At 40.2% G+C, this 115,343-nt stretch carries 111 protein-coding genes and 2 tRNA genes; 60 read left to right on the forward strand and 53 right to left on the reverse strand.

The window, feature by feature from the left end; translation table 11 throughout:
• The 7 genes from RI557_RS00610 to RI557_RS00640 all read left to right on the forward strand — a co-directional run.
• Window positions 1–673, forward strand: a 673-nt coding sequence (locus tag RI557_RS00610; protein WP_310681407.1) for a chorismate-binding protein, incomplete at its 5' end; no start/stop codon positions are given.
• A 31-nt stretch (window positions 674–704) separates the two neighbouring features.
• Window positions 705–2,384, forward strand: a complete 1,680-nt coding sequence (gene menD, locus RI557_RS00615; RefSeq protein ID WP_310668096.1) for a 2-succinyl-5-enolpyruvyl-6-hydroxy-3-cyclohexene-1-carboxylic-acid synthase — start codon at window positions 705–707, stop codon at window positions 2,382–2,384.
• 2 nt (window positions 2,385–2,386) lie between these two features.
• On the forward strand, window positions 2,387–3,211 hold the full coding sequence (gene menB / locus RI557_RS00620) for a 1,4-dihydroxy-2-naphthoyl-CoA synthase (protein WP_310668097.1): 825 nt from the start codon (window positions 2,387–2,389) through the stop codon (window positions 3,209–3,211).
• A complete protein-coding gene (locus tag RI557_RS00625; RefSeq protein ID WP_310668098.1) occupies window positions 3,211–3,714 on the forward strand; it encodes a PH domain-containing protein in 504 nt (167 codons plus the stop codon). Before menB ends, RI557_RS00625 begins: the two co-directional genes overlap by 1 nt.
• Entirely contained in the window at window positions 3,707–5,218 is a 1,512-nt protein-coding gene (locus RI557_RS00630; RefSeq protein ID WP_310681415.1) for a PH domain-containing protein, read from the forward strand. Before RI557_RS00625 ends, RI557_RS00630 begins: the two co-directional genes overlap by 8 nt.
• Before the next feature lie 11 nt (window positions 5,219–5,229).
• A complete protein-coding gene (locus RI557_RS00635; RefSeq protein ID WP_310681417.1) occupies window positions 5,230–6,135 on the forward strand; it encodes a 1,4-dihydroxy-2-naphthoate polyprenyltransferase in 906 nt (301 codons plus the stop codon).
• Window positions 6,132–6,749, forward strand: a complete 618-nt coding sequence (locus RI557_RS00640) for a LysE family transporter (protein WP_310668101.1) — start codon at window positions 6,132–6,134, stop codon at window positions 6,747–6,749. Before RI557_RS00635 ends, RI557_RS00640 begins: the two co-directional genes overlap by 4 nt.
• 1 nt (window position 6,750) lies before the next feature.
• Here the strand turns inward: RI557_RS00640 and RI557_RS00645 are convergent, their stop codons facing one another.
• Window positions 6,751–7,926 carry an aminotransferase class I/II-fold pyridoxal phosphate-dependent enzyme gene (locus RI557_RS00645; protein ID WP_310668102.1) on the reverse strand — a complete coding sequence of 392 codons (1,176 nt, stop codon included), beginning with the start codon at window positions 7,924–7,926 and terminating at the stop codon, window positions 6,751–6,753.
• Between the two features lie 132 nt (window positions 7,927–8,058).
• On the opposite strand from RI557_RS00645, the gene tpx reads away from it, so the two are divergent.
• Window positions 8,059–8,574, forward strand: coding sequence for a thiol peroxidase (gene tpx, locus RI557_RS00650; protein ID WP_310681419.1), 516 nt, complete (start codon window positions 8,059–8,061; stop codon window positions 8,572–8,574).
• Window positions 8,575–8,626: 52 nt separating this feature from the next.
• On the opposite strand, the gene RI557_RS00655 is transcribed toward tpx, so the two are convergent.
• From RI557_RS00655 to aat, 3 genes are read right to left on the reverse strand one after another with little or no spacing between them, the layout of a single operon-like run.
• Entirely contained in the window at window positions 8,627–9,721 is a 1,095-nt protein-coding gene (locus RI557_RS00655; RefSeq protein WP_310681421.1) for a ferredoxin--NADP reductase, read from the reverse strand.
• A gap of 43 nt (window positions 9,722–9,764) precedes the next feature.
• Window positions 9,765–10,451, reverse strand: a complete 687-nt coding sequence (locus tag RI557_RS00660) for a hypothetical protein (RefSeq protein ID WP_310681423.1) — start codon at window positions 10,449–10,451, stop codon at window positions 9,765–9,767.
• Window positions 10,444–11,154: a leucyl/phenylalanyl-tRNA--protein transferase gene (gene aat, locus RI557_RS00665; RefSeq protein WP_310668106.1), complete on the reverse strand. Its 711-nt coding sequence runs from the start codon at window positions 11,152–11,154 to the stop codon at window positions 10,444–10,446. Before aat ends, RI557_RS00660 begins: the two co-directional genes overlap by 8 nt.
• Before the next feature lie 40 nt (window positions 11,155–11,194).
• Here aat and RI557_RS00670 point away from each other — a divergent pair, with 40 nt between their 5' ends.
• Window positions 11,195–11,770 (forward strand): methionine-R-sulfoxide reductase, encoded by a 576-nt coding sequence (locus RI557_RS00670; RefSeq protein ID WP_310668107.1) that lies wholly within the window; start codon window positions 11,195–11,197, stop codon window positions 11,768–11,770.
• Window positions 11,771–11,779: 9 nt separating this feature from the next.
• Entirely contained in the window at window positions 11,780–12,937 is a 1,158-nt protein-coding gene (alr, locus tag RI557_RS00675; RefSeq protein WP_310681425.1) for an alanine racemase, read from the forward strand.
• A gap of 11 nt (window positions 12,938–12,948) precedes the next feature.
• Here alr and RI557_RS00680 read toward each other — a convergent pair whose 3' ends face one another.
• Window positions 12,949–13,665: a hypothetical protein gene (locus tag RI557_RS00680; protein ID WP_310681427.1), complete on the reverse strand. Its 717-nt coding sequence runs from the start codon at window positions 13,663–13,665 to the stop codon at window positions 12,949–12,951.
• Window positions 13,666–13,745: 80 nt separating this feature from the next.
• Window positions 13,746–13,819, reverse strand: a tRNA-Met gene (locus RI557_RS00685).
• 105 nt (window positions 13,820–13,924) lie between these two features.
• On the opposite strand from RI557_RS00685, the gene RI557_RS00690 reads away from it, so the two are divergent.
• The 6 genes from RI557_RS00690 (at window position 13,925) to RI557_RS00715 (ending at window position 19,570) form a co-directional block, all read left to right on the forward strand.
• Complete coding sequence (locus RI557_RS00690; protein WP_310681429.1) at window positions 13,925–14,572, forward strand: phosphatase PAP2 family protein; 648 nt, start codon at window positions 13,925–13,927, stop codon at window positions 14,570–14,572.
• 70 nt (window positions 14,573–14,642) lie between these two features.
• Window positions 14,643–15,026: an START-like domain-containing protein gene (locus RI557_RS00695; protein ID WP_310668111.1), complete on the forward strand. Its 384-nt coding sequence runs from the start codon at window positions 14,643–14,645 to the stop codon at window positions 15,024–15,026.
• Window positions 15,027–15,089: 63 nt separating this feature from the next.
• On the forward strand, window positions 15,090–16,535 hold the full coding sequence (locus tag RI557_RS00700; protein WP_310681432.1) for an LptF/LptG family permease: 1,446 nt from the start codon (window positions 15,090–15,092) through the stop codon (window positions 16,533–16,535).
• Window positions 16,532–17,728, forward strand: coding sequence for a glycosyltransferase family 4 protein (locus tag RI557_RS00705; protein ID WP_310668113.1), 1,197 nt, complete (start codon window positions 16,532–16,534; stop codon window positions 17,726–17,728). The genes RI557_RS00700 and RI557_RS00705 overlap by 4 nt, the downstream gene beginning before the upstream one ends.
• 16 nt (window positions 17,729–17,744) lie before the next feature.
• Window positions 17,745–18,914: a glycosyltransferase gene (locus RI557_RS00710; protein WP_310681434.1), complete on the forward strand. Its 1,170-nt coding sequence runs from the start codon at window positions 17,745–17,747 to the stop codon at window positions 18,912–18,914.
• A gap of 74 nt (window positions 18,915–18,988) precedes the next feature.
• Complete coding sequence (locus RI557_RS00715) at window positions 18,989–19,570, forward strand: hypothetical protein (RefSeq protein ID WP_310668115.1); 582 nt, start codon at window positions 18,989–18,991, stop codon at window positions 19,568–19,570.
• A gap of 66 nt (window positions 19,571–19,636) precedes the next feature.
• On the opposite strand, the gene RI557_RS00720 is transcribed toward RI557_RS00715, so the two are convergent.
• On the reverse strand, window positions 19,637–20,329 hold the full coding sequence (locus RI557_RS00720; RefSeq protein WP_310668116.1) for a response regulator transcription factor: 693 nt from the start codon (window positions 20,327–20,329) through the stop codon (window positions 19,637–19,639).
• 137 nt (window positions 20,330–20,466) lie between these two features.
• Between RI557_RS00720 and RI557_RS00725 the strand changes: the two genes are divergently transcribed.
• Genes RI557_RS00725 through RI557_RS00735 form a run of 3 tightly spaced genes read left to right on the forward strand, consistent with a single transcriptional unit; the run spans window position 20,467 to window position 23,657 of the window.
• Window positions 20,467–21,312 (forward strand): transketolase, encoded by an 846-nt coding sequence (locus RI557_RS00725; RefSeq protein WP_310681436.1) that lies wholly within the window; start codon window positions 20,467–20,469, stop codon window positions 21,310–21,312.
• Window positions 21,313–21,333: 21 nt separating this feature from the next.
• Window positions 21,334–22,698 carry a VWA domain-containing protein gene (locus RI557_RS00730; RefSeq protein ID WP_310681438.1) on the forward strand — a complete coding sequence of 455 codons (1,365 nt, stop codon included), beginning with the start codon at window positions 21,334–21,336 and terminating at the stop codon, window positions 22,696–22,698.
• Between the two features lie 2 nt (window positions 22,699–22,700).
• The gene (locus tag RI557_RS00735; protein WP_310681440.1) at window positions 22,701–23,657 is read left to right on the forward strand and encodes a transketolase family protein; all 957 of its coding nucleotides are present in this window, start codon (window positions 22,701–22,703) and stop codon (window positions 23,655–23,657) included.
• 83 nt (window positions 23,658–23,740) lie between these two features.
• Here RI557_RS00735 and msrA read toward each other — a convergent pair whose 3' ends face one another.
• Window positions 23,741–24,322, reverse strand: a complete 582-nt coding sequence (msrA, locus tag RI557_RS00740; protein WP_310681442.1) for a peptide-methionine (S)-S-oxide reductase MsrA — start codon at window positions 24,320–24,322, stop codon at window positions 23,741–23,743.
• 204 nt (window positions 24,323–24,526) lie between these two features.
• Between msrA and RI557_RS00745 the strand changes: the two genes are divergently transcribed.
• The 4 genes from RI557_RS00745 to RI557_RS00760 are packed head-to-tail and all read left to right on the forward strand — an operon-like array spanning window position 24,527 to window position 29,840.
• Window positions 24,527–25,201: a phosphoadenylyl-sulfate reductase gene (locus tag RI557_RS00745; RefSeq protein ID WP_310681444.1), complete on the forward strand. Its 675-nt coding sequence runs from the start codon at window positions 24,527–24,529 to the stop codon at window positions 25,199–25,201.
• 32 nt (window positions 25,202–25,233) lie between these two features.
• Window positions 25,234–26,148: an SDR family oxidoreductase gene (locus tag RI557_RS00750; RefSeq protein ID WP_310681446.1), complete on the forward strand. Its 915-nt coding sequence runs from the start codon at window positions 25,234–25,236 to the stop codon at window positions 26,146–26,148.
• 34 nt (window positions 26,149–26,182) lie between these two features.
• Window positions 26,183–26,593, forward strand: a complete 411-nt coding sequence (locus tag RI557_RS00755; protein ID WP_310668123.1) for a hypothetical protein — start codon at window positions 26,183–26,185, stop codon at window positions 26,591–26,593.
• 1 nt (window position 26,594) lies between these two features.
• Window positions 26,595–29,840 (forward strand): VPS10 domain-containing protein, encoded by a 3,246-nt coding sequence (locus RI557_RS00760; protein WP_310681448.1) that lies wholly within the window; start codon window positions 26,595–26,597, stop codon window positions 29,838–29,840.
• Between the two features lie 55 nt (window positions 29,841–29,895).
• Here the strand turns inward: RI557_RS00760 and RI557_RS00765 are convergent, their stop codons facing one another.
• Window positions 29,896–30,684, reverse strand: coding sequence for a hypothetical protein (locus tag RI557_RS00765; protein ID WP_310681450.1), 789 nt, complete (start codon window positions 30,682–30,684; stop codon window positions 29,896–29,898).
• A gap of 279 nt (window positions 30,685–30,963) precedes the next feature.
• Here RI557_RS00765 and RI557_RS00770 point away from each other — a divergent pair, with 279 nt between their 5' ends.
• Entirely contained in the window at window positions 30,964–32,052 is a 1,089-nt protein-coding gene (locus RI557_RS00770) for an endonuclease (protein ID WP_310681452.1), read from the forward strand.
• Window positions 32,053–32,627: 575 nt separating this feature from the next.
• Here RI557_RS00770 and RI557_RS00775 read toward each other — a convergent pair.
• From RI557_RS00775 to RI557_RS00830, 12 genes are all read right to left on the reverse strand, one after another.
• Window positions 32,628–32,701: transfer RNA gene (locus RI557_RS00775), tRNA-Arg, on the reverse strand.
• A gap of 79 nt (window positions 32,702–32,780) precedes the next feature.
• Complete coding sequence (gene floA / locus RI557_RS00780; RefSeq protein WP_310669022.1) at window positions 32,781–33,797, reverse strand: flotillin-like protein FloA; 1,017 nt, start codon at window positions 33,795–33,797, stop codon at window positions 32,781–32,783.
• Window positions 33,794–34,264: an NfeD family protein gene (locus tag RI557_RS00785; protein ID WP_310681461.1), complete on the reverse strand. Its 471-nt coding sequence runs from the start codon at window positions 34,262–34,264 to the stop codon at window positions 33,794–33,796. The genes floA and RI557_RS00785 overlap by 4 nt, the downstream gene beginning before the upstream one ends.
• Complete coding sequence (locus tag RI557_RS00790) at window positions 34,265–35,059, reverse strand: M48 family metallopeptidase (RefSeq protein WP_310681464.1); 795 nt, start codon at window positions 35,057–35,059, stop codon at window positions 34,265–34,267.
• An 18-nt stretch (window positions 35,060–35,077) separates the two neighbouring features.
• Window positions 35,078–35,374: an ATP-dependent Clp protease adaptor ClpS gene (locus RI557_RS00795; RefSeq protein ID WP_310681466.1), complete on the reverse strand. Its 297-nt coding sequence runs from the start codon at window positions 35,372–35,374 to the stop codon at window positions 35,078–35,080.
• Between the two features lie 13 nt (window positions 35,375–35,387).
• The gene (locus RI557_RS00800) at window positions 35,388–41,711 is read right to left on the reverse strand and encodes an SPOR domain-containing protein (protein ID WP_310681468.1); all 6,324 of its coding nucleotides are present in this window, start codon (window positions 41,709–41,711) and stop codon (window positions 35,388–35,390) included.
• A gap of 7 nt (window positions 41,712–41,718) precedes the next feature.
• Window positions 41,719–42,351, reverse strand: a complete 633-nt coding sequence (plsY, locus tag RI557_RS00805) for a glycerol-3-phosphate 1-O-acyltransferase PlsY (protein WP_310681470.1) — start codon at window positions 42,349–42,351, stop codon at window positions 41,719–41,721.
• A 32-nt stretch (window positions 42,352–42,383) separates the two neighbouring features.
• On the reverse strand, window positions 42,384–46,877 hold the full coding sequence (locus RI557_RS00810; RefSeq protein WP_310681472.1) for a hypothetical protein: 4,494 nt from the start codon (window positions 46,875–46,877) through the stop codon (window positions 42,384–42,386).
• 6 nt (window positions 46,878–46,883) lie between these two features.
• Window positions 46,884–47,720, reverse strand: coding sequence for a 50S ribosomal protein L11 methyltransferase (gene prmA / locus RI557_RS00815; RefSeq protein ID WP_310681473.1), 837 nt, complete (start codon window positions 47,718–47,720; stop codon window positions 46,884–46,886).
• Window positions 47,717–48,472, reverse strand: a complete 756-nt coding sequence (tpiA, locus tag RI557_RS00820; RefSeq protein ID WP_310667277.1) for a triose-phosphate isomerase — start codon at window positions 48,470–48,472, stop codon at window positions 47,717–47,719. Before tpiA ends, prmA begins: the two co-directional genes overlap by 4 nt.
• A complete protein-coding gene (locus RI557_RS00825) occupies window positions 48,469–49,842 on the reverse strand; it encodes a DoxX family protein (protein ID WP_310681474.1) in 1,374 nt (457 codons plus the stop codon). Before RI557_RS00825 ends, tpiA begins: the two co-directional genes overlap by 4 nt.
• A 65-nt stretch (window positions 49,843–49,907) precedes the next feature.
• On the reverse strand, window positions 49,908–50,453 hold the full coding sequence (locus tag RI557_RS00830) for a DUF1599 domain-containing protein (protein WP_310667273.1): 546 nt from the start codon (window positions 50,451–50,453) through the stop codon (window positions 49,908–49,910).
• A 22-nt stretch (window positions 50,454–50,475) separates the two neighbouring features.
• On the opposite strand from RI557_RS00830, the gene folP reads away from it, so the two are divergent.
• Together folP and cdaA are read left to right on the forward strand one after the other, a co-directional pair.
• Entirely contained in the window at window positions 50,476–51,333 is an 858-nt protein-coding gene (folP, locus tag RI557_RS00835; RefSeq protein ID WP_310667271.1) for a dihydropteroate synthase, read from the forward strand.
• A 14-nt stretch (window positions 51,334–51,347) separates the two neighbouring features.
• The gene (gene cdaA, locus RI557_RS00840; RefSeq protein ID WP_310667269.1) at window positions 51,348–52,127 is read left to right on the forward strand and encodes a diadenylate cyclase CdaA; all 780 of its coding nucleotides are present in this window, start codon (window positions 51,348–51,350) and stop codon (window positions 52,125–52,127) included.
• A gap of 4 nt (window positions 52,128–52,131) precedes the next feature.
• Here cdaA and RI557_RS00845 read toward each other — a convergent pair whose 3' ends face one another.
• The 3 genes from RI557_RS00845 to ruvX are packed head-to-tail and all read right to left on the reverse strand — an operon-like array spanning window position 52,132 to window position 53,720.
• Window positions 52,132–52,701, reverse strand: coding sequence for a tetratricopeptide repeat protein (locus RI557_RS00845; protein WP_310667267.1), 570 nt, complete (start codon window positions 52,699–52,701; stop codon window positions 52,132–52,134).
• Between the two features lie 11 nt (window positions 52,702–52,712).
• Window positions 52,713–53,297: a peptide deformylase gene (gene def, locus RI557_RS00850; RefSeq protein ID WP_310667265.1), complete on the reverse strand. Its 585-nt coding sequence runs from the start codon at window positions 53,295–53,297 to the stop codon at window positions 52,713–52,715.
• A gap of 9 nt (window positions 53,298–53,306) precedes the next feature.
• Entirely contained in the window at window positions 53,307–53,720 is a 414-nt protein-coding gene (ruvX, locus tag RI557_RS00855) for a Holliday junction resolvase RuvX (RefSeq protein WP_310667263.1), read from the reverse strand.
• Window positions 53,721–53,798: 78 nt separating this feature from the next.
• On the opposite strand from ruvX, the gene RI557_RS00860 reads away from it, so the two are divergent.
• From RI557_RS00860 to RI557_RS00875, 4 genes are all read left to right on the forward strand, one after another.
• Window positions 53,799–54,605: a 2,3,4,5-tetrahydropyridine-2,6-dicarboxylate N-succinyltransferase gene (locus RI557_RS00860; RefSeq protein WP_310667261.1), complete on the forward strand. Its 807-nt coding sequence runs from the start codon at window positions 53,799–53,801 to the stop codon at window positions 54,603–54,605.
• A gap of 12 nt (window positions 54,606–54,617) precedes the next feature.
• Window positions 54,618–55,256 (forward strand): MarC family protein, encoded by a 639-nt coding sequence (locus RI557_RS00865; RefSeq protein WP_310667259.1) that lies wholly within the window; start codon window positions 54,618–54,620, stop codon window positions 55,254–55,256.
• Window positions 55,253–56,254, forward strand: coding sequence for a glycosyltransferase family 9 protein (locus RI557_RS00870; protein WP_310667258.1), 1,002 nt, complete (start codon window positions 55,253–55,255; stop codon window positions 56,252–56,254). Before RI557_RS00865 ends, RI557_RS00870 begins: the two co-directional genes overlap by 4 nt.
• A gap of 115 nt (window positions 56,255–56,369) precedes the next feature.
• Window positions 56,370–57,827, forward strand: coding sequence for a TonB-dependent receptor (locus RI557_RS00875; protein ID WP_310667254.1), 1,458 nt, complete (start codon window positions 56,370–56,372; stop codon window positions 57,825–57,827).
• On the opposite strand, the gene RI557_RS00880 is transcribed toward RI557_RS00875, so the two are convergent.
• Together RI557_RS00880 and yaaA are read right to left on the reverse strand one after the other, a co-directional pair.
• Window positions 57,824–58,081 carry a hypothetical protein gene (locus RI557_RS00880; RefSeq protein ID WP_310667253.1) on the reverse strand — a complete coding sequence of 86 codons (258 nt, stop codon included), beginning with the start codon at window positions 58,079–58,081 and terminating at the stop codon, window positions 57,824–57,826. The genes RI557_RS00875 and RI557_RS00880 overlap by 4 nt on opposite strands.
• Window positions 58,078–58,842 carry a peroxide stress protein YaaA gene (gene yaaA, locus RI557_RS00885; protein WP_310667252.1) on the reverse strand — a complete coding sequence of 255 codons (765 nt, stop codon included), beginning with the start codon at window positions 58,840–58,842 and terminating at the stop codon, window positions 58,078–58,080. Before yaaA ends, RI557_RS00880 begins: the two co-directional genes overlap by 4 nt.
• A gap of 61 nt (window positions 58,843–58,903) precedes the next feature.
• Between yaaA and RI557_RS00890 the strand changes: the two genes are divergently transcribed.
• From RI557_RS00890 to RI557_RS00900, 3 genes are read left to right on the forward strand one after another with little or no spacing between them, the layout of a single operon-like run.
• Window positions 58,904–59,545 carry a hypothetical protein gene (locus RI557_RS00890; RefSeq protein ID WP_310667250.1) on the forward strand — a complete coding sequence of 214 codons (642 nt, stop codon included), beginning with the start codon at window positions 58,904–58,906 and terminating at the stop codon, window positions 59,543–59,545.
• Between the two features lie 19 nt (window positions 59,546–59,564).
• Window positions 59,565–60,812, forward strand: a complete 1,248-nt coding sequence (locus RI557_RS00895; protein WP_310667248.1) for an Nramp family divalent metal transporter — start codon at window positions 59,565–59,567, stop codon at window positions 60,810–60,812.
• Window positions 60,813–60,814: 2 nt separating this feature from the next.
• Window positions 60,815–61,054: a 4a-hydroxytetrahydrobiopterin dehydratase gene (locus RI557_RS00900; protein WP_310667247.1), complete on the forward strand. Its 240-nt coding sequence runs from the start codon at window positions 60,815–60,817 to the stop codon at window positions 61,052–61,054.
• 2 nt (window positions 61,055–61,056) lie between these two features.
• Here the strand turns inward: RI557_RS00900 and RI557_RS00905 are convergent, their stop codons facing one another.
• Complete coding sequence (locus RI557_RS00905; RefSeq protein ID WP_310667246.1) at window positions 61,057–61,809, reverse strand: 2-phosphosulfolactate phosphatase; 753 nt, start codon at window positions 61,807–61,809, stop codon at window positions 61,057–61,059.
• A 10-nt stretch (window positions 61,810–61,819) separates the two neighbouring features.
• A complete protein-coding gene (gcvT, locus tag RI557_RS00910) occupies window positions 61,820–62,908 on the reverse strand; it encodes a glycine cleavage system aminomethyltransferase GcvT (protein ID WP_310667245.1) in 1,089 nt (362 codons plus the stop codon).
• Window positions 62,909–63,022: 114 nt separating this feature from the next.
• Between gcvT and RI557_RS00915 the strand changes: the two genes are divergently transcribed.
• Together RI557_RS00915 and RI557_RS00920 are read left to right on the forward strand one after the other, a co-directional pair.
• Entirely contained in the window at window positions 63,023–64,906 is a 1,884-nt protein-coding gene (locus RI557_RS00915; protein ID WP_310667244.1) for a nucleoside-diphosphate sugar epimerase/dehydratase, read from the forward strand.
• Window positions 64,903–65,331, forward strand: a complete 429-nt coding sequence (locus RI557_RS00920; RefSeq protein ID WP_310667242.1) for a thioesterase family protein — start codon at window positions 64,903–64,905, stop codon at window positions 65,329–65,331. The genes RI557_RS00915 and RI557_RS00920 overlap by 4 nt, the downstream gene beginning before the upstream one ends.
• Here the strand turns inward: RI557_RS00920 and RI557_RS00925 are convergent.
• The 3 genes from RI557_RS00925 to RI557_RS00935 form a co-directional block, all read right to left on the reverse strand.
• Window positions 65,328–65,912, reverse strand: a complete 585-nt coding sequence (locus tag RI557_RS00925; RefSeq protein WP_310681554.1) for a tRNA-(ms[2]io[6]A)-hydroxylase — start codon at window positions 65,910–65,912, stop codon at window positions 65,328–65,330. The genes RI557_RS00920 and RI557_RS00925 overlap by 4 nt on opposite strands.
• Before the next feature lie 72 nt (window positions 65,913–65,984).
• Entirely contained in the window at window positions 65,985–66,203 is a 219-nt protein-coding gene (locus tag RI557_RS00930) for a hypothetical protein (protein ID WP_310667240.1), read from the reverse strand.
• A 1-nt stretch (window position 66,204) separates the two neighbouring features.
• Window positions 66,205–66,885 (reverse strand): DUF6962 family protein, encoded by a 681-nt coding sequence (locus RI557_RS00935; protein ID WP_310667238.1) that lies wholly within the window; start codon window positions 66,883–66,885, stop codon window positions 66,205–66,207.
• An 84-nt stretch (window positions 66,886–66,969) separates the two neighbouring features.
• Between RI557_RS00935 and RI557_RS00940 the strand changes: the two genes are divergently transcribed.
• Together RI557_RS00940 and RI557_RS00945 are read left to right on the forward strand one after the other, a co-directional pair.
• Complete coding sequence (locus tag RI557_RS00940; RefSeq protein WP_310681482.1) at window positions 66,970–67,440, forward strand: hypothetical protein; 471 nt, start codon at window positions 66,970–66,972, stop codon at window positions 67,438–67,440.
• Window positions 67,441–67,533: 93 nt separating this feature from the next.
• Window positions 67,534–67,866: a tetratricopeptide repeat protein gene (locus RI557_RS00945; protein WP_310667235.1), complete on the forward strand. Its 333-nt coding sequence runs from the start codon at window positions 67,534–67,536 to the stop codon at window positions 67,864–67,866.
• Window positions 67,867–67,966: 100 nt separating this feature from the next.
• Here the strand turns inward: RI557_RS00945 and RI557_RS00950 are convergent, their stop codons facing one another.
• Window positions 67,967–68,311, reverse strand: a complete 345-nt coding sequence (locus RI557_RS00950) for an SRPBCC family protein (protein ID WP_310667233.1) — start codon at window positions 68,309–68,311, stop codon at window positions 67,967–67,969.
• 97 nt (window positions 68,312–68,408) lie between these two features.
• Here RI557_RS00950 and RI557_RS00955 point away from each other — a divergent pair, with 97 nt between their 5' ends.
• On the forward strand, window positions 68,409–69,437 hold the full coding sequence (locus RI557_RS00955) for an AI-2E family transporter (protein WP_310667232.1): 1,029 nt from the start codon (window positions 68,409–68,411) through the stop codon (window positions 69,435–69,437).
• Window positions 69,438–69,491: 54 nt separating this feature from the next.
• Here the strand turns inward: RI557_RS00955 and RI557_RS00960 are convergent, their stop codons facing one another.
• Window positions 69,492–70,829, reverse strand: coding sequence for an MBL fold metallo-hydrolase (locus tag RI557_RS00960; RefSeq protein WP_310667230.1), 1,338 nt, complete (start codon window positions 70,827–70,829; stop codon window positions 69,492–69,494).
• A gap of 239 nt (window positions 70,830–71,068) precedes the next feature.
• Here RI557_RS00960 and RI557_RS00965 point away from each other — a divergent pair, with 239 nt between their 5' ends.
• A complete protein-coding gene (locus RI557_RS00965; RefSeq protein WP_310681485.1) occupies window positions 71,069–72,172 on the forward strand; it encodes an acyl-CoA desaturase in 1,104 nt (367 codons plus the stop codon).
• A 269-nt stretch (window positions 72,173–72,441) separates the two neighbouring features.
• Complete coding sequence (locus tag RI557_RS00970) at window positions 72,442–73,149, forward strand: inorganic pyrophosphatase (protein ID WP_409079655.1); 708 nt, start codon at window positions 72,442–72,444, stop codon at window positions 73,147–73,149.
• Here RI557_RS00970 and RI557_RS00975 read toward each other — a convergent pair.
• Genes RI557_RS00975 through mtaB form a run of 4 tightly spaced genes read right to left on the reverse strand, consistent with a single transcriptional unit; the run spans window position 73,142 to window position 77,144 of the window.
• Window positions 73,142–73,618: a DUF6495 family protein gene (locus RI557_RS00975; protein WP_310681487.1), complete on the reverse strand. Its 477-nt coding sequence runs from the start codon at window positions 73,616–73,618 to the stop codon at window positions 73,142–73,144. The genes RI557_RS00970 and RI557_RS00975 overlap by 8 nt on opposite strands.
• 58 nt (window positions 73,619–73,676) lie before the next feature.
• A complete protein-coding gene (locus RI557_RS00980) occupies window positions 73,677–75,017 on the reverse strand; it encodes an NfeD family protein (RefSeq protein ID WP_310681489.1) in 1,341 nt (446 codons plus the stop codon).
• 10 nt (window positions 75,018–75,027) lie between these two features.
• The gene (locus RI557_RS00985; protein WP_310667224.1) at window positions 75,028–75,837 is read right to left on the reverse strand and encodes an inositol monophosphatase family protein; all 810 of its coding nucleotides are present in this window, start codon (window positions 75,835–75,837) and stop codon (window positions 75,028–75,030) included.
• Entirely contained in the window at window positions 75,834–77,144 is a 1,311-nt protein-coding gene (gene mtaB, locus RI557_RS00990; RefSeq protein WP_310667223.1) for a tRNA (N(6)-L-threonylcarbamoyladenosine(37)-C(2))-methylthiotransferase MtaB, read from the reverse strand. The genes RI557_RS00985 and mtaB overlap by 4 nt, the downstream gene beginning before the upstream one ends.
• Before the next feature lie 169 nt (window positions 77,145–77,313).
• Here mtaB and RI557_RS00995 point away from each other — a divergent pair, with 169 nt between their 5' ends.
• Window positions 77,314–77,589: a TIGR03643 family protein gene (locus RI557_RS00995; protein WP_310667289.1), complete on the forward strand. Its 276-nt coding sequence runs from the start codon at window positions 77,314–77,316 to the stop codon at window positions 77,587–77,589.
• Between the two features lie 2 nt (window positions 77,590–77,591).
• Here the strand turns inward: RI557_RS00995 and RI557_RS01000 are convergent, their stop codons facing one another.
• From RI557_RS01000 to RI557_RS01010, 3 genes are read right to left on the reverse strand one after another with little or no spacing between them, the layout of a single operon-like run.
• Window positions 77,592–79,058, reverse strand: a complete 1,467-nt coding sequence (locus tag RI557_RS01000) for a glucosyltransferase domain-containing protein (RefSeq protein ID WP_310681491.1) — start codon at window positions 79,056–79,058, stop codon at window positions 77,592–77,594.
• Window positions 79,059–79,105: 47 nt separating this feature from the next.
• Entirely contained in the window at window positions 79,106–79,750 is a 645-nt protein-coding gene (locus tag RI557_RS01005; protein WP_310681493.1) for a DsbA family protein, read from the reverse strand.
• Window positions 79,751–79,754: 4 nt separating this feature from the next.
• Entirely contained in the window at window positions 79,755–80,432 is a 678-nt protein-coding gene (locus tag RI557_RS01010; RefSeq protein WP_310681495.1) for a uracil-DNA glycosylase family protein, read from the reverse strand.
• Window positions 80,433–80,554: 122 nt separating this feature from the next.
• Here RI557_RS01010 and RI557_RS01015 point away from each other — a divergent pair, with 122 nt between their 5' ends.
• The 4 genes from RI557_RS01015 to RI557_RS01030 all read left to right on the forward strand — a co-directional run bounded on the left by RI557_RS01015 (window position 80,555) and on the right by RI557_RS01030 (window position 85,817).
• Window positions 80,555–80,998 carry a nitroreductase family protein gene (locus RI557_RS01015; protein ID WP_310681556.1) on the forward strand — a complete coding sequence of 148 codons (444 nt, stop codon included), beginning with the start codon at window positions 80,555–80,557 and terminating at the stop codon, window positions 80,996–80,998.
• A 196-nt stretch (window positions 80,999–81,194) separates the two neighbouring features.
• Window positions 81,195–81,920, forward strand: coding sequence for a pirin family protein (locus RI557_RS01020; RefSeq protein ID WP_310667218.1), 726 nt, complete (start codon window positions 81,195–81,197; stop codon window positions 81,918–81,920).
• 247 nt (window positions 81,921–82,167) lie between these two features.
• Entirely contained in the window at window positions 82,168–84,018 is a 1,851-nt protein-coding gene (locus RI557_RS01025) for a DUF4114 domain-containing protein (RefSeq protein WP_310667217.1), read from the forward strand.
• Between the two features lie 128 nt (window positions 84,019–84,146).
• Entirely contained in the window at window positions 84,147–85,817 is a 1,671-nt protein-coding gene (locus RI557_RS01030) for a hypothetical protein (protein WP_310667215.1), read from the forward strand.
• A gap of 63 nt (window positions 85,818–85,880) precedes the next feature.
• On the opposite strand, the gene RI557_RS01035 is transcribed toward RI557_RS01030, so the two are convergent.
• Together RI557_RS01035 and rocD are read right to left on the reverse strand one after the other, a co-directional pair.
• Complete coding sequence (locus RI557_RS01035) at window positions 85,881–87,584, reverse strand: DEAD/DEAH box helicase (RefSeq protein ID WP_310667213.1); 1,704 nt, start codon at window positions 87,582–87,584, stop codon at window positions 85,881–85,883.
• Between the two features lie 219 nt (window positions 87,585–87,803).
• A complete protein-coding gene (gene rocD / locus RI557_RS01040; RefSeq protein ID WP_310667212.1) occupies window positions 87,804–89,102 on the reverse strand; it encodes an ornithine--oxo-acid transaminase in 1,299 nt (432 codons plus the stop codon).
• 153 nt (window positions 89,103–89,255) lie between these two features.
• On the opposite strand from rocD, the gene RI557_RS01045 reads away from it, so the two are divergent.
• On the forward strand, window positions 89,256–89,816 hold the full coding sequence (locus RI557_RS01045) for a hypothetical protein (protein WP_310667211.1): 561 nt from the start codon (window positions 89,256–89,258) through the stop codon (window positions 89,814–89,816).
• A gap of 62 nt (window positions 89,817–89,878) precedes the next feature.
• On the opposite strand, the gene RI557_RS01050 is transcribed toward RI557_RS01045, so the two are convergent.
• Both RI557_RS01050 and RI557_RS01055 read right to left on the reverse strand, forming a co-directional pair.
• Complete coding sequence (locus tag RI557_RS01050; protein WP_310667209.1) at window positions 89,879–90,415, reverse strand: DUF4168 domain-containing protein; 537 nt, start codon at window positions 90,413–90,415, stop codon at window positions 89,879–89,881.
• Between the two features lie 185 nt (window positions 90,416–90,600).
• On the reverse strand, window positions 90,601–93,345 hold the full coding sequence (locus tag RI557_RS01055) for a T9SS type A sorting domain-containing protein (RefSeq protein WP_310681523.1): 2,745 nt from the start codon (window positions 93,343–93,345) through the stop codon (window positions 90,601–90,603).
• A gap of 460 nt (window positions 93,346–93,805) precedes the next feature.
• On the opposite strand from RI557_RS01055, the gene RI557_RS01060 reads away from it, so the two are divergent.
• The 3 genes from RI557_RS01060 to RI557_RS01070 are packed head-to-tail and all read left to right on the forward strand — an operon-like array spanning window position 93,806 to window position 95,669.
• A complete protein-coding gene (locus tag RI557_RS01060) occupies window positions 93,806–94,438 on the forward strand; it encodes a 30S ribosomal protein S16 (RefSeq protein ID WP_310681526.1) in 633 nt (210 codons plus the stop codon).
• A 4-nt stretch (window positions 94,439–94,442) separates the two neighbouring features.
• Window positions 94,443–94,979 carry a ribosome maturation factor RimM gene (gene rimM / locus RI557_RS01065; protein WP_310681528.1) on the forward strand — a complete coding sequence of 179 codons (537 nt, stop codon included), beginning with the start codon at window positions 94,443–94,445 and terminating at the stop codon, window positions 94,977–94,979.
• Window positions 94,980–95,669, forward strand: coding sequence for a methyltransferase (locus RI557_RS01070; protein ID WP_310667204.1), 690 nt, complete (start codon window positions 94,980–94,982; stop codon window positions 95,667–95,669).
• A gap of 35 nt (window positions 95,670–95,704) precedes the next feature.
• On the opposite strand, the gene RI557_RS01075 is transcribed toward RI557_RS01070, so the two are convergent.
• A complete protein-coding gene (locus tag RI557_RS01075; RefSeq protein ID WP_310667203.1) occupies window positions 95,705–97,051 on the reverse strand; it encodes a saccharopine dehydrogenase C-terminal domain-containing protein in 1,347 nt (448 codons plus the stop codon).
• Between the two features lie 62 nt (window positions 97,052–97,113).
• Here RI557_RS01075 and RI557_RS01080 point away from each other — a divergent pair, with 62 nt between their 5' ends.
• The 6 genes from RI557_RS01080 to RI557_RS01105 all read left to right on the forward strand — a co-directional run bounded on the left by RI557_RS01080 (window position 97,114) and on the right by RI557_RS01105 (window position 102,342).
• Window positions 97,114–97,827: a DUF4476 domain-containing protein gene (locus tag RI557_RS01080; protein ID WP_310667202.1), complete on the forward strand. Its 714-nt coding sequence runs from the start codon at window positions 97,114–97,116 to the stop codon at window positions 97,825–97,827.
• Between the two features lie 114 nt (window positions 97,828–97,941).
• Window positions 97,942–98,349, forward strand: a complete 408-nt coding sequence (locus tag RI557_RS01085) for a DUF423 domain-containing protein (protein WP_310667201.1) — start codon at window positions 97,942–97,944, stop codon at window positions 98,347–98,349.
• A gap of 78 nt (window positions 98,350–98,427) precedes the next feature.
• Window positions 98,428–100,041, forward strand: coding sequence for a phosphoenolpyruvate carboxykinase (ATP) (gene pckA, locus RI557_RS01090; protein WP_310681530.1), 1,614 nt, complete (start codon window positions 98,428–98,430; stop codon window positions 100,039–100,041).
• Window positions 100,042–100,119: 78 nt separating this feature from the next.
• The gene (locus RI557_RS01095; RefSeq protein ID WP_310667199.1) at window positions 100,120–100,821 is read left to right on the forward strand and encodes a 16S rRNA (uracil(1498)-N(3))-methyltransferase; all 702 of its coding nucleotides are present in this window, start codon (window positions 100,120–100,122) and stop codon (window positions 100,819–100,821) included.
• 2 nt (window positions 100,822–100,823) lie between these two features.
• Entirely contained in the window at window positions 100,824–101,504 is a 681-nt protein-coding gene (locus tag RI557_RS01100; protein ID WP_310667286.1) for a DUF4159 domain-containing protein, read from the forward strand.
• Window positions 101,485–102,342 carry an ion transporter gene (locus tag RI557_RS01105; protein WP_310667198.1) on the forward strand — a complete coding sequence of 286 codons (858 nt, stop codon included), beginning with the start codon at window positions 101,485–101,487 and terminating at the stop codon, window positions 102,340–102,342. The genes RI557_RS01100 and RI557_RS01105 overlap by 20 nt, the downstream gene beginning before the upstream one ends.
• Before the next feature lie 66 nt (window positions 102,343–102,408).
• On the opposite strand, the gene lpdA is transcribed toward RI557_RS01105, so the two are convergent.
• Window positions 102,409–103,797, reverse strand: coding sequence for a dihydrolipoyl dehydrogenase (lpdA, locus tag RI557_RS01110; RefSeq protein ID WP_409079657.1), 1,389 nt, complete (start codon window positions 103,795–103,797; stop codon window positions 102,409–102,411).
• 198 nt (window positions 103,798–103,995) lie between these two features.
• Between lpdA and RI557_RS01115 the strand changes: the two genes are divergently transcribed.
• Together RI557_RS01115 and xerD are read left to right on the forward strand one after the other, a co-directional pair.
• A complete protein-coding gene (locus tag RI557_RS01115) occupies window positions 103,996–104,580 on the forward strand; it encodes a DUF4389 domain-containing protein (RefSeq protein WP_310667197.1) in 585 nt (194 codons plus the stop codon).
• A complete protein-coding gene (xerD, locus tag RI557_RS01120) occupies window positions 104,492–105,484 on the forward strand; it encodes a site-specific tyrosine recombinase XerD (protein ID WP_310667196.1) in 993 nt (330 codons plus the stop codon). The genes RI557_RS01115 and xerD overlap by 89 nt, the downstream gene beginning before the upstream one ends.
• Here xerD and RI557_RS01125 read toward each other — a convergent pair.
• Window positions 105,481–108,369, reverse strand: a complete 2,889-nt coding sequence (locus RI557_RS01125) for an ATP-binding protein (protein WP_310681532.1) — start codon at window positions 108,367–108,369, stop codon at window positions 105,481–105,483. The genes xerD and RI557_RS01125 overlap by 4 nt on opposite strands.
• A gap of 53 nt (window positions 108,370–108,422) precedes the next feature.
• Window positions 108,423–109,322, reverse strand: coding sequence for a hypothetical protein (locus RI557_RS01130; RefSeq protein WP_310681534.1), 900 nt, complete (start codon window positions 109,320–109,322; stop codon window positions 108,423–108,425).
• 47 nt (window positions 109,323–109,369) lie between these two features.
• On the opposite strand from RI557_RS01130, the gene RI557_RS01135 reads away from it, so the two are divergent.
• Window positions 109,370–110,521: a C1 family peptidase gene (locus RI557_RS01135; protein WP_310667193.1), complete on the forward strand. Its 1,152-nt coding sequence runs from the start codon at window positions 109,370–109,372 to the stop codon at window positions 110,519–110,521.
• On the opposite strand, the gene RI557_RS01140 is transcribed toward RI557_RS01135, so the two are convergent.
• Window positions 110,508–110,711, reverse strand: a complete 204-nt coding sequence (locus RI557_RS01140) for an RNA-binding S4 domain-containing protein (protein WP_310667192.1) — start codon at window positions 110,709–110,711, stop codon at window positions 110,508–110,510. The genes RI557_RS01135 and RI557_RS01140 overlap by 14 nt on opposite strands.
• A gap of 19 nt (window positions 110,712–110,730) precedes the next feature.
• Between RI557_RS01140 and RI557_RS01145 the strand changes: the two genes are divergently transcribed.
• Window positions 110,731–111,528 carry a DUF2797 domain-containing protein gene (locus RI557_RS01145; RefSeq protein ID WP_310681536.1) on the forward strand — a complete coding sequence of 266 codons (798 nt, stop codon included), beginning with the start codon at window positions 110,731–110,733 and terminating at the stop codon, window positions 111,526–111,528.
• On the opposite strand, the gene RI557_RS01150 is transcribed toward RI557_RS01145, so the two are convergent.
• On the reverse strand, window positions 111,529–111,810 hold the full coding sequence (locus tag RI557_RS01150; protein ID WP_310667190.1) for a DUF493 family protein: 282 nt from the start codon (window positions 111,808–111,810) through the stop codon (window positions 111,529–111,531).
• 112 nt (window positions 111,811–111,922) lie between these two features.
• Between RI557_RS01150 and RI557_RS01155 the strand changes: the two genes are divergently transcribed.
• Complete coding sequence (locus RI557_RS01155) at window positions 111,923–113,809, forward strand: Na+/H+ antiporter NhaC family protein (protein ID WP_310667189.1); 1,887 nt, start codon at window positions 111,923–111,925, stop codon at window positions 113,807–113,809.
• 72 nt (window positions 113,810–113,881) lie between these two features.
• Here the strand turns inward: RI557_RS01155 and RI557_RS01160 are convergent, their stop codons facing one another.
• From RI557_RS01160 to RI557_RS01170, 3 genes are read right to left on the reverse strand one after another with little or no spacing between them, the layout of a single operon-like run.
• Window positions 113,882–114,184: a hypothetical protein gene (locus tag RI557_RS01160; protein ID WP_310667188.1), complete on the reverse strand. Its 303-nt coding sequence runs from the start codon at window positions 114,182–114,184 to the stop codon at window positions 113,882–113,884.
• A 7-nt stretch (window positions 114,185–114,191) separates the two neighbouring features.
• Window positions 114,192–114,692 (reverse strand): hypothetical protein, encoded by a 501-nt coding sequence (locus RI557_RS01165; RefSeq protein ID WP_310681538.1) that lies wholly within the window; start codon window positions 114,690–114,692, stop codon window positions 114,192–114,194.
• Window positions 114,662–115,198 carry a DNA starvation/stationary phase protection protein gene (locus tag RI557_RS01170; RefSeq protein ID WP_310667184.1) on the reverse strand — a complete coding sequence of 179 codons (537 nt, stop codon included), beginning with the start codon at window positions 115,196–115,198 and terminating at the stop codon, window positions 114,662–114,664. The genes RI557_RS01165 and RI557_RS01170 overlap by 31 nt, the downstream gene beginning before the upstream one ends.
• Window positions 115,199–115,343 lie beyond the last annotated feature (145 nt).

Here is a 115,343-nt window from a genome sequence, read left to right on the forward strand (position 1 = left end):
CGGGGGCTTTGAACATTTGTGGTCGCTCTACAAGGCTCTGACCGATAAATACAAAAACGCATTTGTGTACCTCTTCAATCACCCTACAACTGGCACGTGGATGGGCGCAACTCCCGAAACGCTTCTCACTCAAAATGAAAATTCCCTGGAAACAGTTTCGCTTGCTGGTACTCAACCCAAAAGCGAACGCGGAAAATACACGTGGGAAGAAAAAGAAGCTGAGGAACAGCAATACGTATCAGATTATATTGAAGAATTATTGCAGGATTTGAACTTTCAGTACGCTATTGAAGGTCCGGCAACTATTGAGGCTGGTCCGGTTGCTCACTTGATGTCAAAATTCAGAATTAAATCAAACAACGAGTGGGACAAAACACTCGACCTGTTGAATGAATTGCATCCAACTCCTGCCGTTTGCGGATTGCCCAAAGACCGTGCTGAAGAGTACATTCAAAAAATAGAAAAGCACGACCGAAAGTTCTACACAGGCTACCTCGGCCCCATCAACGAAGACGGCACATTTAGGATGTTTGTCAATTTGCGTTGCATGGAGGTCTTTGAAAACTCCTTAGCTTTGTACGTTGGAGGCGGCATAACAAGCGATTCATCTCCTGAGAGTGAATGGAAAGAAACGCAATTAAAAGCCGAGACATTAAAAGCAGTTCTGTTGTGAACTGCAAAGCAATAATGTTGTTACGTACAAAATGACTTCGAATAAACGCACAGTTCAACAACTCATTACTATTTGCAAGGAAAAGGGAATCCGTGATGTAGTTATTTCACCGGGTTCTCGCAATGCTCCACTTATCATCGGTTTTACCAAAGACCCATATTTCAACTGTATCAATATTCCCGATGAACGCGTGGCAGCTTTCATTGCTCTGGGAATGACGCAGGAAAGCGGAGTGCCAACCATCATAACCTGCACATCAGGATCGGCTGTGCTCAATTATCACCCGGCAATCAGTGAGGCTTATTATCAGAACCTGCCCGTTATTGTCGTTTCGGCAGACAGACCGCAAGAGTTCATAGATCAGGCTGATGGGCAAACTATCAGGCAGGTCAAAGCGCTTCAAAACCACACCGTTTACAACACAACTCTCTTTGAACGAGACGATGACGAAGATACACAGTGGAAAAACAGCTACGAGATCAACAAGGCGCTCGAAACAGCCACTTTCCCAAATCCGGGTCCGGTTCATATCAATATTCCATTTTCAGAACCGCTCTACGACACTGATGAAGAACCGCTGGAAACAAAAAACTTCTCCACTCTTGTTCCCTGTCAGAGCCTGAATCCGCAGCAGATCGACCAACTCCAAACGGAGTGGGATCAGCTACCAAACCGACTCATCATTGTGGGGATGCAAAAGCCCAATCCGGAGTTAGAAGACGTTTTGTTCGAACTCGCTGATACCGATCAGGCTGTAGTGATGACGGAAACCACCTCTAACCTATCGGGCGAAAATATTTTGACATGCATCGATCGCGTGATCAACACCATTGATGATGAAAAACTCCAGAAACTAAAACCAGACTTACTTATTACTATTGGCGGGCCAATCGTTTCAAAAAAGATCAAGAAACTACTCCGCTCCTTTCACATTCAGAACCATTGGCACATCGCCAATCAGGGACTTGTTTTGGATACTTACAAAGCACTTACCCGCCACATCCCGATGAAAGCTGAAAAGGTACTCAGCGAGCTGGACTTTGGATCTGACCGAAAAGAATATGCTCAACTCTGGAAAAAGATAAATGCTGAAAAGCGCACTGGTCATCAAAACGCAACAAATGAAGTTGAATGGAGTGACATGGCCGTTTTCAAAGAATTGAATGCTTTCATCCCGAATGATAGCGTCATTCAAACAGCCAATAGTTCGCCCATTCGCTACATGCAGCTTTTCAACTGGAACAACTCGATCGTGCAATTTGCCAATCGCGGCACCAGCGGAATTGACGGCTGCACTTCTACTGCTCTTGGCTACGCGCTCAAAACGAATAAACTGGTTACACTCATTACAGGTGACATCTCATTTTTTTACGACAGCAATGCCTTTTTCCACAATCACGTTCCTGATAATTTGCGCATCATTTTAATCAATAATGGCGGAGGCAATATTTTCAGGATTATTCCCGGTCCTAAAACATCAGGAGCGCTGGAACAGCATTTTGAGAGTCATCACAATTTCCACGCTCGCGAAATCGCCAAAGCATTTTGGATGGATTACGAGTTTGCCGATGACGAAAAGTCTCTACAAACGGCTCTGACCAAGGCCTACCATGAAGATACTGAAAACGCGCTGATTGTTGAAATTTCAACTCCGCGTGAACAAAATGACCTTATTTTAGCTGAATATTTCAAAGCATTAAAACAATCATAACTATGGCTACAGATAGAAGCTGGAAAACGATAAAAGAGTTTGAAGACATTAAGTTTGAGCTATTTGAGGGAATAGCAAAAATCACGATCAACCGTCCTGAGGTTTACAATGCTTTTAGACCCGAGACGAATATGGAGATTTTGGAAGCCCTTGAAATGACCCGCGAAAGACAGGATGTGGGCGTTGTGGTTATCACTGGTGCCGGAGAAAAAGCATTTTGCTCTGGCGGAGATCAAAACGTAAAAGGTAAAGGTGGTTATGTTGGTGACGATGGCGTTCCCCGCCTCAATGTGCTCGACATTCACAAAGTGATTCGCAGTTTACCAAAGCCGGTTATTGCAATGGTAAATGGCTATGCAATTGGCGGTGGTCACGTGCTTCACGTGGTTTGTGATTTGACAATTGCCTCTGAGAACGCGCGTTTTGGTCAAACAGGACCTAAAGTTGGAAGTTTTGATGCCGGCTTTGGTTCGTCTTACTTAGCTCGTCACGTTGGGCAAAAGAAAGCGCGTGAAATTTGGTTCTTGTGTGAGCAGTACACCGCTAAAGAAGCTGAACAAATGGGAATGGTGAATACTGTTGTTCCGCTCGAAGATTTGGAAGATACAACTGTAAAATGGTGTAAAACGATTATGAAACGTTCTCCGCTCGCGATTCGCATGATCAAGCGCGGACTCAATGCAGAGCTTGACGGTCAGCGCGGACTCATGGAGTTTGCCGGTGACGCAACACTCATGTATTATTTGATGGACGAAGCACAAGAAGGAAAAAACGCCTTTTTGGAAAAACGCGATCCAGACTTCCAACAATTTCCTAAATTTCCATAATGGAATTTACCAATCAAAATATTGAACTCTCCTCCCTTCCCGAGGTTGAGGATAGTGATTTTCACGGATTAGAAAAAGATTATCTCTACATGCGACTTACAGCATGGGGAATTTTCTTTTTCGTAAGTGGATTAGTATTCAGTATTTGGTCGCTGTTTGGATCATTTACCTGGTGGCACTGGCTTGCTCCGTGGGCGGCACTTTTAGCTTTTATTTTAGTTATTGAAATAAAAGGTTTTAGCATCAAAGGCTACTCGATCAGGGAAAAAGACATTTCTTACAAAAGCGGACTCATCTTTTTCAGTATGACCTCCATACCTTTCAATCGCATACAGCATTGTGAGGTAGGACAAGGTCCGCTGGGAAGAGCCTTCGATTTGGCTGCCGTTAAAATTTACACAGCCGGTGGAAGTTCGAGCGATATTATCATAAGAGGCTTGCAAGAAGAACGCGCTCAAAAGTTGAGAGACTACATCACTAAGCTCAGTGCCAATTATGAGTGAGATCGATCTTTCCACAAAGAAAAGACAAGCGCCTATTGGCGTAGCGATTCTCTTTATTCTCAACTTGAGGAAGGCTATAAACCTGTTCATTCCCTTTCTCTTTTTGAAATATGGTGCAGGGTCTTCGTTGTTGGGAATCAGCCTCTATGCAATTGGTATTATTCTATTTCTAGGATTCATCGCGTTTTCGTATTTCGAGTACAAAAATTTCTTCTTTTACGCTGTTGAAGACAAGTTTATCATTGAACGCGGAGTTTTCAGGAAAGATAAAACCACCATTCCATTCGAGCGTATTCAAACTGTTCACACCGCTCAAAACCTGGCACAGCAAATATTTAAGGTTGTAGGTCTAAAAATTGATACAGCAGGAAGTGCCGATAACGAAATAGAGATTCCGGCACTTGATAGGTCTTACGCTCGCAGCCTTCAAGAGTATTTACTCAAGAAAAAAGAAAAAGACAAAAAACAACAGTCAGAACCGGGCGAAGAAGAAACAATCGAACAACCCGAAGTTGAAAGCTGGGAAAAACCTATCTTAAAGTTATCGATTAAAGACCTGCTAAAAGTTGGACTCACTGAAAACCACTTGCGCTCCGGATTAATTCTCTTTGCTGTAGTAAACGGTTACATCTGGCAATTTGAGGAGTTTTTGTTGGAGCCCTTTGAACCATATTTAGAAGAAGCAGAAGGTTGGCTCACACAATGGGTACTTCTACTCCCCTTCACTATTCTCGTATTTGTTGTCGTTTCAGTTGCCTTCTCATTGATAAGAATTGTACTGCGCTATTACAATTTGCAGTTCTTTCTCAACGAACGCGGTTTGGTTCTGAAAAGCGGATTGCTCAAGCGCAATGAGTTTCACGTTCCCAGGAACAAAATACAGTACTTCAAATGGTCGAGTAATCCGCTGAGAAAATTACTCGGCTTTAAAACTTTTGTCGTCAAGCAGGCCGGTGTCAATGAAAACAGAGAAGATAAACGAACTGTAAGCGTTCCCGGATGCAAAAACAAACAACTCATCGATGTGCTTCAGGAATTTTATCCCGAACGTTATTCGGGGAAGTTTCATCGTTTAGGCTCTCACCGGTTACTTTTTTTCCAACGATTTATTTGGCTGGTCATCATGCCTTCCATTATCGTTACAGCTTCCTTTTATGCGAGTGAACTCACCTGGCACTACTTTGTTCCAATTCCACTTTTCGTTATTCTGGGTGCTTTTTGGGCACATAAATTTCAACGATCAGTTCAATTTAGAACAAATGGAGATGTCATCGAAATCAAAAAAGGCTGGATTTTTCCTTCTCACCTTTCCATCACGATGTACAAATTGCAAAATGTGAGCCTGAATAGAAGTATATTCCAAAGAAGGCGTGACCTTTCAACACTGGTTTTCTTCACAGCAGCCGGAGATGAAAGCATGCCACATCTCAGCCACAACGATGCCATCGACATTTATAATTTTGTCCTCTATAAAATTGAAAGTTCACAAAAGAGCTGGATGTAACCAGTAACCTCATGGCGACAATTCAAAACTGGATTTCAACATTTCGTTTGCGCACACTGCCACTGGCTTTATCGGTCATTATTTTGGGATCGCTTCTCGCTTATGCTAACGGATTTAAGAATTATGTCGTGACGCTTTTAGCGGTTCTGACCACTCTTTTTTTGCAAATCCTAAGCAACGTAGCTAACGATTACGGAGATGGTGTAAAAGGAACCGACAATGACGAGCGGATTGGTCCGCAGCGCGCTATTCAAAGTGGAGCTATTGGTCAGAGCGCAATGAAGATGGCCGTCATTATCCTCAGTCTTTTGGCTTTTATTAGCGGGATTTCGCTCATCCTCTTTGCGATTCCATCAAGTGAATTGTTGAAGGCCGCTGTATTCCTGATTTTGGGATTGGTGTCGATTTGGGCAGCCATCAAATACACTGTTGGAAAAGATGCTTACGGTTACCGCGGAATGGGCGATTTATTCGTGTTTATTTTCTTTGGTTTAGTTGGTGTTTGCGGCACATTTTACCTGCATGCAAACGAACTACCGCTGGATATTTTTTTACCCGCATCAGCAATTGGATTTTTGAGTACAGGCGTGCTCAACCTCAACAACATGCGCGACTTCAACAGCGATAAAAATGCGGGTAAAAACACACTTGTAGTAAACATAGGTCTTAAGACTGCTAAGAGATACCACACAACACTATTGATTGGGGCTTTGATTCTTAGCATCGTTTACGTCTTCCTCAATAGCGGAATCGAATGGTCGAGTTACCTTTTTCTTTTGGTGAGTCCGCTCGTGATTTTCAACCTCAAAAAAGTTTTCCAAATTAAAGATCCCAAACAACTCGATCCACTACTCAAGCAGCTCGCTATTACAACACTCCTGTACAGCATACTTTTTGGAACTGGACAATTATTATGAGTTACTGGGGAGAATTATTGACCATAGCCGGAATTCATTTATTGGCCGTTGCCAGCCCCGGTCCTGACTTTGCTATTGTGTTGAGGCAAAGTTTACGGTTCGGATCGAATACAGGTAGGGAAACTGCCATCGGTGTGGGAACCGGTATTCTCATTCACGCTACGTATTCGGTACTCGGGTTCGGACTATTGATTTCAAAATACGAGTGGCTCTACAACGGAATGCGGTATTTAGCTGCCGGATATTTATTGTTCCTTGCTTACCAGGGTTTCAAAGCTAAACGCGTTGAGTACAAAGCTGTGCAAAGTGAAAAGCGGGAAATTTCGTTCAAAAAAGCATTTTCAAAAGGATTTTTGGTCAACGCCTTCAACCCTAAAGTAACGCTCTTCTTTTTGAGTATTTATACGGCTGTTGTAAGTGAATCCACACCCTTTTCATGGCAGGTTGTTTACGGAATTTACATGGCCGTAGCAACCATGATTTGGTTTTCGATTGTCGCTACACTTTTTGGTCAGAGCCAAATAAGAAACTGGTACAACCGCTACAACAACATCTTTGAAAAAGTAATTGCTATTGCGCTAACATTTCTGGCAATAAAACTGATTTGGGGATAACTTACTTGACTTTGTGAACGAACTCTCCTGCACCGCTATTCAAAACTTTTCGAATAATCGATACTACTTTACTGAGTTGCTCCTCTGTCATGGCACTACCCGATGGTAAACACAAACCATTTTCAAAAAGACTCTGACTTACATTAGAGCCGTAAAACGAATATTTTTGAAAAACCGGCTGAAGATGCAAAGGCTTCCACAACGGCCTCGATTCAATATTTCTTGATTCAAGTGCTAGTCTCAAGTGTTCACGCGTTATACCAAATGTTTTTTCAGGATCAACGAGAATTACAGTAAGCCACCTATTGCTGTAATGCCCGTATGGTTCAACTAAAAATGAAATTCCTTCAGCATCTTTTAAGGCATCAAAATAGAAATCAAAAATCTCTCTTCTTCGCCTAACTCTACTGTCAAGGACTTCCATTTGACCACAACCAATTCCAGCACAAATATTACTCATTCGATAGTTGTACCCAATATGAGAATGCTGATAATGAACAGCATTGTCTTTTGCCTGAGTACTCAAAAACCGAGCATATTCAACAATATGCCAATCGTTAGAAATTAGTGCACCTCCTCCACTAGTGGTAATAATTTTATTTCCATTAAAAGAAAGTACAGCCATTCTACCAAAAGTTCCGCAATACTTACCCATGTAAGTTGATCCGGCAGCTTCAGCGCTATCTTCAATCAAAGGAATGTCATATTTCATGGCGATGTTTTGTATTTCAACCCATTTAGCGGGCATACCGTACAAATCAACACCAATAATAGCTTTGGGCTTAATACCCTTTTCTTTCAGATCCTGTATTGCTTCCTCTAAAACAAGAGGGTCTAAATTCCAGGTGTCGTACTCGCTATCGATGAAAACCGGCTCAGCTCCCAGGTAACGAATTGGATTGGCACTGGCAGAAAAAGTGAGCGATTGAGTAAGAACATAATCTCCGTTTCCAACTCCTAAGTTAATTAGAGCCAAATGAAGTGCAGCAGTTCCGCTAGAAAGAGCTGCTACTGCACCAACGTTGAAATATTCTTTAATCAATGTTTCAAAACGCTTTAAGTGAGGCCCTGCAGGCGCTACCCAATTTTGGTCAAAAGCTTCTTCAACATATGACCTCTCCTTCTCACCAATGTGAGGAGGAGATAACCATATTTTTTCATCGTTCAGTGACTTCATACTCAATTGTTAGGTTGAGGTCAAAAATAACATATTAAAATATTTATTGTGTTTTTTTTTTAAACTTATTGAGTTAGAAGGAAATTTAACATACATTTTTTTCACCTTTGTTCAAAATTCAAAGATAAAAACATGGAAACTGTAAACTTGAAAGGATTCCCTGTACCCCTTAACGGTGAATTGCCCAATGAAGGCGTTAAAGCACAGGATTTTTACTATGTGAAAGGCAACCTCAATGAAGAGAGTCTTTACGATGTAGATGTAAAAGTAAAAATACTCATTTCGGTTCCCAGTCTTGATACAAACGTTTGCCAGGTTGAGACTTCTAAGTTCAACGAAAAGTTGGCAAAAATGAAAGATGTTAAGGCTCTTATCATCTCAAAAGACCTGCCGTTTGCTCAAAAACGTTTTTGTGATTCAGCAAAAATCAACAACGTTGAGGCTGTAAGTGATTTCCGTTATGGAGATTTTGGCGAAGATTATGGCGTTTTGATGACAGACGGAGCTTTAAAAGGGCTTTTGGCAAGAGCTGTGGTTGTACTCGATAAAGACAATAAGATACACTATTCAGAACTCGTTTCAGACATTTTAATGGAACCCGATTACGATAGTGTGATCGAAGAAGTGGAAGAACTCCTCAAGAAATAAAAAATAAAAGTGAGGATGCATCAAAACCGTGTTTTGATGCATCCTCACTACTTTAAGCATCGTAATCAACCGTGATCTCAGGTGTTACCGGCTGAGCCTGGCAGGTGAGCACAAATCCTTCTTCTATTTCATCATCGAGTAGAACGTAATTCATGCGCATCACAGCTTTTCCTTTTTCTATCTTGGCCATGCACGTACTGCAAGTTGCTCCCCTACATGAATAAGGAGCATCAACTCCCTGGTCATTAGCTGCATCTAAGATTGTAGTTCCGGCAGGTACCGTAATTTCATGCTCCTCATCATCTAAAAGAATAGTTGCTTTGGATTCAACTGGCGACATATCTTCAGATTCATCTTTTTCTGCACTTTCCGGCTCTTGCTCAGGAGTTGAGAAATATTCCATTTTCACTCGGTCAGATCCAACACGTGCCGTTTCAAGAGCTGTTTGCACACTATCCATCAAGCCATTAGGGCCGCATAGATAGAAAATTGGTTCTGATTCGAGATTCGTGTATTCTCTTATCAGGTGTAATGCTTTTTTGTAATCGACTCTGCCTACTGCCCAGTCACCGTAATCAGATACATGTGCATCGCGGTTGTTGGGTTTACTCAAAATGTGATATACCTGAAACTTTACGGGGTATTCATCGATGAGTTTATTGAGATCGTCTTTAAAAATCACTGTCGATTCGTTGGAATTGGCATAGAAAAGCACACATTGGCTATTCGGCTCTGACCGTAAAATTTTTTTCAGCATACTGAGTACTGGCGTGATGCCACTTCCTCCTGCAAAAAATACATGTTGACGAGCTTCGTTTTCGTCAATTTCAGGAACAAATCGTCCTTCGGGCTCACTCACTTCAACTTCATCACCCACTTTTAACTCTTCGTTGATGAGAGTTGACATTTTTCCTCCTTCAACAAGTTTTACGGCAATCCTGTGCTCCCGGTCATAATCCCACTCGCTACAGAGGGAATAAGAACGTCTTATTTCTTCTCCGTTCACTTTCATTTTGAGCGTGAGATATTGACCGCTCGTGTACTTGAAATCATCGATCAAGTCGTCTGGTACATCAAACTTAACTGATACTGTATCAGCAGTTTCCTTCTTTATTTCTTCTACTTTTATGTTGTGGAACTTAGCCATATCTATTTAAAATTTGTGCAAATGTATCACAATCGACAAATTCTCAACTCTTTAGTTTTAGTGTCTTTTGTATTCGTAAAAACTCTTTTTTCAAACTTTTGGCATGATCAGTTGATGTGTCTAAATTTAAGATCTTCTCTCCTATTTTTTTATCACTGAATACTAGCTCATTAGCTATTTCTAATACTTCAGGGGTTAAAACCTGATCATTTTGTTTAACCTCTTTTTGCTCATCTTGTTCAATTGAAAATTCATTTTCGAAAAAATGGTAAAACAGAATCAAATAAGCACAATCCAGCTCGATAAGTCTGCTCAAAAAGATGTTCATATATCCGGCAGATTGAGCCCTGGAAAAGTTCAGTTTTTCCTGTGATGTGAGCTTTTCATACTTCCTGACAACCGTTTTAAACGAGCTATGTTCAGTCTCATTAAGAACCGTGTAGGCTCTGTCTACATTTTTGAAAACCGGGTTTTCCTCCGGCTTTTCGAGATTTCCAAATCGCTCTTCGTCAGTTTGTTTTAATTGGTCAGATCCGTAGAGCACGTCCAGTGCCTGCTGAATTTTCACAAGTCGTTTTCGCTTGGCATTAAACAGGTATGGAACAGCTGTACTCATGAAAATAAAATTCTTGATATCGAAAAGTTGTTTTTGAACCTGGGAAAGAAGTTCCTCCTGTGAAATATCAGAATCTGAAATGCTTAAGGTACTTAACGCTACTTCTCTATTCATCCTCTTTACTCCAGTTTTTCCACGAACCCTGAAGAGAATCAAAGTCAAGCAGTACTTCAAGGTGTTCACTGTATTTACTCCGTGGAATATTTAAGGCGCCAAATCTACTCAAATGATCAGTGTAAACCTGGCAATCGATAAGCTTTATTCCTCTATTGATTAATTGTGGAACGAGAGTGGCAAAACCAACTTTTGAAGCGTTGCTGACGAGTGAAAACATACTCTCTCCAAAGTATGCTCTGCCCAGGCTTGTACCGAATAATCCGCCCACTAACTCACCATCTTGCCATACTTCAACCGAGTGAGAAAAACCGAGGCGATGAATTTCACAGAATGTTTCTTTTAATTCATCAGTTATCCAGGTTCCGTCCTGTCCGGCTCGTGGTACGTTTTGACATTTGTTTATGACTTCTTCAAAAGCGTGATCAAAGGTGACGGTAAACTGTTTTTTTCGCATTACCTGTCGTAAACTTTTTGAAGTCTTGTAATTCTCAGGATATAAAACAAAGCGAGGATCAGGAGCCCACCACAAAATTGGAGTTTCGTCACTATACCAGGGAAATATTCCTTTTTGATAAGCTAACAAAACCCTCTGCGGACTCACATCTCCACCCATAGCCAAAATGCCTTCAGCATCAGCTAAATCAACGGGTGGGAATTTCAACTCTCCAGATAAAAAATGTATTTGTCGCCTGTGATCCACGTTATTAATAATACTTAAACCATAAAATCATGGCTAAATTATGGAACAAATTGCACCTTTGCCAGTTTTTAGATGTATGTACATTTTATTGAAGAAATACAGTTTGATTGGCTTATTGGTTTTATTCGCTATGAATGCCTGCAGCCAAAATAATGATAATAAAGAACAAGATAGTATGAATGTTGATCCGTCATCTTTTGAAATTAAGAAAGAAGGAAGCTACAACGAATTAACTCCTGAAGAGGAGCGTGTCATTATCAATAAAGGAACGGAGTACCCTGGAACCGGAATTTACCTCGATCATGATGAAACCGGTGTGTACATTTGCAAACGCTGCAATGCTCCACTTTATCGTTCAAAAGACAAATTTGATGCGCATTGTGGCTGGCCCAGTTTTGATGATGAAATACAGGGAGCTGTTAAAAGAGTTCCTGATGCTGACGGTCGCAGAACTGAAATTATCTGCAACAATTGCAACGCTCACCTAGGTCATGTATTTACCGGTGAAGGTTACACTGAAAAAAACACCCGTCACTGTGTAAATAGTGTTTCGCTCGGTTTCATACCTGCAGAAAAATGGAATAAAATTCAGGATTCTCTACGAACTCAAGATTAAAGACGCTATATGGTTCGACACTCCTCTCGAATTGAGCTGAGTCAAAGTGCACTAAAAACAAATTTCAATTTTATAAGGAAAAAAGTCAATGACGATACGCGGCTTTCGGCTGTGGTAAAAGCCAATGCCTATGGCCACGGCATTGAGCAATACGTTCCTATGGCAGAAAAATGCGGAGTCAATCACTTTTCAGTAGCCTCAGCACACGAGGCTGAAGAGGTTCTGAATGTTTGCTCTACTTCCTCCTCTATCATGATTATGGGAATCATGTATGATGAAGATCTACCATGGGCTATAGAAAATGAAATTGAGTTTTACGTTTTTGACACCACCAGATTGGAAAAAACTCTCAATGCAGCTGAAGAAATTGGAAAGCAGGCTAAAGTCCACCTCGAAGTTGAAACGGGTGCCAACCGAACCGGACTCATTGAATCGAGCTTTAAAAAGACGCTCACCTTTATTAAGAAAAATCAGGGTCATTTTAGTTTTGAAGGATTGTGTACGCACTTTGGCGGAGCTGAAAGCTTGTCAAATGAGTTTAAAGTAACAAAACAGTTCAAGCGTTTTCAGTGGTATTATAAGCAGTGTAAAACAAAAAATCTATTGCCAAAAAACAGGCATTTAGCATCATCTGCAGCAACTTTCATGTATCCTGAATCTCATTATGAAATGGTTCGAGTTGGCGTTGCTCAGTACGGTTTTTGGCCAAGTCCTGATATTTATTACCACCATCTCACCAAAGTGGAAAAACAATACGAAAACGGATTAAAACGCGTATTCACCTGGAAAACAGATGTCATGGACATCAGAACCGTGAAAGAAGGTGAATTCATCGGTTACGGAACTGCTTACCAGGCAACTCATGAAATGCGTATTGCAGTTCTTCCGCTCGGTTATTCAAATGGTTACCCCAGAGCGCAGAGCAACCGCGGTCACGTTTTGATTCGCGGCAAGAAAGCACCAATCGTTGGGCTCATCAACATGAACCTTTTCATGGTGGATGTTACCCACATTCCAAATGCTGAAATTGGTGATGAAGTATTGCTCATCGGTCGGCAAAAGAACAATGTGATCAACGTGGCTTCTTTCACAAATTCTTCTTTCCTATTGAATCAGGAAATGATGAGCAGGTTGCCTTCAGCTATACCGAGAAGAATTAAGCGATAAAATGATAACGGTCAGAGCCCTACACCAGCCGGCTTAAAGGTTCTGACCTTGCTTTCGTCATCCTTTCCAGCTTTAGTGAGCTCCAATATTTCAGATGGAGAAGGATAAATATCGATAATTTTTTGGCGGTAGCTTTCCGGAAGTCTTTCGTTAGCAAGAATGAATTCTTTCATGCAAACAAGGTGATCTCCGCAACCACTTTCAACAGCAAAATGATCAGCAGATTGTTCCGCTTTTTTCATGAAGCTTTCTGATAGTACGTAGCGGGTACCAAATTTCACCATATCCCAGTTTGATCGATTACGGTAATCCATCACGTGCCCCAGTTCATGAGCAAACCAACCTTCAATTACATCATTTGAGAAATTTTTAAGATAGAGCGTATCGTCTTCCCATCCTATGATTGAGCGTATTTTGATTTTGTATTCTCTACTATCCTTTGACTTGAAAAGGAAATTCATCTTTGGTTGCGCCTGCATGATGCAATTCGTGATGGAATTATCGACAATGAAATCGATTTGTGTCTTTTGTAAATCAGGAAAGTGAGTAAGCGCTCTCATAGCTGCAAGTCGCACTTTACGATCTAAAGGATCAGGAAAATCTACAAAACCGGAATGAGTATCATTAGCTGATTGTGTGTTGTTCCCTAAAACTTGCTTGAATGACTGGCTAAAAACGAGTGCGCCAATGGTCAAAATAATGAAAATATAAAATACGCGCTTAATCATGCTTTTTAATACGCTTTACAAGCAAACTTGTTGCCAAAAAAATAGCGATTAAGGGTATTCCCAAAATCGCTACACTTTAGTAGCGCAGGAGGGACTCGAACCCTCGACCTCAGCATTATGAGTGCTGCGCTCTAACCACCTGAGCTACCGCGCCAAAACTCCCTTGTTTCAAAGGGGCTGCAAATATAAAAGTTTCTTTCTTTTTTCAAACATGAATTCGCGTATTCATTAAATGCTTTTCACTTTCTTTGCCCGCGCTATGAAAAAAGTACTGAAGGAACATGTCTGGTTTTGGTGGACTTACGCCATTTTTCTAGCCTTTGGAATTGTGATAATTTCATTGGGAAATCAAATGGATGTACACCTCATGTTGAACAAATTTCACCTTCCTCCACTCGATTTCTTTTTTAAATACGCCACGCATCTTGCCAGTGGATATTCCATTGTAGCCTTTACGCTTATCTTTTTAGTAATGAAAGTGAAATGGGGTCTTTTGGTGGGATTGAGTCAATTGATAAGCGCGCCCATTACTCAATTTCTAAAACGCGGTATGTTTGACTGGGTATTCAGACCCGGCTTTTACTACGAGCAGATGTCTGAAATTACCCCACACCTTGTAGAAGGAGTGAATTTACAACACCGGTTCAGCTTTCCCAGCGGTCATGCTACGGCAGCTTTCAGTCTTTTCCTGGCGCTGGCTCTGAACACTAAAAATAGAATTTTGAATTTTATTCTTGCTCTTTGTGCAGTTACAGTGAGCTACTCGCGGGTTTACATTTCGCAACATTTTTTTGAAGATATTATTGCAGGCTCAATCATTGGAATAAGCGGAGCTGTAATGGCTTATTTATTCATTAATCACAGCCTGGCTAACAACTTATGGATGGAAAAAGGATTGATAAAGTAGAGTTATAAGAAGTCGGATAATTATATAATTTTACCTATATTGTCAGCAGCATATTACTAAATCACGAACTATGGATGAAAGAAAGGAATTCAAACTAGAATATATCATCAAATCTTCACCTAATATTCTCTTCAAGTACCTGAGTACACCAAGCGGTATATCAGAGTGGTTCTGTGACAACGTGAATATCAAAGACGATATTTTCAACTTTTACTGGGACGGAAGTGAAGACGCTGCAAAAATGCTCGAAAAGAAAGATAAAAAATTGATTCGGTTTCAATGGCTCGATGATGAGGGATCTGATTATTATTTTGAATTTGAACTCAAGAAAGATGCCTTAACCAATGAAACAGCTCTCATCATCACAGATTTTGCTGAAGATGACGAAAAAGAAGAAGCTGTATTGTTGTGGGATAGCCAGGTTGACGATTTAAAGCACATCCTAGGTTCATAAAAGTTTTGGCATGTGTACTCAAGCGTCTATTTTTGCCGTTTAAGTGCATATAATTAGTACGCATTGAAAATCCTCGACAAGTTTTTAATTAAGACCTTTATTGGTCCTTTTATTCTTACATTCTTCATCACACTGTTCATCCTGGAGATGCAATTCCTGTGGCAGTATTTTGAAGACATGGTAGGAAAAGGACTTGAAGCCACCGTTTTGGTAAAGCTCCTGCTCTACGCATCGGCATCACTGGTGAGTATGGCATTGCCGCTCGCAATTTTGCTTTCCTCTATCATGACATTTGGTAGCCTTGGCGAAAATTACGAGCTGGTTTCCATGAAATCTGCCGGCATTTCGCTAAACCGCATCATGCGGCCACTTTTCGTTTTTTCCATCTTTTTGGCGATTGTCACATTTTATTTTTCAAACAATATTTTACCGGTTGCAAACCTTAAATTTAAGTCACTGCTCTACGATGTTATGCATCAACGGCCTGCTTTAGATTTCAAACCCGGAGTTTTTTACAGTGGGATTGATGGTTACGTGATAAGGATACAGGACAAAAGTAAAGATGGTCAGATCCTGGAAGAAGTCCTCATCTACGACCACACCTCCTCTAACACGAACCGAAAAGTCATCATGGCTGAAACCGGGAAAATCTTCCTTACTAAAGATGGCAAGTACCTCATCATGCAGCTTTTTGACGGTAACCAGTACGAGGAAATACCGGAAAAGGACAAACCGATGTTCAGGTCTGATTTTGAAGAACACACTATTAGGTTTAATCTATCGGGCTTCCAGTTCAAGCGAACCGATGAAGATATGTTCAAGAGCCACTACCAAATGCTCAACATCAATCAACTGCAAACATCATCAGATTCACTGCAAGAAGCCAAAACAGAACGTATTCAGGATTTCAAAAAATCGATGGATGTTAGACTCGCTGTTTACCGCGATACCAACAGGGTTGAAAACTTAGCCGATGTCGCTATTCCAGACTCAGCAGTTCCACATTTTGATTCACTCAAAGCTACCCAAAACGTTTCAGTAATTGTGACTGCATCAAATCTTGCAAGAGCTTCTAAAACTTACGCAGCAGCCATGAATCAGGAGTTGAGAAGCAGACGCGAACGAATTGCAAGACACGAAATTGAGTTTCACCGCAAGTTTTCTCTTTCCATCGCCTGTATAATTCTCTTTTTAGTAGGAGCTCCAATGGGTGCAATAATCAGGAAGGGCGGACTCGGAATGCCATTTATCGTATCAGTAATATTCTTCCTCATTTACCACATCTCCAGCATTACAGGAGAAAAACTTGTTAAGCAGCTAGAAATGCCTGCCTGGCAGGGAATGTGGGTGTCTACAGTAATTCTGGCTCCTGTTGGTGCCTTCCTCACTTACAAAGCCACAACTGATAGTATTTTACTCGACAGTGCCTACTACACCAAAATAACCTCAAATCTTAAACGTATTTTTGTTAAACCCTTTGTCAGGATATTTTCAAAGCGTAAACGATGAAAGTATTACAACTGTGTCATAAAACTCCTTTTCCCGCTAATGACGGTGGAACCAAAGCGATGCAAGCCATTGCAAGGGGACTCATTGACAACGGTTGCGAAGTTGATGTTCTTTCTATCGCTACTTACAAACATCCTGAGCCTGAACCCGGCTCCAGTGATCTTGCAGATAAAACAAACGCTCAATTCATCGAAGTTGATACCAAAGTTAAATGGATGGGTGCTTTAAAAGGTCTTTTTCAAAAAGACTCGTATCACACATCCCGCTTTGTTGACGAAAAGTTCAATTCGGTTCTGACCGAGACACTCCAAAACAAAAACTACGATGTGGTTATTTTTGAGTCGCTGTTTACAGCTCCGTACTTAGCTACGGTCAGAGCCCACTCAAAAGCAAAGTGTGTTTACCGCGAGCACAACATTGAGTCGCAGCTTTGGGAAGCGCGCTCACAAAGCGAAAACGCACTCAACAAAAAAGTACTACAAAATTTCAACAATAAGCTCAAGCGGTTTGAATTTTCAATTGTGAACGGTTTTGATGCCATTGCCTGCATAAGCGAAAGAGATCTCAATATTTTGAAAGAAAACGGACTCGAAGTCCCGGCTGATGTGATTCCGTATGGTATTTCGATGATTGAAAAACCCAGGCAGCAAAGCAATAAAAAACGAATTAGCTTTTTGGGATCTTTGGATTGGGAGCCTAATGTTGAAGGTCTCAACTGGTTTATTGAAAAGGTTTGGGATAAAGTTCATGAATCGTATCCATCGTGGAGTTTTCACATCGGAGGACGAAATGCATCAGAGCAATTTAAAGAATCCTTACCTCCCACTATCACTTTTGATGGTGAAATCAATGATGCTGATGAATTCATTGAATCGTCAAATATTGTAATCGTTCCGCTTTTTACCGGTAGTGGAATCAGAATTAAACTGATTGAAGCTGTTTCAAAGGGAATTCCGGTCGTGACAACTACAACCGGGGCTCGCGGTTTACCGGGTAATTACAAAGATGCCGTACTAATTGCCGATAATAAAACTGAGTTTTTTCAGGCTCTCTCTCTACTTTGCAGTAGCAGCAAAAAACGCGAAGAAACTGGTCAAAGCGGATTTCAATACTGTAATCAGCATTTTGAAATGAAAAAAGTTGCCGGGAGCTTTATCGAGTTTGTGAAAAACCTGAAAGTAGAATCAATATAACCTATTAACGCTCAGCATGAAAATACTCGTCTTACTTTCCCGGGTTCCCTGGCCGCTTGAAAAAGGCGACAAGTTGAGAGCGTTTCATCACATCAAAGAAATGAGCAGGCAACATGAGATTATTCTCTGCTGCCTAAGTGATAAAAAGGTTAACCCACAATCAACAAAAGTACTTTCACAATACTGCAGCCAGGTCCACATTTTCAGACTCAATAAAATTGCAATTTTTTTCCGCCTGGTCAGAGCCCTATTCAGCTCAAAGCCATTTCAGGTTCATTATTTTTACAAAAAATCGGTGCAGAAACAAATCGACAAAATTGTTGAACAGGAAATGCCGGCTCATATTTATGTACAATTGATCAGAACCGCTGAGTACGCCAAAAAGTATCCGTTCATTCCCAACACTTTTGATTACATGGATGCTTTTTCACGTGGAGTTGAACGCAGAATTAAATACAGCATTCCGGGATTGAGGAGACTTTTCATCGCTGAGTCTAACCGATTGAAACACTATGAAGCAAGCGTTTTTAAGTTTTTTCAAAACAAAATCATCATCTCTGAGCAAGATCGGGATCTCATTCCTCATCCAGATAAAAACGAAATTGAAATTATTCCAAATGGTGTCGATTTAGAATTTTATCAACCAACTTCAGATGATCCCAAATACACAATTGGTTTTACAGGAAATATGGCTTACCCACCCAATGTAAGAGCCGCATTTTTCTTAGCAACTGAAGTGCTCCCTCTCGTTAAAAAGGAAATTCCGCATGCATCACTCTTAATCAGTGGCACCAACCCAATTCCTAAGATAAAGTCGTTACACAACGGAGAAGATATTTTCGTCACCGGCTGGGTAAAAGATATTCGCGACTCTTATACGTTAGCTGATATTTTTGTGGCACCTATGCAAATAGGAACCGGACTCCAAAATAAACTCCTGGAAGCAATGGCGATGAAGAAGCCTTGCGTCACGAGCGAACTCGCAAACAGAGCACTTGGAGCTAAAGATGGTAAAGAAGTAATAATAGGCTCAAGCGCTCAGGATTACGCCAATATAGTTGTGGATCTGACCAAAAATAAAGATGAAAAAAGGCAACTTGCTAAAAACGGCTATCAATTTGTACAACAAAACTTTAGCTGGAATAAGAACTGCAAAAAACTCTTGCAGATCATCGAAAAACAGTAATTTGGCACAACACTTGATTAATAAATAAAACGAAGAGAAATTTTAGACTAACTTTGAATTTTAAATCAAAAATTATGAAAACAATTAGAACACTCGCAGCTCTTGCATTCGGTAGCTTTTTAATCCTATCAGCTCCAGCTTGTAAAGACAAAGAAAAAGCTTCTGGCGAAAAACCAAAAGGTGAAGAATTAGTAAATGTTTACTGCTCAGGACCTGAGTACTTCACAACAAAAGAAAAATTTAGAGCTAACGCAATTGGCGAATCTCTCGATCAAATGACTTCTAAGAAAAAAGCATTGAGTAATGCTCGTGCAGAACTCGCTGCAAACATTCAAACAACCATGAAAGTTGTTGGTGACAATTATGTGAAGTCAAGTGAATTCAACAACAAAGAAGAAATCACTGAAACTTTTCAGGAAAACGCGAGAACAGTTGTAAACCAACAAATTCAAGGTGTTCGTACAATTTGCGAAAAACAGACAAAAACTGTTGAAGGAAAGTACAAAACGTACATCGCAATTGAACTTGGAGCTCAGGAACTTCTCCAGGCTTACAATGAAAGACTCTCAAATGAAGAGCAGTTAAAAGCCGATTACAACTACGAAAAGTTCAAAGATACTTTTGAAGCAGAAATGGAAAAAATGAGTAATCAGTAAACCTATTACTCCAATTAAAAGAAGGCTACTGATTATCGGTAGCCTCTTTTTACCTTTATTAAAATGTCAATTCGTAAACCGATACCCTACTCCTCTCACAGAATGAAAATACTTTGGTTTGCGTGGGTTTTCTTCAAAGTACTTCCTGAAATTGAGAATAAAATTATCAATCGTTCGGGTGCTGGGAAACACATCGTATCCCCATACTTTTTCTAAGATCTGTTCGCGGGAAACAACTTCATCTTTGTGGTTAATTAAAAGCTGTAATAGCTTCGCTTCTCTGGCTGTGATCTGTTTTGATTGCCCATCGTGGGTTTTGATCTGGAATGATGAAAAATTCACTTCGTTTGGACCAAATGAATAAACCGAGCGCTGTTCCGGTTCTGACCGTGAAGTTGTTCTTTCAACAAGTTTGTTGACACGCAATAAAAACTCTTCCAGATTAAATGGCTTCGTGAGATAATCATCGGCTCCAATTTTGAGTCCCTCCACACGATCTTGTCCGCCATCTTTAGCCGTTAAAAAGAGAATAGGCACCTGCCTGTTTTCGAGTCTGATCGTTTCACAAACCGCAAAACCATCCATTTTAGGCAACATAACGTCCAGCACAATTACATCAAACCTTTCCTGTTTGAACCTGTCAACGGCCTCCTCACCATCAGTAGCAGTAGTTACATCGTAACCTTCGAGCTCGAGATTGAGAACCAATCCTTCCAAAATGTGCTCTTCATCTTCAACAACCAAAACGCGTTTACTCATGCCTCAAAAATGTAAAAACTAACTGATATTACCATTATTGAGCAGTTATCAACAACCTTTGAGGATATTTTTCATGAGCAAAGCTTCACTGACTTTTTTCATAAATGTACCTTCGCAGCCGAGATAATCATTATAACATGGCTGATAGTAAAGAACTCAAACAAATCGCTTCTCAGGTTCGCAGGGACATTGTGCGCATGGTTCATTCTGCACAGAGCGGTCACCCGGGAGGCTCTCTTGGTTGCGCTGATCTTTTTGTAGCGCTGTACTTCGATATTTTAAAAAACGATCCAAAAAACTTTACGCTTGACGGAAAAGATGAAAACCTCTTTTTCCTTTCAAACGGGCACATTTCTCCTGTTTGGTACAGTACGCTAGCGAGAAAAGGATTTTTTGAACTGTCAGAACTCAAAACTTTCCGCCAGCTCGATTCCAGGTTACAGGGACACCCCGCTACTGAAGAAGGTTTAACCGGAATTAGAGTAGCGAGCGGATCACTCGGTCAGGGACTCAGTGTTGCGTCAGGTGCGGCTCTGACCAAAAAACTCAATGGCGAAGACAAACTCGTTTACGTTCTCATGGGCGATGGCGAGCAACAAGAAGGCCAGGTTTGGGAAGCAGCCATGTTTGCAGCTCACAAAAAAATCGACAACCTCATCGGCTTCATAGACTGGAATAACCGCCAAATTGACGGTGATGTGACTGATGTTTTGGATCTGAAAGACTTAAGAGCTAAATACGAAAGCTTTGGTTGGGAAGTCCTCGAAATGGATGGCAACAACATGGATATGATCCTCGATACTGTTGGCGAAGCTCAAAAAATGACCGGCCGCGGAAAACCGATCATGATCCTCATGAAAACCGAGATGGGTCAGGGTGTTGATTTTATGATGGGAACGCACAAGTGGCACGGTGTTGCGCCCAATGATGAACAATTGGAACAAGCTTTGCAACAACTCGATGAAACACTTGGCGATTATTGAGCCATCTGAAATAACATCAACATGAAAAGCCGCATTTTATTATTCGTTTTTATCCTTTTTACTCAGCTCGTTATCGGTCAGAGCCAAAGCGCTATGACACGAGTTTTGTTCATCTACGATGCTTCCAACAGCATGAACAAAGAATGGGAAAGCGGTACGCGGCACTCAGTGGCTCACAACCTTATCAACAGTGCACTCGATAGCTTAAAGGACAAGCCTAATCTTCAATTGGCATTGCGTGTTTACGGACACCAGAGCAGCTATCGACAGGGTCAGGATTGTGACGACACAAAGCTGGAAGTTCCATTTGGCAATAAGCGTGTAAAAGCTATCCAGAAGAAGTTAAAAGAGATTACACCAAAAGGCACTACTCCAATTGCGAGAACGCTTGAAAAAGCAGGTGACGACTTTCCCGATTGTGAAGATTGCCGCAATATCATCATTCTCATAACTGACGGAATTGAAGAATGCGATGGCGATCCCTGTGCTGTTTCCCGAATGCTGCAAAAAAGAGGAATTACATTAAAACCTTTCATCATTGGCATTGGGATGGATGAAAATTTCAAAAAAACATTCAAATGTGTTGGTAACTTCTTTGATGCAAGCAACGAAAAAACATTTGACAATGTGTTGAATATCGTGATATCCCAGGCTCTGAACAGTACAACAGCTCAGCTAAACTTACTCGATGTTTACGGAAATCCAACTGAGACGAATGTACCTTACACATTCTTCGATCGTTTCATGAATGAAGACATTGTAAACTATGTACACACGATGAATGCTGTTGGAAATCCTGATACGATTTACCTCGACCCCAGTTCAACATACGATTTAACGGTTTTCACAACTCCGGCCGTTATGAAAGACAGTATCACATTAACACCAGGAAAGCACAATATTATTGGTGTTCAGGCCGGACAGGGAACTTTAGAACTCAAGAAATCAGGATCAATTTCCAGCAAGCAGGCAGTTGCAATTGTAAGACAGGGTGGTAAAATGAAAACCCTCAACGCTCAAAAACTGGGTACAGATGAAAAATACCTTGTGGGGACTTATGACCTTGAAATCCTAACGCTGCCTCGCACTTATATCAACGATGTTGAAATCAAACAGAGCCATACCACTACTATTGAAATTCCACCACCGGGGCTGGTGACCATCATGAAAAACCTTACAGGATATGGTGGCATTTACAAGCTGGAAGGAAATGAAGCTACCTGGGTAACCAATCTCAATCCCGCAGCTACAAACGAATCAGTCAAACTACAACCTGGTAGATACCGCGTAGTTTTTAGAAGCAAGAGCTCAAACAATTCAAAATATACACGAGTAGAAGAATTTTCAATATCTCCCGGAGAATCACGGGTTGTTAATTTGAAGTAATTATGAAGTTATTCGAAGCCAAAGATCAAAAAGATACACGCTCAGGTTTTGGAGCCGGACTCAGCGAACTGGGAGAAACAAACGAAAATGTTGTGGCCCTTTGTGCTGACCTCACAGGCTCTCTCAAAATGAATGCCTTTGCCGATGCTCATCCCGATCGTTTTTTCCAAATGGGAATTTCTGAAGCTAACATGATGGGTGTAGCTGCCGGACTCACAATTGGTGGTAAAATTCCATTTACAGGAACATTTGCCAACTTTTCTACAGGTCGTGTTTACGATCAGATCCGACAATCCATAGCTTACTCTGGGAAAAACGTCAAGATCTGTGCTTCGCATGCCGGATTGACACTTGGAGAAGACGGAGCAACACACCAAATCCTCGAAGATTTGGGTCTGATGAAAATGTTACCTCACATGACCGTAATCAACCCGTGTGATTACAACCAAACAAAAGCTGCTACTATCGCAATTGCCGAGCATGAAGGCCCGGTTTACCTGCGTTTTGGCCGACCAAAGATGCCGGTTTTTACTGCTGAAGATCAAAAGTTTGAAATCGGGAAAGCGTGGAAGATCAAAGACGGTAAAGACGTAACGATCATCGCAACTGGTCACCTCGTTTGGAAAGCTGTTGAAGCTGAAGAAGCTTTGAAAGAAAAAGGAATTGATGCCGAGATCATCAACATCCACACGATAAAGCCACTAGATGAAAAAGCAATTATTGAGTCAGTTAAAAAAACAGGCTGTGTTGTTACAGCTGAAGAACATCAAATGAATGGCGGGCTCGGAGAAAGCGTTTCAGGAACGTTGATGCGTCATTTCCCTGTACCGCAAGAATTTGTAGCCGTTAATGATAGCTTTGGTGAGTCGGGAAAGCCACACGAATTGATGGCTAAATATGGAATTGATACGCCTAATGTAATTGAGGCGGCCCTCAAAGCAGCTGAGAGAAAGAAGTAAATCTCTAACTCAAATTAGAATACTAAAAAAGCCAACTGAATCTTCCAGTTGGCTTTTCTTTATCCCCTATTCATTCTTCAGCCCTACTTCACACCCTCTTTCAACTTATCCTCAAAAACCTTTCTGAATTTTTCAACTTTAGGTGTAATCACTGCACGGCAATATGGAGCATCACTATTCTCGTTGTAATAATCCTGATGACTCACTTCAGCTTTGTAAAAAGTATCGTACGGTGAAATTTCCGTCACAATAGGGTCGTCAAACACTCCCGACTCATCGAGTTTATTTTTGTACTCCTCGGCCAGCTCCTTTTGGTTCTGATCGTGATAAAAAACTGCCGAGCGGTATTGTGTGCCCACATCAGCCCCTTGTTTATTCAAAGTTGTGGGATCATGTGTTTGCCAAAATACTTCCAGCAATTCTTTGAAAGAAATTACATCAGGGTTGAATTGAATTTGCACAACCTCTGCGTGGCCGGTCCTGCCCGTACAAACTTCTCGGTAAGAAGGATTTTTGACATCTCCTCCACTGTAGCCTGAAGTGACTTTCTCAACTCCTTTCAGATCCTGAAAAATAGCTTCAACACACCAAAAACAGCCGGCACCAAAGGTTGCCAATTCTAAATTATCATTGTTTGTTGTCATAGCACTTTCATCTTTCTGCATTTCATTTTGCGAATTTGCACAACTCATAAAAATAGTTGCAACGAGTAATAAAACTAACTTTTTCATATCAATCTATACGCGCAAAAGTAACATCCGGTTTTATTCTTTTCATTCAGAACCGAATTGTTGTTAATCATCATTAATTGAAACCAGTAAAAATACAATTTGTTTCAGCCATTTAATGAAGTCTGCTAATTTTGACGCATGGAAATGAAATGGGTAGAAAAAGAACAGGCTCGTATTGAACAGCAGTTAAGCAATTGGCTCAATGACGGAGAGCGAATCTGTATGTCCTCATCCTTTCAAACACATAGCATTCCGCTCCTCCATCTCATCAGCACTGTTGCGCCTAAAGTTGATGTTCTTTTTCTCAATACAGGTTATCACTTTCCTGAAACGCTCGAATTCAGAGATCAAATATGCAATCAACTTGGAGTTGAACCGATTTTGGTTGAGAGTTTCATCTCAAAAAATTTCCAACGCGGGCAAAGCGGGCTTTTGCCATTTGCTGAAGATCCTGACAGGTGCTGCTTTCTCAACAAAACCCAACCGATGAAAGAAGCAATGACAGCTTACGATATTTGGATCAGCGGTATTAGAAGAGATCAAAACGCTAACAGGCGCGAAATGCCTGAGCTCATCACAACACCTGACGGAAAACTGCGCTACCACCCTATTTTAGAATGGAACTCAAAAATGATTCACGAATACCGAAAAGCTTTTGATTTACCCACTCACCCACTGGAAGCAAAAGGCTATTTAAGTATCGGATGTGAACCCTGCACGCAAAAATTCGATCTCGAAAACAAGCGTGATGGACGTTGGCAGGGCATGAAAAAGTCAGAATGTGGCTTACACACTGATCTCGTTTCAAAATAAGTTAACCACCTGCTAATAAAAGCATTGACAACATGAAAGTACTCATCACCGGTGCAGCCGGATATATTGGAACAGAACTCATCAATCACCTCGAGAATCGCGATGAAGTAGAAAAAATCATCGCTTACGACAATCTCAGCAGAACAAATTTCAACCTTTTCATTGGCGAGCCCAATAAATACAAGAAAGTTCAGTTTGTGCGTGGTGAAATTTTGGACGGAATCAAACTCAAAGGACTACTCAAAGATTGCGATGCCCTGGTGCATCTCGCGGCTGAAGTCAGCACTCCTTTTGCTGATGCCAATCATCACCTTTTTGAACAGGTCAATCACTGGGGAACAGCAAATGTGGTAGAAGCTGCGATAAAAGCTAATATCGAGCACTTTATTTACCTGTCGAGTGCATCAGTTTATGGTTTTGGGTCAGAACCATTTGATGCTACTACCAATCCAAAACCAACGACCATCTACGGAATTTCTAAGCTCCGTGGGGAAGACCATGTGAAGCGACTCAAAAACAAGATGAATACCACAATTGTACGCTGTGCAAACGTTTACGGCTACAACCCAAGCATGCGATTTGACGCTGTCATCAACCGTTTCATGTTCGATGCAAACTACAGCGGCAAAGTCACACTTCAGGGAGATGGCTCACAATACCGCCCCTTTATTCATGTGGAAAATGTAGGTCGCGGAATCACAACAGTTTTGCTTGAACAAATTAAGGATCTGACCATTAACCTTGTTGACCGAAACGAAACGATCGATAACATAGCCAACGAAATTCAGGCTGTTTTTCCTGAAATGGAAAGGATGAATGTGAGCCAACATCTCAAGTTGAGATCGCTACAATTAAAGATTGACGAGGCTTTTAATCGCAAATTAAATTTAATACCTTCCGCCTTGAATGAGGAGTTAAGCAAATTTGCCAAAAAGTTCAACTTTTGACTAAAATCTCTGTTTAACTCTAAACCATGATTTTATGTCGGCAAAGTTCAGGATTTTCCCAAAGGATGAATTCATTTTGGAGGTATTTGACGGAAAGGTATTTTTCAATGACATCATTGAAGTGACCCAAAAAATTTGGTCTCATCCCAATTACGATGCTGAATTTGACGGCATCTCAGATCTCTCAAAAGCTGATGTGAAATTATCGCGTGATGAAATGAATCAATTCATCGCAGCTATTGAGGAAAGTCAAAAACGAGTTTCGGGCAGGTTGGCAATTATCACATCAAAGCCGCTGGCAACTGCATTTGCCATTCTTTTCGAGAAAAAAGTCAGGTTCAATCCGGGCGTGAAAGTCTTCACAACCCATGAAGGAGCCGTTCACTTTTTAGGAAAAGATCGTTTCTTTTTAGAAAAAATTTACAACGAATTTGAATCAGAATAACATGAAAATCAAACTCTTAGTACTATCCCTAATCCTTTCAAGCTCACTTCTCACAGCACAGGAAAGTGACTATTACTTAAAAAGCTCAGATTTAAACGCTTTTTCGTTCAGAACCATGGGCCCAGCTCTAACTTCGGGTAGGATTAGTGACATTGCTGTACATCCGCAGGACAAGGATTTTTGGTACATCGCTGCTGCATCTGGCGGAGTTTGGAAAACAACTAACCATGGAGTTAACTTCTCTCCCATTTTTGATAGCGAAGGATCATACTCAATTGGTTGTGTAACGATTGATCCCAACAACCCACACACTGTTTGGGTGGGAACCGGAGAAAATAACAACCAGCGTTCAGTAGCTTACGGAGATGGTATTTACAAAAGTACTGATGACGGTAAGTCCTGGAAAAATATGGGCCTCAAAAACAGCGAGCACATCGGGATGATAGCTGTTCATCCAAATAACTCTGATATCGTTTACGTGGCAGCCTATGGTCCATTGTGGAGTAAAGGTGGTGACCGCGGACTCTACAAAACAACTGATGGTGGTGAGAACTGGAATAAGATACTGGATATTGATGAGTACACCGGAGTCAATGAAGTTCATCTAGATCCAGGAAACCCTGATGTCATCTATGCTACAGCACATCAAAGAATGCGCAAAGTGTTCACTTACATTTCTGGCGGACCGGGATCTGGAATTTTCAAATCGACTGATGGTGGTGAAAATTTCGAGGAGCTAAAAAATGGTTTACCGGTTGATAATATGGGAAGAATCGGGATGGATATTTCACCCGTCAACCCAGATGTTCTCTACGCTATAATAGAAGCCAAATACGGCAAGGAAGGCGTTTACAAATCAACTGATCGCGGAGCTAGCTGGAACAAAGTTGATGACTACGTTACCTCAGGAAATTACTATCAGGAACTATTTTGCGATCCTAAAGATGTAGATAAGGTTTACTCGATGGATACCTACTCTCACTTCACAAATGATGGCGGAAACACCTGGAAGAAACTACCAGAAGACAAAAAACATGTCGATAATCACGCCATGTGGATCAATCCAAACAATACCGATCACTATTTGATGGGCTGCGATGGCGGACTCTACGAAACTTTTGACAACGGAAATAACTGGGAGTTTTACACCAACCTGCCCATCACGCAATTTTACCGTGTTTCAGTTGATCGGTCAGAGCCGTTTTACAACATCTACGGAGGAACACAGGATAACTTTTCTTTAGGTGGCCCCAGTCAGACCCGCAAAAGCAGCGGAATTGATAATTACGACTGGTTCGTTACGAATAATGGAGATGGGTTTGAGAGTCAGGTCGATCCTGAAAATCCAAACATTGTTTACGCTCAGGCGCAGTACGGATGGCTTGTCAGGTTTGACCGAAACAGCGGTCAAAAAGTGGGTATTCAGCCACAACCACCAAAAGGTGAAGCTTACCGCTGGAACTGGGATGCTCCGTTGATTATTAGTACGCACGACAACAAAACTCTCTACTTCGCGGCTAACAAAGTCTTTAAAACGGCAGACAGAGGGAACTCATGGGAAGTCATCAGCGATGATCTCACTCAACAAATAGATCGAAACAAGCTCAAAGTCATGGGCCGCGTTTGGGGTGTTGACGCCATCATGAAAAACAAGAGCACGACAATCTACGGGAACATTACGGCTCTGACCGAAAGTCCAAAAGTAAAAGGGTTGCTCTACGCAGGTACTGATGACGGACTCATTCAGGTCAAAGAACCCGGATCTGACCAATGGAAAAAGCTGAGTAAATTCCCCGATATTCCTGAACGCACTTTCGTTTATGATGTTGAAGCGTCTCTCCACGATGAAAATACTGTTTTTGCCGTTTTCAACAATCACAAAGAAGGCGATTTCAAGCCTTACATTTTAAAGAGCGAAAACAAAGGAAAATCGTGGAAAAACATCAGTGGCGATCTACCTGAGCGGGGTTCAGTTTACTCGATTGTCCAGGATCACAAAAACCCTGATCTCCTTTTTGCCGGAACAGAATTTGGTGTTTTTGTTACGCTAAACGGTGGTGAAAATTGGGTTCAACTGAAAAAGGGATTGCCCACAATCGCGATTAGAGACCTGACTATTCAGCGAGATAAAAACGCTCTTGTTCTCGGCTCATTTGGCCGTGGATTTTACGTGCTCGATGATTACTCGCCACTCAGAGCCATCTCGAAGGAAAAACTCAATAAGGAAGCAACCTTCCTCCCCACTCCAAGTGGGTTGATTTACCCCGAAGAGAACCGTTACGGATACAGCGGTGTAAGCTTTCAGGGAGAAGACTTTTGGACAGCCAAAAACCCTGAGCAAGGTGTCAATTTCTATCTTCACTTAAAGGAAGACGTAAAAACATTAAAAGCGAAAAGGCGAGAATCTGAAAAAGAGAAAATCAAGGATAAAAAGGATGTTTACTACCCTTCATTTGATGAATTAAGAGCTGAAGATCAGGAAGAAAAGCCCTACTTGATTCTCACGATCAGATCCAAAGATGGTGAACCAATACGCAGGTTGACCAACCCTATCAAAAAAGGAATCAACAAAATCAATTGGGATGGGCAAATCGCTTCAATTTCAGGTTTTGACACAAAAGGAGCACCTCTCACTGAAGCCTCAGGAGCGTTTTTTGCTTTACCGGGCGAATATTTAGTTGATGTACATTTGAGTAAAAATGGTAGTATCAGCGAGCTTTTAACTGGCCACGGTTTTTCATTGAAGGCTTTAAACCTCAACACTTTACCAGTAGATGAGGATGAACGCAACAATATTTTAACTGATATTGAGCAAACACGCAAGAAACTCTATGAAGTCAACCGTTATCACAGAAACTTTGAAAAACGAGTGAAACAAGTGAAATCAATTGTTCGTGATTACCCCGGCTCTGACCTTGAAGATTTGACTAAGCTGCGTGAAATGGAAAAGACGCTGGATTCACTGGACATCTTGTTAACCGGTGATAAATCTTTGAGCAGCAGAGAGTTTGAAACTGAACCATCATTGACTAACAGAATTGGCATTGCTGTTTACCAAACTTACAATACTCAAAATGCGCCAACTAAAACACAACAAAAAGCAATTGAGTTAGTGAAGAGTGAACTTTTGAGTATTCAAAAAATCCTTGAAGTTCTCAAAAGTGAATTGTCTTCAATTGAGTCTAAACTCAAGAGACAAGGCGCTCCATTGCTAAAGGATAAGTTACCTGACAGAATAAAACGTTAACTATTTCAACAAAAAAAGCCGTCAAATTACGGCTTTTTTTTATTAAAGTGAAAAATTAATCGTAAACAGGGAGTTTAACGAAATCAGCGCTTGTCGTTTCAAAAAAGAGTCTTTTACCATTAACTTTTTTCTCTTCAGTTTTAGAATAACGAATAGTTATCTTCACTGTCTTCATTAAGATGCTTTTCTTTAGCTCCTCTAGTTCCTCAGGTGTAAAAACAATCGTTTCTTTAATTTCATCTTCATAATATGAGAAAAATTCATAGTATGGACCGCCATCAAAAATGATAGTAATATAATTTACTTCGGCTGGTCTATTATCTAGCGCGAGCTCAAAATCCTGGGAAAGAAATAGTGCTGTATCAGTTGATGCAGAAGGGTAAGCCGGAGGAACAGAAGTGTGCACAAATGGTGAAAAACCATCAGTGTTATTACTGAATTCCCATTTAACTTGAGAAAAATCAACGTTTGAAGGGGACTCTAGACCATTTGGAGTGTCAAAAATATAATATCCATCATCAGAATTGAGAGATTGATCATTAACAGTTAAGTCCTCACCTATGTATAACCTGTATTCATTTTCTCCCGGTCCGTTTAAAAAACGACCATTGACAAAATACGATTCTGAACCATTATCTTCAGTTTGTCTAGCAGCTTGAAAATGAGCATCAGCAAAATTAGTTTGAGTTCTAATGCCCATATAATAATCATCCACAGCCTTTACCGTATCAGCAACCTCAGCTTTAGGTGGACTTTGAGCCGGAGCTGGTTGATCGTCCTCATCTTTTTTGCAGGAAAACAAAGACAAACAAACAAGAGCAATAACAAAATATAGTTTCTTCATAATGTGAGTTTTAAAATTAAACAAGTGTAATACTAACTTATGGAATATGCAACGCTTTCATTAACTTTAAGTAAATATCAAATAACTATTAAAATCACGGAATAATACATAACTAAAAATAGCTTGATAGTCCATATAGGCTAATAATTGCTAATATTTTAGAGCTCTCAATCACAAAAAATAAAGGGTAGAAAGTCACTCGTGGCGGGGTTTTCACTAAGATAATAGGGTAACAATGTGGACTTAGTTTTGGACAAAACTATTTCACAAAATTTCAAGATGCTGCACATTAAATATACAGGTGCAAAACTGCTCCTTTTTGCTTCGCTACTCATTGGATTAACGCTAAACGCACAGGTTTCCAATTATTATCAATCTGCCGTTGGTCTATCAGGCGAGCAACTCAAAACAGAACTTCACAATATCATCGATGATCACGTTGAGTTTCCCTACACTTCTTCAAGTACAGATGTTTGGGATATTCTCAAAGTTACAGATCGCGACACCTCCAATCCCAACAATGTCATTCTCCTCTATTCTGGTCGTTCAGTTGATGCTGCGCAGGAGTACAATAGCGGCAGCGGTTGGACACGGGAACACGTTTGGGCCAAATCACGCGGTGATTTTGGTAACTCACCAGGCCCGGGAACAGATGTGCACCACTTGCGTCCGCTCGATGCCGGAGTCAACTCAACTCGAAACAATCGCTCATTTGATAATTGCAACAGCTGTGATGAAGTTATAGACAACAATTTTGCTACTGGTTCCTTTATTGATCAGAGCCAGTGGACCTTTCAACCTCCAGCTGAAGTAAAAGGCGATGTAGCACGAATGCTTTTTTACATGGCTGTTCGCTATGAAGGTGACAGTAACGAAGAAGACTTAGAACTCAACAACTCAATACCTGATCAGTCAGATAAACTACCATTTCACGGCAAGCTGGAAACGTTGCTGCAATGGAATGATGAAGATCCGGTATCAGACTGGGAGAAAAATAGAAATGAAGTTATCTTTCAGCAATTTCAACTAAACCGAAATCCATTTATCGATCACCCTGAGCTGGCTGATTACCTATGGGGCGGAAAAGCGAATGAAAGTTGGACAGGTTCTGACCAGGAAACCGGTTTTATAGAACTTCAAAATGATGAATTGAGGTTTTGGCCTAATCCCTTTAAAAATGAAATTGAACTAACCCATAATTTGACAAACCCAAATTATACTTTATTCGACATAACCGGAAAAATCATGAAGTCAGGTATTATTGAAAACGATCAAATCAAGAACCTCAATGATTTGCCTTCTGGCCTATATCTCCTTAAAATCACGAATAACAACCAAAGCGAAACCAAAAAGGTTGTGAAAAAGTGATATTTCAACGCTCAAAGACAAAAACTTCAGGTTGATGGTGCTTGGTGACAAAGACAAAATCGATTTTGAAGCACTCGAAAAATACGGCAACGTCAAAGAGCTCAAGCTTGAAGAAGCTTTTGGGTATTAATTAACTGAGAAAATACACTCACATTCAGAACCGGATTCTGTGCTGTTTTGGCACGGGTTCGTTTTTTTTTACTTTTATAAGTGTGATCCGTACCTACGGTACTCTGAGTTTTTGTTGGAACAGTAAGCTCCGGGTTGTCACCCGGAGATAGAAGTGTATCGTGCCTAACGGCACTCATCTTTCAAGTGCCGTTAGGCACGAATCAACTTTAACTCTGGGTTTTAGCCCAGAGTTAAGAAAGCTGCTTATTTGGTAACGAGTGCTGTAGGCACGGTGCACATTAAAACCGGGATTACTTCGTGATCCTTTGAGCTCCGAATTCCGAAAGGAAAAACCGAAATCGAAGATTTCATTTTTTGTTTTTAGCAAATACCGCAAAGAACTTTGCTTATTTGCTGAAAACAAAAAACCCCGAAGCTTCGCTTCAGGGTTTTTCCTTTCTTAGTGACCTCGCCAGGATTCAAACCTGGAACCTCCTGAGCCGTAATCAGGTGCTCTATTCAGTTGAGCCACGAGGCCTTTATTGTTGAGTTAAACTGTTGTTTTTCCCAACAGGGCTGCAAATATAAAAACAATATCGAAAAACAACAGTCTCAATTTACTTTTTCTTTTTGTCGTCATCATCCTTGCCGCCTTCTTTTGGCTCGCTGATGCTGTCTCTCATATCGGTATCGGCCTGGATGTTTTTCATTCTGTAGTAATCCATCAAGCCGAGGTTTCCGGCTCTAAAGGCTTCAGATATAGCCATCGGCACTTCGGCTTCGGCTTCGATTACTTTGGCGCGAGCTTCCTGTGCTTTTGCTTTCATCTCCTGCTCTTCGGCTATTGCCATCGCTCTGCGTTCCTCAGCTTTGGCCTGCGCGATGTTTTTGTCTGCCTCGGCCTGGTCTGTTTGAAGTTCAGCACCAATGTTTTTCCCGATGTCAACATCGGCAATATCAATAGAAAGAATTTCAAATGCTGTACCTGAGTCAAGTCCTTTTTTCAGAACCGTTTTTGAAATGATATCTGGGTTTTCCAAAACAGCTTTGTGCGAATCAGCCGAACCAATTGAGGATACAACACCTTCACCAACTCTGGCGAGGACTGTCTCCTCTCCTGCTCCACCCACGAGCTGGCGGATGTTGGCTCTGACCGTTACTCGCGCTTTTGCAATCAACTGAATTCCGTCTTTTGCAACTGCAGTAACGGGTGGCGTTTCTATAACTTTTGGTATAACCGACATTTGAACGGCTTCAAAAACATCTCTACCTGCAAGGTCAATTGCTGTGGCTGAGTTGAAGTCGAGATCGATGTTGGCTTTATCAGCAGAGATCAATGCCATCACGACATTTCGTACGTTACCTCCTGCGAGGAAGTGAGCTTCGAGCTGATCACTATTGAGTACGAGCCCGGCTTTTGTGGCGTTGATCAATGCATCTACGATAGCAGATGGCGGTACGCGTCTCCAGCGCATAACAATCAACTGGAGAAGCGAAATTCGTACTCCTGAAATAATGGCTCTGAACCACAACCCGATCGGGATGAAATATAGAATGATCCACAAGAGGATGAGTGCTCCTACAGCTACTCCAATAGTAACTCCCCAGGACACCTGTAATAAATAAATATTCATGATTTAGAATTTTGAGATTCTACGTAAACTTTGCGGCCTTCAACTGATACAACACGAACGTCATCGTGGTCATCGATAAAACTGTTTCGGGCAACGACTTCCAAATATACATTGTTTATTCGAGCTTTCCCTGACGGATTGATTCTTGTTATCGCAATTCCTGTATCGCCCTCTTTGATATCGTATTCATCACTATTTGCTTTTGATGTGATATTAGAGGAAATGGTAATCGATTTCCATGTATCGGCTCGTAGGAATTTAAACAGCAAAAGTGCTGTTACAGCTCCGGTTGAAACCAGCGTAATAGTTCCGTAAGTAGTGCTTTCATAATAGGCTAAAACGATTCCGGTTACCATCAGAACCAAACCGATTATACCGGGAATCCCGGCACCCGGAATGAGGAAAACCTCAACGAGAAGGAGCAAAAGCCCAATTCCAACTATTATTAATGCTGTGGTAAGATCCATTTATTTCTTTTTAGCGTAACTCTTTGCAACCGGAATGTATTCACGGATATCATTGATCCGCTTTTCATCACTTGGGTGAGTAGAAAGTAACTCCGGAGGTTTTTGTCCGCCCTGCTCACTCATTCGTTTCCAAAAGTCGATTGCTGCCTCGCTATTGTAGCCGGCATATTCCATAAAAACCAGTCCCATTTTATCGGCTTCACTTTCGTGTGCTCTCGAATAAGCCAATGTTCCAAGTTGTGAGCCCAGTCCGTAACTCAGCATGAACAAGTCTCTCGTGTAACCGGGTTTTTCACTCATTGCTACTGAGAGCGTAGCTCCTCCAAGTTGTACGAGTAACTGCTGACTCATCCTCTCATTACCGTGGCGTGCAACAGCATGTGCTATCTCATGACTCATCACAACAGCTACTCCTGTTTCATCCTGGCAAATGGGCATGATTCCGGTGTAAAATACAACTTTCCCCCCCGGCATACACCATGCGTTGACAGTTTCGTCTTCAACGAGATTAAACTCCCATTCAAAGCCATTTATCCTATTGCTTTTCCCTTGTGACTTGAGAAATTGCTCGCAGGCTACTTTAAGTTTTTCTCCGGCAGACATCACCATTTTTGATCGTTTATCGTAACTGGGAACAGTATTGTGTTGCTCCAAAAAGCCATTGTACTGGGTCAAACTCATACTCATGAGATTTTGCTCGTTGAGCAGATTGACCTGTCTCCTGCCGGTAATTGGAACGGTAGCACACGAAACGAGCAGAGTTGCTGTAAGGAGTATCGATAAAAACTTATTCATTCATCAAAAATCTAACGATTAGTGGATTTCAGCAGAAAGTCCTCTCCTGAGCAATTCTTCACACTTAGGTTTTAAATCTTCCATTGAGCCGCGTTTTACATCGCATTTACCTTTGTAGTGAACCAGCATCGTACACTGCTCGGCCTGATTCATATCGTGCTCGCACACTTCAATAAGGCACTGAATAACATAATCAAAGGTATTTACTTCATCGTTGAAAAGAATTATCTTATTCTCATCATCCTCTTCAACCAAAACATCTGTTTCTTCCTGCTCTTCTACTCCCGGTATTCCATTTAAAATGGGTAACTCCATAGTTCTGTCCATTTTATTCACTTCGTACAAATTTAACAACATTTGGTTGCTTCATTCTTTTTTCCCTCAATTCGCGGGCCAAATTTTGTGCTTCGTCTTCACTGTCAAATTTACCAATTTGATAGCGAGTTTCATTACCATCTTCCTGAATATTGATTCCGCGCGATGTCATGTTGAGGATTTCTCTCGCCTGCTCAATTGGAACCTGGCCTTCATATGGGCCAACCTGCACAGTAAACTGTCCCTGCTCTATTCCCTCTGGCGCTTCGGTTACGGTAGTTGGTTTTTCGGTTTGGTTCTGATCATTAGTTGTTTCTTGAGGAGTTTCGTCTGTCTTGTTTTCTTCACGGTCAGAGCCGAGCTCAAGAGCGCGCTTTATGGTAATACGCTCACCCTGGTAGTAAGCTGTGACGAATGCATCAGGAATGGTTTGTCGCACCTGATTTTTGGCTTCAACGGCATTTTCGAGATCAGCGTAAATTCCGGTTGAGTAACGAACTGTTCCATTACCCATGTTGTCGCGGTTGAGCGGATTGAAGTTGAAATTGTCTCGCGGTTCTACATTGTCGCGGAAAACGCCAATTTGTACTGTAAAGAACAACTCTCCACGATTTTCAACTGAAGTGATCTGGATATTTGAAGGATTTTCTTCGATTGCGAAATCGATTGGTGAAACCGGCAGAATAACTTCTTTGGCGAGATTGCGCTGCTGTGCTGCACGAGCTTCTTCAGTGATTCCTGCAGGTTGTGTCGTTTCCTGCTGGGCTACTTGTTCGCCACCTTCAGCATTTCTGGCCTGAGTTACTGAAATGCGATCTCCGTTGTTGTAAGCTACGACAAACGCATCACTGTAGCCAAATGAACGAATGATGTCTTTTGCCTCATCAGCGCTGTTATAATCAGAAAAAAGTCCGGCAAAATAGCGCGTAATTCCATTGCCTGCTGTTTCACCCATAATTGGCTGAATGCCGGCAAAAGTGTTTTGCGGAATCGGGTTTCTGAATGCTCCGATTTGTACTCGGTATGCAATACCCTGTGGCATTTCAGCATTGATCGGAATTGGATTATTTTCACTGTAAGCTGATCCGTCAACTTCACTCGAAAACAACGAGCCATTGAGGTTGCGCGGGAATTCTGTAAGTCCGCTTGCCGAGCCGCTCAGCTCAACTCTATCGGGTTGTGTTTCAGTTGCTGTTTCCTGAGGTGCTTCCTCCTCCGTAGATTCAGGAAGTTCCTTTTCTTCACCCTGTGCTATTTGTTGTTCCTGTTCTTCGCTCGGTTCTGACAGTGGTTCATCTGCTTCTTCAGCCTGAGTTCCCAACGTTTTGAAATTTTGACCAACATAAGCGAGCGTGTTTTCGCGCATGCGCTCATCTTCTATTTCGTTGAGCTCTTTTCTCGCCATGTTGAGATCGTAATAAGCTTCTCCCTCTTTTTGGCGACCTTCAACAAATAGTTCTTCAGATTCACGCATCAAATCTTCGCTCTGGTCACGCAGTTGTTCGATCTCCTGTTCATCTCCGTTTTGAGCTTGCAGTTCGTTAGCGCGTTTTGCTTTTTGTTCTGCTTCTGTCTGCTTTTGTTGCGCTTTTTCGTAGATGACAGTCGCTTCCTGAATTTTTGTGTCGTAATCTTCTTTTGCCTGCTGGTAATTTTGATATGGTTCTGACTGTTGAATTTCCTGCTGTTCGTTTTCGGTCAGAACCTTCTCTGATGACGACATATCAACAACCAGTTTTTTGGACATCGGGCTGGAAAGTGTGAGCACTTTCTCTTCCAGTGGTTTCACATCATCAGCCAAATCACGCATTTTTTGAGCATCTTCTTTTTGGTCCTCTGCCCTAACATCAAGCACCTCGGCCTGTCGTAATAGTTGATCGCGATCTTTCCTCTTAGCGTTTCCTGCCTGGTCGCGCAAGTCACTTGCCTCTTGTTCGAGGAGTTGTGCTTCACGATCGAGAGCTTGAGCACTATCCTGATATGTTTCGCTCATCAAGTCGCTTTCAGGATATTGCATCGCCAGTTTTTTCGCTTTTTTAGATTGTTCAAATTTGTACTGTTTGCGCTCTAATACATCGCTGTAATTGTTGATTTGCTGCTGAACATTTTCTCTTGTTGCTTCGATCTCTTTACGATCTCTGCGTTTTGCATCGCGAGCGGCATCACTTAAACTATCACGAGCCGAAAGCAGTGAATCGTAACGAACCTCAGCTCGTTTGTACTCTTGTTCAAACTTGTTGACTTCATTGGTCAGAGCCTTATCGACAGCAGCGTTTTTTTGAATTTTAAAATCATCTGATCGAGCTGTTTCACCTGATGAAGACCCTCCCTGAGAGTAATTAGTAGAAACAACTATTTGCATTTGCTCGTCTTCATCATCAAAGGAGGTTTCTTCGCTGGCAAACTCCTCTTCAGGTTGTTGTTCCGGTTCTGATTGTTGTTCTTCCTGTACAGGCGGTTCTTCTGTTTCCGTTTCCGGTTCAGATTCTGCTTGTGGTTCTATTTCTTCTTCCTGAGTCACAGTTTCAGGAGTTTCAGCATCGGCAATTTCTTCACTGCCTTCAGATTCATCGAGTTGAGCGATAACACGATCATTCAATTCAATTTGTCTTTCCTTGGAACGCTTTTGTGTTTGAAGCTCTTCGAGTTTATCATTGAGCGCTTCTCGCGTTTCATCACTACCCGCCTTGTTGATGTTGTATTTGATGACTGCGATTTCTTTTTCAATATCAGCGAGCCATTCTTCATTGATAGACTTTACTTTTTGTGCTCTTTCGAGCTGTGAGTCGTACTCGATATTGTTTATTTTATCGCTGTATTGCTGGCGGTATTTAGACTCGCCAAGTGTGAAGTTTTCATTGCGGAGTTCTTCTTCAGTATAATTTCCAAATTCTCCACTTTCTTCAGTCTGAGTTTGATCTTCAGCTTCTGCCGGTTCGGTTTCCTGGGCTAAAGTTTCTTCTTCAGTTGGCTCTTCCTCCTCAGTTTCTTCAGGCTGAGCTTGATCTTCAGCTTCTGCCGGTTCTGTTTCCTGAGCTAAGGTTTCTTCTTCAGTAGGTTGTTCTTCTGTCTCCTGGACTGCAACAGACGATTGCTCTTCCTGCTCAGGCTCCTGTGATTCTTCAGTATCTTGAGTTTCTTCCTGAGCGATGATTTCTTCTGGTTGTTCCTCTGTTTCTTCTACAACAGGCGTTTCATTCTGCTCTTCCGTTTCAGGTTGTGAGGCTTGTTGCTCAACTGGTTCTGACTGTGCTAATTGTTCTCCTTCATCAACTGATGGCTGTTGAGATTCAAACTCAGATGCTAGGGTCAATAATTCATGATTGTAATCAGAAAAGTCTTTCTTGATTTTTTCTGTATTCTCGAGTGCCTGGAGTTCGTTTTGTAGTTTTTGGTATTCTGCAGAACCTTCCTCGACTTCATTCATGCTCTGCTCGATCTCTTCTTTGTAATTGGCAACATCCTGAATGTAGCGCTCATTGACATCATTGAGGTCGCGGAGTTTACCCGTTACAGTAGAATCAGAAACACTTCCGTAATCAAAGAAGTACTTGTCCTCGAGATCCTGAACAGATGTGTATTCCATCATGTCGTTATCTGGAAGATAATCCTGTAGTGTCTTTCGGTTCTGATCAAATTCCTCTTTTGTTTGGTTGAGTTGGTTATTGACTTCAGCTCGCTCACTCTTTAGTCTTGAAAGTTCACGCTCTTTTTTTCCAGAAAGGTTTTCTTGGTCTTCAAGCTCGTCAATTTCATTTTCAATTGTTTCCAGCTTATCTTGCTGAACCTGAGTTTTAGCTAACAGGCTTTTATCTTTTTGCGGAATGGAAGCTGCCTGTTCTTCTTTTTCAGCAAAGTACGGTTCGTAATCTTCAGGGATCTGATTCTTTGGTTTAGTGACTTCACGTTCAGAACCGGCAGGATCTTCAGTTTCCGCTTGCTGGGTTGACTCCTGAACTTCATCCGGTTCAGTTTGCTCAGTAGATTCACTTTCCGTTGGCTCTTCTGTATCCTGAGCCTGATCAGTTTCACCAGGACTCTGCTGGGCGAGTTGCAATGAATCATCCTCGAGTTCAACATCTTTGATTTCTAGGGCCTCTTTCGTTTCCAGGATAGCAATAGATTCTTCATCTGTACGTCTTTCGAGGTCACGCTTTTGTTGATCTGGAATATCCTGAACTTCAACATCTTTTAACCCTTTAGAGACATCATCCATGTAAGCTAAATGCTTCTGGCTCTGATCAGCCTTAGTGGTTTGTTTTTTTAGTTTTGGTTCAACTCTCTCAAGTTCAGATTTGACATCTTCCAGCTCTGCTTTGGCATTTTGTGCTTGCAATTCATACTGTTCGCGGTCGCGTTTTTTGCGAGCTCTTTCAGCCTGTCCCTCGTAAAAGTCGATGTTCTTTTCAGTTTCTTTTTCTGCCGCCTGCAAATCGGCATAGCGGTTTCTCAACTCGCGGGCATTTGTTTCATTGCGCTCTGACTGATCTCTGAAATTTCTCTTTGCAACAGTTAAAGGTTCTTTTTTAGGGATCAGTTTTTGAGAATTGAGCTCCTCGTAATTTTTGATGATTTCTTCACGGTTATTGTTGCTCTTAAAATCTTTGAGCTGTGTTCCCGTATTACGGTAGCGTTCTTCGTCTTTTTCTGCCTTGATTCGCTCTCGCTCGAGTTGCTGAGCCAAAGCTGTTGAAGTGTTTGCTTCAAAAACAAGTTGCTCGTACTGTTCTTTTCTATCCTTTGAAAGTTGGCCTTCATTTTTGAGTTGCTCTGCTTGATCGAGTTTGTCAGATGCCAGTTGATAGGCCTTATCGCGCAAGTCTGCAAATTCATTTTTGCGTTCCTCGAGTTTATTCGCTCCCTCTTCAACCTCAGCTATGATTTCATCATTTGTTTTGTTGATGTTTTTGGAAACTTTTGTTGGCGACAACGAAGCTGAGTTGCTGAGGAAATTGGCCATCAATTCTTCATCAGCATCAGTAGCTTTTTCATCGAAAAGATTTTTGATGATCAAGCGGTCAGAACCGTTTTCATCAACGATTTTCATTTCCTGCTTGAGTGGTCTCAACTCGGTTAGCTCTGGAACTTCAACCATGCCGGCATGAGTGACATCAGAATTATCAGGTTTTACGAGGAATCGGTATTTCTCGCCACCTTTTAGTTGAAAAACGTAACTGCCGTCCTTTAGATCTGATTTGTACGTTCCCACTTCTTCCTCTGAAGGCATTCGTTGAACAGTTATATTGGCAAGGTCGTACTTCTCACTTTCAAACTTACCGGAGAGGATTACCTGCTGCAATGGACGTTTCACCGGATCGATCGTGTAAACATTGACTTTTCCAAAGTCATTGTTTCGCGAACTGGTGAAAATTGCTTCTTTTTCATCTGGAGAAACTGCGTAGAGGAAATCGTCATCGGGAGTATTGATGGCGTAGTCCATATTTTCAGGATCTGACCATGAATTTGTTGCCGGGTCAAATTCAGATTTAAAAATATCATACCCTCCCATGCTGGTGTGACCTTTTGAAGCGAAATACAGCGTATTGGTACTGTAATCGAAAAATGGGAATTCCTCATTGTAAGGTGTGTTGATGGAGCGCGGTAATTTTGTTTGATCTTTTAATTCTCCGTTTTCATTGACGCGTGCAAAATAGATATCGAGTCCAGACTCGCCTTCTTCACCGTATGATGCGTACCACACTGTATCACGATCGTTGTGCTTGTACATGATTCCTTTGTACTCGCGATCTTTATCTTCATCGGTCAAAATTGAGTTGAGTGTCTTGAGGAATTTATAAGGCGCATTTTCAAACTTGTAGCTCAGGTAAAAATCTGACCGGGAGATTGATTTGACATTTTTGACAATTGGCTGAGTTACGTTTTGAAAAAGCATTTTTCCATTTTGACACATTTGAATCTTACGGAATGTGTTCAAATCCTCAACTGTACGATTCCTTCCTTTGTCTTTGAATTGTTCGTAAAAGTTAATCGCTTTATCAAACCTGTAGTTGTAGTGATAACCCTGAGCAGCGTAGTAAAAGCCTAATGGTTCAACATCAGGCCTACTCACAGCGTAGTCGAGATATTTGAGCGCTTTGGTTTTATCTGGACTCGTGTAAAGAATACACGCTCCATATTTGAAGTTGTAATTCGGCTCTTTTGGATAGAGCGAGACCAAATTACTGTAGAGTTTTTTTGCTTCGCTGTATTGCCCCTTTTCAAACAGCTCTTGCGCTCTTTTTTCTGTTTCTTTGGTATCACGATCCTGGGCTACTACTGTTATTGTGAAAAACAGTGTAGCAAACAGCAATACCAATTTGCCCCCATTTATAAACATTTGTGATCTATTGTTCTTTCTTTCTAAAATTCACTTTCGACTCTTCATTTTTTAATAGTCTTTGAATGTTTTTTCTGTGCGTTATTATTACAGCTACTGCTACCAGTATTGAAAAGACAGTCAAAGCCGGGGTTGAATTTTCTATTGCAAAGATGATGATAAATGGGAAACTTATAGCTGCGGTCATAGAGGAAACCGAAACTATTTTTGACATGAAAATCACCAAAGTAAAGACTCCCAAGCAAACTAATGAGGCTTGAGGCTGCACTGCGAGCATAAAACCGAGTAAAGTAGCAACTCCTTTTCCGCCTTTAAATTGAGCAAAAACCGGAAAAACGTGTCCTAAGAGTGCTACTGTCCCCAGCGCTAACTGAAATGCGATAAACGATGACTCTGAAATTTCGTAAGGAGCTAAATACGCAAGGCGAACTGCAAAAAATCCTTTTAATACGTCAACAATCAGAACCGGAACTCCAACTTTTGCACCCAGTATCCTAATTGTGTTAGTTGCTCCGGCATTTCCACTTCCATATTGGCGTACATCAATTGAGTAGAACAACTTACCAAGCCAAACTGAAGTTGGTATTGATCCTATCAAATAAGCTAAAAGAATAAATGTAGCTGTTATGTAGAGCGGCATAATTCGTCTTTAGTTGCTTGCAAATTAAGAATTTATTCAATCTTTTCGAATTTTCGCATTGCTTCACTTTTGAGCCTCCTGCTACCAATCTGATACACAAATTGTTTACGCATTTCTTTATCTGCTTTGATTCTGCGATCATCCATCTTGAGATCGTTGAGCGTTGTTTTGAACTCTTTGTTATCAGTGTGAATTTGCATGATACCGGTAGAAGCTCTGTAATCGAGTATGTAAAAGTGTTGTGGCAAATCCAGGTAAATCATGAAATCAGTTCCTCTGCGTTTATTTTCGAAAGAGATTCCTCCTTTGACATACTTGTTGAGCATTTCATCACCTAATGACCCCAAACCGATATTGCCATCTGTAACGTAGTAATCATTTTCAGCATCGTATTTCATCTCGATATCACTGAAGAAGAAACTCGACTCAATCTCTTCAGGAAGTTTAACTCTTTTCCCGAGACTCATTCTACCTAACAACTCATCAGCCTCTTCTTTGCCCACATAATTACGCAAGGCAGTTGTGTAAAGCTGATTATCAATATTGACAGGTTTCATATCTTTTGCTTCCTGAATTTCTTTTACAAGTATATCGAGCAATTTGTCATCGAAAAGGAAATCCATTCTCAATAAGTAGTGCATACTTAGATTTTTGTTCACGGTATTGAATGTGTAGGTTCCAACCGGTTCCACTCCAACTCTTCCAGTTTCAAAAGTAACATCCATTTTACCTTCTCCTTCCAGCAGGCACGACTCTGTATTCAATGCCACATAGTTACCGGGCATAGAGCGCTCATTGAGTTTTTGAAAACTGGAAATGCGGTATTCTTTTGTAGGTTCATTGTAAACGAGGTAACCGCGTGCTTTAACGACTTCAATATCTTTTTCAGAATAAGGTGAAGAGAGATATGTGCCATATACACTTCCCGAATCTGTTGGAAGCACCAGTCCGTTCGTGATTAAGTTTCCATTTTCATTTTTCGCTTCATCCTCAATTTCAATATTGATATCCATGGGATCAATTCTACTCTCAAAGGCAAACCATTGTGTTGGTAAGTTTGAACAACCGTGTTTGATGATAGCACTTCCTTTAAAAAGCAAATTTTTCTCGGCTGCTTCCAGTTCAACATCCCCTTTAAAACCAAACTGCGGACTCAGTGTAAACTCATCTTCTGGTAAGATTTTTCCAAAAGCCACGGTTTGTCGCTCATCGTTTGCTTTAATGGTATTGAAGTGAATTTGTTGAGTTGTTCCGTTCAGATCCTTGTAATTGTAATCGCCATTTCCGGCATAATCCCATCTACTGGAGATGTCAACAGTAGCATTGAAAACTGTGTGATATTTTGTTTTGGTGTTAGCAATTACGCGAGCAGAGTCAAGGGTTTTCATTTTTGCGTTTTTGTTCACCGTCACTTTACCGTCTCCGGGAATGATTGAAGCATCGGCAACGTTGATGTTTTCCACTTTTTTGGCTCGGATCTGAACATCAGATGCATTGTAAATTGCTGCCTTAGCGAAGAATCTTAGAGAATCCTGTTTTGGGTGAGTACTCACAAACTCAGCACCTTCAACCTGAACGGCATCAGCTCCCTGAGCTCTTGTTCCGCCTTCAGCTGAATATTCGAATTCGTCACGATCCATATACCAGGTAAACCTATCGAGGTAAGCTTGATAAAGCGTAGCTCCAAATTTCGTTAAACTGCGACCTGTATTTGAAATAAACTCTCCTTTTCGATCCTGAAAATTGACCTTGGCCTGAAGGTTTTCTGAGCTGAAGTTCACATCTCCAAACATCTCTTTTTGAAGCTCAAAATCAGATGTATCGGCTGTGAGCTCCAGTAGCTTGAATTTCATGTTTTCAGAATAGAGGTTAGCACCGCTAAAGCTGTTTTTTCCACTCCCGCTCATTCCGGTTGGTGTGTACCGAATAGTTCCTGTATGCTCAGCTGTACCGGCATACATGCTTATTGGATCACGTCCTTTAATTGAGGATACTTCCATTTTGTCTTTATAGGGCATCCAATGAAGGTATGTACTATCAGCACTTACATTTGGGTATTCGACAGGTGCTTTTTGCTCTTCAACATTGAATGATTCTGTGACACCATTTACTGAATCCGGATAAAAAATAAATCCTTTAGATTTTGCACTCGAGGTAAGATATTTGATAGATCCGTTACCTTTAAGTCCTTCGTTACTGAGTTTTAGCTCATCTCTAAAAACGCCTTTTCCTCCGTAAGCTTGCAATCCTTCAGGACCTGTTTCGCGCTTGAAACCGAGTGAATAATCTTCCTGTAAACGGAGCGTTTCTTCCAGATCAGGGAAAATATCACCTGAACTAAAGGTTCCGTCAAATCGAATTTGTTCGTTTTTGAATTTATCGAGACTATCCAGCTCAAACGGTTCTAGCTGGAAATTAAACTTATCGCGATCGTATGCGCCACCCAGCACAGCGTTCTGATCGTAATAAGCATAAGACTCCTGCTCACTGGTAAATACCGGATAACGCGGATTATTCTTCAACCCTGATTTATTCCCCGGCTTATCGATTTCGAGTCCGCCACGCAAATCTTGAATGAGGGTTCTAAATTTACCTCGATTATCTCTTTTATTGCTGGTTGCCCATAACTGAAGCGAATCAACGATTGGCATTTTCACTTCAAAACCATCGTAGCTGAATTCAAATTCTTTACCAAAAAACTCAGCTTTACCGGCACTTACCATTCCGCTAAAATTAAAATCGCGGTTCTTTTTCATGACGATTCTACCTTCATCAGGAAAGATTTGCACACGGTGAGAGTCACTTAATAGAATTCTATTGACTCCGTTGATTGTCAGGTCATAATTCAAAAGACTAAGGCTGGCATTTGGCTTTGAATCTTGTTTTGGCAACTTTGATATTATCCTGAGTACATCGTAATCTTTCAGTTTTGACTTGTTGAGTACGTGGTTGTGAACTTTATCAAAGATTTTGATTGTTTTATTGTCACTGTTGTAATCTACATACCTGCGAATTGTATAGCGCAACATCATGGGCTCAACTTGTGTGGGCGGTAACTTCATGCATTCACACATTTGCATGAGTGTAACGGTATTAGTGTCAAATTTTTTGGAGCAACTCCTTATTTCAACTAACGGCAAGCGAGTTCCGGCACCGCTGAGCATATCAAAGTTGCGCTCGCGGAAATAAGAATTTGAGGTAAATGAAGCTTGTTTATCAGACATTTGAGCTGTAAACTTGATCAAAGGATCATCAATATTCCAAACCATGAGCGGAAACTCCATTTCAACTTCGTGAAAAGAGTTGTAATAAGGTGTGGATGACATTCCTTTTGATTGGCGAACAAGGCGGGCTTGTCGTTCATCAGTTAAGAGAGTAAACTTCAATCCGGGATGTGTGATGGAATCTTTATCCAGAATCATAGTGACACGAGCATCACCGGCTACAATTCTGCTTTTTTGTCTGTTTCCCTGTCTTTCATTATCATCAGCACCGGGCTTATCATTTGTTTTATTGAGTGCAATAAGAAAGTTATTGCTCGTCACAATCATGAGTGGATTGGCCTTGTAATTCAATATTAATCTAGCAGGGGTATTTCCCGTTCCGGTGCCCAAAAATTTAGCTCCCTGCTGAGAAAAACCACCATCATAATCTACATTTTTGATAATTCCCTTAATAGGTAAACGCCTTGAGTAACTGCTGAAGCGTGGATAAGATAACATCGATCTTTTAGGTTGCGGAAAAACCTTATCCTCAAACTTTCCCTGAAGTGGATTATCAAAATAATACGAATTGTGAAAAACAACTGAGTCTGCTTCGTACTCAGGGTGGCGCATGTCTATTTTGTAATCAGATAGCTCTGCAAAAACTTCATTTGGAGCAAAGCCTACTCGTTCCCATGTTACTTTTCCATTTTTACCGGTCCACTCTTCTTCTTCAACATCATAAACTCCACTCGTTGAAAGAATTTTAATGCTATCTCCTTTTGAATGACATATTAGATCAATTTCGTTGGTTTCAATGATCGGCTTACCATCGTATTTGAGCGTCCATGAGCCACTTCGTGTAAACCATTTGACAGATCCTGTTCGGGTTTGATAGAATGAGTTGTCCTTGAATAAATAACGACTAAATTCAATAAACCTTGTCAGATCCCTTTTATTCCGCCTGTCATCATCCATTTCATCGATGACTGAATTCCAGGGTTTGAATCTTTTTCCAAACTGTCCCTGGTTATGCAAATTAATAATCGCCCAAAAGTAATCGTGAAGATCAGGGAAGGAGCGAAAACGCAATTCATTGGTAAAGTTCTTTGTGTTATCAATGATGATTTTTTGATCATCTCCCGAGAGTTGCTCGAGAAAAATGGGCTCTAAATTATCTATCAATTCTTTGGTTTCGCGGTTATTGGATCTCCCCATCAATTTATCGAGATCCTTGATGAAATCTTCAGGTTCGTTAGAAAAATCCTGTGCTGATCCAGCCAGCGATAACAAAACAAAAATGACAGATAATAAAATTCGCATAATTACTTATTCCTTTTTGTAGAGCACGTTTGCCCATTTATCTTTCGTGGTCATATCAACATGAATCAGGCCAAGCTTTTGCGCTGTTTCATCAACAACAGGCACATCGCTATCGTAAAACCCACTAGTCAACAAAACTCCACCTTTTTTGAGCAGCGCTGCATAATATTCCAAATGCCTTAAAATAATGTTGCGATTGATATTCGCGATAATCATATCGAACTTATCATCAGCTGGAACCACATCAATATCACCTAAACGAACATCAATACCGGGCGTATTATTGATCACTATATTTTCTTCAGAACTCCTCACCGACCATTCATCAATATCAACTGCAAGAATATCTCCGGCTCCACGCTTTTTGGCTATGATTGCGAGGATTGAGGTTCCGCAGCCCATATCGAGAATTCGTTTATCGGTCAGATCCATATCCAACAGTCGCTCAGCTATGAGAGCTGTGGTAGCATGATGCCCCGTACCAAAAGCCATTTTGGGCTCGATGACCAATTCCATCTCTACGGAGTCATCGGCTTCGTGGAATGGGGCTCTGACCAATAGTTTTTTTCCAATTCTAATGGGTTCAAAGTTTCTTTCCCACTCAGCATTCCAATTTTGATCAGCAATTGTTTTGGTGGTGTAATTGACCTGAACGTGATTGGGTAACTGATTAATCAACGCATCGAGATCAGTTTCGCTGTACTTGTCTTCTGAGACATAAGCTAAAAGTTTGTCGTTTTCTTCAGAGAAACTCTCGTAACCCAAATCGGCCAGATCCTGTGGTAGTAAGTCTGCCCACGGTTCTGACGGTTGTATCGTAAATGCGACTTCTATCCAATTCATGAGCGCATTTCAATCAGTTTCACGAAGTCTTCAGCAACGAGCGAGGCACCGCCTATTAGACCACCATCGATATCAGGTTGAGCGAATAAGCCTTTGGCATTAGCCGGTTTGCAGCTACCTCCGTATAAAATAGAGATGGACTTAGCTATCTCTTCACCATATTGATCAGCTAAAAGTTTTCTGATGAATGCGTGAACTTCCTGGGCCTGCTCAGGAGTTGCTGTTTCACCTGTACCGATTGCCCAAACGGGTTCGTAAGCAACCACTACTTTTTTCATACTCTCTTCATCGAGATGGAAAAGTGCTTTTGCTATTTGATTTTCGATGACCTCAAAGTGCTCTCCTGATTTGCGTTGATCGAGCGACTCACCAACGCAATAGATTGGTTCCAGATCATACTTAAGCGCTTTGTTGACTTTTTCGCTGAGGATGAGTTCCTTTTCGCCAAAATACTCTCTGCGTTCTGAATGGCCTATGATGACCATATCAGCATTCACAGAAGCGATCATTTGAGCTGATATTTCGCCTGTATAAGCGCCTTTATCGTAGTGAGAGCAGTTTTGTGCAGCGACCTTTACATTTGAGAAATCGGCACACATTCGTGCTACTTCTTCGAGATAAAGGTAAGGTGGAGCAAAAACTACTTTAGTTGATGTATCGGGTAATTTCTTTAAAACAGAAGAAACGAGATCAAGAGCCTCGTTTCTACTTTTATTCATTTTCCAGTTTCCTGCAATTATTTTTTCACTCATGATGAAGCTTGAACTTGGTTTTTAAGCTCCTCAAAAGTAGGAATATCATTGTGATGCCACTTCCCTTTTACTGTTCCGTTTTTCAACAATACGAGTCCGGGATTACTTCTAATAATTGTTTTGAGCGTTGTGGCATCGCATGTTAAGTAAGGAAACATGAGTTGATATTTATGTCTAAATTCATCAATTTCACCCGGCAATGCTGCTGTTAGTCCATAAACATTGAAGTTGCTTTGCATCGCAATTTCACTGAGCTTCTTCACATCATTCATTGCGCCAGTCTCGGTTTTGCTCATATCGTACTGTACCCAAAATAGTACGTAATCCTGATTTAGAATCATGGTTGTATAATCTTCTCCAGACTCCGGATCTTCGAGAACAAAGTCGTGAATTGGCGGTATGTATCCTTCTTCTACAAGAAACTGGTCACTGGTTTCAACAATCTTGAGCTGTTTATCTTTCCATATTTCGTCTTCGAGGTATTTATCAGAACTCACAACTTTTGTTTTACCGGTAATGGTATCTTTCATCGTGTAGTTGACCGCATATTGAGGTGGTTTTTTTCCCTCGGGAATTGTCATTCCTTCTTCTATATTTTTACCAATGGCATAAGGTCTAAAATCCTCAACCGGTAAATGTGCGTAAGCGTAATAAGTAAATCCGCCAGAGACGAGCAAAACAGCTATTGCCATTACCCAGCCTCTATTTTCGTCACTGGTTGAAAGGCGCTTGATTGTCAACATAATGACAAATGTGACAAGCGTAAATACTACCGGGAAAAACCATTCGAGAACAAAAATTGAAAAGCTTCCAAGGATTACGATACTGATGGCGTAGATGAATAGATCTCTCGAATGAGAATTTGGCACTACCCGGTTCCGACCAATAAACATGATTACTGTAAAAACAAGCAGAACTAAATCTTTCAAAAAGCTTTGAAATGGTGTGAGCATCAACGCATCTCCAAAACATCCACAGTCTTTAAAATAGTGAATGTTTTCAGCACTAAAACCGAGAATGCCCTCAAAGGTACCGGTTAAAGATGTATCAGGATTTTCAAAAAACCAGTTTCCAATAGCGGTGTAACCGGTGAGAAATGTGAAGAATATCATTAATATGAGTAGCGCCCAACTATTGAGTTTAAATTTTTCACCCGCTAGCGTGGCAAAGCCAAGGAGAATTTCAGCAATGGCTACAATCATTGCCAGGCCTACCTCCCAACCCTGGAAAATTACCCAATTCAGCACATCCTCAGCAAAGTACTCTTCGAGTTTATAGGAAAAACCAGTTGTATCGTTGGCTTTTATGAGTCCGGATACGATAAATAGCGATCCGACTAAAATTCTTGAGATAAACAGTAACCATTTCATATTTGCAATATTTACGCTCGAATTTAAAACCTTTTCACAGCTCTGCCATGCAGCTTAACAGCATTTTAACGCTGAGCTTCTTCCAATTGTATGAGGGCGAAAACTGAATAGTTGATGATATCCATATAATTTGCATCAATCCCCTCACTTACAAGGGTTTTGCCTTCGTTGTGCTCAATTTGCTTAATGCGTAGGAGTTTCATCAATATTAGATCTGTGAAAGAGCTCACACGCATATCACGCCATGCTTCACCGTAATCGTGATTTTTAGCGAGCATTAGTTCTTTCGTTTTCTCGAAATAATGAAGATAAGCCTTTTTGACTTTTTCATTATCGCCATGTGGCTCCTCTGCTGTTCCCCAATCTAGCTGAATCAATCCCATCAGGCAGTAGTTGATTATCCCGATGTATTCAGGCTCAACTCCTTCGTCAACTTTTGACTCTTCAACTTCTTCAATTGTTTTGATGCGTTTCGCTTTAATATAGATTTGGTCAGTTATGCTGGTAATGCGTAATATACGCCACGCTGTACCGTAATCGTGCATTTTCCTGGTAAAAATATCAGTACATTTGGCGATGATATCATCGTATTGTTGAACAGTTGAATTCATGCTTAAAACCGAGTTTTTAGAAGTGTCGCAAGATAATTTTTTTCACAAAAAGAATTCCCTCAATATTGACGGAAAACTCCACTCACTTTCAGAACCAAAAGTAATGGGGATTTTGAATATCACACCAAATTCGTTTTACGATGGCGGCAAATTGCGATCTGACCATGACATTCTCAAACTGGCAGAGAAACACTTGAAAGAGGGAGCTTATTTTTTAGACATTGGCGGACACTCGACTAAACCCGGAGCTGATGATGTAGCGGTTGAGGAGGAAACCAACAGAGTTTGTGGTGCCGGTGAGGTCATTTTAAAAGAATTCCCAAATGCTATTTTATCAGTTGACACATTCAGATCCAAAGTCGCTGAAAGTGCTGTAAATTCCGGGTTCAAACTCGTAAATGATGTATCGGGCGGAAATTTAGACGTGTCTATGTTCGATACTTTGAGTAGTCTAAAAGTACCTTATATCTTGATGCACATGAGAGGAACTCCTCAAAACATGCAATCGCTGACTGATTATGATAATTTGGCGCGTGATATCATTTCAGACTTATCAGTTAAAGTGAAAAAGCTAACCGAATTAGGGGTTCACGATGTTATCATTGACCCCGGATTTGGATTCAGCAAAACGATCGATCAAAATTTTGAACTACTCAATTCACTCGATTTATTTCACTTGTTAGAATTACCACTTTTGGTAGGTTTATCCAGAAAATCCTCTATCTACAAAACACTGGAAACTGATGCAGAAAATGCGCTTAATGGAACAACGGTTTTGAACACGATTGCACTGCAAAAAGGAGCTTCTATTTTAAGAGTCCACGATGTAAAAGAAGCTGTGGAAGCGATTAAACTTACCCAAAAAATCAAAAAGGCTTAATACCTTTGACGGGAATGATCAATCCATTATTCATATCGCTCAGGTTACTCGATGTTATCGACATCCTGCTCGTTGCTGTATTGCTGTATCAGCTTTACAACCTCGTGAAAGGTACTATCACAATAAGGATTTTAGCCGGTATTGTCGTGGTTCTCGTTATTTGGAAAACGGTTGAAGTTCTCCAGATGGAACTCGTTGCCAACATTTTAGGACAGTTCATTGGGATGGGCGCTATTGCAGTGATCATTATTTTTCAGCCAGAGTTGCGCAAGTTTCTGGTAAGACTTGGAAATCACCAGTTTTTGAGAAAAGCCACCAGAGGTAGTTTCTTCAACTTTTCCTCTATGGAAGCGACTGATGAGCTCGATCACGCTGAAATGAGCAGGGCTATTTGGAACCTCTCGGCTCGCAAAACGGGGGCTCTGATCGTGTTTACACAACGAAATGATTTGAGTAATTACGAATCTACCGGAATTAAATTGAATTCAGATTTTTCAGTTGAGCTCATAGAGAGTATTTTTTACAAAAATAATCCGCTACACGATGGGGCTGTAATTATTGAAGAAAATAAAATTAAAGCTGCCAGTTGTGTTTTACCGGTGAGTGACCGGCAGGATATACCCTCCAAATTTGGATTGCGCCACCGTGCTGCAATAGGAATATCAGAGCACAGTGATGTTAAAGTAATTACAATTTCTGAAGAAACCGGGCAAGTTCATTTCATAGAAAAAGGGAATATCAACCTGATAGATCGAAATTCCCTTGAAAGTGAATTAGATGATTTTCTGTCTTAGTTGATCAACTCGCTTTGTTTTCAGCTTTATTTTTCGCTTCAAACTCCTCGATCAGTTCTTCATCCGTTTTACCTAAATGCTGGATAGCAACTCTCGCTTCCTTGGCAAAAACATGATCAGGATAATTGTCGATCACCTTTTCATAATATTCTCTAGCTTTTCCTTTTTGATTCATGTGGTATTCGTAAACAAAACCCGTCATGTAAACTGTTTCAGGAACTTTAATCCAATTGCTATAATGCTTTGCAATTCTGTTGAAAGTTCCCACAGCTCTATCATAATTTTTGATCGTAATGAAAACATTGGCAGATTTAAAAAGCATTTCAGGAGCAAGTGAATCCTGAGGGTAAGCATCAGCATATGATTTTAAAACTTTTGCCAACCTCTCAGCTCTTCCTTCATAGTTGTTTTCAGGATTTTTTTCGAGGTCTTTCTCAATTTTAGTAATCTCTGAGAGCATTTCTTCTTTAGACATCGGTTCCTTATCAGTCTTCTCTTTTTTACTGTCAGATCCACCATTACCGCAGGCAAAAGTGAATGCAGTCAAAACAAATAGAATAAGTATTCTTTTCATAAAATTTTAATTTATCGTTTTAAAGCGGGGAATTTCATTCTGTAATCAACACTCACAGCACCTTTTGATATGTTACTCAATTTTTTCTTGAGCACTCGTTTTTTCAACGGATTAACATAATCAGTAAACAGTATACCTTCAATGTGATCGTATTCGTGTTGAATAACGCGAGCAATTACTCCTGAGTATGTTTCTTCTAAAAGTTCCCAGTTTTCATCGTAATACTCGATCGTTATCTCAGGTTTTCTCGAAACATCTTCGTGAATACCCGGAATACTGAGACAGCCTTCCTGGAAATTCCATGGCTTTCCATCTTCCTCTATGATTATGGGATTGATGAATACCTTTTTAAAACTTTCGAGTTGTTTGCGTTCCTCTTCAGGCAGTTCATCATCTTCAGCAAACGGTGAAGCATCAACTATAAAAAGCCTGATTGATTTTCCAATTTGAGGAGCAGCCAAACCAACACCATTAGCATTGTACATCGTTTCAAACATGTTTTCGATGAGCTCATCCAGCTTTGGGTAGTCATCCTCAATTTCTTCAGCAACTTTTTTCAACACAGGGTCGCCATAAGCAACAATAGGTAAAATCATAATTTCTTCTTAAAGAGTACGCCCTAAATAGGACTGCAAAATTAACGTAGCACTCACCTTATCCACAAGTTCTTTCTCTCTTCTCTTTTTTTTCTTCACTCCACCTTCCACCATCGACTGCATAGCCATTTTTGAAGTAAAGCGCTCATCCTCCCTTTCAACGTTGATTTTAGGAAAACGTTTTTTCACTCCGCGAATAAAAACCTTTATCTGCTCCTCCACTGCCGATGGTTCGTCATTCATCCTCTTTGGTTCACCAATAACAAGCGTTTCAACATCTTCCTGACTCAGGTATTCTTTGAGAAATTTGAAAATATTTTCGGTCAGAACCGTATCCAGCCCGTTGGTTGATATCTGAAGTGTATCCGTAACCGCAATACCGCATCTCTTCTTCCCGTAATCAATAGCCATTATTCGCGCCATTTGCCAAAAATATTCAATCCTTCTTAAAATGTTGTACACAATTGCGAAATACTACATTTGCAAAAATTTGAATGTTCCATGAGGGAAATAATTGAAAAAGCGTGGGAAGATCGTTCCCTGTTAAAAGATAAAGAGACAGTTAAAAACATTGAAAAAGTCATTGAATCGATAGACGCAGGTGAATTGCGCTGTGCTGAGCCTACAGGTGACGGCTGGAAGGTCAACGAATGGGTTAAAAAAGCTGTTGTTCTTTATTTCCCAACTCGTGAAATGGAAACTATAGAAGTTGGTCCGTTCGAGTTTCACGACAAAATGAAACTCAAAAAAGATTACAAGAAAAGAGGTGTTCGCGTAGTTCCACACGCGATTGCACGCTATGGAGCATATATTTCAGGCAACGTTGTCATGATGCCCAGCTATGTCAACATAGGCGCTTATGTCGATAGCGGCTCAATGGTCGATACCTGGGCTACAGTTGGCAGTTGTGCTCAAATTGGTAAGAATGTACACTTATCGGGCGGAGTTGGAATTGGTGGTGTTTTGGAGCCTCTTCAGGCAAGTCCGGTGATTATTGAAGACAACGCTTTCATAGGATCACGAAGCATTGTGGTTGAAGGGGTTAGAGTTGAAAAAGAAGCTGTTTTGGGTGCAAATGTGGTTCTGACCAAAAGTACACGCATCATTGATGTTTCAGGAGATGAGCCAGTTGAATACAAAGGATATGTTCCCGCTCGTTCAGTTGTAATCCCTGGTAGCGTGACCAAAAAATTCCCGGCCGGAGAGTACAATGTACCTGTGGCTCTCATCATTGGAACAAGAAAAGAAAGCACAGATAAGAAAACCTCATTGAACAATGCACTCCGCGACTACGATGTAGCGGTTTAAACCTTGCGCAGCATGAATGAAACCCTATCATTTGGATTGATGGCTTTTACATCATTTTTCACTCTCCTCAATCCGTTAGGGACAATGCCTGTTTTCCTCACAATGACAGCGAATCTCAGTCCTGAGGAAAGAACCAAAACAGCTCGTAAAGCAATCTTCACTGCAATTATCACTTTAATTGCTTTTTCATTTAGTGGTAAGGTCTTATTCGAGTTCTTTGGAATTTCTATACACGCTTTTCGTGTAGTGGGCGGAATCATCTTCTTTTTGATGGGCCAGGATATGCTCCAGGCGAGGCTTGCATCAACCAAAATTAACGAAGAGGATATCAAGTCTTACGTCAATGATATTTCCATAACGCCACTCGCAATCCCAATGATAGCAGGTCCTGGATCCATTACAAATGGAATCATCTTAATGCAGGATGCTAACACCGTAACACTTAAAATTACACTTGTACTTGTAATAATTTCAGTACTTTTACTGACATTTGTAATCCTGTGGTCTTCAACAAAACTAGTTAAGTTTTTAGGTGAAACCGGAAATCTTGTTCTCATGAGACTGATGGGGCTCATAGTTATGGTAATTGCAGTAGAATTCCTTTTTTCTGGTCTCTCACCAATGATTAGAGAGATGCTCGATCTCCAATGAAAACCGATTCCAAAATATTAGTCATTCAAACTGCTTTCATTGGCGATGCAATCCTGGCAAGCTCAATATTAGAAACCATTCGCAAATGTCTGCCAAAAGCTCAAATTCACTTACTGGTAAGAAAAGGAAATCATTCACTTTACAGCGATCATCCATTTTTAGCAAAACTTCACGTTTGGGATAAAGAAAATGGTAAGTACAAAAATTTGAGGCGTATCTTGTCTTCGGTCAGAGCCGAAAAATATGATCTCGTACTCAACCTCCAGCGATTTGGGGCTACCGGCTTGCTGACAGCTCTATCCGGAGCAAAAGAGAAAATTGGTTTTTCAAAGAATCCGTTCTCGTTCTTTTTTACGAAAAAGTTTGATCACCAAATTGGTGATGGAACGCACGAAATCGAGCGCAATCATCAATTAGTAAAATCTTTTACCCAGGTAAAACCTGAAAAACCTAAGCTCTATCCCAGTCAAAATGAACTAAAGAAAGTTGAACAACTTCAGAGAGAAAAGTACATCACATTATCGCCAACATCTGTTTGGTTCACAAAACAATGGAGTGAAAATAAATGGAGTTCATTAATCGATGCAATTCCATCGAGTTACAAAGTTTATTTACTGGGATCACCAGCCGATCGCAAAGCATGCGAAAAGATCATCGAAAACACACTACACCGTAATGTTCAGGTACTGGCCGGAAAGTTGAGTCTGCTCGAATCTGCTGCAATCATGGCAAAAGCAGAAATGAACTATTGCAATGATTCCGCCCCAATGCATTTGGCAAGTGCGATGAACGCACCCACAACAGCTATTTTCTGCAGCACTGTTCCTGCTTTTGGTTTTGGTCCGCTCAGTGACAATTCTTACGTCATTGAAACAGAAGAAGAACTCACTTGTAGGCCCTGCGGACTGCACGGTCACAAGGCCTGTCCTAAAGGACATTTTAAATGCTCAATGACAATTTCAATTAGGCAAGCCCTAAAACCAATCGAAAAAGGTTAACAATTGCACATGGATATTTCTTTGTTCATTCCAATGTTTCCTTCTGAACTTTGTGTACCTTTCGAACGTAAAGAAATCAAAGAAAATCTAACATAAGAGATTAACACACAACAAAATGAGTGATTTCAGAAAACTCACCATAAGAGAGAAAGCGCTCAAGATCAATTTGGATCCTGAAATCTACGGTTCTTTCTCTGAAATTGGTGCCGGGCAAGAAGTTGCCGGTACATTTTTTCATGCAGGAGCTTCTTCAGGAACGATCGCGCTAAGTCAGTCAGCTTATGACATGAAAATAAGCGACTCTATTTATGGTGAAAGTCCGCGTTACGTAAGTGCGCAACGACTAAAAGCAATGCTCGTCAAAGATTACGACAATATTTGTTCAAAGCTTGATGAGCGCAAAGACAACTCGAAGTTTTTCGCATTTTCAAACACAATTGAAACGCTAAACTTCTACAAGACCAATCAGGGACACGGTTGGCTTGGACTCAGGTTTCAATTGAGTCCAGATTCAGAACCGAACACTTGTGTACTTCACTGTCAGCTCAATGACAATGATACACTACTCCAACAAAAAGCAGTTGGTAGACTGGGTGTCAACCTGGTTTATTCATGTTATTACCATCATGACAATAAAGAAGATTTTCTCAAATCTTTAATGGACAGTATTGCTACCGGTCGTGTTGAAATTGACATGTTTAACATGGAAGGCCCAGATTTTAAGGATTGGGACAATCGTCTTATTTCTTTGAAACTTGTAAAAATGGGACTTACACCAGCTGCAATGTTTGGTCCTGATGGAAATAACTTACAAGCATCAGAAGTTTTATACAAAAAGAATATTCTCGTGTTGAGAGGTCGCTTTCGCCCTCCTACACTCGTCAATGTCGATATGTTCATGAGCGCCTATCGACAATTCAAAAAGGAAAAAGATGTAGATAAAGAAAACCTCACGGTTTTGAGCGAATTAACACTCAACAACCTCATCAATAAAGGTGAAAAAATCGATGAAAAAGATTTCCTCGATCGGGTTGATATATTGTGTTCCCTCGGTCAAACTGTGATCATCACCAATTTCCAACGCTATTACAAACTGGTTACGTATCTCTCAAATATCAACAGGGAACGTAAAATTGGTGTGATATTGGGAATCAATAATCTAAAAGCAATTTTTGATCGTAAATTCTACACTCATTTAAAAGGTGGAATTTTAGAGGCTTTCGGGATGTTATTTGGCAGAAACGTAAAACTCTACGTTTACCCCGCAACAAATAGCGAACACGATGGTCTCCACAATTGTGAAAACTTTGAACTGCCCGATAAGCTCAAGGGTTTATTTCAGTATCTTACTGATAACAAACAACTTGAAGATATCACTACAGCTAATAAAAGACTTCTCACCATTTACAGTGATGATGTATTGGATATGATTAAAAATGGCCAGGATGGATGGGAAGAAAAGGTTCCGACCAGAGTGGCTCATTTCATAAAAGAACATTGTCTTTTTGATTACCCTTGTTCAGTTGAGGAGAAAAGAGAGGCTAAAAAGAAAGAAAAAGAGCAGTACGCCTAAGTGCTGCTCTTCTTTTTTAACCTTTTGTATGATTTCTTTAGATTATCGTGCAACTCAATGTGTTGCTTTATTGCCTGATCATAAAATTCATCATCGAGCATTTCTTCGAGTTCTTCTACTCCGGTAAAGCCATCCTTGTTAATCTTGTATGACTGCTCAATCGAGCCACCTTCCAGTTTCACCACATACTTTTCATTCATGTCAAAGATGGAAACTGTGAAGTTCTCGTTTGGTATAGTTTTGATAATTCTCATAATTGTTCTCCTCTTGAAAAAATAAGGTTATTGTCTTTTGTCAAATGATGATTGAGCGAATATCCCTCCCACTCAAATGTTTTTAAATACTCGGGATTATCGATCCTGTTTCTTGCGATAAATGCCGCCATTGCGCCTCTGGCCTTTTTAGCGTAAAAGGCAATTACCTTGAACTTTCCATTCTTAAAATCTTTGAATTCTGGAGTAATAATTTCGGCATTTAGTTTTTTGGAATCAATCACTTTAGAATATTCTTTACTGGCAAGGTTAACCAGGACTTTATGGTCAGATCCATTGAAATCTTCATTCAGCAATACTGTTGGCTGATCACTCCAATACTCGTAAAGGTTTTTTGATTTGTTCACCTTGAGTTTAGTCCCCATTTCCAATCTGTAAGGTTGAATACGATCGAGTGGCCTCAATACTCCGTAGAGCCCGCTCAAAATACGAAGGTGTTCCTGAGCAAACTCCATTTCGCTTTTATCGAGCTTTTCAGGTTCCATACCCTGAAAAACGTCTCCTTTAAAAGCATAAACAGCCTGCTTACAAGGATTGCTATCCCACTGCTGAAAACGCTGGTAGTTGAGATCAGCGAGCTGACTACTGAGATTCATCAATTCACCAATTTGCTTTCTGCTCTTTTTTTGCAATTGAGATATCAACTTTTTCGTTGATTCAGCCAGTCTCGGTTCTGTCCATTGATCAACAGGTGATTCATTCTCAAAATCAAGTGTCTTAGAAGGTGAAAGTATTGTAATCATGATAATTTTATTATGCAACTAAAAACGTTTTCTTTGTAACTATTAATCAAACCACAGTAATATGAAAAAGTTGCTTTTTTTAGTTCTTCTTTGCTTATACGGGTCTATTACAATTGCTCAAAATTACTACGATTCTAATAAAAAGAAGAAAAACGTAAACATGAACAAAGAGCAAAATGTGTATCCTAAGGAAAATATACTGAGTATAGAACCAATCTCTTTTTTTATAGGTGGTTTTGTAATGGGTTACGAGCGGTTCATGAGTTCCACAACTTCCCTTAAAATAAAATCAGGGTATTTTTATCGTGAAGATCCTGCTGCATACAGTGGTGACTTTAATCATTTTGAAGGTTTTAATTTCAAGATGAGTTACAAAAAATATATAAATGATGTTCATGAAAATGAAGGGAACCTATACATTTCTCCATTCGCATTATACAAACAAATTGAGTTAGAAGAAAACAATCAGGGACTCACGCCAGTTCCTGTCACCAAAGAAGCCAGAACTGTTGGAATTGGTGTCATGATAGGAACAACAATGGTTTTAGATGATACTCCATTCTTTATAGATCTTGCAATTGGCGGAGGAATGTACTTTCCTACAGGTAATGGCAGTCACGATATTGCACATATTCCAATTGTCAATCATTACAAAAAAGGTGTAGGTCCACAGCTTGATTTTTCTTTTGGTTACTCTTTTTAGAAATCCCTAATTTCACCGCGTGATTAAAAGAGGTGAAATTTTTAAAACAATTGGTCCGGGATTACTTTATGCCGGTGCTGCAATTGGTGTCTCCCACCTTGTACAATCTACCCGTGCCGGAGCCTCTTACGGAATTGCGCTCCTGGGAATTGTGATTATTACCAACATCATCAAGTATCCATTTTTCGAATACGGGCCTCGTTACGCAGCAGCAACAGGAAATAACTTACTAGATGGGTACGAAAAACTGGGAAAATGGACTCTTGTATTATTTGCCATTATCACGGTAGGAACCATGTTTACGGTGCAGGCAGCTATTACGGTTGTTACAGCCGGATTAGCTCAGGAAATCATTGGAATTGACTTACCTGCATGGCAATGGAGTGTTTTGGTCCTTATTCTTTGTGCTCTCATTCTGTTTCGTGATTCGTACAAGCTTCTTGACAAGGTAATGCGCTACATCATTATTCTATTGACTATCGCAACGGTTACAGCCTTAGTTGGAGCATTTGTAAGTCCGCAGGGTGAAAGCTCAATCACAAAGCCAGCCTTTGACTGGCAAAATCATACAGACTTATTCTTTCTCATTGCCCTTATCGGTTGGATGCCAGCTCCTTTTGACATTAGTGTATGGCATTCTATTTGGTCAATTGAGAAGAATAAAAAAATGAGCAAGACAAAACGCGTAAAAGCTGCACGAACCGATTTTCATGTAGGCTATTGGGGAACAACTTTTCTGGCAATATGCTTCATGTTGTTGGGTGCTAAAGTCCTCTACACTTCTGATGTCACGCTATCCTCATCCGGATCTGAATTTGCCGCTCAACTGATTTCTATTTATACTGAAACACTCGGTGACTGGAGCTACCCGATTATTGGAACTGCGGCTCTGACCACTATGTTTAGCACCTCATTAACGGTGATGGACGGATTTACGCGCGTTATGGTTCCTCTCTCAAATAAACTAGTCAATCAAAAACAATTGGAACACAAAGCCCACTACAGGTTTTGGCTAATTGTTCTCGTGTTGGGAGCTGCACAAATTATAATCTTCTTTGTAACAAACATGCATTCACTTGTCGATTTGGCAACTACCATCTCCTTTGTCACAGCACCTATTATCGCTATTTTGAACTACAGTGTTATCAACTCAAGTGATGTGAGTAAGCACCTGAGGCCAAAACCAATAACTCGAATAATCAGTATTGTAGGAATAATATTGCTCTCAGGTTTTGCTATTTACTTCTTATTTCTCAAATTTAGCTGAAAATGAAAGTTATGTGGAAAGAAGAAAACAATAAACTGGTACTTGAAAAGCAATTTAAAAACTTCAATGAAGCCTGGAGATTTTTGAATGGAGTAGCTCTGTTAGCTGAACAGAATCAACACCATCCTACAATTCAGAATACATTCAATAAAGTAAAGCTGGAGTTAACTACACACGACAGCGGTAACACTATAACGGAAAAAGATCGCGACTTAGCTTCAAAAATTGAAAAGCTGTTTTAATCCTAAGTTGTTTCGGCTGATACTCGTATTTCCTCTAACACCTGTTCATTCATAGGAACAAGACTTCCTTCATGTAATACAGGTATTATATCAGTATTGTCCATTGATAAACAATAACGAATATCTTCCTTGAGGTTGAGTTTTTTGAGCCTTCTCCTGTGAGACGAATTCATCAAAAACTTGTAAGGATCATCTTTCGCAAGGTTGTAAAGGTACTTAGCTGACAAAGCAGAATCCTCAGTAAGTGAAACTGTTCCCATCTGTTCTAATCGCTCAGTAAGGGCTCCTGCAAACAAAGTATCTTCAAGATTGTAACGCCCCTTCCAGCCTGAGCAAAGAATTAGAATATCGCGTTCTTGCTGCGACAACCACTTTGCCAGTGCCGTGAAGTTTGTAAAGGCACCTACAACAACCTGAAACGAGTTTTTAGCCATGTTAATGGCCTTTGTTCCGTTGGTTGTGGTCAGAACCACACTTCGCTCTTCCAGTTCGTTCATGTAGCTGTACGGAGAGTTCCCAAAGTCAAATTCCTCTAGCTGCACACCATTTCGTTCAGCTCCAACAAGGTAGCCTTTACTTTTATAAAAACGAGCTTCTTCAACAGTTGAAACCGGAATCACTTCCCTGGCTCCGTGATGCAGAGCCGTACAAATAGCAGAGGTTGCCCTCAAAATATCTGTTACGACTACGATATTGTCTAAATTCTCGTAAACATGATAGTTTTCAGGCGTAAAACTTACTTCAACTTTTGACATTACTTCTCCGTCACTTTTTAATGAATGGTAGCTTAACCACTTCTGCTTTCAACTGCTTCTTTCTAACCTGAATATAAATTTCAGTTCCTCTTTTGTGATGGGGAACTTTCACGTATCCAAGTCCAATACCTTTCTTCAAACTGGGTGACATAGTTCCGGATGTAACTTCACCTAGTTCGTTGCCTTCAGCATCAATTATTTTATATCCCTGTCTGGGAATTCCCTTATCGATCATTTCAAATGCCGTGAGCTTTCTATCAACACCATTTTCCTTGTGTTGGGCTAAAAGCTCTCTATCGATAAAATCGTTTCCATCGACAAACTTTGTAATCCAGCCCAGTTTAGCTTCAATTGGAGATGTGCTTTCATCGATATCATTACCATAAAGCGCCATTCCCATCTCTAACCTTAGCGTATCGCGAGCTCCGAGTCCGGCCATCTTCAAATCTACATCTTTCCCGGCTTCCCAAATAGCATCAAAGAGCTTTTCAACATCTTCATTTTTGCAGTAAAGCTCAAAACCTTTTTCACCTGTATAACCGGTTGCTGAGATAATCACATTCTCAACTCCGCCTATTTTATCAATCACAAAAGTGTAAAAGGATACTTTTTCGAGATCTACATCTGTAATTTTTTGAAGAACCTTATTCGTATTCGGACCCTGAACAGCAAGTAGAGACATCTCATCAGAAGCATTGATCATTTCAGCTCCCATTGTGTTGTTTTCACTTACCCAGTTCCAGTCTTTTTCAATATTACTGGCATTCACAACCATCAGGTATTCCGCTTCACTGATTCTGTAAACAAGTAAATCATCTACAATACCGCCCTTGCCGTTTGGCATGCATGTGTACTGGATCTTACCATCAGTGAGTTTGGCTACATCATTCGATGTTACTTTTTGTACAAGATCAAAAGCCTTTGATCCTTTTACATAAAACTCACCCATGTGAGAAACGTCAAACATTCCCACATTATCGCGAACATTTAGATGCTCGTCAGTGAGGCCAGTGTACTGTAATGGCATGTTGTATCCTGCAAATGGAACCATCTTAGCTCCCAACTCCTCGTGCTTGCTTGTTAATGCTATATTCTTCATTCCTTGCTTTGTCGTTTTCATTTGAGCGATTGCAAAGATAAAATTACAATTGAATTCGCTTTGATTGAAGTGTAAAACAGCTACTTTTGTTCGAATTGTATAAAGAATAAATACGTGAATATACTCAGAGAAGACAAAAATGCACCGCGCTGGATTATCCTGATCATCGATTTGGGTATTGCACTTTTTTCGATCGTGACAGCTTATTTCCTGCGCTTCAACTTCTCTATACCTGATACTGAATTCAATTATTTACCCGTTAGTGTCGCTTTTGCCCTCACTACAAGAGCTTTTTCTTTCTACCTTTTTAAAACTTATGCCGGGATAATCAGGCACTCAGGTTTTAACGACTTTCAACGCATCTTCTTTGCCTCCATCCTCAGTACGCTTATTATGGCTGCGGGAAATGTTGTGCTTTTTTACATTGAGTCCCAGTATCTCATTCCCTTCTCAATAATCGTCATCGACTTTTTGCTCACATTCTTCCTCATGGGCGCCATGCGTGTATCAGTAAAGTTGCTTTATCGTGAACTGGTCAGAACCAGTACTGAGCAAATTCCGGTTGTCATCTTCGGAGCCGGAGAATCAGGCTTAATGACTAAACGAGCCCTGGACAGGCTAAAAGAACAGAATTACAACATTCTCGCTTTTGTAGACGACAACCCTTCTAAAATCTCAAAACGATTGGAAGGAACTCTGATTATTGACGGATATGAACTTGAAAATTTTTTCAAAAAAAACAAGGTTGAAGAACTCATCATAGCTGTTCAAAGCCTGGACAGAAAGCGAAAATCTGAAATTGTTGAGTGCGCTCTTAACCACAGGGTTAAGGTTCTGAATGTTCCTCCTGTAACAGACTGGATCAACGGAGAAATCAATGTTCAACAGATTAAAAATGTTCGCATTGAAGATCTTTTAGGTCGCAGGCCAATACGGCTCGATCAGGATGAGATCAGTGCTGAGTTGAGAGATAAACGTGTTCTCATCACCGGTGCAGCAGGCTCAATTGGTAGTGGTCTTGTTAGACAGGTTGCTCGTTTTTATCCTGAAAAAATTCTTATGCTCGATCAGGCAGAGTCTCCACTCTACGAAGTCGATCTAGAGATATCAGAGAATTACGGAAAAGGAATAGGTCACGTTTTAATTGGAGACATAAGATGCTATGATCGCATCAGGGCTATATTTGAAGAATTCAAACCTGAGGTGGTTTTCCACGCTGCTGCTTACAAGCACGTACCGTTGATGGAATCTGCTCCGGTAGAAGCTATTCAAACCAATATTTTGGGAACTGCTAACCTCGTTGATCTCAGCGATGAATACGGGGTAGAGAAATTCGTAATGATCTCAACCGATAAGGCTGTCAATCCCACAAATGTAATGGGTGCTTCAAAGCGGATTGCTGAAATGTATGCACAGGCGAAAAATGAGGTTGCCAATAAAACAAAATACATCACAACAAGATTTGGAAATGTTTTGGGATCTAATGGATCTGTTATCCCAATTTTTAGAAAACAAATTGAAAAAGGTGGGCCCATTACGGTTACTCACCCTGAAATAACCCGCTTTTTCATGACTATTCCTGAAGCCTGCCAGCTCGTTTTAGAAGCCGGCATGATGGGAAATGGCGGTGAGATTTACATCTTTGACATGGGTGAACCGGTAAAGATTGTCGATTTAGCCAAAAAGATGATCAAGCTGAGCGGACTGGAAGCCAACAAGGATATTGAAATCAAATTTTCAGGTCTGCGACCCGGTGAAAAACTCTATGAAGAGCTACTCGCCAATGAAGAAAATACGGTGAATACGCATCACCCCCAAATAATGATCGCGCAGGTTCGCCCACAGGATATTGAAAGTATTACATCGAGATTAAAAGAACTGGAATCAAAAAGCGGCAACTCAACTCCTGTGGAGCTCGTGAGAATCATGAAAGATCTCGTTCCCGAATTCATCAGCAAAAACTCAGAGTTCGCCAAACTGGATAACCAAAAAGTATGACATTTTACTCCCCTATTGAAATAAGATTCAGAGATTTGGATGCTCTGGGTCACGTCAACAACGCTGTTTATTTAAGCCTCGTTGAACAGGCTCGTATCGCTTACTTCAGGCAAATAATAGATAAGAACCACGACTGGAAAAAGTTTGGAGTTCTCATTGCCCGAAATGAAATCAATTACTTTAACCCGGTTCATATCGATGATCACGTGGAATGCGGACTCAACCTCATCAAGCTGGGTACAAAGAGTATGGAGTATTCTTTTGAGTTCAGAATACTGAAAGATGGAAAGCAAATCAAAGCAGCAGATGGAAAATTTGTTCTCGTTTGTTTTGATCCAATTAAACAGGAATCGGCTCCTGTTCCCGAGTTGTGGCGAGAAAAAATTACAGCCTTTGAAAAGCGCGATGAACGACCCCAAAGTTAGCCGTGTATACGTTCACTTTTCCCAAACTTCGCGATGACTTCACTCTCGTAATCGAGAAATTTTCTCCAGCGTTCCTCAACGTCATCAGGATCGCCATATTTTTTCGCGAGCAAGAGAAACATTGAGTAATGCCCTGCCTCACTTTTCATGAGTTCGTGATAAAAATCTGCGAGTTCTTTATCCTGAATATTTTCGCTCAAAACACGAAAACGTTCGCAGCTTCGAGCTTCAATCATTGCGGCAAACAGCAATTTATCAATAAGTACATTAAGGCGTGACCTGCCTCCGTATGAGAAATACTTTTTGAGTTCGTGGATGTAATCATCTTTTCGCTCTCTGCCAAGCGGAATATTGCGTTGCTCCATAATTTGGTGAACACGCTGAAAATGCTCCATCTCCTCCTGGGCAAGCTCACTCATCTTTGAAACTAACTCAGTGTACTCAGGAAATTGAACAATTAATGAAATAGCTGTAGAAGCGGCTTTTTGCTCGCAATAAGCATGATCAGTTAAAATTTCTTCCAGATTTTTCTCTGCAATGTTCACCCAGCGCGGATCTGTTGGTAAACGCAATTTCAGCATCCTCTTACTCATGCGGCAAAAATATACGGGATTTGGAAAACTGCAGGATCTGACCGTTAAAAAATATTTTCGCTACTTAGAGTTTTGGTCAGATCCGGAATCCTCTTCTCTAGCCTTCTTTTTCATCACAAATCGCAATGCAATGAGAATTACGCCAGAAGTAATACCTGCATAAGCTTTCTCATTTCCGGCCCATGACGGTTCTTCAGTATTGAGTAACGTAATACCTATAGCCAAAAAAATCACAGCCATTACTCCCAGCAAATTGATGAGATTATTCTTTAAATTCATGCTATTTCGAATTTACGATTGACGGTGACGATTTCATCATGAATTTTCCAGCAAGCAAAAAATACGGGATGCTCACGGCCATAATCACGTGACTGATATCGATGTGGTTAAACCAAATATCGAAGGATAATTCAGTCGCAAAAACCACGGCAGATACAGCATTTAGCGCCAAACCGATTGACAAAAAGCGAAGAGCTCTTGTAGGTGTAAAACTAAAATGGCTACGAATTAAAAGTGGAAGTGAAAACCCTATGAGTAAAACAACAGAATGCATTGATACCCAAAAGAATGACAAGTTGAGTGTGGTGAGTAAAGTAGCTAAAATACTTTCGATTACAATAAATCTAAAAAGGAGTTTATAGACGCTGCTACTCAAAGCGTTGCAGGAATATTTAAGCACTGCGATTGAAAGAAAACTTACACTCAGCAAGCTCAATAGCCAACCCGGTAATTTATAGGCAAATGAAAGATAATGCAGGAATCCGTGTCCTAATAATCCCCCAAGTAAAGTTCCAATCGAAAGAAAAAGAAAATGAGCTCGTAAATATTTCTTGAGCTGATGATATTTCACCGTCTTTCCCAAATTGAGGAAAGCCCACATAGCAACAGCTGCTACTAAAATATCGGTCAGAACCGTAACCGGTTCCTCAATGCGGATATCTCCAAGGTTGATAAAAGTCAAAATCGTAATTTTAAAAGCTGCGCAAGATAGCCGTTTTTCAAATGATATGAAAACGTTGCTTATTTTTACACAATAATTGATCAAATGGGAGAACTACACGGCCAAATAAAAAAGCTCAGGCTGATATGGACTTCAGTACTTGTTGTGCTGATTTTACTATCGCTGATATCTGGCTGGATCATTTTCATCAAAACCAGTGCAAGCATTTCAGGTAACCCAATGGAAGATCAACTTAGTTTTAGTGTAATTTCACTCGCTACAATTGGAGTTTTCATTGTGTGCTACGCACTACAAAAACGAACAGAATCCTCAACATTTGTCAGCATGCAATCTCTCGAAGGTGTTGTTGAGCGATTTGATGCTTATACATCTGGATTGATTGTCAAGTTTGGATGTTTTGCTGTATCAGGTGTTTGGGCCGGCATTTTATACTTGCTCACAGCTAATTTGACTCACGCCTTTATTTTGTTCGCCTCACTCCTCCTACTCGTCATTCATTTCCCCAGGAAAAAACAAATAATGAAAGTTGTTCACGAAGCATTTAATAAATCATAAATACTGTTAATGGCTTTTCTATTAAGTACGTATAGATTGGCTTTAATTGCGCATTAATCTTTACCTTTGAGTCGCTAAACCTTAATAATCCCGATGAGTCACGACAGGTTAGAATTAGTACTTGAAATGCTTGAGAAAAACCCCAAAGATGTTTTTCTCAAATATGCAGCTGCAATAGAATATCGTAAAATCGATGAAGACGAAAAAGCGATAAGGCACATCGAGGAATTACTCGATATTGATCCTGAGTATTTAGGTGCTTATTACACGCTTGGCCATCTTTACGAACAAAAAGATGAGATTGAAAAAGCGATCAACATCTACAAAAAAGGGAAGGCTGTAGCCAAAAAGCAAAACGATCAAAAGACTATTGGTGAACTCACTGAGGCTCTTATGCTATTAGATGAGGAAGAGGAAAACTGGTAGTTTTAACCTTTTTGAGATTCAGCATAGTTCTAAGAAGCTCTCATTACTTTCCGCGTTTCTTTTTTGAACATTCCGGGCATGAGCCAGCCCACAAACTTCATTAAAAGTTGCTGAATAAAAACTCAGAATTCGTCACCCATTTTGTTTTACTCTCTTCAACTACCTCAAAGTAATTTTCTTGATTATTGACAACTCCATTAGTTTCAAATTTAGCGTGAAATGAATCGGGAAGATTGTTCTCTTGAATTGTTTCAGTCATGGTTTTAAGCCGATTTCCCATCTCTATCTCAAGCTCAGTTTTTGAGCCGTTTTCTCCGGGTAATCTACTGATAACTTTAATTTTTTTGAGTCCGCTCATCCATTTCTTCATCGATTCAGGATCTGAAAATAACTCAACGGTTTTTTCTCGCGGTAGGTCAATAATGATTTCTTCTGCGTACTTCATTGAAATTGGGTTTGTTAGCGAGCTGATCGTGGATCTGACCGATAGGCTGTTACAATAGTACGAGTTTATTTACTTTTATTCACTCAAAATAAAGCACATGACAAATCAGTTTCGCGAAAGAGTAAAAACTTACAGTCACATCAGTATCGTGCTGACTTTTATCGTGGTTTTTGTAATTGCTTCAAAAGCCTTTTTGATTCCGCTTTTATTTTCTCTTCTCCTTTCAATTGTGTTGAATCCACTGCTCAGGAAGTTTGAGAAACTCAAGATTGGCAGGATATTCGCTATTATTTTGGTGCTGCTCACAGCTACAATTGTCATTGGCGGAATTATCACTTACACGATTTATCAAATGAACTTGCTGATTGAGGATTTGCCTTCAATACAGAAAAAGATCACGAGTTTATTCGACTCCACAGTTCAGCAAATAGAATCACTCATTGGTGTTGGTTACTTACAGGATTTAAGTATTTGGGAAAACGCTTTGGGTAAAGCGGCTCCGCTTTTTTCCAATGTTATTTCCAAAGTTTCTTCCATAACCAGTATCGGTGTTCAGATCCCAATTTATGTTTTTCTGATAATGCTTTACAAGGAGCGTTTTTCTGAGTTCCTTTCACATTTATGGAAAAATAGTAACACAGCTCGTGAACGCACGAATGAAGTAAAGGGTGTAATCCAAAACTATGTTACCGGTCTCTCTATTGTGATTTTAATACTAGCCGTTTTAAACTCTGTTGGTTTGTTCATTTTAGGGATTAAATACGCCTTGTTTTTTGGTATTTTCTCAGCAGTTTTAACAGTGATCCCATATTTTGGTAACCTTATAGGTGGATTTTTCCCCTTCCTAATTGCACTCGTCACGAAAGATTCTGCCTGGTATGCTGTAGGCGTAATAGCTGTTTATGCATTTGTACAGTTTTTAGAAGGGAACTTTATTACACCAAATATTATGGGGAGCAAGATTAGTGTCAATCCGCTCGCAGCACTTGTTTCGTTAATCGTTGGCGGACAAATTCTCGGCATAACCGGAATTATACTGGCTATACCTGTTCTCGGTATTTTGAAAGTCACTCTGCAATACAGCGAAACACTTAAACCTATTGTAGCATTGATTGAGGATAAATGACAAAAAAAGGGCGCCAATTACGGCACCCTTAACTCTAAAATCAAATCAATTCATCTATTGAAATTCCTTCACAGCTTCACTGAGGTCATAAACTTCAGTGTTTTCCTTGAGCTTGCTGAGGATACTCGCTCCTGCTGCAGAACGGTAACCGCCTGCACAGTGAACAACAACCGGTTTATCATTTGGCACTTCGCTAAATTTATCGCGTAAATCAGGAAGTGGAATATTGATCGCGTTATCGAAGAATTTACCTCCTTCAACTTCTGATGCATTACGGATATCGATAATCGTATACTTATCAGGATTTGATTTGAAATCATCCAGATTTAAATCACTTTCCCTTTCAGTTGCATTTTGCGGATCCACTACTCCTGAAATAATATTCGTTTCATAGCCAATTTTAGCTGCCCGGTAAATAGCAAAATCGAGTTGTTTTTCATCCTCTCCTATCAAATAGAACTTTTCATTGGGCCCAACAATACTACCGAGCCACGTTTCAAACTTATCTTTTTCACCATTCTGTATATTGATAGCTCCTTTGACGTGACCATTTCTAAAAGCTTCTCCATCTCTGGCATCAATTACAATAGCATCTGCCGGAATTTCAATTCCCTTTTCTCTATTCACTGATTTTACAGCTTCATCAAGTGTTTGAGCACCTTTACGGTTCACTTCAACACTGTTTGGGAAATACTTTGGAATGAATTTTTGCCCGTCCAAAAACGCTTCAACAAACTCACCTTTATCTTTGATATGGAAAGCCCAGTTATCAGATTTTTCTTTTGCAATGGTACTGGTCAGATCCGAACTCATGTTTTTACCACAAAGCGAGCCCGGCCCGTGAGCCGGATAAACAACCGTGTTATCATCGAGGTTAGAGAAAACATCGTTAATCGTATCGAACATCATTCCGGCAAGTTCTTTTTTACTGACCTGGATGTTCCCGGCACCTTCACGGAGATCTGGGCGTCCTACGTCCCCAACAAAAAGCGAGTCTCCCGTAAATACACCGTGTTGTTTGCCATCTTCATCGATGAGCAAATAACTGTTATGGTCTGGTGAATGGCCCGGAGTGAAAAGGGCTCTGAACGTTACGTTACCAACTTTTACTTCATCACCATGATTCATGTTTTTAAAATCGTACGAAACACCAACCTTTTCATTGATGTAGATATCCAAACCGAGTTTCTCTTTCAATTCAAGGTGTGAACTGATAAAATCGGCATGAGGGTGCGTTTCAAAAACAGCTACGATTTTAGCATTGTGTTTTTTAGCAAAATCAACGTAAGGGTTAATATCTCTCGAAGGATCAACCAGAGCAACTTCTCCATTGCTTTCAATGGCAAATGATCCCTGAGCAAGAGCATCATCATAAAAGTGTTGTATATTCATATCTATCTTATTATTTTATTTGTTTGTACAAATTTACATTATTGGGAATAGCCTTACTGTAACCTTTATCACGATGGTTTATAAGTCGGTCAGGCAGATTCCAACATTACTGTTTTAATAAATGTTTATGAAAAAAACGTATTTTACTCCAACTTTCACATTGGTATTGCGTATTATTGGCAGCTAATAACGACAGCAAAAAGCACTATTATTTAGCTTTACCTGTAATATTTTTATTTATGAAATCATTGAGATTCAACCGGAAAGATAATCCGGAATTTATCAAAGAACTTCGCAAGAACGTCAATCAGTACTTCAAAGACAACAACATTTCGAAGCACGCAAACCTGGCCATGGTAATAAAGACTTTATTCATGGTGAGTCTTTACTTTTCGCCTTTAGTGCTCATGCTTACCGGAGTTGTAACTTCATTTTGGGGCACAATGGCCATGTGGACAATCATGGGATTTGGTATGGCAGGCATCGGCTTGTCTGTAATGCACGATGCTAACCACGGTGCATATTCAAACAAAAAATGGGTCAACAAATTGTTGGGCTTTTTGGCTAACTTCCTTGGTGCTTACCACATCAATTGGAAAATTCAACACAATGTTCTCCACCACTCATTCACAAATGTGGATGGCATGGATGACGACATTGCCAATCCGGTTATGCGTTTTTCACCTATTCAAAAAAAGAAATGGATCTTTAAATTTCAGGCTTTTTATGCTCCATTCTTCTATTCCATTATGACCTTATACTGGTTTTTAGGAAAAGATTTTGTGCAACTAATTCGATATAATAAAGAAGATTTACTGGTAAGAGAAGGAATGACCTTCAAAAAGGCTCTTTCTCACCTTATATTCAACAAAGTATGGTACATAGCTTTGACTATAGCGCTGCCTATCATTTTAATCGATTTGCCATGGTGGCAAATCATGATTGGCTTTGTATTCATGCAAATGATTTGTGGATTACTTTTAGCCCTTATCTTCCAAACGGCTCACGTTATTGAAGAAACAAGTTTTTACGAGCCTGCCCAAACCGGTACAAGTATGGAAAACAACTGGGCAATTCACCAACTTAAAACAACAGCTAACTTTGCTCATAAGAGTGTGTTACTGTCGTGGTTTATTGGCGGTTTGAATTACCAAATTGAACACCACCTTTTCCCAAACATTTGTCATATTCACTACAAAAAGCTTTCTGAGATTGTGAAAAAAACGGCTGAGGACTATAATATTCCTTATTACCAACACACAACTTTTGCTCACGCATTAAAGAGTCACTTCTCCATGCTCAATCAATTGGGAACTGGAGCTTATGACAAAAAAGTAGCATAGCTGTAGTTTTTATATAATTTTCATCTGAGGGTTTGACTATGGTCAGACCCTTTTTTATTGCGCCATTTCTTAGCCTAATCTCTTGAAAATAGCTTACAGTAGTGGTACACTTTTAACAATCAGATCACAACTAAACCCGCCAAATCAGCTATTTTTCACTAATTTTGCATCCTTTTTAAATGAAAGTTTTTCTCAAAGCTTTCACTAATTGATACTCAGAATTTGATATGGAGCTCCCATGAGCTCTCTATTGTAACTATATTATCATTATGGAAGAAAAGATTAAGAACTACCTCAAGAAAATCAGCATGCGCTATAAAGCGCATCCATGGCACGGTTTAGATTTAGGAGATGAAGTGCCAAACCGCGTAACAGCTTTTATTGAAGTTGTACCATCTGATACGGTGAAGTACGAAGTAGACAAAGACTCCGGCTTTATGACCATTGATCGACCACAAAAATTCTCGAATATCATGCCGGCTATGTACGGCTTTTTGCCGAGAACTTTCTGTGGTGATAAAGTTGCTCAACACTGCATGGACAAAACGGATTTGACTGATATTGTTGGTGATGGTGATCCATTGGATATTTGTGTTTTGAGCGAAAAAGAAGTGACACACGGTAACATTCTTGCACAAGCTATTCCGATTGGTGGTTTTCGTATGATTGACGGTGGCGAGGCTGACGATAAAATCATCGCAGTTCTGAAAGACGATTCTATTTACGGTCATATGCGCGACATTAGCGAATTGCCCGAGAAAGTTTCGAACAGACTAAAACACTACTTCCTCACATACAAAGCCATGCCTGGTGACGAAAGCTATGATGTGAAAATTACTGATCGTTACAATGCTGAAGAAGCGAAGGAGATCATCGAGCTCAGTCAAAAGGATTATGAAGCAGAATACGAGCTCATTACACGTGACAGAGCACGTGAAATGCTCAGCGAAGTATTATCGAAAGTTCAGTTTAGCTAATCCAGTCGTGGAGTAGCTCATAATTTTCTTTAGAAGCAGGAAATGTACCGCTTTCAAGAACAGCGTACATCTCCTGCTCTCTACTTGTTTCATATTCTTTCTCTGCCCTGAAAATTTTGAGGTGGTCATGCATGAGTGCTTCGCCCAAAACAGTGGTGATATTTTCATTTGTAAACGCTTCTGGCGCATCCTGAGTCAGCTTTACAACAATCAACTCAACACTTTCTTTACCAAAATAATAAGTGCGGAATTCTTTTGGAGTTATCTTTTCCAAACATGGACTATTTCCCAGAATATTATCGAAAACATAGTCACTGAAAAGCTCGATTAAATAGCGTGCTTTTGACGGCTCTTTACGCTGAATCTCAGTCCAGCGTTCTTCATCGACAGAGTTCTTTGCCAAAAAACGATTGAATTGCTTTTCAAACTTCGTCAACTCATGATCTGTAAGTTTCCGGTATTTTAACATAGCGCGTGATTTTGGCTCTGTCAATATACAACTTTTTTCGTATGGCTGGTCAGATCCTTTATTTAGCTCTTACGCGGACCTGGGCTCCCTGAGTTGATACAACTTCGATATCAGAGCCTTCAGCAAGGTAGCCTTCAATTGAAAAAGCATCGTAGTATTCATTATCAATTTTCACTTTTCCACCGGGGCGAAGTTCTGTGAAAGTTGTACCTGTTTTACCGGTTAGCGTGGCATTGACATTCTTATTGCTCACGTAGCCCTCACTTTTTTGTTGAGTTGATGAGAGTACAATCTTTTTGAGTGGACCCGTATTCAACAATCGCGCTCCAAAGAACAGAGCAAACATTAGTGAAGCGGTTATGGCCACCAGAACAGTAGCCAATGAGCCAAGGAAATTATCCGGACTCACTCCTGAAAAATCAAAACCGATGTTCCCGATCATGCTGAAAACTAACCCACAAACTATGCAGATTATTCCGGCAATCCCGGCTACTCCAAAACCGGGGATAACAAAAATCTCGAGTGCCAGCAACACCAATCCAACTACAAACAATAGTATTTCCCAATTAGCTGCCAGTCCTTCCAAATAGTAAGGTGCAAAGAACAACAAAGCTGCTCCAATTGATGCCAGAATGGGGAATCCGAGTCCGGGTGATTGTAGCTCGAAATAAATTCCTCCTATTATCAGTAGTATCAAAACGCCACTAATTGCCGGGTTGATCAACCAGCCGATGATTTTATCGATTGTTGTTGGCTTGTATTTTTTCGTTTCAAAGTTTGTGATCTTCAAATGGCGCAAAGCATTTGGTATAGTACGCATCTCTGCTTCACAAAAACCATTTTCAATAGCTGCAGATGTTGTAAACGTTAGCACTTTGCCGCTGTCGCTAACGCCTTTTACATATTTATCAGGATCTACCATCGCTTCAGCCATATCAGGGTCACGGCCTGTTTCTTCTGCCGTAGCGCGCATTTTGTTGCGCATGTAACTCTGGTATTTATCGGGGACTGGTTTTCCTGACTGATCCACAACTGTAGCTGCTCCAATAGTTGAACCGGGTTGCATAAAGATTTTATCACAGGCAATCGAAATCAAAGCTCCGGCTGAAGCAGCGTTATTTTCTACGAGGACATAAACCGGTTTAGGGCTATTGAGGATTTTGGTTCTGATCGAATCTGCCATATCGACCTGACCACCATATGTGTTGAGATTGAGAAAAATGATATCGGCTCCCCACTCATCGGCTTCTTTGAAAGCTTCCTGTGTTATTCTCCACGATGGCGGAGCAATGGCTTCGTGAATATCGAAGATGTAAACACGCGTTGCGGTATCGGCCTGTTCGGCTCTGACCGTGAAAAGCGATAAAAAGAAAACAGAAAACAGAAATATGTTGCGCATGGTAACCGATTTATACGGTACCAATATACGGTTTTATCGTGGTTATGAGTTCATCGTGGACAGATCCGTTTGAGCAAGCCAACCTGCCAGCGTGAAGGAAGTTTTCTTCACCGGTAAATGTACTCACTTTGCCTCCGGCTTCCTCGATGAGAAGCGCTCCGGCTGCAATATCCCAGGGCTTTAGTCCCATTTCGTAAAATGCATCGAAATAACCGCAGGCGACATAAGCCATGTCGATCGCAGCAGAGCCCAGTCTGCGCAAGCCTCGTGTAGAATACAACAATTCGCTGTAGAGCTCCATGAATTTGGGTAAATGTCCCTCAGGATCATAAGGGAAACCGGTAGCGATAAGCGAATTTTTGAGCTTTTGAGCAGATGAAACGTTCACTTTTCTGTGGTTGCGATACGTACCTCCACCTTTATAAGCCGTGAAAAGTTCATCATTGCTGATGTGGTAAACCAACGCGATAACCGTTTCGCCTTTTTCCTGCAAAGCAATGCTGATCGAGTAAACGGGCAATCCGTGAACAAAATTGGTTGTTCCGTCAATGGGATCGATAATCCACAAATGATCAGATCCCCCAGAATGACCGGCTGTTCCTTCCTCAGCGATGAAATCTGAATTGGGGAGAAGCTTTGAGAGTTCTGAAACGAGCAACTCCTCACTCATCTTGTCGACTTTTGTGACAAGATTCTGATTTCCCTTTTCATCTATCTGTTGAGCATCGAGTTTTTCGCGTTCACGCAAAACGAGCTGACGCGCCTTTAAAGCAACATCTTCAACCTTATCGAGTAAATTTTTCAGTTCTGTTTGGTTCATGCTTCAGCCAATTCAAGGATTTTCGATTTTATAACACCGTCCCTGCCGATTTCTTCAAGTTGTACTTTAGAAAAAGTATTGATGAGCGTTTCATCGTAAGGTGCTTTTACCTTGACGTAATTTTCAGTAAATCCGTGCATACTTTCTCCGTGCTTTTCTGCTTCCCAAAGTACTGTCTTTTCTTTTCCAACCTGCGACTCGTAGAATGCACGCTTTTTCTTCTCGCTCAAAATCCTGAGCATTTTGCTGCGTTCGTGGCGAACATTCATCGGCACCACGCCATCCATTCTATTGGCTAATGTGTTGTTGCGTTCTGAATAGGTGAACACGTGTAAATATGAAATAGGAAGCTCGTTGAGGAAATTGTACGTTTTCATAAACTCCTCCTCCGTTTCACCCGGATATCCAACAATTACATCAACTCCAATGCATCCGTCAGGCATGAGTTGCTTGATCGTGTGTACGCGATCCTCATAGAGTTTTGTGTCGTATTTCCTGCGCATGCTTTTTAGCAATCGGTCAGAGCCGGACTGAAGCGGAATGTGAAAGTGTGGAACGAACTTATTGGAGTGAGCCGAAAATTCGATGATTTCGTTGTACAGTAAATTCGGTTCAATCGAGCTGATTCTAAACCGATTGATATCGAGTTTTTCGAGTTCCTGAACGAGCATGAAAAAGTTTTCGTCAGTTCCGGCACCAAAATCACCTGTGTTGACACCTGTCAGAACCACTTCTTTTACTTCAGTACTTACGAGCTCACTTGCCTTTTTGATTGTTTGCTCAATGTTGTTGCTCCTGCTCTTTCCGCGAGCGAGCGGAATTGTACAAAACGTGCAAAAGTAATCGCAACCATCCTGCACTTTCAGGAAAGTACGTGTGCGATCTCCGTAAGAATACGAAGGATAAAACTCTCTCACTTTTCCAATTTTTCCGGCAATGTATTCTCCACTTACATCTTCATCGAGCGATTCGAGATGCTGAGCGACATTGAACTTTTCATTGGCTCCCAGCACGAGCGTTACACCTTCAATCTCTGAAATTTCTTTCGGCTTGAGTTGAGCGTAACACCCGATTACAAGAACCTTTGCATCGGGATTTTTGCGGAGTGCCCTGCGCACAACATTTCTGCATTTCTTATCGGCCTGGTCAGTCACTGAACAGGTGTTGATCACGTAAACATCAGCGCCTTCATCAAAGCCTACACGGGCATAGCCGGCATCTTTGAGATTGCGCGCAATCGTTGACGTTTCAGAAAAGTTGAGCTTGCACCCAAGCGTGTAATATGCTGCAGTTTTATACGGTTGCATAGAGCGCGCAAAGGTAATGATTTTTAGGGAGGGATTTTTCTTTATATGAGTTTGATTGATAAGAACAAGAGGTATGAGGTTGAGGTTGAGATATCCAATTCTATTAATATTCAACTAAGGATCTTTTTTAAAAGTTAAACATTAAACTTTTCAACTGTGTTATATGAACATGAAAGAACTATCAGTTGAAGAGATCGACAGAATCATAGAAATGGCGTGGGAAGATCGCACAACGTTTGATGCGATAGAATTTCAATTTGGGCTCAAGGAACAAGAAGTAATCGAGTTGATGCGCAAAGAGATGAAACCGAGCTCTTTCAGAATGTGGCGCAAACGCGTACAGGGAAGAAGTACCAAACACGCTAAACTTCGAAATTTCAACGAAGGTCGGCACAAAAGTTCTCGTCAAAAGCAAATCACGCATAATAAGATATCTAAGCGATAGCCTTATTCGAGTTTGAACCCGACTTTTTCCAACAATCCTCTCGATGGTGATTTAACGAGAAAAAAATCATCATTGATGATCGTGACATCATATCTGGCGGTATCCAGTTTAGGCGGCACGTACCCTACTAGCCCAACTCCCGGATCTGACCGAAAAAATGCTGCATTTACAGTGTCGATGTAGGGTTGATAACGATCTGTCATGCCGCGATATCGTGCAATTACCGACTCATTTGAATAAAATATCAATTGCCACTGCAACAAACCTCCTTCACAAAACACGTATTTCACATCTTTTGCCTGAGCCGTTTCAACAACATCGGTAATTTTCGATTTTTCAGAATAAGCGAAATCTCTAAAGCTGTAAATCGAAAGGCCTGAAATAGCGAGTATTACGGTCAGAGCCGAAATAACCACTCCCTTGTAGCGTACTTTTCGCAATCCGAAAAATATCAACAAAAGCAAAAAGCCCTGAAGCGGGAGTAAGTAGCGTAAAGTATTTGGGTTGACAACTGTAAAATATGAAATGGAGAGAATAACTGAAGCAAACAAAAAAATTGAAAGTTTATCGGCTGATTTCCTTTTCCTAACAATCTCAACCGCGATCCAAAAGACACTCAAAACTACTGTCACCAGGTAAGTCCATGCAACAATTTTAGTTGACAGATCAGGTTCAATAAACGCTCCGTAATAATAACTTCCTGTTAGTGCTTTGTAAACCTGAGCAACAAAAACCATCAGATTAAAATCTAAAAGTCTGTCCCAACTAATTACAGAAGGCGACCAAAAGCTCGACATTCCGCTCTTCAGGATCACAAAACCAATATACCCGATGCCCAATCCAAAAAGCACATTTATTCCCGGTTTCCAGTTTGTCTTATTCAAATACTGATATGCTACCAGGGGTAATAACCCCACTAACCAGAGTGGCTGAGACTGATAGATCAAAACGATTAACAAGCCAATAAAAACTGATGTAATTGCTTTCCTGTTGATTGAATTATTGAAAAGCAGGAATGTAGCAAGAAAACTCAATGCAAAAGCAGTGTGATATCCGCCCCGGGCTTTCATCGCCCAAATAGCCCAGGATGGGGCCAAAGCAAGCAGAGCTGTCACAATTATGATCAACCATGAATTGCGTTTTCCATTCAGTTCATAAAGAGTGAGGTAAAAGAAAGTAAACCCCATTGCGAACAGGATCAACATCGCGACTTTTAACGCAATTCCCGAAACTCCGATTAACGAATAAACTCCCGAAATGAATAACACTTCGATGAATGCAAATCCATAGGACTGACCATAGAAGAAGAATGGTAATTCTTTTCCTTCCAGAAAATGCCTGGCCATCAATCCCATGATACTTTCATCTCCGTCAATAACAAAGGTTGATCCGGTCATGTAAAACCATCGCGATGCGACAAGTAAGATCAAAACCAGCAAAATAGAGATGAAACGATTGGGAGGATTCATAAGCCGATTAGGTTGTCAGCGAGCTAATTTAATAACTTCTCACTTCACTACCCCCCTCCCGGTGGCAAATCATTGATGACATTATGAATGTTTTCATCTACCATTTCAAAAGGCATGTAGCCGCGGCTTACCATGAAGTATTCGCCCTTGTGTTCGATGATGGTGGCGGGGAAGCCCTGAATTCCAAACTGTTTAGTCATGTAGAAATCTTCAACAGCCCAGTTTATAGAATCATTACTGTAGAATTTTTCTCTGAACTCCTTTTCATTGATGTCAAACTCTTTTGCGAGTGGTAAATACGACTCCAAAATGGCCGGCTCTGCACCATCAAAATAGATTCGTTGCTGAACGCGTTCTGCGAAAGGGATCTGAATGTGAGGGGCTATCTTTTTCGCGGTTGAAATGGCTCTTGACGGTTCCAGGCTTGATAGTTTATTCGTTCCCTCTTCAATTGTTTTTTTGAAATTCTCACCAAATTTCACTCCACTCCTTTTCTCTACTTCCTCATTCGCTCCACGTAAGAAATCAGCCAATTCACCAATTGGTTTTACCTGATCTCCCGTAATCATGCCCCCGCTGTATACAGTGAAATCGAGTTTATCGGCATATTTTTCATGGATCTGACCAATAACTTTACTGAATCCGTAACACCATCCGCACAGCGGATCAAAAAAATACATGAGTTTGTCCATAATGCTATTTTATATGTGGTCCCAACTTTTCGATGATCGATTCCAAAATTTGCGGTTTCTGCTTCCTGCGGTATTGCATAACCCAGCGCGGGTGCGGAATAGTATCGATTCGTTTGAACCAACCGTGTTGTTTATTGAGTTTTTCTAAAAATTTGAGGTTTTTCCCTTTGCCAATGCTGTAAGCGATTTCCCGATTTGCACCAAAATCTATTTGCGCCTCAATCTGCTCAGTAATCCAATCGGTCAGAGCCGTTTCAAGCGGCTTTTCGTCATAGTAATTGAGGTTTTTACCATCTTTCACAAAGCCGAGTGGGCAAACAGACCCGATATAAAACGAATTGTAAAAAGGTTCTGCACCGCCCAGAGCATCAATCATCTCGTAGATAAATTGAGACGACAACTCTGCTCGCTGATCAAAATCGTTCTTCACTCCAATTCTGTTCATTTGAACCGGATCAGTAAATGAAACACCTGTTACTCCAGCTCCAAATCTACCCGGATTAATTCCGAACAAAAATGTGCGATCATGACTGCCAGCGTAATATTTATCAGCAAAGGAACTCACACATTCCTGTACTTCCTTCTGCCCGTATGGATATAGCCAATCTACATCCTGAGGGATTTTGTCATTTGACGGCTCAATGGTGTTGAAATACTTCGAAAATCGATCTCCAAAATTCATAGCGCAAAAGTGAGCTTTTAATAATTCGTGAACAAGCTTACTTAATTACTTGTATATACATGTAAATTTAAAATTCGTATATTTGTACCTACAAATAAATTAGTAACATTATAAAAACAAAGATATCACCAGTAGAAAGTTTAGAATGGCGTTACGCTACAAAAAAGTTTGATAACACAAAGAGGATCAGCGATTCTGATTTTAAAGAAATTTTGAAGACACTACAATTAGCACCATCTTCATACGGATTACAACCTTTTGAATTTTGGGTGATTGAAGATGAAACACTTCGTGCAGAGTTGAAAGAAAGAGCATTTAACCAACCACAGGTTACGGATGCCTCTCATCTCATCTTGTTCCTTTCCCGTACAGATTTTGCTGAAACTGATATCGATAAGTTCATCGAACTTTCACAGGAAGTACGTGATATTCCAAATGAACAAGCTCAACAATACGCAGAGATGATGAAAGGTGCAGTTTTGTCAAAAAGTACGCGCGATATTGAGGAATGGACATCGCTCCAAACATATTTAGCTATTGGTCAGACCCTCAAAGTAGCTGCCTAAATGGGGATTGATGCTTCACCAATGGAAGGCTTTGATCCACACAAGTTCACTGAGCACCTGAAGCTCGAGGAAAAAGGGCTCTGACCATTAGCAATGATTGGTCAAGGCTACAGAAGCGAAGAAGATGCAACGCAGCACATGGCAAAAGTGAGAAAGCCACAACACGAATTGATAAGATTTTTATAATTTAAGACTTATGAAAAAGATTCTTTATCCATCATCATCGAGAGGCCACGCCAATCACGGTTGGCTGAATACTCACCACTCGTTCAGTTTTGCGAATTGGTTCAACCCAGATCAAATGCACTTTGGTGCACTTAGAGTTTTGAACGATGACGAAATCGCTGGCGGAATGGGTTTTGGCACCCATCCGCACAAAGACATGGAAATCGTAACCATTCCACTGGAAGGAGATTTGGAGCACAAAGACAGCATGGGCAACAGCAGTGTTATCAAAGCCGCTGATGTTCAGGTAATTAGTGCCGGAACAGGAATTGAGCACAGCGAATTCAATCACAATAAAGATGAAGTGTGCAAGTTGTTGCAGATTTGGGTATTTCCGCGTAAGAAACACGTTGAACCCCGTTATGATCAGATCACGCTTGACCAGTCTAAAATGAAGAATCAGTTTTCACAGATTGTATCCCCAAATGAAAATGACGAAGGTGTTTGGGTACATCAAAATACCTGGTTTCATCTTGCTGAACTGGATGAAGGTAAATCGCTCGATTATAAAATAAAACGTGGAGCAAATAATGGCGTGTACTTTTTCTTACTAGAAGGAAGCGCTAAAGTTAGTGATGAAACGCTCAATAAACGCGATGCAGTTGGTATATGGGATACTGAGTCCATCCAGGTAAAAGCAACTGAAAAATCAAAGTTGCTCGCCATCGAAGTCCCAATGGAGAACTGGGAAGATTAACAATTTTCGGTCATCGATTATAAAACCACCAACGCGATCGAGTTGGTAGTTGTTTGTTATAGAGAACAATGCTATCTTAAATAAATAGTAATTTTTATCCTAAATTGGGAATCGAGTATCAAATCAGGTCTTATTTTGAGATTTTAGGTCTTTTCACGAAACAGCTTAAAAAGCTACAAATCAGTTAATTAACGTTAATGTTGACGTTTGGCATTATTTCGGCATAAGTTCGTGAAAATTGCATACTATGAAAAAATATTTGATCCAAATTCTAACAGTATTGTTTTTCGCTGTTCTCACAATATTTGGTTGTAAGCCAGATAATGATACAGGATTAAACAATACAGACAAACGCATTGATACTTACGATGAATTCTCAGGTCGTATTACGTACCACAATGAACCTGTAGAAGCCTATGATGGTTCTGGAAAGAAAGCTACAACCAATCTTACAGAATTCACCTACGTTGCTAATGTAACATCTCCTACTATTCAGGGGAAAAGGTTATCAGCAACGGGTATTTCTATTAAAGGTGATAAAGCATACGTTTCTTATCACTGGAACGAAGGTGAAGCAGATTTTGCCGGTGCAGTTGAAGTAATCGACATTGCTGATCCTACTCAACCGACTTTATTACAAGGTGTGTATTTCTCAGATACAGATTTAAATGAGCTGTACGTTGAAAATAATGAACTTTACGTTGTAGGTGGCCGCAGTCTGAGTTCATCTGGCTACGACCCAAGTTTCACAAGCGGTGGAGTTGTAGAAGTTATCGATCTTGCCGGTGGCCTGCCAACTAGCAACGCTCAGGAAGCTCCAATCCCTTCTTATTCTGGTAACTCCGTATTTAGAGATGGAGATTATCTCTACTGCGCAAGTGGTAATACAGGAGGTGGCGTTTTTGAAGTAAGTCTGGCTCCAAGCAATTATTTAGAGGTTACAAAAAGTGATTATTACGATAATTCAAAATTTGGTGTGATGGGTGGTTCTTACTACACATTCCTTGAAACAGGTTCAAACCCTAATCTCCACATTCACAATGGCAACAACTTTGATCCATCTTCTAAAACAGTTGTTCCTTTGGCTTCACCTACAGCTCCAGATGACGGTAAAAAAGTATTGAGTGTAGATTACCCAAATCAAATGGCTTACGTTTCATCCGGTTCTTACGGGTTGCATTCTTACGATTTATTCACTCAAAGCGGAACACCTGTTGAGTCATTCAATACACAAGGAAACGGATTACTCAATGGTGTTGATTACGATCACAACTACGTTTATGCAGCTAAAGGAAGTGAAGGCCTATACATCTTAGATAAAGATACACTCTCTAAAATCATGGCTAACTTTAGCTTTGACGGATCTGCAAACTTTGTGAAATCATCTGTTGAAAATGTATTTATCGCTCATGGTAAAGGTGGATTGAGAATATTAGCTAAAGAAAAAGAGACAGGTGCTCCTGATGATCCTATCGATACAGAGCCATGTTCTACGCTCCTCGGTAACATCGCTGATCTTTTCCCTGAAAGAGAAAACGCTATGAACAATCACCCTAATTTATTTACGGGTGGTTCTACTAAAAACGTTGTTCTCGATCAGTCAAGTGAAGTTTATGTTCAGTTCGTTTGGGAAGGTGCTGGTAAAACCAACACTTTTGGATACTTCACTTATCCAGCTAACAATCCTCCTACTACAATGCAGGATATACAGAACTTACAAAAACATGTAGTATTCCCAAATGTTACTAAAGTTAGTGACGGTGGTGGATTATCTCAGGGCGACATGGTCCAGTTAGGTAATGGTGCATTTCCTGCAAATACTGTAATAGGATTTTATTTAGAAGTTGATGGATGGTCTGGTGGTAAAATGGTGTCAGGTAGTACTACCATTTATTCACTACCTCAATTCAATGATAATACTGAACAGCAGCATCTACTCTTTGTTGAGAATAGCTGTGACGATTTAACACTCACATTTGAAGATCTTTTACTCCCACACGGAGATAAGGATTTCAATGACATTATCCTGGTTGTAAAAGATAATGATCAGGGACTTGTTAATACTAAATTTGATTTAACGGGTATCGTTCATAAATAGATCTAATAGCTAATTATAAAAACCCAAAACGGAATTCCGTTTTGGGTTTTTTTATGCCTTACCTCAGCGAATAAAATGCACTCTTCACCAACTATCATTTTTCTGTAATTTGGCCACAAGAACAGGCCATGGATAAAATTATCAAATATTCGGTTTTTGTGTTTTGCCTTATGCTTGCAGCTGTATCGCTGTACATTTGGTTTTGGGCACAAGAGCTAATTGAAGTTTTAGCCTCAAAAATCGGGAGCAATGGGGATACAGAAAAAATACAATCTTTCCTCACAGTAGAAAAAATTCAGTTGCTATTTGGCTTTTCTACTCTTATAGCTTTTTTAATCGGAGTTCTATTCTTCTTCTTTTTTGAGCGAATTAAAAATCTGTTGAGCAGCTTTATCCAGAAGTTCTGCCAAAAACTACGCGGATTAAAAACTGTGGTCTCTACAAGGGAGGCTCTGACCGTGACCAGTATCATTCTCGTTCACCTGGCCTTGAGTATCTATCACGCTTCACAATTACCGGTCACAAATGATGAGGCGTTTACTTACCTGAATTATGTCAATCGCGGATTTGTGGCAGCTTTTGCGTTTTACAACGAACCTAATAATCACATTCTGTACTCGATACTGGCCAATCTTGCAGATTTACTCTCATTCATGGACATTTCCTGGAAGCTCCGCCTTCCTTCTCTGATAATTGGAACAATTTCAACTTTCAGCTTTTACTGGTTGTTTCGTAAACTTTACGGAGTTAAAAGAGCACAAATTTCCACGATTATTTGGGTTGGACTCTACCTCACAGCTAAATACCATTTTCTAGGCAGAGGTTACGGATTGATGGAGTTGGCTTTCATCACTTCTTTTTACGCAATTATCAAACTAAAAGCAGACCCAAAAAGCACATTTGCAAAAGTACTTTTCATCGGTTCTGTCTTTATGGGTTTGTACGCTCATCCAACGTTTGTGATCCCGCTCGTAGCCTTAATCATTTATTCATGGTCAGATCGCGAAACACAAATTACCGCAATTCTCAAACTGTTGATTCCGGCTATGTTCATCACAGTCATTTTCTATGCTCCGCCCATTATCCTCAACGGTTTTGATGCATTCACCCAAAACTCCGGACTCGAAAAGCCATCATTTCTCCAATTACTCAAAGAAATCGGTGAAAATACTTGGGGAATTATTTATCAGGCAAGTTATAATAGCCCTTTTGCGAGCGGAGTTATAACTGGTCTCGCAATTGTATCGATTATCAGTAATCGCAAATCAGCAGGCTCCAGGCTTCTCCTCTCCTCTATTATTTCCATTTTGACTATCCTCTTAGCCGTTGGTTCCCCGATGTTCACGCGCAACCTACTCTGGCTTTCGGTTCCGATTGTGATGCTTTTCGCACAAGTTTTAAAAAACGATTATTTGGTTCCCAAAAAGAGATTCAGCATCGTATTTGCTTTTGTCGCTATACTGTTTTTTACGGTCAGAGCCTTCTCTTTCAAGCCCACGTTTGACAGCTACTACGAGCGACTTCAACCAGCTTATGATTTCGCTGATGCGCTACCTTCTGAATATGGAGAGCTTTTCTTTACAAATACTACGTATCACTATACTATTCTAAAATACCAGGCCAATCTCATCGATCACAAGAAAGGAAAACTTCAACGCAGCGATTTTGATCCTTCCAAGAAGTACAATTTCATCGTCAACGAAAAAGAAAAAGACCAGGCATTTCATCAAAAGTCACAGTTCGATTACACGTTGTATTATGAAGATGACTGGGTGAGCGTTTGGGCTTTAAAACAATAAAAAAGGTGCAATGAACATTGCACCTTAATCAAAAATATTCGGCTAAAAGAGTAGCTTACGCCATTACCTTCTTTTTCGCCTTCCAAACTTTTTTCCGCGGCCACCGCTATTGCCTCGCCCTTTTTGGATTGGGTCAGCATCGTTGTTTACGCGCAGTTTTCGTCCGTTGTGTTTTTTGTTTTTCAATCCTTCAAGGAATGAATCCGCCTCACGGTTCGCTACCTCAACAAATGAGATGCGGTCCTGGATTTGGATCTGACCGATAGCGCCATTGCTAACTCCGGTGTTTTCCTGGATGAAGTTCATGATTGAGCCTTTGTTGAAGCCATCAGTACGGCCAACATTGATAAACATCGTTTCAACATCACTAGGGTCACCTTTGCGTCTCTTGCGCGGTGCCTTTTCACCTTTACCTTTGTCAGAACCGACTTTTCCTTTGTAGTTCAGGTCTTCTTCCCTACCCGGAATTTCATCAGTAATTTTGGCAATATCGGCTGAGATCAATTGAAGCAACAAAGCTTCATTGTTCAGGTGGCTAAATTGTTCGAGGTAAGCTTCTAAAAGTTCATCAGGAACTGTTTGTCCGCCCGCTCTTTCAATTTCTTTACTCCTGTTCTCGATGCGCGTTTTGAGCACTTCAGATTTTGATGGGATTTTACTCTCAATAAAATCAATGTCTAACTTGCGTTCGAGGAACTTGAGTTTGCGCCTGTCGCGCGGATCGAGAATCACGATGGAAACACCTTCTTTACCGGCACGAGCAGTTCTACCACTACGGTGAGTGTAATATGCATCGTCATCAGGTAAACTGTAATGCAATACGTGTGTGAGGTTGTTCACGTCAATTCCGCGAGCTGCCACATCAGTAGCAACGAGGATTGTCGTTTGTTTCTTTTTGAAACGGCCCATCACAGTTTCACGAGCACTTTGCGTCATATCACCGTTTATGGCTTCAGCATCGTACTTCAACGTTCTAAGTCGCTCAGCAATTTTAGATGTCTCAGCCTTTGTGCGGCAAAAGATAACACCGTAAAAATCAGTGTTCGTTTCTACAATTCGGCACAGAGCGTCAAACTTGCGTTTGGGCTCAACCAGTACAAATTTATGAACGAGGTTCTCATTCAAGTTTTCGCCACCTTTTGACGAAATGTGAACGGGGTCGTCCATGTACTTTTTGGAAAGCTTCTTAATGGCAGCCGGCATAGTTGCAGAGAAGAGCCAGATATTTCGCTCAGCCGGAACCGAACTAAGGATCTGATCAATATCTTCCTGAAATCCCATGCTCAGCATTTCATCAGCCTCATCGAGCACTACATTGTTGAGATTTGAAAAGTTCACGACCTTTCTTCTCAATAGATCGAGTAAACGACCCGGTGTAGCCACGAGGATTGTAGGCTTTCCCTTTTTAATGGCGGTAATTTGGTTGGTAATAGAAACACCGCCATACACAGTTTCTATTTTAATACCCTTTTCATATTTACTATACGCCTCCAGGTTTTGCGTAATTTGCAACGCTAATTCCCGCGTTGGCGCTAATACTAGCGAAGTCAAATGACTGGTATCTCCCTGTAACGCATATTCCACCAATGGAAGTCCAAAAGCTGCTGTTTTACCGGTTCCCGTTTGCGAGAGACCAAGTAAATCAGATTTTTTTTGGAGCAAATGCGTTAGACAGAGTTGTTGAATTTCGGTTGGAGTGTCAAACTCCAGGTCTTTTAGGGCTTTGAGTATCGAATTCGATAGCCCTGATTCTTTAAAATTTTGCACAGAACATATATAAATTAAGCTGCAAAAGTACGGACTTATTTCGGTTCGTGTGCATGAATATGTATTAACTTTCATTTTCTCGGTCAGAACCGAAGCCAAAAAGTTGATATAAAAAAGCCTGCATACCAACGGTTTGGCAGAAAGCCGGCTCTGACCAATACTAAAAAAGCCCGACAAAAATGATTTTGCCGGGCTCTGACTTAACTCAAAATGAAGAAGTTACTTCTTCCATTCCTTTTCAAAATCTGAAATAGTATTGGTGATGATTGAGATGCACTCATCGAGTTGTTCTTTCGTCATTACAAGTGGCGGAGCAAAACGGATGATATTCCCGTGAGTGGGCTTGGCAATGAGTCCGTTCTCAGCCATTTTTACGCACAAGTCCCACGCTGTTGTTGACTCTTCAGAATCGTTTACAACAATTGCATTGAGAAGACCTTTACCTCTAACGAGCTTTACAAGATCACTTTGATCGATGAATTTTTGAAGCTCACTGCGGAAGTGTTCTCCCAACTCTCTCGCATTTTGTGTGAGTTTTTCATCGCGAATAACTTCGAGTGCAGCGTGTGAAACAGCAGCACCAAGCGGGTTGCCGCCAAATGTAGATCCGTGTTGTCCGGGTTTGATCACGAGCATAATCTCGTCATCAGCCAGGATTGCAGAAACTGGATAAGCTCCACCTGAAAGTGCTTTACCAAGAATCAAAATATCGGGCTTTACATAAGTATCTTCCTGGCGCTTGCAATGTCCCTGGCAGTTGCAGTTTCCACAGCTAGCCAATAAACTTCCTGTGCGACCGATTCCCGTTTGGATCTCATCAGCGATAAAAATCGCGTTGTTTTTGTGGCAAAGCTCTTTCGCTTTTGCAAGGTAATCATCATCTGGAACGACAACACCTGCTTCACCTTGAATAGGCTCAACCATGAAACCGGCAACATTCTCTTCCTGAAGTGCTTTTTCAAGAGCATCAGTATCATTGTAAGGAACCTGAATAAATCCAGGTGTATAAGGGCCGTAATCTTTACGAGCCTCTTCATCATTACTAAATGATACAATTGTAGTTGTGCGACCGTGGAAGTTGTTATTCGCTACAATAATTTTCGCTTTGTTTTCATCCACTCCTTTTTTCTCGTGAGCGTATTTGCGGCAAACTTTGATAGCTGTTTCAACCGCTTCTGCTCCAGAGTTCATTGGAAGAAGTTTATCAAAACCGAAATACTCAGTTGCATATGCTTCGTATCTTCCCAGAATATCATTGTGAAATGCACGCGAAGTCAATGTAATACTTGAGGCCTGATCTGTCAAAGCTTTTGTGATAGTCGGGTGGCAGTGTCCTTGATTTACAGCTGAGTATGCTGATAGGAAATCAAAATATTTTTTTCCTTCAACATCCCACACATGAACTCCTTCACCTTTTGACAATACAACAGGTAGCGGATGATAGTTGTGTGCTCCGTGTTTATCTTCAAGTTCAATTAATTCCTTTGATGATAGCTTCTTTGTGAAAATATCCTCCATTGATATGTGAATTTTGTTTCTTAATTCGCCAAAGGTACAGAATTGCACTATGCCTCAAAATTTAACTTCTTGTAGTAAAGCAGCTATTAAGTTGATGTTGGAAAAGTTTATATTTTTACAAAATCAATGATATTCACGAATACACCCGCTATTATGACACTTGAAAATATTCTCAAATCGTACAAACCAACCTGGGAAGGTCAAAGAGTAAAAGATATTTCCCAAAGAACGACATACCTCAAAATATTGGTATGGCCCAATGTTATCATTTATCCAACCATCCTCATACTATCTGGTTATATAATTGTGCAAAGCTATTTGACTGGAAATCTGTCTGAATGGAATTCAGCAACATTGATTATCCTGTTCAGTTGTGTGTTTCAAGTTAATTTACCGAGGATGACTTTTGATCTGTTGATAGCTCAAAAAATAAAAAGGTTAAAAGATAGAAATGAATTAAAAAAAGAAATTGAGAATACAGAAATAGAGAATTTTATTTCGGGTCTGACCAACAAAGAACTTTTAAAAAAGCACCTGATTGCAGCAATTTTACTTTTTTTGGTAATGGTTACAGCAGGCTATGCAGAGTTATCAGAAAATTTTGTCATTTGGGAGTATATGCGCATTCCGGCAGCAGCTGTATTAATCTATTTCACAATTCAGTTTTTAGTTACACTTCAAAAATTGAGAAACAAGCTGAGCAATTTGAGCTAAAAAAAGTCTCACCGATAGTAACGATGAGACTTTCCTAATTCCTAACCAAAGGAAATATTCATTTATCCTTCAGAACTCATCATAGATTTGAGTTTCTGTTGCATTTCAGGATCCTGGCGAAGTGCCATAGCGATTTCTTGATAACGTTTTGCCGTTAGTCCTGCTTCTTTGATTTTCGCCCTCATTTTCTTTTCAGAACTCTTTTGAATCTGCTGCAATTCAGCACTTATCTTAGACATTTTCTTTTTTTCTTCAGGAGATACGTTAGCTGATTGATTTGGGTTTTGCTTAGCTCGTTGAATTTCAGTGAAGCGAGTAGCATCCATTCCATTCTCTTCAATCTTACTTTTCATCTTCTTTTGTGACTCCTGATTAATCGTTTGTACATCTTGAAAAGCATTTGCAAACTTTTTAAACTCAGCATCAGAGACATCCACATCCGGTGCCTGACCCTGTTGAGGCATCTGCATTCTCTGCTGCTGTTGTTGCTGCTGTTGTTGTCTTTGCTGCTGGTGCTGGCGATCTAATTGTCCATAGCTAGTTCCAACAACAAGTAGTGAAACGAATAACGTTCCGAGTGTCTTTTTAGGTACTATCATAATATATTTTTTTATTAACGAGATATAACTCTCATTTTAATAATGTGATGCATAGGTACTATACATACAAGACGATGCAAAACGTATGAGATTCATCTTGTTAAGTATTGTTAAGCATTCTCTACAGAATCAAAAAAGCCGCTCCAAAATTGAAGCGGCATAACTATCAACAAATGTCTATTACGTTATTCTATCATAATTTTCAGAATCCTCATATCCTGTCCATTTTGAAGGCTAAGGAAATACATTCCCGGTGTAAGATCAGACACATCAAACGTATTCTTTTGAGAGCCTGTTATAGATCTCTTATCGGTCAGAACCTCACGGCCATTCATATCATTGAGTCTAATGTTCCAAACACCATCGAGATTTATAGCTTCGAGTGTAAATGCATTTCTAGCCGGATTAGGGTATAAATTCAGTGACCCTTTACCGAGATCTGAAATACCAGTTTCATCTTCAATAGTAATATTGATCGTATCAGTTGCAGTACAACCATTATTTGCTGTTACAACTACCCAGTAAGTACCAGTCTCATCAACATCAATAGTTGGTGATGTTTCATTTGTTGACCAAATGATATTGGAGAAGCTACCACTAGCCCCAATAGTTACGGTTGTATTAGTATCAATATCCTGTCCGAGGTTAATGTTGATACCCTGTCTCACCTCTACCTGAGCTGAGGCATTAGAGCTACAGCCGTAAATATCTGAAACTGTCACATTATATGTATTTTGAGAGTTTACTTCAATAGTTTCAGTAGTATCTCCATTTGACCAGTTGTAATCATCGTAACCAACACCCGGGCTCAAGATAATTGGGTCACTTCCGGTACACCAAAAAGTATCAGAAAGCGATACGTCAGGAAAAGGTTGCTTGATTACATTTAATGTCTTAGTAAATGAGTCAGGACAAAACCCATCCTGAGTTACTGTCACACTGTATGTTCCAGAATCATCAACGAAGAATGTTTGTCCGGATGAACCATCATGCCAATTAAAATCAGCTCCAGGATTCTGAGCATTGAGCGTATATCCTATATTGGCATTTTGACCACAAAAAGCAGTATCTCCACCAAATGTAGCTTCTGTTAAATAAGGTACTTCTATTACACTAATTGAACCAGTATCAACACATCCATTCAAATCACCATAAACAGTATAAGTTCCTGCTGAATCAATCGTGAAAGTGCCCCCTTGCGTACCATTCGCCCAGTTGTATGAAGCTCCGGGAGTATTTAGAGAAACAGGAATGCTAAACCCTGAAGCTTCTCCAACACAATAACCAGTATCAGGCCCTAACTCAACGTCTGCCGTTGGTAATTCTATAACTTCAAGAGTATCAGATAACGAAACACCACATTTTGAAACGGTTACAGCATATATTCCTGAAGTATCAACTGTAATACTCTGTGAAGTTGAGTTATTGTTCCAGGAATAATTCCCCCCAAAGACGTAAGCATCCAAATTCAAGTTTAAAGGTTCAGTTGGGCAGTAAGTTGAGTCAGGACCTAAATCAACTGTAAACTGATTTGAGGATGCATCTCCAAATACAGGCCTTATGCCAAGTACTACCTGAAATCCTGAACTTTCAAAAGGTGTCCAGGCACCATTTGGAACTCTGTAATAGCAAATATTAGGTACGTAGCCTTCCTGAGTAAACCCAAAACCTAAATTATTAGTATTGCGTTGATCAACAGCAAAAAAGTATTGACCTGGAGTCAACTCCTTATTACAGGTAAACTCAACAGTGTACCACCCTGGAGATGCTGACGGAATAACAAAAATATCACTAGAGTCTATGAGAGTTGATGGAGTGTTATTCAACACATCATATAAGTAGAAACGTATGGTATCTCCCATTTGAGGTGTTTCTAAACGAATATCAACAGAAGTCAAAGTATCTGTATTGTATATTTCAAATGTTTGGCCAAATCTACCCGTTGCACCTGTAAAACCAATACCTCCTGAGAAGTTACCTCTTTCTAAAGAATAAACTGAATCAGTAACATTAAATTGATAATTGAGGGTATCATTATTTTCAAAAGTATCAGATGCGGCAGTATTTAGTAAAAATTCAACATCGTAACTACCGGTTCCAGAAGGGTAAAATGCTGAAGTTGTTAGACTCGAAGAATTACCACTTGCTAAAGTAGAATTAGATGAAGTAGAAAAACTTCCTGTAGCAGAAGTAAAACTAGCAGTGGCTCCTACTGAAGTTGAACTCGTTCCATAATTCGTTAAATTTCCAATAAAATTAATTGAATCTGCCTGCTGATATGGAATTTGATAATAAGGCCTGGAGGCTGTTACTCCGTCAAGACCTGCATCTTCAGAAGGCATTTCTACAAAAGTGCAATTATCAACTGCGAAGTCGCCTCGCCCTGTTTGATAAGAATCAGCAGAAAAACGAACTTTTGTATTAGCTGTGTTATAACTCGATAAATCCAACCTTTTGTACTTCCATCTTTGGTTTCGGTTGATATGAGAGGGTAAATTAATTGTGTCAATAGGTGTCCATGTTGCTCCTCCTGTATTCACTTCAACAATTACATCGTAATAAGATGCTCCGTTTCCGTAATACCAAAAGCCAAATCCGGGATTAGTAAATGAGGTTAAATCCTGAGAAGGACTCTCAAGAGTAGCTGTATTCGTGGTTGCTGGCCCGGGTGCATCGTTTGATACAACGAACATGTAATTTGATCCATTGAAAGCTGTTGAAGGTCCGGTAGATGTGCCGGAAGAAAAACCTGAGCCCACTTCCCATCTATATTGTCCCGTCAAAGAAGGCGAACACGTCCAACCATTTGCCAATGAACCTGATGAACCCAAAGTTAAATTATCAAAATTATAATTCTGGGCTTTCGATTCAACCATCCAAAATGAACAGATTAATAATATGGATACTAAATTAAAAGTTAACTTTTTCATATTTGTTAAATTAGGGGATTGATTAATTGGAGCCTAATTTAACAAAAAAATAAAACTATCTACCAGAATATAGTCCAAAGACTTTGTTAAATATTCATGTTATTTCAACAAAAAAACATAAAGCAAATAAAATTTGGTTAAAGGTTTTGTGTTTCAAAAAAACTTTCTACTTTTATCGTCACAATAGCCGACCAGTTTCTATGCTGGGAAGCAATGGTTCCAAGTTTTTCGATTAGTAGCGGAAAGGTATGGGGGTACCTTTCCGCTTTTTTATGTTAACTAACCCTAAATCCTAATCGATAATATACACGTTAAGTCATACTATAAAGTTGGGATCGTTTTCGTTTTTCTTTAAAAAATGTTGTTACAACCTTCTCAATTCAAAAGAAAGTCAGATATTTGCACTCCAAATTTTTATTATTAACCGGAGTTTCGCACTCCAACCAATAATTCTAACAATATGTCAGTAAGAATTAGACTTCAAAGGTACGGTAGAAAAGCCCGTCCATTTTATCACATCGTAACAGCTGATCAACGCTCTAAAAGAGATGGTCGCTTAATCGAAAGAATCGGGTCTTATGATCCAACAAGAAATCCAGCTTTGATCGACCTCGATTTCGACAAAGCCCTTAAATGGATTGAAAAAGGTGCACAGCCAAGTGATACTTGTCGTGCTATCCTTTCATACAAAGGAGTCCTAATGAGAGATCACCTCAACCGTGGTGTCAAAAAAGGAGCTCTAACACAAGAGCAGGCTGATGCTAAATTCGAGAAATGGCTCGAAGAAAAGCAAGCGAAAATTGCCAAGCAATCTGAAGGTGTTCAAAAAGAAGCTGAAAAACGCAAAGCAGAAGCGTTGAAAGCTGAAGCTGAACGCAACGAAAAGCGCAGAGCTGAAATTGAAGCTCGCAACGCTGAAGCATCTGCTGAAGAGCAAGAAGTAGAAACAGCTACTGAAGAAGGTTCTGAAGAGGCTCCTGCACAAGAAGCTAAAGTAGAAGAAAAACCTGCTGAAGAGGCTAAAACTGAAGAAAAGCCAGAAGCAGAAGCAGAAGCTAAGGAAGAAGAGAAAAAAGACGAAAAAACAGAATAAGCTCATGAATAAGAGTGACTGCTTCCAACTCGGATGGGTTGCTAAAAAGCACGGATTTGACGGAGCAGTTACACTTCATTTAGATACTGATTTTCCTAAAAATTACTCAAAACTGGAATCAGTTTTTGTCGAAATCAACGACAAACTGGTTCCTTTTTTTTTGGAAGAATATCAACTCTCTAATCGAGGAACAGCGAGAGCAAAATTTGAAGGAATCGATAACCAGGATGATGCAGCAAGCCTCGTTGGTTCACTCCTCTTCCTCCCTTTGATAATTCTTCCTACTCTAACTGGGAACAAATTTTATTTCCACGAAGTCATTGGTTTCAAGGCTATTGAATCAACAGATCAATCTGTCATTGGTACTATCGACAATATCATTGAAAGTTTCGGAAATGCAGTGTTTGTGATCAAAAACGATAATCAACAGGAGATCATGATTCCTTGTGTTGACGATTTCATCGATAATGTTGATCGAGAAAATAAAACACTAATCCTCAATCCGCCAGATGGACTTCTCGAACTCTATTTGAACGATTAAATGTTTCGCTTTAAACAGTTCAATGTAAAGCAAAACTCCAACACTTTTAAAATTGGGACAGATTCTGTTTTGTTGGGTTCATGGGCCAGTATTGGTCAGAACCGAATTCTTGACGTTGGAACAGGAACCGGCATAATATCACTCATGATTGCTCAACGGTTTCCAGATGCTATTATAAGAGGTATAGAAATAGATCCCGAATCAGCTAAATTGGCAAATTATAACTTTGCCAACAGCAAATTCTGTAATCGTTTGTCCTGTATTAATGAAGATTTTCTCAAATCTGACTACATGGATGAAATAGATCACATTGTTTCTAATCCTCCTTATTTTACAAACAGTACCAAAAGTGAAAAACTATCAATTGCCCGGCATGATGATTTAATGTCTCTGGATGCATTTTTTGAAAAGTCGGCTTCGGTTCTGACCAAAAAGGGAGACGTGCAAATGATATTACCCATTCAAAGAATTGAAGACTTAATGAGAGCTGGTGGGCAGAGTGGCTTTTCTCTCAGCAGGGTTACGAAAGTAAAAGACAGGCTAAAGAGCAGCCCTAAACGAATTTTAGCTCGCTTTTCGCTTAATGGAAAGCAAAATCATGATGAGGATGAGTTGATATTGAAGAATGAAGATGGGAGTTTTCATGATCAATATACGGATCTGACCAACTCGTTTCACCCGTTTTTATAAAAAAGGAGAAGGATTGCTCCCTCTCCTATTTTTGTTTAGCCTTCTTTGTAAGGAACTTCTCTTTCCAGGAATGTAATATCGTACTGTTCAAGCTCTTTAAGAACTGGTGTGTAAACCTTTTTGTCGATAGGCAGATGAACACCTTTGAGGTCAATCTCTTTATTGAGAATCAATTTTACTGCAATACCTACCGGATACCCTACAGTTTGCGCCATTGCAGTGTATGTTTGATCAGCGCCAATTTTCACCATGCTCGATTCCATTTGTTTGCGTTCTCCATCTTTTAGATAGCCAAAGATGTGATGCATGGCAATCATGTCTTTATCATCAGACTCTAGTTGCCATTTTGAACTGAGAAGTTTTTGAAGAACCTGAGCTGGTGTGGCATTTTTGATTCCTATTTTTTCATTTTCAAAAATACCCAGCCACTCAAGTTTATGCATGATATCATCATCGTGATCGATTCGCAAATAGTGCATCAGCTTCAACTCAACAGAGTCGTGCGGATTGTAAGCCAGGAACAAGTTGATGAATTCACGGTAAGTCATATCCTCAGAATCCTCGATCTGGTAACCATCATCAGTTGCTCCCAATTTCACAAAAACATCCCACGCTCTACAAAAACCAGGTCTCCTGAAGGTTCCTCTAAATAGTGTAGGAATATCATCGAGTCCGTAAATTTCACGGTACTTCAAAGAGTCGCGGTTCGCATAACCTTCAAAGTTGCCATAATTAGGGACTTCGATAATCTCAGTCCTTCTAAATAGTTGATGATACGGAATGTACTTGTATTTTCCTTCCTGGATAAATTTCACAGCTCCACCAGCTCCGGCAAGCACAACATTTCTCGGATTCCACGTGAATTTATAATTCCATGGATTGTTATCACTCTCAGGTGCTACGAGTCCGCCAGTGAAGGATTCAAACTGAACCATTTCACCGCCATCTTCTCTAATCTCATCAATCACTTTCATTGCAGACATATGATCGATACCGGGATCTACTCCAATTTCATTCATGATCAATACGCCAGCTTTTTCAGCTTCATCGTTCAGCTCTCTCATTTCCTCAGAAATGTAACTGGCTGTCACCATATTTTTTTTCAGTGCTACACAATCCTTAGCAACTTTTGTGTGCATATATGCCGGTAGCATACTCACGACAATATCAGCCTCGCTGATCATTGAAACGCGCTGTATGTCGTTTTCAATATTGAGCTCAGCAGCTTCAGCATTAGGGTGGTCCCCTACTTTATCTTTGGCCATGCCCATGTCAATATCAACAAGTTTCACGAACCAATCCTGTTCTTTGGCGTTATCAAGTAAGTACTTAATGAGCGAAGAAGTAGACCTTCCAGCCCCTATGACTAAAATATTACGCATATTTATGTTTTAATTTTTACTATTCGTTCTCAACAAAGCAAACAACTTAAATATAAATTTTAATGAATCGCCTTTATAAATTATCAACAACGTTAATAACCCTTCTTTTTTGGGTAATGGTTGGAATCGCACAACCGACAGCTATTACGGTACAATCAGATATCGAGCACCCCCTTTATCTTTACCTCAATGGCGAGCAAATCAATAAGATACCCATATCAAAAGTGGAGGCACACGATTTGGTTCTGACCGATTATCAAATGAAGATTGAATTCAGAGATATCACTCAACCTATATTAAACGAAACTGTAAAACCTAAACCGGGCAAAAGCAATATATATAAGGTGAAAGTTGATACGTTAAAAGGTCAACACCAACTAGAGCTTTATGAAACACTCAAACCTTCTGATGTGAATGAATTTAGTGAGCGTTATTATCACATGCCAAATTATGACGGAAAGCTTGGCTGTGCCTGGCCTGTTGACGAAAGTGAACATGAGAATTTACTAAACAATCTAAAGGCTCAGGAAATTGAAGCTCCCATGATTTTCAAAATAAGATCTTTTGTTTCATCAAGATGCTTAACAGTAGATCAATTTAAACCAATTTTAGTTTTGGTTAAGGATGAACATGAAAAGGAAGAATTAGCCAAGTTCGCATACAGTTACCTCTATGATCGTGAGAATTTTAGCGAGCTCTTTTCAGCGTTCCAGTATCCACAAACAGTTGCTGATATTGAACGATATATTCAAGAAAATACCGGTAAACGATTATAAAATTGTTAATAACTGTTGATAAAAGAGTTTTGATATAAAGAGGTTCTTTTCAATAATACTTACCTTTGTTTTTAACGAAAATGGCTGCCTAAAAGCAGCCTTTTTAATTGGGTTATGCATTCAAAAACGCTCATAATAGCTGCCGGAGTATCTGGAGCTGTTGCCATATCACTTGGCGCAATGGGAGCACACGCTCTCAGTGAATCACTGACGCCAAAAAACCTGGATAGTTTTACAACCGGTAATGATTATCACATATATCACTCAATTGGTTTTTTAGCCTTGACTGGACTTAGAGGTAAAATGGGTGACGGGGCAATCAAAACAGTTTTTTGGTTTTGGCTTGTCGGTACAATCTTATTCAGTGGCTCTATTTATTTGCTTTCTATAAGGAATTTAGTCGATACTCCTGAGCTGGCTATGTTGGGACCAATAACGCCAATTGGTGGAGTCTCACTTATCATTGGCTGGGCATATTTAATTATTGCTCCCATGAGAGGGAAAAAGAAATCAAAGAATTAATCGTGTTTACAAACTCAAATAAAATACAGTGGTTTGTACAACGAAAATTAATACAATCGCAATCATCAAATATCAATTATGGCTGAAAAAGGACTGAAAGCAGAAAATGCTACAGTAGAATCACTCGGAATCAAAGGAGCAAATGCTCACTGGAATTTAACATCTGAGGAACTGGCAACTATTTCCATCGACAAAGGGATGGCCACTAAAACAAGTACTGGCGCTATCACTGTTGATACAGGAAAGTTTACCGGTCGTTCACCTAAAGATCGTTTTATTGTTAAAGACGATATTACGAAAGACGCTATTTGGTGGGGAGACATCAACATCCCTTTCGAATCTGACAAGTTTGACAAGCTTTACGATAAAGTAGTTAATTACCTGAGCGACAAAGAAATTTACGTTCGAGACAGTTATGTTTGTGACCACCCTGATTACAGAATGGATCTCAGAGTTGTAACGGAATACCCGTGGTCAAACATGTTTGCGCACAACATGTTCCTCCGCCCCAGTGAAGATGAAATTAAATCGTTTGATCCGGAATGGAGTGTTGTATGTGCACCCGGTTTTTATGCTAATCCAGATGAAGATGGAACGCGTCAGGAAAATTTTGCTATCCTCAACTTCAAGCGTAAAATTGCGCTTATCGGAGGAACAGGCTACACTGGCGAAATCAAAAAAGGAATCTTCAGCGCCCTCAACTTCATCCTTCCACACCAAAAGAATACGCTCTCTATGCACTGTTCAGCAAATGTTGGACAACAAGGAGACACCGCAATTTTCTTTGGCCTTTCAGGGACAGGAAAAACAACACTTTCGGCTGATCCTAACCGCCAGTTAATTGGTGATGATGAGCACGGATGGAGTGAAGACAACACCGTTTTCAATTTTGAAGGTGGCTGCTACGCCAAAACAATCGACCTCTCTGCTGAGAACGAACCTGACATTTGGAATGCGATCAAACCCGGTGCCCTGTTAGAAAATGTTCGTTTTAAAGGAGAGACTAATGAAGTTGATTTTTCTGACAGCACGGTTACTGAAAACACACGTGTTTCATACCCGATCTATCACATCAACAATATTCAACAACCATCTCGTGGTCAGAACCCAAAGAACATTTTCTTCTTAACCTGTGATGCATTTGGTGTACTTCCTCCAATATCAAAACTCACTCCGGGTCAGGCTGCTTTCCATTTCATCTCTGGATATACTGCAAAAGTTGCCGGAACTGAAGCTGGTATTACTGAACCACAAACAACCTTCTCAGCTTGTTTTGGCGCGCCATTCATGCCGCTACACCCAACTGTGTATGCTGAAATGCTCAGTAAAAAAATGAAAGATGCGGGAGTGAACGTATGGCTCGTGAATACCGGCTGGAGCGGTGGTGAATACGGAACTGGTTCCAGAATCAAGCTCAAATATACACGCGGAATGATAACAGCCGCATTAAACGGTGAGCTCGAAGATGTTGACTACAAAGAACATCCCGTTTTTGGATTGAAGTATCCAATAGAGTCTCCCGGTGTGCCTAAAGAAGTATTGGATGCTCGTGAAACATGGGAAGATAAAGATGCTTACGACAAAAAAGCCAATAACCTGGCTCAAAAATTCGTGAACAACTTTGAGAAATTCTCTGATTACGCTAATGCTGAAATCATGGCAGGAGCTCCTAAAGTGAATGAAAACGCTTAACAATTTTCATTTTATATAAAGTTAAGGGGCTGCTCATGAGTAGCCCCTTTTTTGTTACTTCGTACCAAAGTTTAAATCATGCGTTTATTCTTTTCTCAAAATATAAAAGATGATCACGGTTTCCTCTCCCCAGAGGACAGCAGACATGTGGTTAAATCACTCAGAATGAAAGCGGGTGATAAAATCGACATCACTGATGGAAAAGGATTCTGTTACTCAGCCCAAATTGAAGACGCCAATTTCAGAAAATGTACGTTTACTGTTCTAGGATCTGACCAAAAAGAAAAAACCTGGAATTTTCACCTTCACATGGCTGTCTCTCCAACTAAAAACATCGATCGTTTTGAGTGGTTTTTAGAGAAAGCTACAGAAATGGGAATCGATGAAATCACCCCTATTTTGACTGACAACAGCGAGCGAAAGCGCATCAAAATGGATCGCTGTGAGAGAATACTGCAATCTGCCATGAAGCAATCTCACAAATTCACCCTACCTACAATCAATGAACTACAAACGTTTTCAAACTTTATTGAAAACACAGCACAGGAGCAAAACAAATATATTGCACATTGTTATGAGGGTGAAAAAACCGATGTCAAAAACATCAAAACCCCTGATCGGTTAACAATCGTGATTGGACCAGAAGGAGATTTCACACAGGAGGAAGTCAGTTTGGCTCAAAATGCTAACTTTACGCCTCTGAGTTTAGGCGGCTCTCGTTTGAGAACAGAGACTGCAGCCGTCTTCGCCTGTAATGCTGCACACATAAATGCCAAATGAATATGAGAAAAATCTTTTTGGGCCTACTCTTTTTATTAGCTGTACTTTACGGTCAGAGCCAATCCTTCCAAATTGCTGTAGCCAAGTACCGTGGAGGAGGCGACTGGTATGCCAATCTCAAAACATCACTGCCAAACCTCATCGAATTTACCAATCGGGAATTGGATCTGACCATTGATCCTGAGCAGGCTATTGTTGAAGTAGGAAGTCCAAAAATATTTGAATATCCATTCGTTCACATGACCGGTCACGGAAACATCATCCTCAACAGCCAGGAAGCCAATAACCTCAGGAATTATATGCTGGGTGGCGGCTTTTTACACATCGATGATAATTACGGAATGGATCCTTACATAAGGAGAGAAATCAAAAAGGTTTTTCCGGAAAAAGAGTTCGTTCCATTACCTGCCTCCCACCCGATTTATCATCAACATTTTGAATTGACTGAGGGCGTTCCAAAAGTCCACGAACACGAGGGCAAACCGCCACAGGCTTTTGGTATTTTCCACGAGGGAAGACTCGTTTGCTATTACACTTTTGAATCTGACCTGGGTGATGGCTGGGAAAACCCAACAGTCCACAACGATCCGCCACAAGTTCACAGGGAAGCCCTTAAAATGGGAGCGAATATTTTACAATTCGCATTTTTAAACGTTACTAACGATGAGCAGCAGGAGCAGTAGATACAAACCCAAAAGCGGTTGGCGTAGAAGATGGTTTACTGTTATTTATGAAGCAGATACTCCTGGTGGTAAGCTATTTGATATTATTCTGCTTATCGCTATTTTATTCAGCGTCCTCACCGTTATGTTGGAAACGGTTAGTTACATTAAAATTGAATACGGATCTACCTTATTAATGATTGAGTGGATTCTAACAGGACTTTTCACAATAGAATATATTCTCAGGTTAATCATCACAAGCAAGCCAGGCAAATACGCTATCAGTTTCATGGGAGTGATTGATTTGTTGGCTATTATTCCCACTTACATTGCATTCTTTTTTGCAGGATCCTCTTACCTTATCACGATCAGAGCCTTACGACTCATCAGGGTTTTTAGAATTCTCAAACTAACCCGTTTCATAGGCGAAGCTGAAACTCTATCAAAAGCATTAAAAAACAGCAGGTTTAAAATTACCGTTTTCATGGTAACTGTGACTTCAATAGTAACCATTATCGGTACGGTGCTCTACATGGTTGAAGGTCCTGAACACGGCTTTAACAGCATCCCAAAAAGTATCTACTGGGCAATTGTGACGTTAACAACAGTTGGTTATGGCGATATTTCTCCACAAACAGCTATGGGGCAATTTATCGCATCATTTGTGATGATACTTGGTTATGCAATTATCGCTGTACCAACCGGAATTGTATCGGTTGAAATGAATAAAGCGCAAAAAGAAAAAGACTATAAAACCTGTCCCAAGTGTTTATATTCCTATACTCCTAAAGATGCTCATTTTTGCCCTGAATGCGGAGTAAATATCGATGAATTCAACGAGGCTGAGGGTTCTGAATAGGCATAAAAAAACCCGATCGAAATAATCGACCGGGTAATGCTATGACTAAATAATGATGAATTCTTATTATATGTGAATTACTTCATCGTAAGCCGCTGCTGCAGCTTCCATGATAGCTTCACTCATTGTTGGGTGTGGGTGAACAGTTTTGATGATCTCGTGACCAGTTGTTTCGAGCTTGCGAATTGAAACGAGTTCAGCAACCATTTCTGTTACATTGTACCCAATCATGTGACCTCCTAAAAGTTCACCGTATTTGGCATCAAAGATCAACTTCACAAAACCATCGTTGTGGCCTGCTGCTGATGCTTTACCAGATGCTGAGAATGGGAATTTACCAACTTTAAGATCGTACCCTGCTTCTTTTGCGTCTTTTTCAGTCATGCCGACTGATGCAACTTCAGGGAAGCAATATGTACAACCCGGTACATTTCCGTAATCCATTGGCTCAGGATTCATCTCTGCCATTTTCTCAACAGCGATAATCCCTTCATGTGAAGCAACGTGTGCAAGTGCCGGACCAGGAGCGCAATCTCCGATAGACCATACATTTGGAATATTCGTTTGATAGAAATCGTTGACAACAACTTTTCCATTATCAGTAGCTACTCCAACATCTTCAAGACCAATGTTTTCAATATTAGCCTGAATACCAACAGCTGAAAGTACTATATCAGCTTCAATAGTTTCTTCGCCCTTTTTAGTTTTAACTTTAACCTTACAGTTTTTGCCTTTAGTATCAACACTTTCAACTGATGAATTCGTCATCACCTTCATACCCATTTTCTTGAATGAGCGTTCAAGTTGTTTTGATACTTCTTCATCTTCAACAGGAACAATGCGCGGCATGTATTCTACAAGCGTAACTTCAGTTCCCATTGACTGGTAGAAATAAGAAAACTCAGAGCCGATGGCACCTGATCCAACAACCACCATTTTCTTAGGTTGTTTCTCAAGTGACATCGCTTTACGGTACTCGATAATTTTCTTGCCATCGATAGGAAGATTTGGAAGCTCACGAGCTCTGGCTCCTGTAGCGATAATGATATTCTTACCTTCTACAGTTTCTTTTTTGCCGTCTTCCTTCTCTACTTCAATTTTATTTTTCCCTTTGAGTTTACCGTAACCCATTATAACGTCAATCTTGTTCTTTTTCATCAAGAATTGAACACCGTTACTCATTTTATCGGCCACTCCACGACTGCGGGAAATTACTTTGCTAAAGTCTTTATCAAATTCTTTTCCTGATAATCCGTACTCATCAGCATGCTTCATGTATTCATAAACATTTGCTGTTTTGAGTAAAGATTTTGTTGGAATACAGCCCCAGTTAAGGCAAATTCCACCGAGCGATTCTTTTTCCACAACCGCTACCTTCATTCCTAACTGAGAGCCACGAATGGCAGCTACATAACCGCCAGGACCACTACCTAAAACTACTAAATCGTAAGCCATTATTTCTTGAGTTTAATTGAATTTATGTCGAGAAATTCTGATGCGAATTTAAAGGAAATGCACTGAATTAAGAAAGTTTTGCAAAACATTGAACAGCCAACATTTTCACATTAAAAAGTAAACAACTTATTTTACTCTCCCGTTAAGCCTGTCAATCACCTAATGATATTTGTAAGAATTCTTGAAAAGACAACATCTATGCGACTTGAAGTCAAACATCAACAACAGTACAGCAGATCTGAACTACTCGCTAGATCGATTCTTGGCCCCCTTTACATTGCGATACCCCACGTCATTGTTCTCGCCTTTGTTTCTATCGCAGCTTTTTACCATTATTTAAGAGCAACATTTACCATTTTAAAAACAGGTGAATATCCTGAAGACTCACATTCTTTTTTGACTTCTTATCTGCATTGGGCTGCAAGACTACACCTCAGGGTTTTCAACATGAATGACGGCTACCCGAACTTTGGTGTAAAACAAAACGATCCTTACCTATCATTAGAGTACAAAAAACAAGACCCTGATAGAACTAAAACGCTTTTGAGGACAGTATTTGGTGTGCTTTATATTTTTATTCCGCATATAATTGTGTGGTTGTTTCGCTACATTATCACTTTGGTTGGTGTTTTGATCGCCTTTTTCGTTGTTTTGTTTACCGGTAAATATCCAGCCGGCTTGCATCGTTTTCAGGTTGGGACACTCAGATGGATGGTTCGGGTACTGGGTTCTTTATTCCATCTCGAGGATTCGTACCCTGCTTTTAGTGGATCTGACCGATAAAATGAGCAAATGGAAACCATATATAGAGGACTTCAAGTCATACTTGCAGCTTGAACGCTCAATGGCTGAAAATACTGTGCTCAATTATTTGCGCGATATTGACAAGCTGGAATTGTTCAATGAAAGTGAAAATCAGTCAAAAAAGCTGGAGAGTTATACTGAGAATGATCTGTCGAATTTCCTGCAGTGGATTGGCGAAATTGGGTTGAGTGCTAACAGTCAGAACCGAATTCTATCTGGCATTAAGGCATTTTTCAAGTTTTTGATCCTGGAGAATTACATGGACCATAATCCGGCCGAGTTGATTGAATCAGCAAAAGTTGGCAGGAAATTCCCCGATACGCTTGCCGATTACGAGGTTGAAAAAATGATTGATGCTGTTGACCGTAGCTCGCCTGAGGGTGAACGAAACCGCGCAATAATTGAAGTTCTATACGGCTGTGGGTTGCGTGTATCTGAACTCATCTCGCTCAGGCTAAGTGATTGTGCTTTTGATGAAGGTTTTTTACGAATTGTGGGAAAAGGTAACAAACAGCGATTGGTTCCTATTGGCAAACATGCAACTAAGCAAGTAAAACTCTATATCAACGAAGTGCGCATTCATCAGGATATCAAAGCAGGTCATGAGGATACTTTGTTTTTGAACAGGCGAGGAAAAGGGCTAACCAGAATGATGATTTTCTACATCGTTCGCGATTTAGCCAAAACTGCCGGAATTAAAAAGAAAATTAGTCCGCACACTTTGCGTCACAGTTTTGCTACAGAGTTGGTTCAACGGGGAGCAGACCTGAGAGCTGTTCAGGAGATGCTGGGACACGAATCCATTACCACAACAGAGATCTACACCCACCTGGATCAAAGCGATTTACAAGATGCTATCTTCAATTTCCACCCAAGAGCTTAGTTTTTCACTCCCTCTTTGAGGTAACGCATCATTACTTTAAGAAACTCCTCAGGGTTTATAGGTTTCGTTACGTAATCATTCATCCCAACCTCTAAAACACTATCTCTCACTTCATTGAATGCATCAGCTGTCAATGCTACAACAGGGATGTTTTTGAAATAATGATCGTCAATGGATCTGATAGCTTTAGTCGCTTCATAACCGTCCATTTCAGGCATTTGTAAATCCATGAGAATCAAATCAAACTCTTTAGAAGTTATCACATCAAGAGCTTCTTTTCCATTTTCACTCAATGTGACCTTTGCTCCCCATTTATTGAGGAATTGTGCAGCTATTTTTTGGTTGATTGGGTTATCTTCTACTAAAAGTACGTGGTAGCCTTTTAAGTCATCACGTCCAGAGCCGGAAGATGGAGCCTTACTTTTAGTGTTTTTATCTGGAGTATTTTTATCTGTTTTCTCAGTTTCTAAACACTTTTCAAAACTCAAAACAACTGTAAACTCAGATCCTTTTCCTTCTTCACTTTCAACACTAATACTTCCACCCTGCATTTCCACAAGGTTTTTAGTAATAGACAACCCTAAACCAGTACCTCCATACGTATTCAAAATACTTGAGCTCGCTTGCTCAAAAGTATTGAATATCGTTTCTCTTTTATCATCCGGTATCCCAATTCCGGTATCTGTTATTTTGAACTCAATCTCGTGATGGTCTCGAGTTTCACTAATCTGAGATACCTTAAGTTCTACTTTACCCATTTCAGTAAATTTCACAGCATTGCCCACAATATTGATGAGAATTTGGTTGAGCCTGTTCTCATCACCAAGAACTTTTTCAGGCACTCTCGAATCTATTTTCTGAATCAGGTCAACATCTTTCTCTGTAACCTTTTCACGCATCATATCACTAACCTCACTCACTACATCTTTAAGTTGTAATGGTTCATTGGAGAATGATATTTTTCCTGATTCAATCTTACTGTGGTCCAGTATATCATTGACGAGCGCCAGTAGATTATCGGCACTAAATTTAAGTGATTTCAGCTTATCAACTTGATCTTCTTTAGGATCTTCTTCGAGCAAGAAGCTCGTGTAACCAATTACAGCATTGAGCGGTGTACGAATCTCATGACTCATGCTTGAAAGGAATTGTTGTTTAGATCTAGCTAGTTCTTCAGCTCTTTGTTTTGCATCGATCAGAGCCTGTTCAACTCGTTTCCTTTCTGTTAAATCGTGCCAAACCGCTAAGATTACCTGCTCATTATTCAACGTAACAGCAGTGTAGGTTACTTCAGTTGGCACTTCCTGTCCGCTCGTTTTTGTGTATGTCCAATCAAAAGTATGCTTCCCTTTTTCAAGTGCTACGTTGAGCATTTCGTCAGCTTTATACTCAGATCTCCTCCCATCATGTTGACGATCTTTAGAAAACTCCCAGGGTAGCTTCCCTATAAAATCATCTTTGCTGCTGATGTTTAACATCTGCAATGCTGCTTCGTTACAATCGAGAATTCCATCGTTATTGAAAATTAAGTGAGGATCTGAAGAGTACTCAAACAATATGCGGAATTTTTGTTCGCTCATGAACTTATCGGTCACATCTTTAGCTATTCCAATAACGCCCGCAACATTTCCATCATCATCTTTGTAAGGCTTCTCTTTAACCTCAAGTGTTACCGGATTCCCATTTTTATGGCGAACTTCAGCATAGAACAAACTTCCATCATCATGGCCTTTGAGAAGTTTTGCTGTGGTTTCCTGAGCTGTTCTGTTTAGTGGGTTTTGCGTAAATAAACGGTATTCTGATTTTTCAAATTCCTCAGGAGTGTACCCCAATACTTTTTGAACATTTTCACTTACATAGTCATATTCGTGGTTCTCATCGTGGCGATAGGTAAAGTCTCTGGAGTACTCGAACAATAGTTTTTGCTGATCGATTAACTTTTCGAGATTTCGCCTGTTATCACGTAGCTCCTGAGCAGATCTTCTCAATTGCTGAATGCTCCTGCTAAAAACAAAGACGACAATAACGATTACGAGAAGATTGACTGCAATTACAAAAAACAAATTTTTTCTAATTGAATCAACTACTACACTTTTAGGCATGGCAAATACCAACCCCATAGATTCACCGTAAATGGAAACAGGGTAAAAAGTTGTTATAAAAATCTGTGCGTCTCCTTCTTCATTGATTTTCAAGTCCACTTCTGCTGATGCTGCTACCTCAGCTTCAAAGGCTTCTTGCAATGGTGTACTGGTTATGTTATTTGTATTGAAAAGCCTTTTCCATCCGGGATTATCAAAAGCAATTAAACCATTAGCATCCAGTAATGATTTGTAGGAATTTAATGAACTAAAGTATTTTTTGAATTGATTGTTGACGAATTCATTTGTTTGCAATTCAAATAGCACTTGTCCTTTATCTGTAGATAAATAAGCATTTTTATAGCCATTCAGGAAGCTTATTTCACTCTTACTCTCAATTGATTGAAATGATGTATCGAGCTGCTGAACCCGGAACCTCCCTTTACCGGTCCACATCAAACGGTTATCAGTTCCGTCACGAACTAAAGTTATCGATTTGATAAGCTCGCGATGCTCTACCATCAATGATTTAATGCTCTGTAACTCTCCGGTTGACAATTGGTTCTGACCAAAAAAGTTGTGCTGAGAATCTGAAAAAAGAAATTCAACATCATAACTGAATTGGTTGAATGAGCGCTCAATTTGCTCAGCACATATTTGAGACTCCCTTGACAAATAGTTTTTCTCGTTTTCAACTCTGTCTTTTATTAGCAAGTCAAAGATGAATAACGAACCTCCTACCATTACTACTAAAAGCAACACAATGGTGAGGATTACCCCTATATCTTTTTTGGTTAAGTTCATGTATCTCTATATGAATTAGTGAAGGTACATCAATTTAAAATTTAAGTAAATAATCAAAGTTTAATTACCTGCACAAGTTGCCATTTTAGCTCTGTTATTTCAGCGTTGAGTAACATATAGTCAGATCCATTCCAGCTAAAATGAACCTTTCTTTCCCCATCAGTGAGTATTTTCCTACAAGCCTCTCTAAATTGCTGGTTTTTACTCCTGTAAATATTTTTTGATTTTGGAAATTCTACTATTTCATTTCCCGGTTTTTCAAACTCGCTTTCAACTGCAATTATCGATTCGGTATTTTCTCTTGATGCTATTAATCTTCCTTTAGGATCCATAATAAAATAATACCCTGATGCTTTATCGAGATAGTTTTTTTTAATCGATTGAACAGGTATATTCAACTGGATATAATCATCATCCATTGATACTACACAGGAAATAAGCCAGTTTGACTCTATCGGGAACCAATGCGGAACTGTTACCCATTTTCCCGATGGTTTTTCTTTTATCTCATCTACCTGCTTCATGATATTTGAAAGATGCGATTTTTCTATTTTTTGGAATGCACTATTCAATTTGGGATAAACCAACACACCTTTTTGAGGTGAAACAACCATGATACTGGAAGTCAATTTTGATTTGTTATAAATACTTTTTAGTTCTTCTTCACCTATTTTAAGCGGAATTTCACTCCAATTTCCAGGATACTTTAGCTCTCCGGCTAAATTAAAATAGGAAAAAACATCATCGACAAAATACTTCCTTACGGAGCTTCTATTTTCCTTATCAGTAAGGCTTTTTAAACGCTTCGACTCCTGAACAAACTGGTAATTAATTTCATAAGCCATTTGTTTGATAGCTGAAGTTTCGCTCTCAAAAGTGCTTGTGCTTTCAACACAACCTGAAAGCAAAAACAATACTATTGCCGAAAGCATTAATTTTATTCTCAAAAACATTTTGCTGTTGTAGATTTGAAAATCATTTGAACCAAATTACAATAATCATGCGCACAACTTTTGCATTTACCATATCAGCTCTTTTAGTTCTTTCTACTGCACAGGGCCAGGATAAAAAACCTGATGAAGGCTATCGTTTCAATGATGACATTAAAATTGAATCAACTGAAGTTATAAGCCAGGACAGAACAGGAACCTGCTGGAGCTACTCCACTACTTCTTTTTTAGAATCTGAGGTTGAGAGAATCAACGGTAAGCCCGTAGATCTCAGCGAAATGTTTCAGGTGCGTAATATTTATATTGAAAAGGCTAAAAACTACGTACTGAGACAAGGGAAAACTCAATTCAGCCAGGGTAGTCTCAGTCATGATGTAATGAAGTCTGTTGAGCAATACGGAGTGGTTCCACAAAGTGCTTATGACGGATTGAATTACGGCACAAAAACTCACAATCACGGTGAACTGGAAAAGGTTTTGAGTAATTTTGTTGAAGCTATCGTTCAAAACCCGAATGGAGAACTAACACCGGTTTGGCTGGATGCCTATACTGCATCGTTGGATACGTATTTGGGCCCGGCTCCGACCGAAATAGACTACAATGGAAATTCATACTCCCCAAAACAACTAGCTGATAAGTTGAAAATCAATACTGAGGACTATGTGACTTTCACTTCATTCAACCACCACCCATTTTATGAGCAATTTATTCTCGAAGTTCCCGATAACTGGTCAAATGGAAGTTACTACAATGTAAGATTAGATGAATTCATTCAACTGATAGATCACGCTCTCGAAAACGGCTACTCACTTGCATGGGATGCTGATGTGAGCGAAAAAACATGGTCGACAAAAGAAGGTGTGGCGATTATTCCCGAAACAGATTACAGCTCACTATCGAGATCTGATCAAGAGGTATTCTTTAATTCAGTACAGGAAGAAAAAGAAATTACACAGGAATACCGCCAGCAAGAATTTGAAAACTACAATACAACTGATGATCACCTCATGCATATTGTGGGACGCAGCCACAATCAAAAAGGTGATAGCTTTTACCTCGTAAAAAACAGTTGGGGAACTGATGCCGGTATTGATGGTTATCAGTACATTTCTGTTCCTTACATGAAATTAAAATCAATCGCGATTATGGTTCATAAAGATGCTGTACCAAAAGCGATAAGTAAAAAATTTAAACAATGGTAACTTCTTCGCCCTCGAAGGTAATTACATCTCCTTTGCGTAGTTTCCTTCTTTTGCGAAGTTCAACCTCATCATTAACCATGACCAGTCCGTCAGCTACAACGAGCTTTGCCTCACCTCCTGATGCGACAAGGTTGACAATTTTTAGAACTTTAATCAACTCGATATAATCGTCTTGTAGTGTAAACTCCATGACGCAAAACTAAGCACAAATGGAATTGAGCGGAAATCTTCATAAAATGCCTGTCAAACTTTTAGACGGAAAGGCGCATTATACACTTGAATTAAATGGTGACAAAGGAGACCTCAACGGGGCTCTTGGTGAAAAAATCAACTTGCATTTCACCGGTCAAATCAATTGTATCAATTGCGGAAGAAAAATCAAGAAGACATTTGGTCAGGGCTTTTGCTACCCCTGCTTTCGAGACGCTCCTCAGGCCTCAGAGTGTATTATTCACCCTGAGCGTTGCCGCGGACATTTAGGTGAAGGGCGCGATCCAGAATGGGAGCAAAAACATCATGTTCAACCCCATTTTGTTTATCTCGGAGTATCGAGCGGATTGAAAGTAGGAATCACTCGTGAAACACAAATCCCAACGAGATGGATCGATCAGGGTGCCAAAGCCGGAATTATCCTGGCCAAAACAACAAACCGATACGAAGCCGGTGTTATTGAAGTGGCACTGAAAGATCACTTTGCTGATAAAACTTCCTGGCAAAGGATGCTAAAAGGCGATATAAGAGATGTTGATTTGCTCGAAGAAAAAGAAAAAGCGCGAAAGTTCATCCCCGATGAAATGTCTGATTTTTTCTACGATGAAAACGGTATCATATCAATAGAATATCCGCTACTCGAATCACCTGATAAAGTGAAAAGCATAAAATTCGATAAGGAGCCAACAATCAACGGAACGCTAACCGGGATAAAAGGCCAGTACTTAATTCTGGATAATAAATTTGTCACCAACATCCGCAACCAAAGCGGGTATTTTGTTGAAGTTGAAGTGTAATTAAAGTGAAATAATGCCCTCGATAGATTCAGCTTCACGATAACGCTCAATAACTTTATCGGCACTGAGCATCATTTCTTTAGCTGTAACGCTTACAAAATTTCCGTTTCTGCTTTCACGAATAGCAATTTGAGCCTCAGATCCAAAAAGCGCCTCAACTTGTGCATGAAGCTTATTCTCATTGGGAACAATAAACTTAAACATGTAAACTGAAGGAAACTTGTGTTGCTTTTTGAGTTTCTTTTTCAAATCCCTGTAAAACGCCTTCCTATCTTTTTGCATACGTTTTATTACGAATCAATTTAAAATTTGGTTTGGTGGTGCAAGAATAACGAATCTGCTCAAAACGCGCTGTTTCATCTAACAATTTCCAAAAGTTCTTACTTTTATCGCCATGCGAAAAATTTTGAATGTCCTCATTCTTCTTTTTATCACGGTCAGAGCCATAAGCCAACCCGAGTTCTCCGTAGAAAAACCGGAAGTGATTATCGAAAGTGTTCCCACTGAGGTAACACTGCATTTTGACGAGTTCCCTGCTTCAGATAAAATTGTGATCAACGGATCTGAATATAAGATTAATACAAACAAAAAAAATGTAGTTGTAGAGCATAAATTTTCTTCAAATGATGAGCAATTATCAGTTCAATCGGGCTCAAAAACTAAAACATCGCCCGTCAACCCAATTTCACTTTGGCTGAGCATTGTTCCGCCTTTACTCGCTATTGTGATGGCTCTTATTTTTCGCGAAGTTCTCACCTCACTTTTCCTGGGTATTTTTACCGGTACAGCTATCATTGGCTATCACAGTGATGGTCTATCCGGAATAGGATCTGGTTTTCTCTCCATTTTTGATGAATATGTCATTGGAGCATTGAATTCATGGGATCACTTAGCTGTAATTTTATTTTCCATGACGATAGGAGCTGTTGTTACAGTAATCTCCAAAAATGGTGGTATGCAGGGCGTTGTAAACCGAATTTCTAAAAAAGCCAAAACTGCTAAGGGTGGACAGTTAGCGACATATATCCTGGGGATTTCTATTTTCTTTGATGATTACGCCAATACGCTGGTTGTGGGGAATACGATGCGAGCTGTAACCGATAAATTAAAGGTTAGTCGCGAAAAACTGGCGTATCTTGTTGATTCAACAGCAGCACCAATTGCAGCAGTAGCTTTCGTCACAACGTGGATAGGAGCTGAACTGGGTTACATCCAGGATGGTGTGAATACAATTCCGCAGTTGAATGAAGGTGCTTACAGTATTTTTCTCAATTCCCTGAGTTTCTCGTTTTACCCAATTTTCACACTTGCTTTTGTGTTGATGCTCATCCTGTTTCAGCGTGATTATGGTCCAATGCTCAAAGCAGAAAACAAAGCACGTAAAACAGGTGAAGTACTCAGCGAGAGTTCCAGTATGGAAACTTCAGAACTGGAAGAGTTTGAACGAAAAGAAGGAATTCCGATGCGCCCAGTCAACGCGATTATTCCGGTTCTGATTATTGTACTGGGAACAATCATCGGGTTGTTTTATACGGGATGGGATTCTGAAATTTGGCAAGATGAAAGTCTCGGGTTAACCAGAAAGTTATCTTACATAATTGGGCAAAGTGACAGTTACACTTCACTTCTTTGGTCATCACTAACCGGACTTGTGGTGGCTATTCTCATGACAATTGCCCAACGACTATTAACTCTCCAGGAAGTTATGGACTCTGTTGTGGGAGGGTACAAAAGCATGATTACTGCAATGATGATTTTGACTCTTGCCTGGAGTTTGGCTCAAATCACTCAGGATATGCATACAGCAGCTTTTTTAAAGCAACTGTGGTCTCCTGAGTTATCACCTGTTTTTATTCCGGCTATTACGTTTTTATTAGCCGCGCTAGTGGCTTTTTCTACTGGTTCATCATGGGGAACGATGGCAATTCTTTATCCGCTATTGCTACCGGCAACCTATCAAATTGCTGCGAGTGCAGGATTTGAGCACGGAGAAATAATGCCGCTATTTTACAATGTTGTTTCGTGTATTTTAGCAGGATCGGTATTGGGTGATCATTGTTCACCAATTTCTGATACTACTATTTTAAGCTCTCTATCTGCTGATTGTCATCACATTGATCACGTGAGGACTCAACTCCCTTACGCTTTGAGTGTTGGTGGTGTCGCTATCTTTTTTGGTACACTCCCTGCAGCATTCGGAATACCGTCATGGATTTTATTCCCTGTGGGCATCGGAATACTGGTTCTGATCGTGAGGTATTTTGGGAAAAGCTCAGCATAAAAAAAGCCCCGCCATTATTGACGAGGCCCCCTCACATATAACCTAACCCTATATCAACTCAACTATGAAAATTTATTTCTCTTCAAGTTTTTGTATCAGTTTACTAACTGCTGTCTCTTCTTTTGGATTGTATGTATCAACGACAACACCTAGCTTTTTGTTTTGTTTTGAGATTGCATATAGGACAGACATATCTGCCGGGTTCGTCATTCCCTCAAACCGGTGATGTTCATCAATTTGAAGATCATCACTATTTATTCTTGTATTGTTATCCTCAACAGTAAGGTCATCGTAAATTTTTAATTCATCTTTATAACCTCTGTTGTTGAGTTCTTTGATTGCTTCAACCAGGGTGTTGTATTGATTGTTTGACATACAGTTATTATTTATTTTGGTCAGAACTCATGTAAGTTCTGTATGATTTATCTAATGATTCGAGATTCTTTTTGGTTATGGTAAGATCATCCTTGTCGTGAGAACGCAATTGGTCTTTTTCGGTAACAAGCAGGTCCTTATATTCTATCAACTTTGCTCGTTTAACTTCTAGCTTTTCGAGCTCAGTATCTTTAGCTGATCCCATTTTATTATCAATATCGGCAACTTTAGTATCGATTGCGTTAATTTTATCATCTATTGATTTATTGAGTTCAGCTTTAGTATTTAATACTGCCTGCTCAGTTTGATTTGGAACGATTTCAGCTTCTTTTTCTACCATTAGGCCTAGGCTAGCTAGTACTGCTGATAGTATTACTGTTCCAAAAATAACGCCTAAAGATTTTCTTACTTTGCGTCCTCTTCCCTTCTTTATTTCATCACTTACCATAATTCCTCCGTTCTTAAAATTCTTATTAATTATTTTTCTAGCATACTTCTCAACATCCATGAAGTTTTTTCGTGGAAATCAAGTCGTTCAGTAATCAAATCGATTGTTGCTTCATCACCTGCATTATCTGCCGGATCAAGCGCTTTTCTCAGTGAACGTGTTACAGTTTCGTGTGCTTCTAATAAATCTGCCACCATCTCCATTTGACTTAAATTGCTGTTAGGAATGTTTACTGAAGTCATATCATTAAACTCTGTAAGCGTTCCTGGAGATTTGAATCCGAGAGCTCTAATTCGTTCAGCAATTTCATCAACTGCACCAAATATATCTTCGTAATGTTCTTCAGTCATTAAATGAATATCTCTGAATAAAGAACCCTGAACATTCCAGTGATAATTTTGTGTCATGAGCATAAGGCAATAAGTATCAGCTAAAACTTTACCCATTGCATTGGCAATTTCACTTCTGTGCTCTTTTGACATTCCTGTATTAACTTTTAAAGTCATCGGACTTGGACTTTCAACATTCATTTCTTCTAATTCAACTGCTTTACTCTTCGTACTCATAAATTTTTGTTTTGAAATTTCACTGTTTATTGTGAAAAGATTATTCCATCATTTCAATAATAAACAGTTAAATCTCTGTAATTCTGTATTTTATCATAAATACCAGCGAAAGTTTTCAAAATGAATACAACTTTACTGTAGCGAT

Source organism: Salibacter sp., from assembly GCF_031581065.1.
Classification (GTDB): Bacteria; Bacteroidota; Bacteroidia; order Flavobacteriales_G; family Salibacteraceae; genus Salibacter.

What these genes read in the sequence shown, in the direction of transcription:
- RI557_RS00795 (WP_310681466.1), bottom strand. Translation starts at nt 35,374, where the DNA reads ATGGAGTTACCCATTTTAAATGGAATACCGGGAGTAGAAGAGCAGGAA.
- RI557_RS01030 (WP_310667215.1), top strand. Translation starts at nt 84,147, where the DNA reads ATGGATAAAATTATCAAATATTCGGTTTTTGTGTTTTGCCTTATGCTT.
- RI557_RS00995 (WP_310667289.1), top strand. Translation starts at nt 77,314, where the DNA reads ATGAAAGAACTATCAGTTGAAGAGATCGACAGAATCATAGAAATGGCG.
- RI557_RS00845 (WP_310667267.1), bottom strand. Translation starts at nt 52,701, where the DNA reads ATGAAAAGAATACTTATTCTATTTGTTTTGACTGCATTCACTTTTGCC.
- RI557_RS00880 (WP_310667253.1), bottom strand. Translation starts at nt 58,081, where the DNA reads ATGAGAATTATCAAAACTATACCAAACGAGAACTTCACAGTTTCCATC.
- RI557_RS01145 (WP_310681536.1), top strand. Translation starts at nt 110,731, where the DNA reads ATGGAATTGAGCGGAAATCTTCATAAAATGCCTGTCAAACTTTTAGAC.
- RI557_RS01020 (WP_310667218.1), top strand. Translation starts at nt 81,195, where the DNA reads ATGAAAAAGATTCTTTATCCATCATCATCGAGAGGCCACGCCAATCAC.
- RI557_RS01060 (WP_310681526.1), top strand. Translation starts at nt 93,806, where the DNA reads ATGTCAGTAAGAATTAGACTTCAAAGGTACGGTAGAAAAGCCCGTCCA.
- RI557_RS01150 (WP_310667190.1), bottom strand. Translation starts at nt 111,810, where the DNA reads ATGCAAAAAGATAGGAAGGCGTTTTACAGGGATTTGAAAAAGAAACTC.
- RI557_RS00720 (WP_310668116.1), bottom strand. Translation starts at nt 20,329, where the DNA reads ATGAGTAAACGCGTTTTGGTTGTTGAAGATGAAGAGCACATTTTGGAA.
- RI557_RS01075 (WP_310667203.1), bottom strand. Translation starts at nt 97,051, where the DNA reads ATGCGTAATATTTTAGTCATAGGGGCTGGAAGGTCTACTTCTTCGCTC.
- RI557_RS00930 (WP_310667240.1), bottom strand. Translation starts at nt 66,203, where the DNA reads ATGAATTTAAAGAATAATCTCATCAATTTGCTGGGAGTAATGGCTGTG.
- RI557_RS01125 (WP_310681532.1), bottom strand. Translation starts at nt 108,369, where the DNA reads ATGAACTTAACCAAAAAAGATATAGGGGTAATCCTCACCATTGTGTTG.
- RI557_RS00865 (WP_310667259.1), top strand. Translation starts at nt 54,618, where the DNA reads ATGAATGAAACCCTATCATTTGGATTGATGGCTTTTACATCATTTTTC.
- RI557_RS01100 (WP_310667286.1), top strand. Translation starts at nt 100,824, where the DNA reads ATGAGAAAAATCTTTTTGGGCCTACTCTTTTTATTAGCTGTACTTTAC.
- RI557_RS01115 (WP_310667197.1), top strand. Translation starts at nt 103,996, where the DNA reads ATGCGACTTGAAGTCAAACATCAACAACAGTACAGCAGATCTGAACTA.
- RI557_RS00825 (WP_310681474.1), bottom strand. Translation starts at nt 49,842, where the DNA reads ATGAAATGGTTACTGTTTATCTCAAGAATTTTAGTCGGATCGCTATTT.
- RI557_RS00940 (WP_310681482.1), top strand. Translation starts at nt 66,970, where the DNA reads ATGGGAGAACTACACGGCCAAATAAAAAAGCTCAGGCTGATATGGACT.
- RI557_RS00985 (WP_310667224.1), bottom strand. Translation starts at nt 75,837, where the DNA reads ATGAACCAAACAGAACTGAAAAATTTACTCGATAAGGTTGAAGATGTT.
- RI557_RS00920 (WP_310667242.1), top strand. Translation starts at nt 64,903, where the DNA reads ATGACATTTTACTCCCCTATTGAAATAAGATTCAGAGATTTGGATGCT.
- RI557_RS00690 (WP_310681429.1), top strand. Translation starts at nt 13,925, where the DNA reads ATGAAAAAAGTACTGAAGGAACATGTCTGGTTTTGGTGGACTTACGCC.
- RI557_RS00710 (WP_310681434.1), top strand. Translation starts at nt 17,745, where the DNA reads ATGAAAATACTCGTCTTACTTTCCCGGGTTCCCTGGCCGCTTGAAAAA.
- RI557_RS00770 (WP_310681452.1), top strand. Translation starts at nt 30,964, where the DNA reads ATGCTGCACATTAAATATACAGGTGCAAAACTGCTCCTTTTTGCTTCG.
- RI557_RS01025 (WP_310667217.1), top strand. Translation starts at nt 82,168, where the DNA reads ATGAAAAAATATTTGATCCAAATTCTAACAGTATTGTTTTTCGCTGTT.
- RI557_RS00785 (WP_310681461.1), bottom strand. Translation starts at nt 34,264, where the DNA reads ATGGATCTTACCACAGCATTAATAATAGTTGGAATTGGGCTTTTGCTC.
- alr (WP_310681425.1), top strand. Translation starts at nt 11,780, where the DNA reads ATGGTTCGACACTCCTCTCGAATTGAGCTGAGTCAAAGTGCACTAAAA.
- RI557_RS00695 (WP_310668111.1), top strand. Translation starts at nt 14,643, where the DNA reads ATGGATGAAAGAAAGGAATTCAAACTAGAATATATCATCAAATCTTCA.
- RI557_RS00870 (WP_310667258.1), top strand. Translation starts at nt 55,253, where the DNA reads ATGAAAACCGATTCCAAAATATTAGTCATTCAAACTGCTTTCATTGGC.
- RI557_RS00955 (WP_310667232.1), top strand. Translation starts at nt 68,409, where the DNA reads ATGACAAATCAGTTTCGCGAAAGAGTAAAAACTTACAGTCACATCAGT.
- RI557_RS00790 (WP_310681464.1), bottom strand. Translation starts at nt 35,059, where the DNA reads ATGAATAAGTTTTTATCGATACTCCTTACAGCAACTCTGCTCGTTTCG.
- RI557_RS01000 (WP_310681491.1), bottom strand. Translation starts at nt 79,058, where the DNA reads ATGAATCCTCCCAATCGTTTCATCTCTATTTTGCTGGTTTTGATCTTA.
- RI557_RS00680 (WP_310681427.1), bottom strand. Translation starts at nt 13,665, where the DNA reads ATGATTAAGCGCGTATTTTATATTTTCATTATTTTGACCATTGGCGCA.
- RI557_RS01010 (WP_310681495.1), bottom strand. Translation starts at nt 80,432, where the DNA reads ATGAATTTTGGAGATCGATTTTCGAAGTATTTCAACACCATTGAGCCG.
- RI557_RS01095 (WP_310667199.1), top strand. Translation starts at nt 100,120, where the DNA reads ATGCGTTTATTCTTTTCTCAAAATATAAAAGATGATCACGGTTTCCTC.
- RI557_RS00660 (WP_310681423.1), bottom strand. Translation starts at nt 10,451, where the DNA reads ATGAATAGAGAAGTAGCGTTAAGTACCTTAAGCATTTCAGATTCTGAT.
- RI557_RS00755 (WP_310668123.1), top strand. Translation starts at nt 26,183, where the DNA reads ATGTCGGCAAAGTTCAGGATTTTCCCAAAGGATGAATTCATTTTGGAG.
- rocD (WP_310667212.1), bottom strand. Translation starts at nt 89,102, where the DNA reads ATGGAGGATATTTTCACAAAGAAGCTATCATCAAAGGAATTAATTGAA.
- mtaB (WP_310667223.1), bottom strand. Translation starts at nt 77,144, where the DNA reads ATGCAACCGTATAAAACTGCAGCATATTACACGCTTGGGTGCAAGCTC.
- RI557_RS00730 (WP_310681438.1), top strand. Translation starts at nt 21,334, where the DNA reads ATGAAAAGCCGCATTTTATTATTCGTTTTTATCCTTTTTACTCAGCTC.
- lpdA (WP_409079657.1), bottom strand. Translation starts at nt 103,797, where the DNA reads ATGGCTTACGATTTAGTAGTTTTAGGTAGTGGTCCTGGCGGTTATGTA.
- RI557_RS00970 (WP_409079655.1), top strand. Translation starts at nt 72,442, where the DNA reads ATGGAAGAAAAGATTAAGAACTACCTCAAGAAAATCAGCATGCGCTAT.
- RI557_RS01140 (WP_310667192.1), bottom strand. Translation starts at nt 110,711, where the DNA reads ATGGAGTTTACACTACAAGACGATTATATCGAGTTGATTAAAGTTCTA.
- RI557_RS01165 (WP_310681538.1), bottom strand. Translation starts at nt 114,692, where the DNA reads ATGGATGTTGAGAAGTATGCTAGAAAAATAATTAATAAGAATTTTAAG.
- prmA (WP_310681473.1), bottom strand. Translation starts at nt 47,720, where the DNA reads ATGAATTGGATAGAAGTCGCATTTACGATACAACCGTCAGAACCGTGG.
- menD (WP_310668096.1), top strand. Translation starts at nt 705, where the DNA reads ATGACTTCGAATAAACGCACAGTTCAACAACTCATTACTATTTGCAAG.
- ruvX (WP_310667263.1), bottom strand. Translation starts at nt 53,720, where the DNA reads ATGGCGCGAATAATGGCTATTGATTACGGGAAGAAGAGATGCGGTATT.
- RI557_RS01085 (WP_310667201.1), top strand. Translation starts at nt 97,942, where the DNA reads ATGCATTCAAAAACGCTCATAATAGCTGCCGGAGTATCTGGAGCTGTT.
- RI557_RS01105 (WP_310667198.1), top strand. Translation starts at nt 101,485, where the DNA reads ATGAGCAGCAGGAGCAGTAGATACAAACCCAAAAGCGGTTGGCGTAGA.
- RI557_RS00875 (WP_310667254.1), top strand. Translation starts at nt 56,370, where the DNA reads ATGAGTGATTTCAGAAAACTCACCATAAGAGAGAAAGCGCTCAAGATC.
- RI557_RS00965 (WP_310681485.1), top strand. Translation starts at nt 71,069, where the DNA reads ATGAAATCATTGAGATTCAACCGGAAAGATAATCCGGAATTTATCAAA.
- menB (WP_310668097.1), top strand. Translation starts at nt 2,387, where the DNA reads ATGGCTACAGATAGAAGCTGGAAAACGATAAAAGAGTTTGAAGACATT.
- RI557_RS00800 (WP_310681468.1), bottom strand. Translation starts at nt 41,711, where the DNA reads ATGTTTATAAATGGGGGCAAATTGGTATTGCTGTTTGCTACACTGTTT.
- cdaA (WP_310667269.1), top strand. Translation starts at nt 51,348, where the DNA reads ATGATCAATCCATTATTCATATCGCTCAGGTTACTCGATGTTATCGAC.
- yaaA (WP_310667252.1), bottom strand. Translation starts at nt 58,842, where the DNA reads ATGATTACAATACTTTCACCTTCTAAGACACTTGATTTTGAGAATGAA.
- RI557_RS01170 (WP_310667184.1), bottom strand. Translation starts at nt 115,198, where the DNA reads ATGAGTACGAAGAGTAAAGCAGTTGAATTAGAAGAAATGAATGTTGAA.
- RI557_RS00975 (WP_310681487.1), bottom strand. Translation starts at nt 73,618, where the DNA reads ATGTTAAAATACCGGAAACTTACAGATCATGAGTTGACGAAGTTTGAA.
- RI557_RS00640 (WP_310668101.1), top strand. Translation starts at nt 6,132, where the DNA reads ATGAGTTACTGGGGAGAATTATTGACCATAGCCGGAATTCATTTATTG.
- RI557_RS00900 (WP_310667247.1), top strand. Translation starts at nt 60,815, where the DNA reads ATGAAAGTTATGTGGAAAGAAGAAAACAATAAACTGGTACTTGAAAAG.
- RI557_RS00630 (WP_310681415.1), top strand. Translation starts at nt 3,707, where the DNA reads ATGAGTGAGATCGATCTTTCCACAAAGAAAAGACAAGCGCCTATTGGC.
- RI557_RS00950 (WP_310667233.1), bottom strand. Translation starts at nt 68,311, where the DNA reads ATGAAGTACGCAGAAGAAATCATTATTGACCTACCGCGAGAAAAAACC.
- RI557_RS00725 (WP_310681436.1), top strand. Translation starts at nt 20,467, where the DNA reads ATGGCTGATAGTAAAGAACTCAAACAAATCGCTTCTCAGGTTCGCAGG.
- RI557_RS00705 (WP_310668113.1), top strand. Translation starts at nt 16,532, where the DNA reads ATGAAAGTATTACAACTGTGTCATAAAACTCCTTTTCCCGCTAATGAC.
- RI557_RS01135 (WP_310667193.1), top strand. Translation starts at nt 109,370, where the DNA reads ATGCGCACAACTTTTGCATTTACCATATCAGCTCTTTTAGTTCTTTCT.
- RI557_RS01050 (WP_310667209.1), bottom strand. Translation starts at nt 90,415, where the DNA reads ATGATAGTACCTAAAAAGACACTCGGAACGTTATTCGTTTCACTACTT.
- RI557_RS00960 (WP_310667230.1), bottom strand. Translation starts at nt 70,829, where the DNA reads ATGAATATACAACACTTTTATGATGATGCTCTTGCTCAGGGATCATTT.
- RI557_RS00905 (WP_310667246.1), bottom strand. Translation starts at nt 61,809, where the DNA reads ATGTCAAAAGTTGAAGTAAGTTTTACGCCTGAAAACTATCATGTTTAC.
- def (WP_310667265.1), bottom strand. Translation starts at nt 53,297, where the DNA reads ATGATTTTACCTATTGTTGCTTATGGCGACCCTGTGTTGAAAAAAGTT.
- RI557_RS00655 (WP_310681421.1), bottom strand. Translation starts at nt 9,721, where the DNA reads ATGGCTAAGTTCCACAACATAAAAGTAGAAGAAATAAAGAAGGAAACT.
- RI557_RS01080 (WP_310667202.1), top strand. Translation starts at nt 97,114, where the DNA reads ATGAATCGCCTTTATAAATTATCAACAACGTTAATAACCCTTCTTTTT.
- RI557_RS00635 (WP_310681417.1), top strand. Translation starts at nt 5,230, where the DNA reads ATGGCGACAATTCAAAACTGGATTTCAACATTTCGTTTGCGCACACTG.
- RI557_RS01005 (WP_310681493.1), bottom strand. Translation starts at nt 79,750, where the DNA reads ATGGACAAACTCATGTATTTTTTTGATCCGCTGTGCGGATGGTGTTAC.
- RI557_RS01045 (WP_310667211.1), top strand. Translation starts at nt 89,256, where the DNA reads ATGACACTTGAAAATATTCTCAAATCGTACAAACCAACCTGGGAAGGT.
- msrA (WP_310681442.1), bottom strand. Translation starts at nt 24,322, where the DNA reads ATGCAGAAAGATGAAAGTGCTATGACAACAAACAATGATAATTTAGAA.
- RI557_RS00745 (WP_310681444.1), top strand. Translation starts at nt 24,527, where the DNA reads ATGGAAATGAAATGGGTAGAAAAAGAACAGGCTCGTATTGAACAGCAG.
- plsY (WP_310681470.1), bottom strand. Translation starts at nt 42,351, where the DNA reads ATGCCGCTCTACATAACAGCTACATTTATTCTTTTAGCTTATTTGATA.
- floA (WP_310669022.1), bottom strand. Translation starts at nt 33,797, where the DNA reads ATGAATATTTATTTATTACAGGTGTCCTGGGGAGTTACTATTGGAGTA.
- rimM (WP_310681528.1), top strand. Translation starts at nt 94,443, where the DNA reads ATGAATAAGAGTGACTGCTTCCAACTCGGATGGGTTGCTAAAAAGCAC.
- RI557_RS00860 (WP_310667261.1), top strand. Translation starts at nt 53,799, where the DNA reads ATGAGGGAAATAATTGAAAAAGCGTGGGAAGATCGTTCCCTGTTAAAA.
- RI557_RS00715 (WP_310668115.1), top strand. Translation starts at nt 18,989, where the DNA reads ATGAAAACAATTAGAACACTCGCAGCTCTTGCATTCGGTAGCTTTTTA.
- RI557_RS01160 (WP_310667188.1), bottom strand. Translation starts at nt 114,184, where the DNA reads ATGTCAAACAATCAATACAACACCCTGGTTGAAGCAATCAAAGAACTC.
- RI557_RS00735 (WP_310681440.1), top strand. Translation starts at nt 22,701, where the DNA reads ATGAAGTTATTCGAAGCCAAAGATCAAAAAGATACACGCTCAGGTTTT.
- RI557_RS00750 (WP_310681446.1), top strand. Translation starts at nt 25,234, where the DNA reads ATGAAAGTACTCATCACCGGTGCAGCCGGATATATTGGAACAGAACTC.
- RI557_RS01155 (WP_310667189.1), top strand. Translation starts at nt 111,923, where the DNA reads ATGCGAAAAATTTTGAATGTCCTCATTCTTCTTTTTATCACGGTCAGA.
- RI557_RS00945 (WP_310667235.1), top strand. Translation starts at nt 67,534, where the DNA reads ATGAGTCACGACAGGTTAGAATTAGTACTTGAAATGCTTGAGAAAAAC.
- gcvT (WP_310667245.1), bottom strand. Translation starts at nt 62,908, where the DNA reads ATGAAGAATATAGCATTAACAAGCAAGCACGAGGAGTTGGGAGCTAAG.
- RI557_RS00925 (WP_310681554.1), bottom strand. Translation starts at nt 65,912, where the DNA reads ATGCTGAAATTGCGTTTACCAACAGATCCGCGCTGGGTGAACATTGCA.
- RI557_RS00810 (WP_310681472.1), bottom strand. Translation starts at nt 46,877, where the DNA reads ATGCGAATTTTATTATCTGTCATTTTTGTTTTGTTATCGCTGGCTGGA.
- RI557_RS00765 (WP_310681450.1), bottom strand. Translation starts at nt 30,684, where the DNA reads ATGAAGAAACTATATTTTGTTATTGCTCTTGTTTGTTTGTCTTTGTTT.
- RI557_RS01070 (WP_310667204.1), top strand. Translation starts at nt 94,980, where the DNA reads ATGTTTCGCTTTAAACAGTTCAATGTAAAGCAAAACTCCAACACTTTT.
- RI557_RS01130 (WP_310681534.1), bottom strand. Translation starts at nt 109,322, where the DNA reads ATGTTTTTGAGAATAAAATTAATGCTTTCGGCAATAGTATTGTTTTTG.
- RI557_RS00645 (WP_310668102.1), bottom strand. Translation starts at nt 7,926, where the DNA reads ATGAAGTCACTGAACGATGAAAAAATATGGTTATCTCCTCCTCACATT.
- tpiA (WP_310667277.1), bottom strand. Translation starts at nt 48,472, where the DNA reads ATGAGTGAAAAAATAATTGCAGGAAACTGGAAAATGAATAAAAGTAGA.
- RI557_RS00980 (WP_310681489.1), bottom strand. Translation starts at nt 75,017, where the DNA reads ATGCGCAACATATTTCTGTTTTCTGTTTTCTTTTTATCGCTTTTCACG.
- RI557_RS00760 (WP_310681448.1), top strand. Translation starts at nt 26,595, where the DNA reads ATGAAAATCAAACTCTTAGTACTATCCCTAATCCTTTCAAGCTCACTT.
- RI557_RS00670 (WP_310668107.1), top strand. Translation starts at nt 11,195, where the DNA reads ATGGAACAAATTGCACCTTTGCCAGTTTTTAGATGTATGTACATTTTA.
- RI557_RS00890 (WP_310667250.1), top strand. Translation starts at nt 58,904, where the DNA reads ATGAAAAAGTTGCTTTTTTTAGTTCTTCTTTGCTTATACGGGTCTATT.
- RI557_RS01055 (WP_310681523.1), bottom strand. Translation starts at nt 93,345, where the DNA reads ATGAAAAAGTTAACTTTTAATTTAGTATCCATATTATTAATCTGTTCA.
- tpx (WP_310681419.1), top strand. Translation starts at nt 8,059, where the DNA reads ATGGAAACTGTAAACTTGAAAGGATTCCCTGTACCCCTTAACGGTGAA.
- RI557_RS00625 (WP_310668098.1), top strand. Translation starts at nt 3,211, where the DNA reads ATGGAATTTACCAATCAAAATATTGAACTCTCCTCCCTTCCCGAGGTT.
- RI557_RS00830 (WP_310667273.1), bottom strand. Translation starts at nt 50,453, where the DNA reads ATGAATTCAACTGTTCAACAATACGATGATATCATCGCCAAATGTACT.
- pckA (WP_310681530.1), top strand. Translation starts at nt 98,428, where the DNA reads ATGGCTGAAAAAGGACTGAAAGCAGAAAATGCTACAGTAGAATCACTC.